We start from the raw sequence: 113826 nt of genomic DNA on the forward strand, positions 1-113826 counted from the left end.
TTGGCCACGGCCGCCGAAGAGAGGAAAAGTTTGGCCGAAATGTCGGCGTTGGACAGCCCCTCCGCCATGAGTTCGAGGACCTCGCGCTCCCGCGGAGAAAGCTCGCGCAGCCACGGGGCGCTGGTGTGCATCAGCGAACTGGCCACCTCCGGGTCGATGACTACCCCGCCGTCGGCGACGGTCTCACAAGTGGCGATGAAGTCGGCAACCTCGGCGACCCGGTCCTTGAGAAGGTAGCCGGTGCCGCCGCCAAAGTTTTGGCCGAAAAGTTCGCGAGCATAGGGCGCGGCCACGTACTGCGACAGGACCAGCACGTTTAAGCCCGGGTGGCGTTGGCGGAGCTGAAGGGCCGCGGTGAGTCCATCGTCGCGCATGTGCGGGGGCATGCGGACATCGGTGATGACAAGGTCGGGGAGGGGCGCGGCGTCGATAAGCGAGATCAGCTCGTCGGCGCTTGAAGCTTCCCCGACGATGTCGTGGCCGCGCCGGGTGAGCAGACCGGCGACGCCTTCGCGCAGCAGGGCAGAGTCGTCTGCAACCACGATCTTCACGCGCCCACCCCGCTTTCGCCGCGGAAGAGCAGCAGCGGGATGCGCGCCGCAACCGTCGTTGGGCCGCCGACCGGCGAGTTCAGCTCGAGAGTGCCGCCGAACGCGGCGACGCGCTCGCGCATCCCGTCGAGGCCGCGGCCGGGGAGAAACTCCGCGCCCCCGTCGCCCTGATCCGTGACGACCACGTTGAGCGTGTCGTCGCAGGTGATGAGGACGTTCACTGGGTGTCCTTCCGCATACTTCGCGGCGTTGGTGAGCGCCTCGGTGGTGAAGAAGTAGGCGGCGGCAAGCACGGACGCGTCGATCGCGGGCAGCGGGTGCGGCGCGCGGACGCGCACGTGGGGGCCGTACTGGGAAGCGGCAGTTTCCACGGCGGCGACGAGTCCCCGGTCGGTCAGCTCGGTGGGGTGGATGCCGTGGACGGTGCGGCGGAGGGTTTCGAGGCCGCGCTTGAGGTCGGTGGCGGCGGCGTCGAGAAGCGCGAGGGTGCTCCCCTCAGCATCGAGCTTTGCCTCGCCGACCTTCATCGCGGCGGCGACGAAGTGCTGCTGCGCGCCGTCGTGCAGGTCGCGCTCGATGCGCAGCCGCTCCACCTCATACGCCTCGGCGATCTTGCGACGAGACGCCGTCAGCTGGTGCACGCGTTTCGCTGCACTCTCCTCGTGGTTGGCTCGTTTTCTCCACCTCATAGATGCATAGACTAGCGAGGTAGTGCTAGCACTACCCGTTTTCGGGCGCGAGCACCATGGTGAAACTTTTCGGCCAAAAGTTGAATGGAAGCATGCTCGAACTGCAAGACATCACGAAATCATTCACCCAACAACGCGTGCTCGAAGGCGTGAGCCTGAACGTGCCCGCCGGCGAATCCGTGGCCATCATGGGACCATCAGGCTCCGGCAAGTCGACGCTGCTGCACTGCATGTCCGGCGTGCTCACCCCAGACTCCGGGCAGGTACTTTTTGAAGGCAAAAACATCGCAGCGCTTGACGACGCCGCGCGTTCCTCACTCCGCCTCAACCACTTCGGCTTCATCTTCCAGGACGGACAGCTTTTGCCCGAGCTCACCGCCACCGAAAACGTCGCGCTGCCCCAGATCATGCGCGGCACCCCGAGGAAAGACGCCCACGAGCAGGCCGAGGAAATGCTTACGAGGCTCGGCTTGGGGAACTTTGTCTCAAGGTTTCCAGGCCAGCTCTCGGGCGGGCAGGTGCAGAGGGTCGCGATTGCACGAGCCTTGGCGGGTCCGCCGAAAGTGGTCTTCGCCGACGAACCGACCGCGGCCCTCGACCAGGCGACCGGGCACGAGGTGATGCAGGAGATCGTCGCAGTGGCGCAAAAGTTCGGCGTCACCCTGGTCTTGGTCACGCACGACCCGAAGATCGCGGCCTGGTGCAACCGGCGCATCGAGATTCGCGACGGCCTGATCCACTCGGAGGTGGCAGCATGAGCGCGACCACACTGATGACGGCAACGAGGGTCCGCTCCAAAGAGGCCTCTTCTCAAAGGGGCTCCGGCGAGCGCTGGGTGCGAAAGCTCTCCGTGGCCGCGCTGGCGGTGGCCACGTGGATGCTGTGCACACTCGCCGGCGGCACCTGGATGTTTGTTCAGCGCGACAGGCAATACCCGAACCTCGGCGGCGACATCGACATCCCGCTGCTCTACATCGGGCTCGCACTCTTCGCGTGCGCGCTGCTCGTCCCCACCCTGCTCACCCTGCTCACACAGGCGGCGCGGGCGGACCTGAGCGGGCGCGAGCAACAGCTCGCGGTGTTAAGGCTCGTCGGCGCGACCGCAGGTGAGGTACGCGGCATGATGATCCTGGAGGCGCTGCGCAGGGCCCTCGTTGGGCTGAGCATCGGTACGGTGGCGTACCTAGCGAGCGTGCCAGCCTGGTCAGCGCTTTCCTTTCAGGGGACGCAGATCGGTACCTGGGAAATGTTCACCTGGTGGGTCGTGCCGATCGCGTGGGCGGCCGTCGCGCTGCTCGCCGCGGGTTCCGTGTGGCGCGCGCTGCAGCAGGTGGCGGTCACACCGCTCGGCGTGACCAAGCGCGTGCCGCACCCCGGGCAGAAGGCAATCACGACCGTGTGCGCCGTCGCCGCAGCAATCGGGCTGTACACCTGGCTTGCTCGGCACCCGGTCGCGCCGGAGGCCGATTTCGTGGACGTCCTGGTGGCGCTCGTCGTCTTCATCGGGTTCTTGGTGGTGAATACGCTGATCGCCGTCGGAGTGATCCAGATTGTGGCGCGCTTCAGCTACCGAATCCCAGGCGCGTACAACTACGTAGCGACGCGCCGAGTGGGCCGCGGCGCAAAGAACACGTGGCGCAGGTGCAGCGCGCTGTTCTTCGTCGCGTTTACCGCCGGGGTGGCCGGGGCGTTCCAGGGCATTGCGGAAAGTGAGGTGGCCCCCGAGGAGGCGCTCATCGTGCAAGATTTGCCCAAGGGCATCGCCATCACGGTGCTCTTCGGCGCGATCCTGCTGGTGCTGTTCACCCTGCTGACGCAGGCGCTCGCGGTGGTGGAGCAGAAGCAGCTGACCAAGTCGCTCCACTTCATCGGTGCGGCACCAACTTTTCACACAAAAGTTGCGGTGCGCGAAATTGGGGTGCCGATGGTGGTCGCAGCGCTGCTGGGATTTGGGCAAGGCGCGCTCGTCGGCCTGGCCATGGTCGGGGCAACGCCCGACGGGATCGCAACCGTACTGTTCTTCGGCGCGCTCATCGCGCTCGCCCTGGTCGGCTGTGTTGGTGCCGTTGTTGTTTCCGGCCGGCTCCGCGAGAAGGTGCTCGCGGAAACCGGCCGGTCAAACGACTAGAAGCTCAGCTTCCGCATGATCGGCGCCGGGATCGCCTTAAGTACCAGCGAGATCGGGCCGAAGAGCTTGTGGACGAACACGTTGGACTTGCCGCCCAGCGCGGCGTCCACCGCGGCCTGCGCGACCTCTTCCTTGTCCACGGTCAGCGGTGCCTCGTCGAGGCCCTCGGTCATCTTGGTGCGAACCTGGCCCGGGCGGACCACGGTGACGTTGATGCCATAATCCCGCAGTGCTTCGCCGAGCTGGAGGTAGAAGCCGTCCATGCCGGCCTTGGAGGCACCGTAGACGAAGTTGGAGCGGCGGACCTTCTGGCCGGCCACCGAGCTCATCGCGATAATGGTGCCGTGACCTTGGGCTTTAAACTTTTGGCCCAAAAGTACGCCAACCGAGATGGGGGCGGTGTAGTTCGTCTGTGCGGAGGCGACGGCGGCGGCCTGGTCCTGCCAGAGCTGTTCCTGGTCGCCCAGGGTGCCGAAGGCCACGATCGCGACGTCGACGTCGCCGTCCTCGAAGGCGGCGTCGATCACGCCCGGGTGGGAGTCAAAGTCGGTGGCGTCAAAGTCGATGAGCCGTACCTTGGAGGCACCGGCGGCGGAGACTTCCTGCACCGCGGCGTCGATACGCGGCGAGCCCTTGCGCGCGGCGAGGGTGACGGTGGGGTTGCCGCCGCGGGAGGCGAGCTCGGTGACGATGGCGAGGCCGATCTCCGAGGTGCCGCCGAGCAGCAAGATGTTCTGGGCTTGGCCAACTGCGTTCAGCATTGGGGTTCCTTTCTAGTGCAGCTCGAGGCGGCGGGACATGTCGGAGGCGAACACTCCGGTCGGGTCGATCTCGTTGCGGGTCTTCAGCCAGCCGGGGAGCTCCGGGTACATCTTGTGGAACTTCTCGGCGCTGGTGCGGGACTCCTTGGCCAGGTAGAGGCGGCCGCCGAACTCCATGACCTGGTCGTCGAGGCGGTCGAGGAAGGTGTTGAGCCCATCGCGGATCGGGAAGTCCACGCACACGTTCCAGCCCTTCATCGGGTAGGACAGCGGCGCGCGGTTGCCCTCGCCGAACAGCTTGAACACGTTCAGCGCCGTGTAGTGGCCCGAGGACTGGATCTGGTAGATGATGTCCTTGAACGGCTCCACCGCGTTCGTGGGCACCACGAACTGGTACTGCAGGAAGCCGGCAGAGCCGTAGCCGCGGTTCCACTCGCCGATCAGGTCGAGCGGCTGGTAGAACTGCGTGAGGTTCAGGATGTCGTTCTTCGAAGGCGAGCCCATCATGTAGTACGCCTCGCCGATGGCGGACAGCGTCAGCTTGTTCATGGTCCAGGACGGGAAGATGTCCGGCACCGTCATCAGCTGCGGGGCCTTGAACTTCAGCGGGTCCTTCGCCAGCTTCGGTGCGTACTCCTTGAGCTGGTCCAGGGTGGCCAGCGAGCCGCGGGAAATGGTGGAACGGCCCGTCTTCGGCGGCGCGGAGATCGCGTCGAACCACGCGGAAGAGTAGGTGTAGCCCTCCTCCTGGCCGTGGGAGTGCTCCTCGATCGTCTCGTCGAGCGTGTTGGTGCGCACCGTGTCGGAGATGAAGTAGGCGGTCTCCGTGAACGTCATCTGAATGCGGGCGCGCAGGATGATGCCGGTCAGGCCCATGCCGCCAACGGTGGCCCAGAACAGCTCAGAGGTTTCGCCCTCTGGCTCGAGGTGGAGCACGCGCCCGTCGGCAACCAAAAGCTCCATGGAGAGCACATGGTCGCCGAAGGAGCCGGCGGAGTGGTGGTTCTTGCCGTGGATATCGGGGCCGATCGCGCCGCCGATGGTGACCTGGCGGGTGCCGGGCAGGACGGGGACCCACAGCCCGTAGGGCAGCGCGGCCTTCATCAGCTGGTCCAGAGTGACACCCGCGTCGACGTCCACGATGCCGGTGTCCGGGTCGATGGAGTGGATCTGGTTGAGCGGCTGCATGTCGACGACCAGTCCGCCGCCGTTCTGCGCCGGGTCGCCGTAGGAGCGGCCCATGCCGCGGGCGATGACGCCGCGGCCGCTCTCGGCCGCGACCTGCACGGCCTTCGCGATGGTGTCCACGTCCGGGGTGGAGACGACGTGCGCCGTCGACGGGGCGGTGCGGCCCCAGCCGTAGAGGGATTTCAGTTCGGTGTGAAGTTCCATATCTCCGCTTCTGATCAAACTAAAGGTGGAAAAGCTTCTTCGTGTTCGAGCCTACCCACAACGCGTGGAACTTCCGGTATTGAAAGGTGTGATCTTAGACAGATTCTTTAGAGATCCATGATCTGCCTGATCTCCTCCGGCAGCTCCTCCTGCGAGGTGATGACGGGTTTACCTGCCTCTTTGTGCTCGCGCAGCAGCTCGTAGATGCGCCCGCGGCCCACCGAATCCACGAACGGCAGCTCCTCGACGAACAGCCGCACCATGAAATCCGACAGGGGCGCGTCGACGCGCTGAGCTGCCTCGTGGATTGCGTCCGGGTCGTCGCCTTTGTAGTGCTTCCTCATGCGACTCACCATAGCGCGCGCGAAAAACCTCTATTGTGGGCGCCATGGGCAGCACGCTATATACGGAGCACCTGGCGCCGGTGATTCAACTTTCACCCGGTGCCACGCTCATGGTGCGTATTGCGCTCACCTCCGACGAGGAGGTCTACCGCTGGGTCGGCCTCGACTCGTCCACCACGATCGAGCAGTGCCGCGAGCTCGTCGCTGCCCTCTTCGGCATCACGGAGACGGTCGGTTCGCCAAGCCAGGGCCTGCTTGTCGACGTCCTCACGTCCCCCGGCGACACCGCCACCTTCACCTGGGGCCTGTGGCAGTTCACCATGCTGCTTGCCGACGTCTACCCCGGCGGCAGCGACGGCCCCGTCTGCGTCGCCGGCGACGGCTCCTTCGCCGGCAACGAGGTGGACCTAGACCTGACAGGAAGCACGGTGCGACCCGAGGTGCGCGACGTCATCAGGCGCGCCGAGTCTTTCGACTTCGTGCCGCTCCTGCAGGTGCTCGCAGACGGGGAGCGCACCTTGCCTGCGGGGGAGCGGGCGCGGCTGGCGGGGCTCGTTCCGGCGTCGAGAAGCAAAACGAGCGATGCTTTCTGGGTACACGTGCTGGCGATGGCGTGCTTCGAGGATTGTCCGACGACGCGACGCCTGGTGCTCAGCCTCATGCGGGCCCTGGGCTGGGAGGACACGGACGCCGACGAGGTGTTCACGCTGAGCCGTGCGGGCGAGGCGTTCGTGGGAGATTTGTCAGCGGTTGACCGGCTGGAAATTCTGCGCGAGCTGCTCCACGGGTAGACTAAGCGCCCGTGTCTTCCTCTTCCGCAGTATTCAAGCAGCTCGTGCCGTTTTTGATCATCGGTATCGGCTGCGCGGTCATTGACTTTGGCATCACGTATTCGCTCACCGAGCTTGTCGGCACCCAGCGCGATATGGCCAAAGCCGTCGGCTGGGTCTTCGGCACGCTGACCGCCTACCTGCTCAACTCCAAATTCGCCTTCCAGGCCGAGGTCAACGCCAAGAAGGCGGGCGCGGTTTTCTTCCTCTACGCGGTGACCTTTGTGGTGCAGCTCCTGCTGTATCGCTGGACGGAGGGCCCGCTGATCGCCATGGGCATCGACACGAACCCGTGGAAGGACGGCGTCTCCTTCGTCATCGCGCAGGGCGTGGCCACCGTGACGAACTTTGTGCTGCAGCGCCGCGTGATTTTTAAGGAAGAAACAAAGATCATCGCCGAGCAGGACCCGCGCTAGGGGCGTCGGAAGTCCTCGCGCGCCCCGCGGCGCAAAAGCTTGAGCCACTGGAAGAATTCCCGCGGGTTTTTGCGCTCGATGAGGAAGAACCAGCCGAAGCGAACTACCTCCTGCAGCTGCATCTTCTTCATCCCCCGCTGGTTGATGATGTAGCCGCGGTTGCGGTAGGTGAAGTAGCGCTTCGTGGGGTTGTCCGGCCACTGTGCGTGCGCGCGCCCGCCCATGATCGGGTGGAACTCGCCGGAGCCGTCCGGGTGCAGGTAGCTGGTGGTCAGCGCCGTACCGTACTTCAAACCCGACTGAGCGAGGCGGCGGTGGTACTCCACCTCGTCACCGCGGATAAACAGGCGGTAGTCCGGCACGCCGATGCGCTCCATTGCGCGGGCGGAGATGAGCGCGCCGTTAAACAGTGAGGCGTACTGGGGGAGGAAGTCGCCCTCCAGCTCATCGACGCGCCGGTGCCACACCGTGCCCTGACGCAGTGGGAAGGCGAGCTTCTCGGGGGCGTCGATATTCGCCACGATCGGGCTGACCTCGTGCAGTTCGTGTGCTTGAGCTACCCGGTAGAGCTCGGCAAGGACGTGCTCGTCGGCGGGGCGGCCGTCGTCATCCGCGCACCAGATCGCGTCCGCGCCGAGCGCGAGCGCGTGGAGGAACCCGTAGGCGAAACCGCCCGCGCCGCCCAGGTTTGTGTGGCTGGGCAGGTAGACGGCGCGCTCCCCCGCGAGCTCTTCCAGCAGTTCCTTGACTTGTGATTCCGCCCCGTTGTCCACCACGATCACCCACTGCACAGGGTGCGTCTGGCGCACCACTTGCTCCAGCGAGTGCCGCAGCAGGTCCACGCGCTTATGGGTCACGATCACGGCAGCGGTGCTCCCGCTGGAATGGAGAGGTTGCGGGGTGGAAGTCATGTGTTTCATTGTGCCTTATCGCAAGAGAAAACCCCTCCACAGCCATTCCGCTGAACGGGTGACTTATGCGTGAGAGGGGAATACGGGTTTGAGTATAAGCTGGTGACCGAAACTAAGCAATACTTTTGGGGGAAAAGTGGGAGTAGCTCATTTTAAGAAAGAATGGATCTCGGACGAGCGACTCAAACCATACTTGGAGAGAATGTTCCACGCGGAGGAAGCAGCTCTGGAGCTGTACCTAGTGGACCGTAAACTCGCGAGTGCGTTTTTCCGCGACATTGCATTTATCGAGGTTGCGCTGCGAAACGCCATCAACCGACTTTTGGCCGAAAAGTTTGGCTCGGACTGGTACGCCAGGGCTGAAGTTGGTTTCGACGCGCGAGTTCGCGGCAACATCAGCGAAGCATGGGACTCACTGCCACGGAGATATACGGCGCAGCAGGTGGTGCGAGGGGCCACACTGGGCAGCCGTATCGTCGCGGCCTCGATGTTCAGAACATGGACCAACATGTTGGACAAAGGTGGCGGGACTGGGCTTGCTGCTCCATTTGAGAGAGCCGACCATGATCAGATTTGGGATAGCGCTGCTTTGTTGGAAGTTTTTCCTGGCGCGAGGCAGCTTGCCAGAGTGCAAGACCCGAATTTCTCGTCTCAGGGACTCACGCGGGAATGGGTGTATCACAAGGTGCTCCCGGTGCGGAAAATTCGGAACCGGGTCGCCCACCATGAGCCGCTAGTGTTGTCGGGAGTTCCGATTACCGGCACCAACCACCGCTTGAGCCCGCGGGAAAGCTTCGACGCGTACATGGATCTTGCGGCAATGCTTGACCGCGACTTGGCGTCCTTCCTGGAAGGGCTGCGAACCAGTGACGAGCTTGAACAAGCAGAACTGCTGCTGGATGCAGTCCCCGATTAGATTGCCTGCAGCTTATCGACGGTCCCCGTGGAAACGCTCCACCAGCTCCGCGACGTACTCGCCGGTTTCCGGCCCCTCGTAGGCACCCACCACGTCCGAGACGAGACCCGCCTGCCGGATCTCGCCCTTGTCCACCCACAGGGCGGTGTTGCACAGCTGGGCGAGGAAGTCGTTGGAGTGCGAGGCGAAGACCAGGATGCCGGAGCGCTCGACCATCTCGGCCAACCGGACGCGTGCTTTGGCCATGAAGGCGGCGTCGACGGCGCCGATGCCCTCGTCGAGAAGCAGAATCTCTGGCTCGATGGAGGTGACCACGCCGAGGGCGAGGCGCACGCGCATGCCGGTGGAGTAGGTGCGCAGCGGCATGCTGAGATAGTCGCCGAGCTCGGAGAACTCCGCGATCTCGTCCATCTTGGCCTTCATTTGTTTGCGGGTCTGGCCGAGGAAGAGGCCGCGGATGATGATGTTCTCGTAGCCGGAGATCTCCGGGTCCATGCCCACGCCCAGGTCGAAGACGGGCGCGACGCGGCCGCGCACATCGGCGACGCCGCGGGTCGGCTCGTAGATGCCGGAGAGCAGGCGCAAAAGCGTGGACTTGCCGGCGCCGTTGTGGCCGACGAGGCCGACGCGGTCGCCCTCGCGCAGGTGGAGGTTGATGTCTTTGAGCGCCTCGACGACGACGGTGTTGGAGGCGTTCTTGCCAATCTTGCCGCCGGCCGAGGACATGACGGCCTTCTTCAGCGAGCGGGACTTAGCGTCGAAGATGGGGAAGTCGACGCAGGCGTTGTAGGTGTCGATAGAAACCATTTGTGGACTCCTTCTTAGACCCAGTACGGCACGCGGAAGCGCATTTGGCGCATCGCCAGCAGGGTAATCCCTAAGCCGATGAGGGTGCAGATGCCGACGATGCCCCAGTGGTAGGCGGCCACCGGCTGGTCGATCATGGGGGCGCGCACGATTTCCAAGTAGTGGTAGAGCGGGTTGATCTCTGCGAGCAGGGCGCGCTGGGCCACCTCACCGCTCTGCTCCTTCAGCGTCTGGGTCGTCCACACGATCGGGGTGACGTAGAACAGCAGCTGCACGAGCGCCTCGAGCAGGGGGGCGACGTCGCGGAAGCGGGTGGCGATGATGCCGAAGAGCATGGTCACCCACACCCCGTTGAGCACGAGCAAGAGCATGGCGGGCACGGCGAGCAGCGTCTGCCAGGTCAGCGGGATGCGGAAGATGATGACCAGCAGCACCCAGATGACAATGTTGTGGGCGAAGAACAGCAACTGGCGCCACACCAGGCGGTAGACGTGCACCGAAAGGGCGGAGGGTAGCTGCTTGATCAGTCCCTCGTTTTCGATGAAGACGTTCGCCCCGTCTTTGACGCAGCCGGAGATGAAACCCCAGACGATGAAGCCGACGGTGACGTGCGGGAGGAACTCGCGAATCTCGATCTGGAAGAGCATGGAGTACAGCAGACCCAGGGCGAGCGCCATCACGCCGGTGGCGATGGTGATCCACAGTGGCCCGAGCGTGGAGCGGCGGTAGCGCTGCTTGATGTCCTGCCAACCCAGCTGCAGCCAGAGCTCGTATTGGCCCCAGCCGCGAACGAGGTCGTTGAAGGCCATGCCCATCGTCTTCGACTTCGACGGTGGGGTGTCGTGGTCTGCGTCGCTGGTCATGCGCGTGACGTCCGCGCGGAGTTGTTGAAAGTCCTGCACCTTTCTCACCCTAGCGTCAACTGTCCGCTTTGCAGCTTTTCGCCCCGGAGCAGGCAGTGTGCGCGCCGGGGGACAACCGGGCATAATTGGGTGCGTTCTCCTACCGTCGATGCAAAGTGAGGGGTGTGGCCGTGGCGTTCGATGTTGCGAGTGTGCGCGGGCTGTACACCTCGCTGGGTGACGGTTGGACCTACCTCAACGCCCATGATGCGCCGCAGATCCCGGAGCGGGTGTCCGCGGCGGTGGCCCGCTCGTTCCGCCTGTCTGCCTCGGTCGCGCCGCCGGAGCCGGGCTCGGGTTCGCACTCCCGTGTCTCGCTGGGGCGTCCCGAGGGCGAGTCTTACGTGCAGCAGGCGCGGTCTGCGGTCGCGGACTTGGTCGGGGCGACCCCGGGGCGCGTCGTCCTCGGCCCGAGCTTGCCTGCGCTGTATATGTCGCTGGCGGTGGCGCTCAAGCCCCTCTTCCGGCACGATTCGGCGCTCGTGCTCAACCGGGTGGACCGCCCGCAGTTGACGGAGGAGCTGCGCCGTATTGGCGCGCCCACGAGGTTTGCGCAGGCCGATCTCGCCACGGGCGATTTGCCCGCCTGGCAGTTCGCCGAGCTTGTCGACGGCGCGACGCGCCTGGTTTCCGTACCCGCCGCGCACCCCGAGCTCGGCACCATCATCGGCGTGGGTGAGATCGTGGAGCGGGTGCGGGAGCGCTCGCGGGCCTGGGTGCTTGTCGACGTCACGTCCTACGCCCCTTACAAACCGATCACCTTCGACGCCTGGGGTGCGGACATCCTCGCCGTTGACCTCTCGGAGCTCGGCGGGCCGCAGCTTGGCGCGCTCGTCTTCCGCGACGAGGCGATGTTTGGACGCCTTGACGCGGCGGCCCTCGACATGGAGGTTTCCGCGGGACTGGCGGGCGGGGTGCCCGCGGTGGTGGAGCACTACGCCTCGCTGGTCGAAGGCGCTCAGGGAAGACCCACCCGCCGCAACCGCCTGACACATTCGATGGGGCAGACCGCCACCTACTTTGACCGGCTGCGCGAGGACCTGGATACGTTCTTGGGTACCCTGCCTGCCGTGCACATTGTCGGCGTGTCCGGCGAGGCGGCGGAAGGCTCGGCGATTGAGCGGATTCCCCGGTTGATGTTTGGGGTGCAGGGCGTGCCGTCGACAATGGTGCACCAGCGGCTCTTGGCCCACGGGATCGTCTCGACCCTGGCGCGGCCGAGCCAGCTGCTCACCGACATGGGCGTCGACGAAATGGGCGGCGCGGTGACGATCGGGCTCGGGCCTTTCAACACCGAGACCGACATCGAGCAGCTCATCCGCACCGTCGCGTCGCTGGCCTAACTTTTCGGCGAAAAGTTACTCACCCACCGTGAGCACGACTTTTCCGGTGTGGGCGCCGGAATCGAGGTAGTCGTGGGCATCAGATGCCTGGGCGAGCGGGAAGGTCTTGGTCACGTTTGGCGCGATCTTTCCGGACTCGATGAGCGGCCAGACGTGCTCCACGGTGTCGGCGACGATGCGCGCCTTCATCGGGCGTGGGCGGGCGCGCAGGGTGGTGGCGTGGACGGACTGGCGGCGCGGCATCATCCGCCCCAGCGAAAGGGTGCCCTTGGGTCCGCCCTGCAGCGCGATGACGACGAGGCGGCCGTCGACAGCCAGCGACTTGATGTTCTGCTCCAGGTACGCGCCGCCGACCACGTCCAGGATGATGTCAGCCCAGCCTTTCAGCTCCTCCGCGAAGTCCTGGGTGCGGTAGTTGATCCCGATGTCGGCACCCAGCTCGCGGCAGTAGTCGAGCTTCTCCTCGCTGCCCGCGGTCACGGCGACTTCTGCGCCGAGCGCCTTGCACAGCTGGATGGCGAAGGAGCCAATGCCGCCGGCCCCGCCGTGGATGAGCACCTTGTCGCCCGCTTGCAGGCCGGCGACCATGCCCAGGTTCGACCACACGGTGCAGGCGACCTCGACTACCGCGGCGGTCTCCTCCAGGCTCAGGTTCTTGGGTTTCGGCGTGAGCTGGCCTTCCGGCACGGCCACGTACTCGGCGTAGCCGCCGCCGGCGAGCAGGCAGCCGACCTCCTCGCCTTGCTTCCGGTCCGTGGTGCCCGGGTCCACGATCACGCCGGCACACTCCAGGCCGATCGTTTCCGGCTCGCCTTTTGGTGGTGGGTACTTGCCCTGCGCCTGGACGAGGTCGGCGCGGTTGACGCCGGCGGCGGTGACGCGGACGAGCACGCTGCCGTCGTCAAGCGAAGGCTCCGGCACGTCAGTCAGTGCGAGCGAGCGGGGATTATCTGGGTCTGTCAGTGCAATTGCTTTCATGCCCACCCAGGATAACGGAGTCGGTGGGCCCATACGGTAGACTTTGCACCCGTTGGAGACGTGGCAGAGCGGCCGAATGCACCGGTCTTGAAAACCGGCGAGGGTCACACCTCCAGGGGTTCAAATCCCCTCGTCTCCGCCAACTACTTACAGCGCGTCCAGCACGTCGATGAAGCGCTGGGCCGCGGCCTGCGGGTCGGCCCATTTATCCAGGCCGAATAGGCCGATGCGGAAGGTGGAAAAGTCCTCCGCCTCCCCAATCTTCAGCGGTACGCCCGAGGCGATCTGCAGGCCATGGGGCTTGAAGGCCGCGCCCGACTGCTGCTCGGGGTTGTTCGCGTACAGCACGACCACGCCGTTCGATTCGAAGCCCTCGGCCGCCACGGAGCGGTAGCCGCGCTCGTAGGCAGCCTCGCGGACGAGTCGGCCGAGTGTCTCCTGGTTTCTCGCCAGGGTGTCCAGGCCGACCTCAGTCGACTCCTTCATGACCTCCAGGTTGTGCAGGATCGTGTCGGTGGGCAGGGTGGAGTGGTAGCCGGCCTGGCCTGCGCGGTAGCCGTCGAAAATCGCGAGCCACTTCTTTAAGTCCAGGGTGAACGAGTCCGAGTCGCTGGAAAGCACCGCCTCGCGGCCGCGCTCTGAGAGCATGACGTAACCGGTGCCGGGGGAGCCGGACCACGATTTTTGCGGCGCGGAGACCAGCACGTCGATGTCCTGCGCCGCCATGTCGGGGAAGGCCGCGCCCGCCGCGATGCAGTCGAGCACGAACAGCGCGCCGTGCGCCTTCGCAATGCTTCCCAGGCCCGCGATGTAGTCGTTCGGCAGGCTCAGGCCCGCGGCGGTTTCCGTGTGCGCGGTGACAATCACGTCGGGTGCATGCTTATCGACGGCACGCTGCACCTCCTCCAACGCCGGAGGCGCAAAAGCAGGCTGCGCATCCTGGCTGGTCGGCTGCGCATTGAGCACGTGGACGGAATCAGTAAGTTTGCCCGCCTCGGTGATCTGGCTCCAGCGGAAGGTAAACAGGCCGGAGCGCAGGATGAGCACCTTCTTGCCGCGGAAAAGCTGGCGGGCCACCGCCTCCATCGCGCCGGTGCCGCCCGCGGGGACGAGCGCGGCCGAATCGGCACCGTAAGTAGAGGTCAGCAGCGAGAGCATCTCCTGGGCGGCGGAGATGAACTTCTGCGACATGTGGTTCAGCGAGCGGTCGGTGAAGACGACCGAGTACTCGAGCAGGCCGTCGGCGTCGATGTCAGGGCGGGGAAGATGTGTCATGCCCCACAGTCTAGCCGGGCTTAGAAGAGCTCTGGGGTGGTATGGAACTGCGGTGACAGCTCGGTGCCGCGTAGTTCGTCCTGCGAGCGTTTCACTGTTGCGCGCTCGACGCCGACGACGAACGCGACGTCAGCGAGGGCCAGCGGCGTGGCAAGGGTGACCGAGGCGTCGCCCGGGTGGCGAGGGTCGACGCCTTCTAGATCCGCGCCGGGGATCTGCCCGAGCGGGACGCCGAGCAGTAACGTGCCTGTGTGCTGGCGCTCGGGTGCGGCGTGTTTGGGGGAGAGGTACAAGGGGGCGTCGAGAAGCATATGGGGCGAAAAGGACTCGATGTCGGCGAGGGCCCACACAATCCAATCGGCGCGGTCAGCAGCGGCGGGGCCCAGGTCACTGCGGGTAGCGACACCGGCGTTGAGGTCAGTGTTGAGCTTCATGCGGCCCACTATACGGGCCCTATTTGGAAGTCGCGGGTGCACTGGGTAGGATGAGCAAAGGCCTGGAGACGTGCCAGAGCGGCCGAATGGGGCTCCCTGCTAAGGAGTTGCCCTCTTTGCGGAGGGCCGCAGGTTCAAATCCTGTCGTCTCCGCCACTGCGCCCGTAGCTCAACGGATAGAGCATCTGACTACGGATCAGAAGGTTGGGGGTTCGAATCCCTCCGGGCGCACCAACAAAACCCCAGATCACAGTGCTTGTGAGCTGGGGTTTGTCGTCTTCTCGGACTACTGCTCCTCGGTGGGGGTAGCCTCTACGGTCGTTTCAGTCGGCACAACCGGGGCAGGTTTTGCCGAGCCGAGAGAGACCGCGGCACTGTCGACGTTCGGGATGCAGTTGGCGCCGCCTGCGATCGCGACGATCGCCGCGAACAGGCCAAGCACACCGCCGCCGATGCCAGCGAGGGCTTCCGGGGTGGTGCCGGCGGCACGTGCGGCGTCGGTAAGCGCGCGGCTCAGCTGGTTACCCACAGCGCCCAGGCCGGGCGTTCCGAGCTGGGTCGACAGCGCGAGCGGGATGATGGCCAGCAGCGGCAGGCCCACGCCGATCAGGGTGGCGACGCAACGCGGGTCGGAAGAGCCGCCCTGCAGGCCAACGTTCGCGTCCACGGTCGGGCCGGCCTGACCGCCCTGGCCGCCCGGCTTGGAGGAGCCGCCGGAGGAGCCCGGGATGCCCTCGACCTGCACGTCCGGATTGCCGTTGTTGTTGGCGTTGTCCTTGACGTCCACCTTGGCGTTATCGGTGATGACGACGGTGGCCTTGGCGTTGTCGGAGATCTTCACATCCGGGTTGCCATTGTCCTTGATGTCGACGTTCGGGTTCGCATTGTCCGAGATCTTGACGTCAGGGTTGCCGTTGTTGTTGGCATTGTCCTTGATATCCGCCTTGGCGTTGTCGGAAATCTTGACGTTGTCCTTGATGTCCGCCTTGGCGTTATCAGAGATCTTGACGTTGTCCTTGATGTCGACGTTCGCGTTGTCGGTGATGACGACGGTGGCCTTGGCGTTGTCGGAGATGTTCACCTCCGGGTTGCCGTTGTTGTTGGCGTTGTCGTGCGGATTGATGTTGTCCTTGATCTCGACGGTTGCCTTCGCGTTGTCGGAGATCTTGACGTTGTCCGAAATCTTGATGTCAGGGCTGCCGTTGTTGTTGGCGTTGTCCTTGATCTCGACCTTCGCGTTGTCGGTGACCACCGGGTTGAAGTTATCGGAGATCTTGATATCCGGGCTGCCGTTGTTGTTCCCGTTGTCATGCGGGTTGAAGTTATTTGTAATCACCGGGTTGCCGTTGTTGGACAGGTTGTCCTTGATCTCGACGGTGGCCTTGGCGTTGTCCGTAATGATCGGGTTGCCGTTGTTGGACAGGTTGTCCTTGATCTCGGCCTTCGCGTTGTCCGTGATGATGATGTTCGGATTGCCGTTGTTGGACAGGATGTTCAGGCCGCCGCCGCCCGCGCCGCCTGCGCCGCCGGTGAGCCCGCCGAGCAGACCGCCACCGACCTTGCCAATGAAATCGGCGACCTTGTCAGCGATCGTCCCACTGGGCGTGGCCGGGTTCTTCGCGCTGATGCGCAGGGTGCGCTCGACTTCCGACTTGCCGTCTTTGAGCACAACCGGAATGGTGAAGACACCGGGGATGAAGTTATTCGGTGCCGTGACCTGGATTCTCCCCGCCTGGGTTGCCACGCCCCACCCCAGTGGGCTGAGCCCCTTCTTTTCCACCGACACGCCTTCTGGCAGATCAAAGTCGTCGATGACCTTGGTGATGTTGCCCTCGAAGTCAACGTCGTAGACTCCGCCAAAGTCTGGCAGGTCCTTCTCCCACTCAGCCTTCGGCATCTCATCAATCACCGAAAGGTTCAAGGTAGAGGTATAGGACGAGCCGTCACCACGGGTGATCTTGATGGGGATCGACACATCGCCCTTCTTAAAAGACAATGCGGACTGCGGGCGCTTCAACTTGAGGGTGCCGTTGTCATTCTCAAGGCCCCAGCTGGCGATGGTGTTGCTGGTAGGGGCAAAGGTGTAGTTCGGGTCGACCTTGAGGCCCTTGACCGCAGCGGAGTTCTCGTTCCAGAAGTTTTCGGTCTCGTAGCGACGTGCAAGGTTGGGATCCGTCTCCCGAGCGTCTGCTGGGCGCTTAGTTACGTTGACCTTCAGGGTGTTCTCGATTTGCCTGCCACCTGGCAAGGTGACAGTGACAGCGACGTCCTTTTCACCTTCGGTGAAGGAAGTGTTTGCGTTCGGGCGGGCGAGTACCACTGTCCCGTCCTCGTTCGCTTCAACTTTCCAGTGCCAAACAGCGGAGCCCTTCGCCTTGATGGACGAGCCAGCTGGCAGGGTGAAGCCGTCTACTACCGCCGGAACATCGCCGGTAAATGTCACAAAATGGCGCGAGTTCCAGTCGATGACAGTCGGCTCAGCGGCCGGGCTGGTGGTAGTTGTGTCTGCATCAGTAGGCGTGCTTGCGGTGGTTTCCGTCGTCGTTGCGACGGTGCTTAGATCCTCAGCAATGCTCTGCGGCACCACGATCGACGGAGCCACAAGGGCGAGAGTGAGGGCGCTTACAGCAACGCCGCGAGAGAAAATGGCCATGTGACCTTCCTTTATGTGTAGATGGGCAGCGAATGATGAGCAATTGCCAACGTCCGATTTCGCTTACCTCAATGTTTCTATCACCTTCGTGCCAATTTCAATAGAGGGATCGCGAAAAACTTTCTTCCCCGCGCGCTTTTGCAGAAGTCCCGGAACATGGTGCTGAAGTTTGGTCCAAAAGTGGTGTTGCAATGGAGTTTTGGTGCTAGCAGCGTTGCAGTGTAAAGTATCTCTTCGTTGTCAACGCAAGGCTTTGACGGCAAGCGCCCGTAGCTCAACGGATAGAGCATCTGACTACGGATCAGAAGGTTGGGGGTTCGAATCCCTCCGGGCGCACAGAACGAAAACCCCGCTTCGGCGGGGTTTTCGCATGCCGGGGGCATTTTGGGTGGTGAAAAGTATATTAGCGCAGCCTAAGAGTGGACTTACGTACAAAAGTTGGCATACGCCTGTCTACGGCATTAGGCTCTATAGGGATTCTAAAGAATTTTCCCAGCTCTCATAAAAAGCCTGAGTACAACCTTACGTATTGGAGAAAACTATGCGCGGAAACCCCAAGCCGTCACGCGGGCTGTTTTCCGGAATGAAGAGGACCGTCATTGCTTCGGCGACGGCACTTTCGCTCGCAGTTGGCGGCATGGCCGTCCCTGCGCTTCCGACGCCGACAGGGGAGAGTGTTCTGCCTGTCGCGGCGGCGCAGGAGCTGGCTGCCAATGAGATGGAATACAAGGCAAATTGGAGACGTCCGCTCAATACCTGGCCCAGTAGGGATATCAATGCCTCCACTACTCCGGACGTGCTTCGGGAAATGCACCGGAGTGGGAAGATGGGCTGGAAAGCGGTGACGGTCACTGCGACAAAGACTTACACCGCCGACGAACTTATCTTCACAGCTACTACGGACGAAAGCAATAGTTTTCCCGAGGATAAGAAATACTTTGTTTGGGTTGAGAGGCATTACAGGGAGAGACACATTGCCCGCCGTGAAGTGAAAGATGGCAAACTTTACGAGATTGCGAAAGGGCACAGCGACGGAAGGTCCTTAAAGCTCACGCTTCCCGAGACCATTACGGTAGAGAGCGGTGACACGCTTGTTGTTTTTGGTGAAGGAGTTAGGGCCCCCGGGTCGAGTGGTTCGAGACCTGATGGCTCTGTGACTTTTGAAGTCACGCCAAAGCTGGGCACCGTAACGGGCAAGCTGAACGCACCCGTGAGCTTTGTAGGCGAGGCGCTAGTTGACCTCCTGGATGCAAACGGCAACGTCGTTGAAACTAAGACCGTGCGTCGCGGTCAGACGTTTACTTTCGCTGACACGCCAATCGGAGACTACAAGCTCAAAGTCCGCGACACCCGCGGCTTTACCGGGCAGACGACTTCGACATTTACGCTGAAGAACGATGCAACTGAGAACCGTGATCTTTCGCTGACTGCCCAAAAGGCATCGGCGTACGGCTGGGTGAAGGACGAGGACGGAAACGCAGTTCCCAACGCCGAGGTAACTCTCTCGGGGGCCAGCCTTAAGACAACAACGAATTCCAATGGCTACTTCAATATCCCCAACATCCCTGACGGTCAGTACACCGTCGAAGTAGCGGCGACTGAACGGACTGTTGGCACCAATGCATCGGTGACCTTGAAGCCGGGTGACAACAAGAACCTGGATCAGATTCTTGTAAATCTCCACCGCCGCAACGCGACGGGCCGAGTGCTGGATGAGCAGAACAATCCAGTTAGCGGCGCGGAGCTGAAGCTCAGCGGTAATGGGCAGGCCGAAAAGACTGTGAAAACTGATGCGGAAGGCAACTACCGTTTCGAGGGCCTGAAGCCGGGTACCTACACCGTTGAGGTGAAGGGCTCTACAGCGTATGGATCGGGTGGCGGTCAGCTGGATATCCAGCCGGAGCGCGATACCGAGAAAGACTTCAAGGTAAGCAAGAACAAGGCAACCCTCTCTGGGTGGGGTTCCGTCGTAGGCTCCGATGAAAAACCTGCGAATGTCGAGCTTAAGCTTTGGGGTAAGGACGCGGACGGCAAGGAGAGGGTCGTCAGTACAGCGACGACCTCCGAGGACGGTACTTTCAGTTTTGCTGGCGTAGAGGCCGGAACGTACGCCATCGAAGTTGTCGAGAGCGACCGCTTCCAGGGCGGCAGGACAGACGCGAACATCGACGTCAAGCCGGGTGAATCCAAGCGTTTCGGCCTGCAGATGGTCTACAAAACGGTGACGGCAACCGGCCTGGTGACGTTGGACAGGGAGCAGCTCAAGAACGTCGACGTCACGGTGACGCAAAAGGCGACCGGGAAGACTATCAGCACGAGGACCGATGACCAGGGACGCTTTACCATCATGGGTCTCGACCACGGTGCGTACACGGCTTCCATCGCAGCCAAGCCGGGTTCGTACAAGGAGAAGCAGTCCGCCGAGGTCAACATTGAGCCGGGCAAGACCGGCGATCTGAGCATCTCCCTGGCCAGCGAGCCTGGCAACGTGGAGGGCACGGTCACCGACAACTTTGGCAAGCCGGTTGCTGGTGCCAAGGTCACGGCGGGCAACAAGAGCGCGACCACTGGCAAGGACGGCAAGTACCGAATTGAGGGTCTGAGCAAGGGCAATGTGACGGTTACCGTCGCCCGCAGCGACCAGGAAAAGTACTCGAGTGCCTCGAAGTCAGTCGAGATCCAGCCTGAAAAAACTCGGACCGTCGACCTCCAGGTTGCTCGTGACCGCGGCACGATTATCGGCACCGTGAAGGACGATGATGGCACGGTGCTTGCTGACGGCAAGGCCCGCGTCACCGGCCCCAACGGGTTCAACAAGGAAGTCACCATTTCCGGTGGCAAGTACGAGCTCGGCGACCTCATCGCAGGCAAGTACACGGTGACGGTCGCGAAGACTGCGCTCACTGATGCGAAGAGCGAAGAGGTCAACGTTGCCCCGGGCCAGACGGCCACAAAGAACATCGAGGTGCGTCGCTTCCAGGGCGCATACCAGATCCGTGTCTTTGACGACCTGGGCAAACCCATCCAGGGTGCCAAGGTCGAAGTCACGGGTAAGGGCTTCAAGCAGCAAAAGCAGACTGATGCCAAGGGCGATGTCAGCATCGAGAACGTCCCGCCAGGCCGCTACGCCTACAAGGTGCTTGCTGCCGACGAGTACGGCCAGGCATCCGGCGATCTCAACCCGATCGTCGAGGACAGCCGGGAAGCGCTGAACGTCGGCGTGCCGCCGACCGATGGCCGCGTTGAGGGCACCGTGCTTGACGACGCCGGCGCTCCGGTCGTCGGCGCGACCGTCAAGCTCGACGGCAACCGCCGCAGCGGTAACAAGGAAGTGTGGTCTGCAACCGCCACCACTGACGACAACGGTAAGTATGCTATTCCTGGCGTCCCGCCGGGAACCTTCACTGCGAAGGTCGATGCGACTGATACTCGCGGTGGGGACTCCACCGAGGTGACGGTGCGTCCGAACGCGGCGTCGACAGGCGATCTGGAGCTCAACCGCAACGACGGTTCCCTCGGCGGCAAGGTCACCGACGACACCGGCGCGGCCGTTTCCGGCGCGCAGGTTGTGCTGAAGGACGCCGCAGGCAAGCAGATCGGCTCCGCAGAGACAAACGATGACGGTGTGTACGAGTTTGCGGACCTCCGCCCCGGCGAGTACCTCGTCGAGGTAGTCGGGACCGACAAGTACGGTGCGGCGTCGGAAAACACGCAGGTCGAACCTGCTGCGAAGGGCAACCGCGACCTCCGTGTCAGCCGCGCTGACGGCAGCGTGGAGGGCAAGGTTGTCGACGAAGAAGGTGTGGCTGTCGAAGGCGCGAGCGTGACCATCTACGGCGACGGCGTTGAGGAGCAGGTCACCACGAACGCTGAGGGCACCTTTACGGTTTCCAACCTGCGCCCGGGCAGCTACCGGGTCGAGGTTGCCCCGACCAAGGAGTACGGTGCCGCGGCCAGCGCGTTTACGGTCGAGCCGGGCGCGACGGCAACCGCGCAGCTCGAAGTGAACCGAAGCAAGAGCACGGTGACTGGCCAGGTGTCGGACGATGCCCACCAGGTCATCGAGGGCGTTGAGGTTGAAATCACCGACGCGCAGGGCACCGTAATTGCGACGGAGACCACGGGCGGGGACGGCACGTTCTCGGTGAAGGATGTTAAGCCTGGCACCTACACCGCCACCGTTGAGGGGACCGACACCCACGAGGGCGACTCCTACGAGTTCACGGTCGTGGCTGGCGAGTTCCCGGAGAGGGTCCCGCTGATCATGGGCCGGAAAGCGGGCACGCTGCGCGGCCAAGTGGTGGATGCCGTTACTGGCAAGGCCATCACCAACGCGACGCTGACGCTTGTGGCTGCCGGCGAGACAGAGGGCACGACCCTTACGGTTAACGGCAAGGGCGAATTCCAGGTACCGGTAGCCGCAGGTACGCACACCCTGCGCGTCCAGTCGCCGGAGTTCTACGAGCCGTACTCGGACCAGATCTTCGAGGTCGGCGCGGCAGAGCGCGTCGACCTGGGCCAGCTCAAGCTGGTTTCCACCGTTGGCTCCATCGAGGGCACCGTGACGGATGGCGAAGGCAACGCGCTCGAGGGCGTCGAGCTGAGCATCCGCAACCTGGAAAACGGCGCGGAAACTTCTGTGACCACCAACGCGAAGGGCAAGTACACTGCGGGCAACCGCACTGTTGGCCGCTATGAGGTCGCGGTGACTGCGCCGCAGGGCTACGACGCACCGGAGACGCAGGAGGTTCCTGTCGAGCGCAGCAAGACAGCAACCGCAGACTTCAAGGTCAACAAGACGCCGGAGGCACCGCAGGTCGGATCCGTGTCCGGCGCGGTGCTGGATACCGCCGGCGAGGTCGTCGACGGCGCTTCGGTAGCGCTGAAGCACCGCGAGTCCGGTGAGGCCTACCCGGCGACCGTGAATGCGAAGGGTCGCTTCTCCGCGAAGGAGCTGCCTGCCGGCGAGTACTCCGTGATCGCCAGCGCAGACGGCTACAAGGCCGAAGGCCAGCCGCGCGTGAAGGTCGAGGCTGGAAAGAACCGCGACATTGGCCGGATCAACCTGGTCAAGGATGAGGCCCCGCAGGGCACGTTCCGCGTGATTGTTCGGTCGAAGGACCAGAAGAAGCCCGTTGCTAAGGCGGTCATTGTGGTGTCGCAGGGCGACGACGAGCGTTCCTACGTCACGGACGCGAACGGTGAGGCTCGAGGCCAGTTGCCGGTGGGCACCTATTCCGTGCGCACCACGCCGCCTGCCAATAGCGGTTTCATCACACCGGAGCAGGACAGCACGCTCATCATTGAGCGCGGCGAGCCGACGGATCTGCCTATTGAACTGGACCGTTCGGCAGAGGCTCCGGCTGACGCCCCGACCGGGCGTGTCACCGGCAGCATCGCCGATGAAAACGGCGAGCCGGTAGAGGGCACGACCGCGAAGCTGCGCGGCGAGGACGGCACCATCATCGACATCAACGTTGATGAGAACGGCAACTTCGTCGTCGAGGACGTGCCGGAGGGCAAGTACACCCTCATCGTCACGCCTGGCGAGGGCCACCGCACCCCGCGTTACAAGACGGTTGAGGTCAACCGTGGTGAAACCACAGACGTCGGGCGCATTACGACCCCGTCGTCGGTGAAGAAGCTCGACGAGAGCGACAAGGGCGAGCCGGGCACGATCAACGGCTGGCTTGTCGACGAGAAGAACGAGCCGATCCCGGGCGCTACCGTGATCGTTCGCGGCAAGGGTACGGACACGGATCCGGACGGTAACCCGATCGATACCCTGCCTGCCGTGACCGTGGACGAGAACGGCCGCTTTACCACCGATGTGCTGCCGGAGGGCGACTACGAGATTGATCTCGAGCTGCCCGAGGGCTGGGACAAGCCGGAGGGCTGGCCGAAGAACGTCAACGTGACGAAGGACAAGCCGGAACACCAGGGCGTGATTAACGTCGTGGCTCCGCGCTCGGAGATCAAGGGTGCCGTCGTTGATGGCAACGGCAATCCGATCGATGGCGTGGTTGTGACGGTCACCGACTCCCACGGTGATACCAAGGAAGTTCCGGTGGACGAGAACGGCAACTACAAGCTCGATGTCATTCCGGGCGACGCTGTCGTCGAGGTCTTCACCCCGGAGGGTGTCCAAGAGGTGGATCCGATGTACATTCCGGTCCGTCCGAAGAACGACGTCGCACTGCCGACGGTGAACCTGACGGAGAAGACCCTGGACCTGAAGAAGCGTGTGCTGGGTTGGGACGCGGATACGCCGGAGGATGCTCCGGGTCTGCCGACGAACGAGGACCTGATCTACGGCTTCGTGGTGACCAACGATTCCGATGAGCCGGTGCACAACGTGAAGATTGAGGACCCCTTTGCAGGCCCTGCGATCAAGGCACCGGAGAACTGGGACGGTACGCTGCAGCCGGGCGAGACCAAGGTCTTTACCGCGGTGATGAAGCCGCCGTACGGCAGCGGAGCGTTTGCAAACATCGCAGTCGCCCGCGGCTTCCTCAAGAACGAGGACGGGTCTGAAGGTGCCATGGTCGCCTCCACCCCGGACGAGGCATACCTCACCTTCATGGACATGTCGCTGATGAAGAAGGTCAACGCGCAGATTGCGAGCGACCCGAAGAAGGCCGTCCGCATGGCGGCTGACCGCGATCTCTATTTCACCTACGAGGTGGTCAACACCGGTTCCACCCGCATGGAGAACGTGAAGGTCACCGACATGATCTACGAGGGCGACAAGGATGACTTCGACCCGGACAACCCGGGCAAGGGCCGTCCAATGAAGATCATTCCGCCGAAGGGCTTCACCGGCACCCTGCTGCCGGGCGAGCGCGCCGTGTTCAAGGGCGTGCTGCCTCCGCTGAAGCCGGGCATCCGTCACCACAACGCGGCGGAGGCCTCCGGTGAGGCACCGCCGGCGCCGAAGCGCTCCCGGATCTTCGAGGAGGAGCCGGACTACGGCGACGATCCTTCCGGCCTGCTGGTGATCTCCCCGAAGGAGAACATCGACGGCAACGCCCACATCGTGGTCGAGGAAGGCGCGGCTCTGCCTGCGGTTTCCGATCTCCTGGGCAAGCTGTACATCGACTCCAACAAGAACGGCAAGCTCGATGACGGCGACGAACCGTACGGAGGCATGGATATCACTCTGCAGTCGCGCGACGGCCAGCCTGCGGTTGGTACCACGAGCCTGAGCGACGGCAGCTTCGAGTTCAAGGGCGTGCGCGAGGGTGCCTACATCCTGCAGATGCGTAACCCGGGTGGCGTGATTCTTGCGGAACCGCTGGATCCGGAGAAGAACGACAACGGCATCGGCGCGCTGCTGGAGACAAAGGAACTCAAGATCAGCGGCGACAACGACACGGAGAACGTTGAGTACCTCCTGCTCGATCGCCCGCTCGAGTTCCCGGAGGAGCCGCCGGCCGACGGCAGCTCGCTGGGCAAGTGCATCAGCGAGACTTCCTCGGTGTCTAACCCGGCGACCTGGCTGATCCCGATCGGCATCCTGATCGCGGCGATGGGCGGCGCGGCCGTGCTGTTCGAGGACGAGTTCAACGCTGCGGCGGCCGAGTTCAACAAGGCGATGCCGAGCCTGAACATCCAGCGTCCGGCGTGGATGAACCAGATCTCACGCCAGCTCGCGGAGATCGACCCGGCCGTCCCGGCCGCGGTGCTGGCTGTCGGCATCATCGGCCTCGGTGCCCTGGCACTTGGCCTGACCTACGCCGCCTGCGAGTCCGGCGCGGACCTTGGTAGCAGCAAGGGTGGCGGCAGCTCGGACAAGGACAAGGACAGCAAGGACAAGGATAAGGACGGCGAGAAGAGCCAGGAGCTGACGACAGCGGCTGAGCCTTCCCCGGCCAACGCCTAGTCTGCGCCTACTCTGCGTCCAGTCAGGGAGCACGTCTGAAAGCCCGTCGCTAAGCGGCGGGCTTTTAGCGTTTGTACAGCTTGAAAATTGGCGGCGTTGTGTATTGAGAACAGCTGCCAACACGGATACATTAGTAATGGTTTGGGCTGGATGCGCCCGATTGAGCCGTGCACAGAAACTCTGAGAGGTACCACATGACATTGAGCAAGCACACCGGAAAGCTGAGCTGCGTCGCGCTCGCGGCGGCGGTCGCTGGCACGTTCGCCATCACCCCCGTCGCTACCGCGCAGCAGCCGTCGTTGCTCTCTCAATTGGCGGACCTCGCACCGAAGTCCGCGCCGCAGGACCCGGCCGGTTCCGGCTCGTACGCCGCGCACTTCGCGTCCGCGGGCTGGGCCTACACTGCGCTCGCGCTCAACCCGGTCAATGACCGCGTCTACGCCCTGTCCAAGGGCGGGGCGGGCAAGCCCGCCGGCCACCTGCTGCGCATCCACCCAATCACGGGTGAGCTGCGTGATTTGGGCAAGGTGCTTGTCGACGGGGCGTTGGACCCCTCCACCACCTCCGCCGCTTTCACCCGCACCGGCACCCTCGTGCTGGACGCTGGGGATACGCTGCACACGCTCGATCTGTCGAAGGACGCATCCGGTACCCCCTTCGACGGCCCGCTGAAGTTTGACTCCCAGGACCTTGCGGTCAACGGCACAACCGACGCGGAGCTGCCGCGCGCGTGGGGCTCGATTAGCAACGGCGACGCGGACACTCTCTACGCGGTCAGCTCCGGCGAGACCAAGGACGAGCCCTACCTGTGGACTCTGGACGTGGAGGCGGGCCGCATGAGCGCCGCCCCGCTGAAGGTGGCGCGTGGCGTGGACGCCTCCAAGCTGGGCGAGCTGCACTACGCGTACACCAACCGCGCGGGCAACCTCGTTTTCGCGAACGATACGGCGGGCACCGTCGAGGTCAAGGACGTAGACACCACCCCGCTGCTCGTGGCTACGGCCAAGGGCAAGAGCATTACGGAGAACTACCTCAACCTCGCTGGCCTGCGCGCGGGTGCCTGGTACCGCCCGTCCTCGCAGCCGCAGACCACGACCGCGGAGGCGAAGACACCCGCCGCTGAGCCCTCCAAGGTCGCTGAACCGAAGTCGTCGCAGCCGCAGACTCAGCTCACCGAGCCCACTGTGGCCACCGAGCCGAGCGTGCAGCAGGCACCCGCTGCACCGGCCGCGCCCGTTGCGCCGGTTGAGACCACCGAGGCCACAGAGACCACCGCACCTGCAGCTCCGCGCGACGTGCTCGTCACCGTTGCCGACGAGGACGGCCGTGCCGTGCGCGACTACGACGTCATCGTGGACGAGGATCCCTCCATCTACGCCAAGACGGACCGCGAAGGGCAGGCGCGCCTGTCATTGCCCGCCGAGCTCGGCGACGTGCAGGTTGACGCCGGCGGCGAGCTGCACCCGGTCAGCGCTGGCGAGACCACGCTGCGCGTGCAGTTCCACGCGGACGAGGAGGGGACGTCGACGGAGACACCGACGGATACGCCTACGGAGAAAGTTTCGGACACTGACACGGCTACCAATAAGTCCGAGACGACCACGCCGGAGTCCACTGAAACGACCACGACTACGACGGCCGAGCTGGCTGAGGCCAAGGTCAAGATCAAGCTGGTGGACGCGGAGCGCGACGGTTTGAAGAACGTTGACTTGGTTGACCAGGACGGAGATGAGGTGGCCTCGACCAATAAGGATGGTGAGGCAGAAATTCTCATTCCCGAGGGCAAAAAGTCTGTGACTTTGAAGGTCGCTGAGAGCGACGTGCCCAAAGGCCACAGGAATGAGTACTTCACTGTGGATCGCGCCATGGACGGCAAGCAGATCCGCCTGCGCAAGGAGACCTCCACCGCCACCGAGTACCCGAAGAAGGACGTGCGCATCACCGTCGTGACCGAGGGCGGCAGCCCGGTCGGAGGTGCCGTGCTGAAGGCGGACAAGAAGATCATCGGCATCACGGATGCGGACGGCGTGGCCACGGCGGAGCTGCCGAAGGGCGACGAGCGTTACGTCTCCATCACCCTGGAGGAGACACCGGATGGCTACAACAACGGCCGCTTGGTGTTCGACCGCTCCAACAACTCCGGCGAGATCGTTTTGAGCCGTTCCGAGTCCAATAAGGAGAAGACGAAGCCGCAGCAGATCCTCGAGGTGATGAAGGAAGTCGAGCCGATGATGAAGACACTCATCGGCCCGCTCGCCGCCCTCGCTGGTGCCGGTGGCGCACTCGGTGGGGCCGCGAAACCGGGCGGCGCGAAGAGCACCGGCACGAGCACAAGCACCACGTCGAGCACGCCTGGCCCGAGCTACAGCCGCGCTAACATGACCGGCGGCGTGTCTACCGGCCGTTCCACCAGCGCTGCGGCGAAGAAGTCTTCCGTGGTCAAGCGGACGGTAAGCAAAAAGTCGGGCAGCTCCGATTCCACGTCCGAGTCCAGCCGCGATGGGGATCTCGCAGAGACCGGTACGCCGATGACCACGGTGATCACCCTGGGCATCCTGCTGCTGCTCGCGGGCGGCGCCTACATGTTCGTCGGCCGCCGCCGCGAGAACGAGTAGTTAGAACACCTCGACGCGCCCGCCGAGCGACTCGATCTGCTTGAGCTGCTGCACCCACCCCGGGGCGCCGGGGTGCAGGCGCATCACCGGGCGCGAGGAGATCTTGATGGGGGAGACCGACTCGCGACGCGCGCCCGAGCGGGCGTTCATGCGCGTGTAGGCGCGGTGTCCGTTTTCGGAAAGCTGCTTCATCGAAGGTGCCGGGCCGGAAAGGTCCTGGCGCGCGGTTTCGAGCAGCTCGACGTACTCGTCAAGCACGCGGACCAGGGACTCCGCATTCGTCTCGCACATGTTGCGCACCAGGGCGGGATCGGTGCCCGCGACGCGGGTCGCGCTTTTGAAAGACCCCGCTGCCAAAGACTGGGCGAGCGTGCCGCCCTTATCGCCCACTAGCGCCAGCGATTCTGCGAGCACGTGCGGCAGGTGGCTCACCCGAGCGACGGCCTCGTCGTGTGGCGTGACGCGCACCGGGACGGCCTCAGCGCCGGTTGCGGCGGCGAGCTTGCACACCTGGGCGAACAACGCGGACCAGCAGTCGGGGACGCGGTCCACCTCAAGGGCGTAGTCGTATGTCACGACCCACGCGGCGTGGGAAAACAGGCCCTCCTTGGAGGCGACCCAGCCGGAGTGCTCCGTGCCCGCCATCGGGTGGCCGCCCACGTAACGCTCGCCCATGCCGCGGGCAAGGACGAGCTCGTAGACGGGCTTCTTCACCGAGACCACGTCGGTGATCCCGCAGTCAGGCGCGTGGAGCTGGATCGCGTCGAGGATCTCGGCGACCGCGTCGAAGGGGACGGCGATGACGATGAGGGCGTCGTCGGCTTGAGCGCGCTGGAGGACGTCGACAAGCGAATTGCTCGCGTCGAAGCCATCGCGCTGCGCGGCGCGGGTGCCGTTGCGCGAGTGGGTGTAGCCGTAGGCGGTGTGCCCTTGGGCGACGAGATCGCGCAGCATGGAGCCGCCGATCAGCCCGAGGCCGATGATGCAGACTGGTTTGAGGCGGGTGCTTTGGTTCACACGTCTCATTCTAATGACATTGTCTCTCTGTGCCGACTACTGTGGGCGAGCATGAGCGAGGATTACGCGGGCGGCTGGGCCGTCACGGTGGCGCAGCGCGAGGGCGCGTGGCAGGTGCGGGAGTATGAGGACAGGTTTGGGGACGTGGGGGCGTCGATAAGCGCGGTGCGTGCCCTGCGCAACGAGGGGCCCGCGTTCGCGATGCTCAACGTGGAGGACGACTACCTGGTGGTGCTGCGGCCCGGGCCTGCGCGGGCACTCGTGCTGCTTTCCGACGCGACGATGGCCGTCGACGACGACTTCGCCGAGGAAGTGCTCGCCGAGGCGGGGCTCGATGTGCCCGACATCGACCCTGACGAGCTGGACATGGTGGATGCGTGGGCCGACGGCGACTTCGACATCTTTGAAGACCTCGGCCTGTCCAACGAGCAGCTTAGCGTGCTGCTCGACGAGGACGCCGACCCGGAGGACCTGGCCTTCATGCTGGCCGACGAGCTGGGCTTCGGCGACGAGCTCGCCGACGCGCTCGGGAATGACAACTAGCGCGCCGCAGCGCCGGGCAGAGGCGCGGATGCGTGAGGCGCTCGCACTGGCGGCCGACACCCCGCCCGGCGATGTGCCGGTGGCCGCGCTCGTCTACGCACCGGACGGCCGGATCGTGGGGCGAGGAGTGAACCGGCGTGATGCGGACGGGGACCCCACCGCGCACGCGGAGGTCGAGGCGATCCGGGCGGCGGCGCGCGAGCTCGGCACGTGGCGGCTTGACGGCTGCGAGCTGGTGGTCACCTTAGAGCCGTGCACGATGTGCGCCGGGGCGATCCTGGGCGCGCGCATAAAATCGCTAGTCTTCGGCGCGTGGGAGCCCAAAACGGGTGCTGTCGGCTCGCTTTTCGACGCCCTGCGCGCCCCCCGTCACCTCCACACCGTCGAAGTCCATGGCGGAGTGCTGGCGGATAGGGCCGCCGCGCTCCTCGGGGATTTCTTCGCGGAGCTGCGGTAATCGCCTATGCCAAATCGTTATACACGGCGGGCGTTTGCGTAGGTAGGGTGGGGCAAAGAGAGTATTTCTAATCTAAGGAGCATTGACATGGGTTTTGATGAGAAGGCAGACCAGCTGAAGGGCAAGGCCAAGGAGGCTGCCGGTGAGGTGACCGATAACGAGAAGCTCTCCAACGAGGGCAAGGCTGACCAGCTCTCCGGTGATGTCCGCGAGAAGCTCGAGGACGCAGGCGACGCGGTCAAGGACAAGTTCAACGAGGTTGCTGGCAAGGTCCAGGACAAGCTGGACGAGGACAAGTAAACCGTCCAAGGATTTGGTGCCGGGCGCGCCTAACCGTTATTCTGTTTGGCGGTAGCGTGTCCGAGCGGCCGAAGGTACTCGCCTCGAAAGCGAGTGAGGGTAAAACCTCCGCGGGTTCAAATCCCGCCGCTACCGCCAAATGCAGTGGCGCACCCCATTAACCGGGGTGCGCCACTTTTTCTTTAGCCTGCGTGGCTCGCCCACTATGATGGGCCGAGTACTTGCACGCGTTTTTACACCTCAACACCCGAAGGGCCGTGTGATCTGTGGCGAAGCTTCTCTTCCGTCTGGGGCGATGGTCGTTCCTGCACAAGTGGCGGGTCATCGTGGCCTGGCTGCTCATCCTCGGCGCTACTGCGGGCGCAGCGTTGTCGCTCATGCGTCCCTTTACCTCAGAGTTCGCCATCTCCGGCACCCCGGCGATCTCCGCGCTGGACACCTTAGAGGAGAACTTCCCCGGCGAGGGCAACGTGGCGACCGCGCCGGGCGTGAACCTCGTGTTTGCGGCCCCCGAGGGCCGCACGCTGGACGAGCCGGAGTACATGGAGGCGATGGACGAAACCGTCGGCTACATCCGCGAACACTTGGAAGGCCTGACCGGCACTGAGCGCTTCGGCAACCCGGTGGAGGTCAACAAAGAGCTGCAGGACATGATCGTCGGTCAGATGACGGAGATGGGCCTGCCGGAAGAAACCGCGCAAGCCGACGCCTACAATCTGCGCCTGGTCTCGGACGACGGCCGGATCGGCTACACCACCTTCGAGTTCGGCGCGGAGTCCTCCATGTCGGTGGACCAGGCGGACCGAGACGTGGTCACCGAGGCGATGGAGCTCGGCCGCGAGGCGGGCCTACAGGTCGAGGCCGGCGGCGCCGGTTTCGGCGACCCGATCGAGATCAACACGACCTCGGAGCTCATCGGCATCGGCGTGGCGTTCTTGGTCCTGCTGGTCACGTTCGGGTCGTTTGCGGCGTCGACAATGCCGATTGTCACCGCGATCGTGGGCGTGGGCATCGGCGCGCTCACAATCGTGCTGACCACCCACTGGGTGGAGCTCAACGACGTGACCCCGGTGCTGGCGGTGATGATCGGGCTGGCAGTGGGCATCGACTACGCACTGTTCATCTTGTCGCGCTACCGGCAGGAGCGACACTCACTCCCAGGTCCGGAGGCCGCCGGCATGGCGGTCGGCACCGCGGGTTCGTCCGTGGTCTTCGCCGGCACGACCGTGTTTGTCGCGCTCGTGGCGCTGGTGCTCGCGGGGATCGAGTTCTTGTCCTGGATGGGCCTGGCCGCAGCCTTTACCGTGCTTGTGTCCGTACTGGTGGCGCTCACCCTGCTGCCCGCGCTTTTGGGCCTGTGGGGCGAGCGTGCCTTCGCCGGGCGAATCCCCGGCATCGCAGGGCATTCGGGCCCGGGCGAGCGCCCTGCCAAGGACCTGGACGCTAAATCCATGGGCCGCAGCTGGGTCAACCTCGTGCGCCGTTTCCCGGCTGCCGTGATGGCGCTCGTGGTGCTTGGACTGGGCGCGCTTTCCGCCCCGGTGCTGGGCCTGGAGATGGCGCTGCCGTCTGACAGCACCTCCAACGTGGATACCACGCAGCGTAAATCTGCCGACCTCATGGCAGAGGGCTTCGGCCCCGGCGTGAATGCCCCGTTCTTGATTGTGGTGGACGCGCATGCGGCCGACCCCTCGTCGCAAAGCTTGCAGCCCTACATGGACGCGATCCCTGACGACACGGGCGGCGCTCAGAAGGCGGCGCTGGCCTCGTTCATGTACGCGGTCGGGCAGGCGAATACGGTCAACGGGATCGAACACGCGCAGCTCATCGGCGCTAACGAAGACATGACCGCCGCGCAGATTGTCGCCCACCCGCAGGGCGGACCGGAGGAGGAGTACACCCTGGACGTGGCCCACGGCCTGCGGCAGACCCTGCACGAGGTCGAGGACGCCACCGGCGTGACGATCGGGCTGACCGGCTTGACGGCGGTGCAGATGGACATCACCGAGGAGCTCAGCGGGGCGATGCCGCTCTACCTGGCGATCGTGGTGGGCCTGGCGATCCTGCTGCTGATGATCGTGTTCCGCTCCATCATGGTGCCGCTGGTCGCAGGCCTGGGCTTCTTGCTCTCGGTCGGCGCGGCCTTCGGCGTGACCGTCCTGTTCTGGCAGGAAGGGCTGTTCGGCCTGGTCAACACGCCAGGTCCCATCCTGTCGTTTTTGCCCATCTTCCTCATCGGTGTGACCTTCGGCCTGGCCATGGACTACCAGGTCTTTTTGGTCACCCGCATGCGCGAGCACTACCTCAAGCTGCGCCGCGAAGGCGACCCGGAAGCCGAAATCCGCGCCGTGCACGAGTCCACCATCGAGGGCTTCGCCCAGGGCGCGCGCGTGGTCACCGCGGCGGCAATCATCATGATCGCGGTGTTCGTCGCTTTTATTAACCAGCCGCTGCCGTTCATTCAGATCTTCGGCTTCGCGCTCGGGGCCGCCGTGCTTTTCGACGCCTTCTTCATACGCATGTCCCTCGTCCCCGCCACCATGTTCCTCTTGGGACGCTCCACGTGGTGGATGCCCCACTGGCTGGACCGGATCCTGCCGCACGTAGACGTGGAGGGCACCGGCCTGGAGCGCGAGTTTGAGGACCAAAGAGACACCCCTGAGACCGAAGAATTGGAGCCCGCCCGATGAGTACAGACCTTTCCTTTGACGTTGGCACCGAGCTGGGCCGCGCCCGTACCGGCACGATCCACACCCCGCACGGCGACATCCAAACGCCCGCGTTCATCCCGGTGGCCACGAAGGCGACGGTGAAGACGCTCACCCCGGAGCAGATCCGCGGCACCGGTGCCCAGGCCATCCTTTCCAACGCCTACCACCTGTACCTGCAGCCGGGGCCGGAGATCGTCGACGAAGCAGGCGGAGTCGCCGCCTTTGAAAACTGGCACGGGCCCACCTACACCGATTCCGGCGGCTTCCAGGTAATGAGTCTGGGCGTTGGCTTCAAGAAGGTGCTGGCGATGGACGTCGCGGATCTGCACGAAAGCGACATCCGCGCAGCGAACAAGGACCGCATGGCCCGCGTTGACGACGACGGGGTCGACTTCAAGTCCTTCATCGACGGCTCCCTGCACCGCTTCACCCCGGAGGTGAGCATGCAGATCCAGCACCAGCTCGGCGCCGACATCATGTTCGCCTTCGACGAGCTGACCACCCTGGTGGACACGCGCGAGTACCAGGAACACTCCGTGGAGCGCACCCGCCGCTGGGCGAAGCGCTGCCTCGACGAGCACGACCGGCTTACCCGCGCCCGCACCGGCAAGCCCCTGCAGTCGCTGTGGGGCGTGGTCCAGGGCGCACAATACGAGGACCTGCGCCGCCAGGCGACCCGCGGTCTGCTCGAGCTGGACCGCGCCGCCCGCGAGGAAGGCAAGCGCGGCTTCGGCGGCTTCGGCATCGGCGGCGCGCTGGAGAAGGAAAACCTGGGCACCATCGTCGGCTGGGTCACCGACGAGCTTCCCGCGGACAAGCCCCGCCACCTGTTGGGGATTTCCGAGCCTGACGACATCTTCACCGCGGTCGAGGCCGGCGCGGACACCTTCGACTGCGTCGCCCCGACCCGGCTCGGTCGCCGCGGCGGCGTCTACACTCTCGACGGGCGAATGAACCTCGCCGGGGCCCGCTTCAAGCGCGACTTCTCCGGCGTGGACGAGGAGTTCGGCGGCTACGTCTCCGAGAACTACTCCCGCGCCTACATCCACCATCTGCTGAAGGCGAAGGAATTCCTGGCCGGCACGCTGTGCACGATCCACAACCTGGAGTTCATGATCCGGCTCGTGGACAACATCCGCGCGGCCATCGACGCCGGCGACTATGAGGCGTACCGCGACGAGTTCATGGGGCGGTACTACGCGAATGCGCGCAAGTGACCAGGGATAACGAACTTTTCGCCGAAAAGTTAGCTTTTTGGCCTCCCATTGCAGCTATGTGTTAAGCCACATAAAGTAGTGCTTACTCAATGCGGCAGAGAGGGAGGCGCGGGTAATGTCCACGACGAAGTACGAAGAGTTCATCAAGCCGTACAAAGAGGGCGCTTCGGCCGAGGCGAAGCTGGTGTACGAGGCGGCGGCGGGCGCTTTCAGGGCAGAGATCGCCGAGCGCGACGCTATCGGGACGACATTGGCTACCGTGCGGAAAAATAGGCGTCTATCCCAGCAAGCGGTGGCCGATGGCGCCGGGATTCAGCAGGCTGAACTTAGCCGAATCGAGAATGGGCTGGGGAACCCGACGGTTGATACTCTGCTGAAGATTCTCGCCGCGCTGGACTTGCGGATGACTATTGAGTCACCGCATGACCAGCGACAATAAACTTTTCGCCGAAAAGTTAGTCGGCAATTGCCTCCAGCGGCCCGGTCGCCGCTGCGCGCCGGGCCGGCCAGAGCGCGGCGAGTACACCCACGACCAATGAGCCCAAAAGCACGATGCCGATCATACGCGCGGGCACGATGATCGAGGACATGCCCTGACTCTCCAGCACGGTGAGGAAGGCCCAGCCGAGGCCCAGCCCGAGGAGCACGCCGAGGACCGCGCCGAAGACGGACATCTGCACCGACTCGAGCGTGATCATGGTGCGCACCTGCCTGCGCTGCGTACCCACCGCGCGCAGCATGCCGATCTCCTGGCGGCGCTCGATGACAGACAGCGTGAGCGTGTTGATGATGCCCAGCACCGCGATGATCACGGCAAGCGAGAGTAGAGCGTAGAGGATGAACAGCATCTGGTCGATCAGCGCTCCGGTCTCGCCGGCGGCGTCTTCGGCGGAGCGGACTTGCACCACGATGTCGTGGCGCACGGCGTCCTCGAGGTTCGCGCGCAGCTTCTCGACGTCCACGCTGCCGTCACCGCCGACGCCCACCATCAGGATCGTCTCCGCCCGCCACGTCGCTATCTTCGCGGCGGCCTGCGCGGAGACGACGAAGGTCTGCAGCACATTCGAGTCTTCAAAGATGCCGCCCACGGTCACCGTCGTCGTCTCGGTGGACACACCGGGCGCGGCAAGCTCGATGGTGTCGCCGACGTGCCAGCCGCGCTCGGCGGCGATGTGGGAGGGCGCGATCAGCGTGTCGCCGTTTAGGTCCGCGGAGCCTTCCACCATGTTGAGCTGGAGCAGGTCCGCGGCGTCGCCGTGGATCAGGTCGGTGGCACCGACCTGCCCGAGCTGGTGGCCGTACTCGCCGTCCACCGTCACGGGTGCTTGGCTGTAGCTGGTGATGGTGCCGACTCCGTGGACGTCGGCAAGCCGCTCCGGCAGATCGCTGGGCACGGGGAAGGAGCCGAGGTCGGGGCCGTAGAGGACGTAGTCGGCGCTGAATTCGCTTTTCGCCATGTCGTCGACCGAGTGCTTCATGCTCGCGCCCAGCATGCCGATCACGGTGACCAGCGCGATGCCCAGCATGAGCGCGAAGGCGGTGGTGGCGGTGCGGCGCGGGTTGCGGCTCGTGTTCGTGGACGCCAGCTTGCCGACGGCCCCGAAAGGCAACCCGATCGCCCGCCCAAACGGCGGCACCACTGGCAGGCTGAGCGCGGGCCCGGCGAGGAACAGGCCGCTAATCGCGCCAAGCGCGGCCACACCGACGAGCGCGGCCCGGCGCCCGGTGGAGCCGTCCTCCCAGCCCATGGCGGCGGCCGCCGCGGCCACGCCAAGAACGATGAGGATAAGCCCGGCGATGGTGCGGGCCTTGAGCGGTTGCGGGGTGGCGGACTCGCTGGCGCGCATCGCCTCGACTGGGCGGACCTTGCCCGCGCGGCGGGCCGGTGCGAGTGCGGAGCAAATGGTGACCACGGTGCCGACGACCAGCGGCACCAGGACTGCTTGCCAGGTCAGGCCGAGCCCGGTGTCGGGAAGCTCCATGCCGTAAGTGCGCATCGCCACCTTGATCGCGGCGACGAGCCCCACGCCGCCAGCCACGCCGAGAGCGGAGCCGAGCACGCCGACGAGCGCGGACTCTAACGCCACCGAGCGCGTGATCTGGCCGCGGGTGGCACCGATCGCGCGCAGCAGCGCGAACTCCTTGGTGCGCTGCGCCACGATCATGGAGAAGGTATTGGCGATGAGGAAGGTGCCCACCAGCAGTCCCACCAGCGCGAAGGCGATGAGGAAGTAGCTGACAAAGCTCAACGCGTCGCGGATCTGCTTGCTGGTTTCCTCCGCGACCGATTCGCCGGTGTTGATATCTAGGTCGGGGTGGCTCGTGCGCAGCTTGTCGACGAGCGCTTCCGGCTCTGTGCCCTGACCCGCGACGGTCAGCGCGGGCACCGTGTCGTCCTGCGTGTAGTACTCCGTGTAGGTCTCCGGACTGACTCGGAACAGCAGGGAGGACTGCTGGGCGAGTTCATGGTCGTAGAAGCCGGTGACGGTGATGTCCTGGCGTCCATCCCTATCGACCACGATGAGGCGCTCGCCGAGTTCGATGCCGTAGTTTTCCGCGCCGTTGCGGTTGACTACGGCCTCGCCAATTTCGTCTGGGGCGTGGCCGTCGACAAGCTCGGTGGGCGCGCCCACGGCCTCGTCGGGGCCGTAATAGAGGCCTAGGTGTGATGTCCAGGGACGTTGTTGAGTCGGTCGAAGGGTACGCCGCCAATCGCAGAGTGGTGTCGGTGGTGGTTGTAGAAGTGGAGCCAGCCGGGCAGCGCCAGGCGTCGTTCGGCCTCTGAACCGTAAAACCTGGCATAGGCCCAGCCGTCCCCGAGCGTGCGGTGGAATCGCTCGATCTTCCCGTTCGTCTGCGGCCGGTAGGGGCGTGTCCGCTTGTGTCGGATGCCGAGCCGAGCGCAGAAGTCCCTCCATGCGTGGGATCTGTATGCCGACCCGTTGTCGGATAGGACTCGCTCGACGGTCACGCCTCGTTCGGCGAACCAGGCCACGGCGCGTTCGAGAACTCCCACCGCTGTGCTCGCCTGCTCATCCGACCAGATTTCTGCGTATGCGACGCGGGAGTGGTCGTCGATGACTGTGTGAACGAACGCCGTCCCGGTGCGCGGCTTGTGATCTTTTCCTCGTGGTAATCCCGGAGTCGCGAGCTTGTTCCGTGCGCCTTGCTGCCGACCTACGTAACGATGTCCACCGCCGTCGGGGATGTTGCCGAACTTCGTGACATCGACATGAATCAACGATCCCGGATGAGGATGCTCATATCGCCGCAATGGCTCGCCAGTGACACGATCGATATGCGAGAGGCGGTTCACGCGGCAACGGACGAGGACCGCGTGAACAGTCGACGTCGAGAGACCAAGTCGCGCAGCGATCTGGGCTGGCCCCAGTCGAAGCCGCCAGCGCAGGTTGATGATCTTCTTCTTGACATGCTCGGGCGTCCTGCCTGGGATCCGGTGCGGCTTGCTGGAGCGATCCTGCATCCCAAACTCACCCTCTTCCCGGTAGCGGCCTGCCCATTTCCGGGCAGTGATCGGGGAGACCATGAACATCTTGGGGTCGTTTGCGGGAGGGGGCGGAATCCTACGCTAAGGCTTTGGCCAGCGATATTCTCCGGTGAGATTGATGTGTTCCCATCCGAGCGGCGAAACATGGGCCAAGAGATCGGGCGATAGCAGCTTTCCATCGCGTTTCTGGTTTGCAACGACCTCGCCGAGCTTCATGGTGTTCCAGAAGATGATGATGGCGGCGAGCAGATTCATGCCGGCGATGCGGTAATGCTGGCCTTCGGCGGAACGGTCGCGGATTTCACCGCGGCGGTGGAAGCTGATTGCCCGCTTCAGCGCATGATGAGCTTCGCCTTTGTTGAGCCCGATCTGGGCACGCCGTTGGAGTTCGGCATCCAGAATCCAGTCGATCATGAACAGGGTGCGCTCGACGCGACCGACTTCCCGCAGGGCTGTCGCGAGCTCGTTCTGCCGCGGATAGGAGGCGAGTTTCCGCAGAATCTGGCTTGGCGCGACGGTCCCGGCAGCAATGGTGGCGGCGATGCGCAGGATGTCGGGCCAATTGCGCTCGATCATGGCTTGGTTGACCTTTCCGCCGATCAACGCTCGCAGGTGCGCCGGGGCGGCCGACGGATTGAACGCGTAGAGCCGTTTGGATGGCAGGTCGCGGATGCGCGGAGCGAACCGGTAGCCGAGAATGGCACATGCGGCAAAGACGTGATCGGTGAAGCCGCCCGTGTCGGTGAACTGCTCGCGGATATGGCGTCCAGCATCGTTCATCAGCAGGCCATCGAGGATGTAAGGCGCTTCGCTTGCCGTTGCAGGAATCACCTGGGTTGCGAACGGCGCATATTGGTCGGAGACGTGGCTATAGGCTTTCAGGCCCGGGGTATTGCCATATTTCGCGTTGACCAGGTTCATGGCCTCACCTTGCTCTGTAGCGACGAAGAACTGTCCGTCGCTCGAAGCCGACGTGCCCATGCCCCAGAACCGGGCCATGGGTAACGCTGCCTGTGCCTCGACCACCATGGCCAGCGCCCGGTCATAGGCTTCGCCCTCGACATGCCACCGTCCAATGCGGATCAATTCCCAGAAGGTGTGGGTGTTTGTCGCATCCGCCATTTTGCGCAAGCCGAGGTTGATCCCTTCCGCCAAGATAACGTTCATTAGCCCGATCCGGTCAGCGCAGGGTGCTCCTGTGCGCAGATGGGTGAACGCTTCGGTGAAGCCGGTCGCCGCATCCACCTCCAGCAGGAGATCGGTGATGCGCGTGGGCGGGATCTGCTTGTAGAGATCGAGCACCAGATCTTCGGCGCCTGTCGGCGCGGCGGCTTCGAGTTTCTCGATATGCAGAACGCCGTTTTCAATCGACCCGCCCGGGATCGTGCCTGCGCGAGCGGCACGGCCAAGCTCGCGCAACCGCATGTCGAGGCGAGCTTGCCGGTCTGCCAGCCATTCCTCCGGCCGCAATGGCACAGCGAGACGACCGCCTTCCGCGATGGCTTGTGCCGGAACGAGTGCGTGTTTCAGATCGCCATAGCGCCGGGACCTAGTAAGCCAGACATCTCCGGAGCGGAACGCATCGCGCAGATGGAACAGCACCGCGATCTCCCATAGGCGAGCGTCGCCAGCCCTCTGGGCCCGAAGGTGGCGATGCCATTTCGAGCTGGGCCGCAAGAAGCTGGTCATCGCGGCATCGTTCAAACCGGTACGAAGGGCCGTCACCGCTTCCAGAAGCGGCAGTGCAACGGGCGCAGCTCGCAGATCGAGCAGGCGCAACATGCGTGGAGCGTATCGGCGGAAGCGGTGATAACCGTCGAGCACATGATTGAGCGGATCGTCGGCCATGGTGGCGGTCAGCCTGGTTGCCATTGCAACAAGGGTTTTTAAGCCGTCCCACCCTGACCCACTCGCGATGACATCGCCCAGCGGCTGGCCATCATCCTGTGCATCGACCAGGGCGCCCCCGATCTCGGCGAAGGATTTCAGGGTGTCACGCACCACCCCCGCTTCGTCTGCGACCTTTGCATGGCAAATACGCTCCGAAGCACGGTAGAGACGGCCGACGATCCGGTCGTGGGTTTCGACCACTGCGTCGGCCAACATCGCCTGCCATTCCGAGACGCAAACAGCCAAGATCGCAAGCCGCCTGTCCTCCGGGAGATCGCGCATGCCGTCGGCATAATACCGTTCACCCTGCCTGCGCAGACGAGTCACCCGATGGGCAGGAACGCCGGCAAGCAGATCCTCGGGGAGATCGACGCGTTGCAGATATTCGAGCCGGTCGAGCAGCCGGTTGGCCGACGAAGAGTTCGAGCCAGGCTCGAACTGGCGCAGCCACACAAAACGGGTCACCCGATCATCAGCCGTCTCCTCGAGCAATGCCAGCAACTGTTCTCGGATCGACATAGGCAGCCGACTGGCGATCCTCGTCTCGATGCGTCGCTCGGCATCGACGAGAGCCGCGGCACAAAGCCGCTCGATCGTGGATGTCGCGGGAAGGACAGTGCGGGTGCGTCGGCACTCGGCTACGAAGCGACGGGCGATATCCTCGTTCGACACCGCCATCTCGGCTTCTCGGAACAACCATTCCTTCAGCTCGCTCGCACCACGTCCGGAGAAGGTGCGGAAGCCGTAGAGCCCCCGTAACTCGGCAAGATGCTCGTGCCGTGTTTCCTCGCGGGCAGCATAGTCTACGAGATCGTCGGCACCCAGGCCAAGCTGCGCTCCGATAAATTCGATGACCTCTGCAGGGATCAGTTCGCCTGGAGCCAGCACCCGGCCGGGATAGCGCAGGACACACAATTGCAGGGCGAAGCCGAACCTGTTGTGAGCGCGCCGACGCAGCCTGATATGCCCAAAGTCTTCATCACTCAGCGTATAGTGCTTGAGCAAATCCGTCTGTGAAGTCGGCAAGCGCAACAGCGCGTCTTTCTGCCGATCGGTTAGAGTGACGCGACGCGGCATACATGTTCCTTTTTCAAAATCTGATAGCGTTCAAGACGCTTTGTTTATGAAGCTGGTTGAGATACATTTCCAGAGGTCAATGCAATCGTGGCCGAAGCGCCGCCTCAAACCAACGTTTGTGATACATGCTGATCGGATATGCCCGCGTCTCCAAAGCCGATGGCTCGCAGTCTCTCGACCTGCAGCACGACGCCTTGCGCGCCGCAGGTGTCGAACGGGACAATATCTATGATGATCTTGCTTCCGGCGGTCGTGATGATCGCCCTGGCTTGACTGCCTGCCTCAAGTCATTGCGTGACGGCGATGTGCTGGTGGTCTGGAAGCTCGATCGCCTCGGACGATCGCTTGCCCATCTGGTCAACACGGTGAAGGAGCTGTCAGACCGCAAGATCGGCCTGCGGGTTCTGACTGGAAAGGGCGCTCAGAGGCACTGTTGCAAAGTTAGCGATGAGGCAGCCTTTTGTCTTATTCAAAGGCCTTACATTTCAAAAACTCTGCTTACCAGGCGCATTTCGCCCAGGGGATCACCATAATAAAATGCTGAGGCCTGGCCTTTGCGTAGTGCACGCATCACCTCAATACCTTTGATGGTGGCGTAAGCCGTCTTCATGGATTTAAATCCCAGCGTGGCGTTGATTATCCGTTTCAGTTTGCCATGATCGCATTCAATCACGTTGTTCCGGTACTTAATCTGTCGGTGTTCAACGTCAGACGGGCACCGGCCTTCGCGTTTGAGCAGAGCAAGCGCGCGACCATAGGCGGGCGCTTTATCCGTGTTGATGAATCGCGGGATCTGCCACTTCTTCACGTTGTTGAGGATTTTACCCAGAAACCGGTATGCAGCTTTGCTGTTACGACGGGAGGAGAGATAAAAATCGACAGTGCGGCCCCGGCTGTCGACGGCCCGGTACAGATACGCCCAGCGGCCATTGACCTTCACGTAGGTTTCATCCATGTGCCACGGGCAAAGATCGGAAGGGTTACGCCAGTACCAGCGCAGCCGTTTTTCCATTTCAGGCGCATAACGCTGAACCCAGCGGTAAATCGTGGAGTGATCGACATTCACTCCGCGTTCAGCCAGCATCTCCTGCAGCTCACGGTAACTGATGCCGTATTTGCAGTACCAGCGTACGGCCCACAGAATGATGTCACGCTGAAAATGCCGGCCTTTGAATGGGTTCATGTGCAGCTCCATCAGCAAAAGGGGATGATAAGTTTATCACCACCGACTATTTGCAACAGTGCCAACCCATGTTATATTGCACAAGATAAAAATATATCATCATGAACAATAAAACTGTCTGCTTACATAAACAGTAATACAAGGGGTGTTATGAGCCATATTCAACGGGAAACGTCTTGCTCGAGGCCGCGATTAAATTCCAACCTGGATGCTGATTTATATGGGTATAGATGGGCTCGCGATAATGTCGGGCAATCAGGTGCGACAATCTATCGATTGTATGGGAAGCCCAATGCGCCAGAGTTGTTTCTGAAACATGGCAAAGGTAGCGTTGCCAATGATGTTACAGATGAGATGGTCAGACTAAACTGGCTGACGGCATTTATGCCTCTTCCGACCATCAAGCATTTTATCCGTACTCCTGATGATGCATGGTTACTCACCACTGCGATCCCCGGGAAAACAGCATTCCAGGTATTAGAAGAATATCCTGATTCAGGTGAAAATATTGTTGATGCGCTGGCAGTGTTCCTGCGCCGGTTGCATTCGATTCCTGTTTGTAATTGTCCTTTTAACAGCGATCGCGTATTTCGTCTCGCTCAGGCGCAATCACGAATGAATAACGGTTTGGTTGATGCTAGTGATTTTGATGACGAGCGTAATGGCTGGCCTGTTGAACAAGTCTGGAAAGAAATGCATAAGCTTTTGCCATTCTCACCGGATTCAGTCGTCACTCATGGTGATTTCTCACTTGATAACCTTATTTTTGACGAGGGGAAATTAATAGGTTGTATTGATGTTGGACGAGTCGGAATCGCAGACCGATACCAGGATCTTGCCATCCTATGGAACTGCCTCGGTGAGTTTTCTCCTTCATTACAGAAACGGCTTTTTCAAAAATATGGTATTGATAATCCTGATATGAATAAATTGCAGTTTCATTTGATGCTCGATGAGTTTTTCTGATAGTTAGTCTTTGTAGAGACACAAACCTGAAATTCCGGACACCGCGCTTCAGGACATCTCCCTGGACGCCGATATCTGGCAGTATCCGGACGGGGCACTGTTGCAAATAGTCGGTGGTGATAAACTTATCATCCCCTTTTGCTGATGGAGCTGCACATGAACCCATTCAAAGGCCGGCATTTTCAGCGTGACATCATTCTGTGGGCCGTACGCTGGTACTGCAAATACGGCATCAGTTACCGTGAGCTGCAGGAGATGCTGGCTGAACGCGGAGTGAATGTCGATCACTCCACGATTTACCGCTGGGTTCAGCGTTATGCGCCTGAAATGGAAAAACGGCTGCGCTGGTACTGGCGTAACCCTTCCGATCTTTGCCCGTGGCACATGGATGAAACCTACGTGAAGGTCAATGGCCGCTGGGCGTATCTGTACCGGGCCGTCGACAGCCGGGGCCGCACTGTCGATTTTTATCTCTCCTCCCGTCGTAACAGCAAAGCTGCATACCGGTTTCTGGGTAAAATCCTCAACAACGTGAAGAAGTGGCAGATCCCGCGATTCATCAACACGGATAAAGCGCCCGCCTATGGTCGCGCGCTTGCTCTGCTCAAACGCGAAGGCCGGTGCCCGTCTGACGTTGAACACCGACAGATTAAGTACCGGAACAACGTGATTGAATGCGATCATGGCAAACTGAAACGGATAATCAACGCCACGCTGGGATTTAAATCCATGAAGACGGCTTACGCCACCATCAAAGGTATTGAGGTGATGCGTGCACTACGCAAAGGCCAGGCCTCAGCATTTTATTATGGTGATCCCCTGGGCGAAATGCGCCTGGTAAGCAGAGTTTTTGAAATGTAAGGCCTTTGAATAAGACAAAAGGCTGCCTCATCGCTAACTTTGCAACAGTGCCCGCTCAGATCGACACCACGACTGCGTCCGGTCGCATGGTGTTCGGAATCTTCGCCACCTTGGCCGAGTTCGAGCGGGATCTGATCCGAGAGCGCACCATGGCGGGTCTCGCCTCCGCGAGAGCGCGCGGTCGCAAGGGCGGACGAAAATTCGCGCTCACCAAAGCTCAGGTGCGTCTCGCGCAAGCCGCCATGGCCCAGCGCGATACTTCAGTTTCCGATCTCTGCAAGGAACTCGGCATCGAGCGCGTCACTCTCTACCGATATGTCGGTCCCAAAGGCGAGCTCAGAGACCATGGAAAGCATGTTCTCGGACTTACGTAGCAACTCGTTTCTTTTCGCAGGTTGAGCCACCTCCGCGCTTCATCAGAAAACTGAAGGAACCTCCATTGAATCGAACTAATATTTTTTTTGGTGAATCGCATTCTGACTGGTTGCCTGTCAGAGGCGGAGAATCTGGTGATTTTGTTTTTCGACGTGGTGACGGGCATGCCTTCGCGAAAATCGCACCTGCTTCCCGCCGCGGTGAGCTCGCTGGAGAGCGTGACCGCCTCATTTGGCTCAAAGGTCGAGGTGTGGCTTGCCCCGAGGTGATCAACTGGCAGGAGGAACAGGAGGGTGCATGCTTGGTGATAACGGCAATTCCGGGAGTACCGGCGGCTGATCTGTCTGGAGCGGATTTGCTCAAAGCGTGGCCGTCAATGGGGCAGCAACTTGGCGCTGTTCACAGCCTATCGGTTGATCAATGTCCGTTTGAGCGCAGGCTGTCGCGAATGTTCGGACGCGCCGTTGATGTGGTGTCCCGCAATGCCGTCAATCCCGACTTCTTACCGGACGAGGACAAGAGTACGCCGCAGCTCGATCTTTTGGCTCGTGTCGAACGAGAGCTACCGGTGCGGCTCGACCAAGAGCGCACCGATATGGTTGTTTGCCATGGTGATCCCTGCATGCCGAACTTCATGGTGGACCCTAAAACTCTTCAATGCACGGGTCTGATCGACCTTGGGCGGCTCGGAACAGCAGATCGCTATGCCGATTTGGCACTCATGATTGCTAACGCCGAAGAGAACTGGGCAGCGCCAGATGAAGCAGAGCGCGCCTTCGCTGTCCTATTCAATGTATTGGGGATCGAAGCCCCCGACCGCGAACGCCTTGCCTTCTATCTGCGATTGGACCCTCTGACTTGGGGTTGATGTTCATGCCGCCTGTTTTTCCTGCTCATTGGCACGTTTCGCAACCTGTTCTCATTGCGGACACCTTTTCCAGCCTCGTTTGGAAAGTTTCATTGCCAGACGGGACTCCTGCAATCGTCAAGGGATTGAAACCTATAGAAGACATTGCTGATGAACTGCGCGGGGCCGACTATCTGGTATGGCGCAATGGGAGGGGAGCAGTCCGGTTGCTCGGTCGTGAGAACAATCTGATGTTGCTCGAATATGCCGGGGAGCGAATGCTCTCTCACATCGTTGCCGAGCACGGCGACTACCAGGCGACCGAAATTGCAGCGGAACTAATGGCGAAGCTGTATGCCGCATCTGAGGAACCCCTGCCTTCTGCCCTTCTCCCGATCCGGGATCGCTTTGCAGCTTTGTTTCAGCGGGCGCGCGATGATCAAAACGCAGGTTGTCAAACTGACTACGTCCACGCGGCGATTATAGCCGATCAAATGATGAGCAATGCCTCGGAACTGCGTGGGCTACATGGCGATCTGCATCATGAAAACATCATGTTCTCCAGTCGCGGCTGGCTGGTGATAGATCCCGTCGGTCTGGTCGGTGAAGTGGGCTTTGGCGCCGCCAATATGTTCTACGATCCGGCTGACAGAGACGACCTTTGTCTCGATCCTAGACGCATTGCACAGATGGCGGACGCATTCTCTCGTGCGCTGGACGTCGATCCGCGTCGCCTGCTCGACCAGGCGTACGCTTATGGGTGCCTTTCCGCAGCTTGGAACGCGGATGGAGAAGAGGAGCAACGCGATCTAGCTATCGCGGCCGCGATCAAGCAGGTGCGACAGACGTCATACTAGATATCAAGCGACTTCTCCTATCCCCTGGGAACACATCAATCTTACCGGAGAATATCGTTGGCCAAAGCCTTAGCGTAGGATTTCGCCCTCTCCCGCAAACGACCCCATCTTTGCGGCGATCGTGGCCGGATAGCCGTCTTCGACAATCAGCCGGGCTAACCGGAGACGGGCACGAGGAGTGAGAAGAGCGTTCGGATGGGTCATCAATTGGCCTCCGCCGCGGTCTTCGTAAGCGCGCGTCTGGTGAGAAGCATGATGACGAGAGCGATCGCTGTCAGCACCGAAGCGACCCAAACCGGCGCGAGCAGCCCCAGCCCGGTCGCGAGCCCGAGCGCACCAAGCACGGGCCCCGCTGCAGCTCCGATATTCAATGCTGCGGTTGCGTACGAACCGCCCATCGTTGGCGCACCCGATGCTGCATACAGCACACGCGTGATCAGAGTACTGCCGACGCCGAACGACAGGAATCCCTGAACGAGGACGAGGACGATAAGCGCAACGGGATGAGATGCGACCACTGCCAACACGATCCAGCCTGTCAGCAATAGCGGTCCGCCGACTGCGAGCACGAGGCCAGGTCGTTGATCTGATAGTCGTCCTGCGATCGTGACGCCAAGGAACGATCCGATGCCGAACATCACCAGCGCGACGGACACCCACGCTTCGGCCAAGCCCGCGGTCTCGGTCACGATGGGTGCCAGGAAGGTGAATGCCGCAAAGGTCCCTCCGTTGATCAGCGCTCCGAGTGCCATGGCCAGGATGAGCCGCGGCGTCGCCAACTGGCTGAGCTCGACACGGAGCCTTGGTGAGGTCGCGCTAGTCTCGCTCCGACCAACATTGTTCGTGACGCCACGAATGACTCCAACGGCCGCGGGAATACAGAGGATGGCGATCGCCCAGAACGTCGTTCGCCAGCCCAGCGCTGTGCCGAGCAGTGCCCCGGCGGGGACGCCCACGACGGTTGCGATCGTCGTGCCGGAGAGCAGGATCGACAGTGCACGCCCCTTCTGGTTCGCTGGCACGAGGGTAGTGGCCGTGCTCAGTGCTACGGCGAGGAATCCTGCGTTTGCGAGAGCGCTGAGCACCCGGGTGATGAGCAGGAGAGAGAACACTGGTGTCATCGCTCCGATGACGTGGCTTCCCGCGAACACGAGAAGGCAAACGATCAATGTGAGCCGCGGTGGCCAACGGCGAGCGAATGCCGCCATCACTGGCGCGCCGACGACCATACCGACTGCGAATGCGGAGGTCAGCAGGCCCGCAGTGCCGACCGAGACGTCAAGTTCGGTCGCGATCGCGGGGAGCAATCCCGCGAGCATGAATTCTGAAGTGCCCATGACGAAGACCGCCAGGGCAAGCATGTAGAGGGCAAAAGGCATCGAGTACTCCGAGGTGTGAGATCAAGAAATGGTTCTTCTTGTCACCACGGCCAGCGCCCCGGGTACGCCAGACATACGCCCACACAGATCGTGGGCGTCGTAACTAGTGGTTCAAGGGGCTGGCGGTGTGACCGACAACCCCTGACCTGTCTGATTCGGGACTCGACATGCCCCAAACTCTAACATGCCTTCAATGGCAAGCGGTCTGGACAGATACTTCTTGAATCGGCACGGTGTCATTACGGGCGGGGGCCAGAACAACGTCCCTGGACATCACACCTAGGCGGGAGGCACCCATCTTCATTTGGATGGCGGTTTCGTCCTCGCGAGCTGCGACGATGGACTTTTCGGCGAAAAGATTGGTTCGGGCCACCGCCGGGTCGTCGTCGATCTCCTTGGCCTCCTCCCGCGACAAGGGGCCCTTGACTACCGCGTCGGTGCCGTCGAGCACCGTGCCCACCGCCGAGTCGAAGGTGGAAGAGAGCATGGCGGTAAACATCAGCGCCCCGGAAAGAAACGCGGTGCCGAGGACGACCGAGAGGACGGTCAGGGCGAGCCGGAGCTTGTGCGCTGCGACATTGCGCAGCGACACTTTCGTCATCGGGCGCATACGCTATCCCTCAATCCCGGCCATGACCTGCAAGATCGCGTCCATGGTGGGGTGCGCGAGCTCGTCGATAATCGCGCCGTCGCGCAGGAAGATGACGCGGTCGGCGAAGGAGGCGGCGCGCGCGTCGTGGGTGACGATGACGACTGTTTGGTCGTCGCTGTCCACCGCGGTGCGCAGAATGCGTAGGACCTCCGTAGAGGAGTTGGAGTCGAGGTTGCCGGTCGGCTCGTCGCCGAAGATGATTTCGGGGCGCGAGACCAGCGCGCGGGCGCAGGCCACGCGCTGCTGCTGGCCGCCGGAAAGCTCGGCGGGGCGGTGGTTAAGCCGCTCGTGAAGGCCAAGCCGGCGCGTGATTTGCGCAAACCACTCCTGGTCGATCGTGCCGCCGGCGATATCCGTAGGCAGCGTGATGTTTTCCGCCGCCGTTAGGGTGGGGACCAGGTTGAAGGACTGGAAGATGAAGCCGAGGCGGTCGCGGCGCAGGGTGGTCAGCGCCCCGTCGTGAAGCGAGGAGAGCTCCGTGTCGCCGAGGAAAACCTCGCCGGAGGTGGCCGAGTCGAGCCCGGCCATCACGTGCATCAGTGTGGACTTGCCGGAGCCAGAGGGGCCCATGATGGCGGTGAACTCGCCGCGGCGGAACTCCACGTTGACCCCGTCGAGTGCGCGAACCTGCGTGTCGCCCTCACCGTAGGTTTTGACCAAGTCGACCGCCCGGGCAGCGGGCACTGATGCACGTTCCATGCTGCCCATTGTGTCATGGCGCAGTTAATTCGAGCGCAACTCCAAGGCGTTGATCATGCCGCGCAGCCCGATGTCCATGATGCGGGAGCTGACCTGGAAGCAGAACTCCGGGGTCCGGTAGCGCAGTGCGCCCACCGTGACGAGCTGGGCGATGCCGTGCACGGCGGCCCACAGCGCCATCATCTGGGTGTAGAGCACCCAGGTGGAGCGCGGACCCTCGGACTCGGAAATCGCGTCGCGCACGATGTTCATCAGGAACGTAAAGGCCTTGCCCATGTCGAAGGGCTGGGCCATCCCGCCCTCGTCGTCGAAGGAGACGGGGACGATGGAACGGCTGGAAATCTCGATCAGTGCGACGAAGCCGACTGGGTCGTTCAGCGCGTACTCGATGTAGCCGAAGCCGGCCGCCTTGATGAAGGTCAGGCTCGGCGAGCCGTCGGGCACGAACGACGCCTGGCGCATGATGGCCTGGGTGTTCGCCTCGTCGAGGTAGATCTCCAGTTCGCGGAGGAGGGACTGGTCGCCGTCGAAAAGCTGGGTGGCGGTATTCAGTGGGATACCTGCCCGCTCCGCCGCGTTGGCCAGGGAGAAGTTGGCGAGCCCGTCCGCCACGACCTCCTCGGCACCGCCGCGCAGGATGGCCTCGCGGATCTCGTCCTTGGTGCCGCGCGGCATGTCCTTGGCCAGCGTGGTCCATTTCTCGGAGACCGGGCCGGGGATGGTGTCCGGGTCGAAGCGGAGAATGTTGCCCTCGCCCATGGTGTTGCACATGCCGGAGAGCATGGAGTTCATGGCGGCCTGGAACGTTTGGCGCTTCGCCGTCGGGGAGAGGTGGCGCATGATGCCGAAGGTGGCCAGGTGCGCCAGGCCGTGCGCCTCGGAAAGCAGGGCGAGCGTGCCGGTGATCAGGAGGTCTTCCTGTATCGGGTGGCCCAGCTCGTTGATTGCCTCGACGAGGAGGTTGAGCACGCGCGCACTGACCTCGGGGAACGTGTCCGGGTTGAGGGGGCGCTTGATCTCGTCCTCGATGTTGGGGAAGTCCTCGGTGACCTGCGAGTGGCTGTAGGCCGCGAAGTAGGTCGGGTTGTCCAGCGCGGCGTTGAAGTAGCCGGTGGCGTTTGCCAGTACGCGCTTGATGATCGGCACGTCCTCCGGGAGCTTCGCCAGCTCGCGGTCGGCATAGTCGCGCAGGCGGTCGTTGAGGAACTCGGTGACCCCGGCGAAGAGGGCGGGATCATCTGCGTAGAGCGCGCGGGCCTCATCCAGCGGGATGTCGGCCTGGTCAGCGGCGCGTTCCAGCGTGAGCGCCTCTTTATCGCCGCGGCCCAGAATCTGTGCGGCCGTCTCCAGGAGCCTGTGCTCGACTGAACCGGCGGCGGGCGCGGAAGTATCTTGTGCAGTCACGTCCATAAGTCTAGCTGCACTGAGGGTAATCTCCCAGCGCAACGGGCATGTCTTGGGTCGTTCTAAACCGGCGCTCAGTGCCGATTTATTGGGGGTTCAGCTCCGGGGTAAAAATCGTAAAAATCCCATAAATGCGCCGAATGGGTCTCACACTGTGGAAGGCGTGAGACCCATTCGGGGGGGAGAAGTTGGACGAGCGCTTACTCGTTCCCCAGCTTCTTATCCGCAGCGTCGCGGACCTGGTCAACCTTGTCGTGCTTGTCCTCGCCCAGCTTGTCCTTTGCGGCGTCAGCGGCCTTGTCCAGGCCCTGGTCCGTAACCTGCTCGGCCTTGTCGGAGTTCAGTGCATCCTTTGCCTTATCAAAAACGCCCATTGTGCTAATCCTTTCGTTGCGTATCTACTAATCTGTTCGTCCCTCTTGGGAACCAACGTGCCCCAACATAACGACGTACCGCACCCGCGTCGACCGATCGCAGTGAGTTGTAAGGGAATCGTTATTTTGCCGGCTGGGCATTTCGCTTCTCGACGCCACGCACCCACGCAATCGTCGGATAGGTAACAGGCAACAGGATGACCTCCATCAGCGTCTTCCACACAAAGCCGACCAGGACATAGTTGATGAAGTCGCCCGGGGTGGCGATCCCGATCACGCTGGCGGCGATGGCGCAGAACAACAGCGTGTCCAAGAATTCGCCGACGACGGTCGAGCCGATCAGCCGCGCCCAGAGGTGCCCCATGCCGAAGCGGTCCTTCATCTTTTGCAGCACCCACGCATTCGACAGTTGCCCCACCACGTAGCCGGCAAGCGAGGCCAGCACGATCTGCGGCACCAGGCCAAGTACGGCGGCGAAGGTGTCCTGCATGTCGTAGAAACCGGCCGGAGGCAGCCAGATCGCAATGTAGAAGGAGACCACCGCAAGCACGGCGATGCCGAAGCCGGTAAAGATCGCGCGGCGGGCCGCCTTGAAGCCGTAGACCTCCGCGATCACGTCGCCGATGACGTAGGAGATGGGGAAGAGGAAGAACGCGCCGTCGGTAATCAAAGGCCCCAACTCCACGCCCTTCTGGGCCGTGATGTTGGAGATGAGAAAGACCGCGCAGAACACCGCGAGCAGCACCGAATACGGCGAGCGGGTGGCGGGCGGTGGGGTGGAAGGAAGTGTCACGAGTGAGTATTCAACCACAGGGGAAGTAGTCTCGGGGCATGCCTGCTGGAAGATACGCGCCCTCGCCGAGCGGCGACCTGCACTTTGGCAACCTGCGCACCGCGGTGCTCGCGTGGCTGTTCGCCCGCCAGACCGATCGGGCGTGCTACCTGCGCGTCGAGGACATCGACTCGGAGCGCTCCAGCATGGAATCCGCCGCGCGCCAGATCTCAGACCTAGAAGCGCTGGGCCTGAACTTCGACCCGCCGGTGACCTATCAGTCCGACAACGACGAGCGCTACCGCGCCGCGCTGGGAAAGCTCGACGTGTACGAGTGCTACTGCACGCGCCGCGACATCCGCGAGGCCGCCAGCGCACCGCACGCTCAGCCCGGCATGTACCCGGGGACCTGCCGCGACCTCACCGAGGCGCAGCGCAAGGCCAAGCGCGCGGAACTCGCCGAGCAGGGGCGCATGCCCGCGCTGCGGCTGCGCGCCGGGTGTGCGGAGTGGAGCGTGCGCGACTTCTACGCAGGTGAAGTGGTTGGGGCGGTTGACGACGTCATCCTGCGTCGCGGCGGCAACCTCAACCAGGCGCAGGCCGGCGACTGGGCGTACAACCTCGCCGTGGTTGTCGACGACGGCGAGCAAGGCATCGACCAAGTCGTCCGCGGCGACGACCTCATGTTCTCCGCACCGGCGCAGGCGTATCTGGCGCACCTGCTGGGGTACGCGCAGCCCGAGTATGTGCATGTGCCGCTCGTGGTGAATTCGGAAGGCCGTAGGCTGGCCAAGCGCGACGGGGCCGTCACGTTGCGGGAGATGCTGCGCGAAAAGGAAATCGCGGAGGTGGTCGGCCAGATTGCCGTCTCTATCGGTTGCCCTGGTGTGGAGTCCGTGGACGGGCTGCTGACAGACTTCGACCCAGGGGCGCTGCCGCGCGAACCCTGGGTCTGGTCTGGCTAGTTGTGTCTGGCTAGTTGCTCGAGTCGCGAGCGCCGAGAGCAGCGTCGATGCGCAGGATGCCGGAGCCGTCCGTGCCGACGAGCTCGAGCTGGTCGATGATCTCGCTGACCGATGACTCCTCGCTGATCTGCTCATCGAGGAACCAGGTCAGCAGGCTGCGGGACTCCAGGTCGCCCACCTCGTCTGCGACGCGGGTGATCTTGCGGATAGCTTCAGAGACCTTCTTCTCGTGCTTCAGCGCCGCCTTGAATGCCTCAACCGGCGAGGAGATCTGCGGTGCCTCGATCTCGATGCTCTTGAGCTCGACGCGCTCGCCGCGGTCCAGGAGGTGCTGGGTGAACTTCATTGCGTGGTCGCACTCCTCCCGTGCCTGCTCAGCGAACCAGGCGCTCATGCCCGGGAATGACAGAGCGTCCATCTCGTTGGCCAGGTGGCGGTAGAGGTACGCGGCCAGGTACTCGTCGGTGACCTGGTTATTCATGACGTCGCGAAGTTTTGCGTCCATGGTGGTTGTGCCTTTCGTCGATGTAGTTGGGCGTTGGGACGTTGGGAACTAAGCCTACCCTAAGTTTAGTCCGAAAGGTTCGGAGTGGGTACGGGGATAGCATGACAAATTCTACGCCGATATCTTCGGTGGCCTGGGGGGCATGGGGCGGGTTCGCTATTTGCGCTTCATGGCGGATTTTTCACGGCCTTCGGGGTTAAGCGACAAAATGTGTGCTTTTGTGCCGGGATTCCCGGTGGTCTGCCGTGCCGTTGGTTCTTCTAAATGGAGCTAGCTCCGTTTGGGTTGGAGGCGGGTGGAAAACGCCTGGTCGTGTGAAACCGGTTGGTCTAAATGGAGCTAGCTCCATTTGGGTTAGGCGCTGGGCCGGGGTGTAGGTGGCGGACAGGGCATGGATTTAGGCTCGCCAAATAAGGTCCGAAAAGCACACACTCCGTCGCTTAACCGCTAAACCCCGCCCCCAAATAGACCCCCGCAAAAACTAAGGGGACCCCACGCACCTGCCAGAGCTCGCTGACCCTTGCTGCGTTCCCGCCCTGGGGGAGTTCACAAGATAAGCACCGCGTGGGATCCTGCCCAACACTGTAGCGAACCGGCCGTGCAAGCTCCAAACCTCTCAGGCGTGCAAGCCTGTGAACTGCGGTTTTGGTGCGATAGGGCGCATGCGCTAAAGTATTGCACCGACGCTGTGAGCGTTACTCATTGGAGGATTCGACTAGCGGCCTATGTCACACGCCTGGAACGCGTGCGGGTAGCAATACCCTCGTGGGTTCAAATCCCACATCCTCCGCCAAATCACCGGCATCTCGCAATTCTGCGGGGTGCCGGTTTTTGTCTTGTCCACGGTAAGATCGCGGGCAAAACGTTATCGCCGACCCATGATTGGATACGTGAATCGCACATGGCACACACGCCGCTGACCGAGCTTACCCAGGAACAACTTGCTGAACTGGCAAAAGACGTCCGCGAGCAGTACGCCGCGCTTAAGGCGAAGGGGCTGAAGCTGGATCTGACGCGCGGCAAGCCGTCTACCGAGCAGCTCGACTTCGCCAACGAGCTCCTCGAGCTGCCGGGGAAGGACAACTACACGGACAGTGCGGGCACCGACGTGCGCAACTACGGCGGGGCAATCGGCATCCCGGACATCCGCAACCTGTGGGCCGAAGTACTGGGCGTGGATCCGTCGCTGGTGATCGCGGGCGATGCCTCCTCGCTGAACATCATGTTTGACCTGGTGTCCTACTCCTACATGTTCGGCAACAACGATTCGCCGCGCCCGTGGAAGGACGAGGAGAAGCTCAAGTGGATCTGCCCGGTTCCGGGCTATGACCGCCACTTCGCCATCACGGAGCTCTTCGGCTTCGAGATGCTTTCTGTGCCCATGGGCGAGCGCGGCCCTGACATGGACGCAGTCGAGGAGCTCGCGAAGGACCCGCAGGTCAAGGGCATGTGGACGGTGCCGACCTTTAGCAACCCCACCGGCACAGTGTTCTCGCGCGAGACCATCGAGCGTCTAGCAAAGATGGAAACTGGCGCGCCGGACTTCCGCATCGTGTGGGATAACGCTTACGCCGTCCACACGCTGACCGACGAGTTCCCGGAGAACCCGAACGTGCTTGAGATCGCCGCGGCCGCGGGCAACCCGAACCGTTTCTGGTACATGAGCTCGACTTCCAAGATCACCCACGCGGGTTCGGGCGTCGCGTTCTTCGCCTCCTCGGCTGAGAATCTGGCTTGGTACAAGAAGATCGCCGGCGTGCGCGGGATCGGCCCGAACAAGGTCAACCAGCTCGCCCACGCCCGCTACTTCCACGACGCGGAGGGGGTGCGCGCGGTGATGCGCAAGCACGCCGGCTCGCTCGCCCCGAAATTCGAGGCGGTCGATCGCGCGCTTGATGAACGCCTGGGCGGCTACGACATCGCGACCTGGACTCAGCCCGAGGGCGGCTACTTCGTCTCCCTCGACGTGCCGGAGGGCACCGCGACCCGCGTGTGGGAGCTGGCCAAGGAAGCAGGCATTAACCTCACGCAGGCAGGCTCGCCCTTCCCGCTGCACGACGATCCGCAGGATCGCACCCTGCGCCTGGCTCCCTCGATGCCGCCGCTGGACGAGGTTGCCGAGGCCATGGACGGCGTCGCGCTGTGCGTCCTGCTCGCCGCGATCGAGCAGCGTGAGGCCTAACCAGGCCGCCGAGTGGCTCGGCTCGTTCTTTCCCGCCGAGCCCTCGCTTATCGACGCCCCACCAGCCCCCTTCCCAGCCCTCACTGCGGAAGGGATCGCCGCCACCTGTGGCTTCTCCGAGGTAGATACCGGGCTTGCCCTCGAGGGGGAGACAGGCACGGATGTGCGGTGTGAGCTGGTGGTGCGTGGTGGCGTCGAGAAGCAACTGCTCGGTGCCACCCTGGGGGCGGCGGCGGCGATGCTGCTCGAGCTCGGCGTGCCCGCGCAGCCCGGGGTTGGGCTGGAGCACCTGCTGGATCGGGTGGAGCTGCCGGAGGGGGTGAGCGTGCGACACGGGTATTTGCGCGAGCCGCGCCTGTTTGACCAGGGCACGCCGCTTGTGCGCGAGCCCGGGCGGCTGACCCTGCTGCTGGAGCTGGCGCTGCTCACCGACGACGAGTACGCCATCGCCACGGAGCAGGGCGAGGCTGTCTTGGAGCGGCGGATGCGGCGCAGGGGAGCGGCAATGGCCGACTGGCACCGTGATGCCTAGACTTAGACGGCGTGGCTCTCTACCGGAAATATCGTCCCGCGACCTTTGGTGAAGTGATCGGCCAAGAACAGGTCACCGTCCCGCTGTCCACAGCCCTGGACAACGGGCGTATCAACCACGCCTACCTGTTTTCCGGGCCGCGCGGCTGCGGCAAGACCTCGTCTGCGCGCATCCTCGCGCGCTCCCTGAACTGCGTGGAGGGGCCGACCTCGACCCCATGCGGGGTGTGCGAGTCCTGCCGCTCGCTCGCGCCGGGCGGCTCCGGCAACTTGGACGTGATGGAGCTGGACGCGGCCTCGCACGGCGGCGTCGACGATATGCGTGATCTGCGCGAGCGCGCCATGTTCGCGCCTGCGGAGTCGCGCTACCGCGTCTTCATCATCGATGAGGCGCACATGATTTCCCAGTCCGGTAACAACGCGCTGCTGAAGATTGTGGAGGAGCCGCCGGAGCACCTCATCTTCATCTTCGCCACCACCGAGCCGGAAAAGATGCTGGGCACGATCCGCTCGCGCACCCACAACTACCCGTTCCGCCTGCTCACCCCGCAGGCGATGCGCGAACTGCTCGAGGGCGTGGTGGCCGAAGAAGGTGCCAAGGTTGAGGAGAGCGTCTACCCGCTGATTATCCGCGCGGGCGGCGGCTCCCCGCGCGATACGCTGTCTGTTTTGGACCAGCTGCTCGCCGGCGCGGGCCCCGACGGGCTGACCTACGACTTGGCGTTGCCGCTTTTGGGCGTCACCGACCTCTCGCTTCTCGACGGCGCAATCGACGCCCTCGCCGCACGCGACGCGTCCGCGATCTTCCACACCATCGATAACGTCATCGAGTCCGGCCACGAGCCGCGCCGCTTCGCCCTCGACCTGCTCGACCGGCTCCGCGACCTGCTCGTGGTGCGCACCGTGCCCGATGCCGTTGGGCAAGGGCTTGTCGACGCCCCCGTGGACCGCGCCGACGTCCTGCGCGCCGAAGCCGAACAATTCAGCCCCGCGCAGCTGTCCGCCCTGGCCACGGAGGTCAACGACCGCATCGCTGACCTGCGCGGCGCGACCTCCCCGCGCCTGCTGCTCGAGGTGATGATGGCGCACCTGCTCACCCTGGGCGAGAGCGTCGCAGCGCAGCCAAGTGCTGGCGCTGCTGGGGTTGGTGCTCCGTCTGGTGGGAACGCTGGCGGAACTTCTGGCGCGGGCGCGGCAGCTGCTGCGGCGGCCGCCGCTGCCGCTGCAGCTTCGGGCCAGGTGCGCAGTAAGTCGACCCCGCCGCCGCAGCCGGCACCGCCGGTACGGAAACCGGAGCCAGCTCAACCTGCACAGCCTGCTCAGCCAGCTCAACCTGCACAGCCTGAGCCCGAGCAGCCGAAGCCAGCTGAACCGCAGCCGGAGACCTCGCAACCTGAACCCGCACAGTCCGAGCCCGCTGCAAGCCCAGCAGGCACAGAGAGCACAGACCTGGACGCGCTCTACGACCGCGTGGTGCGCGACTGGACCACCCTGCGACAGTCGGTGGGCGAGCGCAACAAGGTCGCCGAAATCATGCTTACCGAGGCGAAACCGCTCGGGATGGACGGCGAGACGCTCGTGATCGGCCACAACACCGGCGCGCTTGCCGAGCGCATCAACTCTGAGCGCAACAACGCCGACATCGTGGCGGTGTTTGAAGAAAAGCTTGGGTACCGGGTCGCGGTGCGCTGCGTGGTGGGCACCAGCCCGGAGGCGGCGAACGTGCAGCCGCGGCAGCAACCGCGCGCGGAGCAGGTGTGGAACCCGAACAAGGGCAAGGGATCGAACGAGCCCTCGCCCGAGGAGCCTGCGGGGGCCAAACCTGAGGAACCTACACCACCTGCAACGCCGCGGCCCAACCCCGGTGCGCAGGCCCGTGCCGAGGCCAACGACTGGAAGGCCGCGGCGCAGGCCGCAAGCCGTAAAGCCGCCGAGAAGGCGCAGCGCGAGCGCGACGAGATCCCGCTGCCGCCCGAGCCGATGGACGACGAGCCCGACTACGACCCCTATGCCTCCGGTGCTGCGCCCCTGCCGCAGGACCCGGCGGCCGCGCCGTATACGCGGGAGGAAGAGGAGCGCGATATGGCCGAGCAGGCCCTCTCGGAGGAGGGCACGCTTGACCACCGCGACGCCACCGAGGTTGCCATGGAGCTGCTGAGTAAGGAGCTCGGCGCGAAGCCGCTGTAGCGTGGCGTTCGCTGTCAGCAAGCAGGAGCTGAATGACGCGGGGATGCGGGTACACTAGTGCCTAAACATCGCCCGCGAGGAAAACAAACGTAGAAAGGTTGCTCAACATGACTGAGCCGAACATGCCGACCGATATGCAGGACCTCATCCGCCAGGCAGCGGAGGTCCAGGCACAGCTGCAGCAGGCACAGCAGGAGCTGCTGGCTACTGAGGTCACCGGCACCGCCGGTGGCGAGCTGGTGAAGGTCACCATGACCGGTGGCGCAGAGATCACCAACCTGGAGATCAAGCCGGAGGCAGTGGACCCGGAGGACGTGGAGTCCCTGCAGGACCTCATCCTCGCCGCGTACCGCGATGCGCACAACAAGGCGGGCCAGCTCGCGCAGGAGAAGATCGGCCCGCTGACCGGCGGCTCCGGCCTGGGCCAGCAGGGCGGCCCGACCGGCGGCCAGCCCGCAGGTGAGGGCGAGATTCCCTTCGGCGGCATTTTCTAAACCCGCGTAAAGCTCTCATAAGCGCCTGGCCGTGGGCCGGGCGCTTTGGCGTGTAAAGAGTCAAGGAGGCACCGCCATGTTTGAAGGCCCGCTGCAGGACCTTATCGACGAGTTCTCGCGCCTACCCGGCGTCGGGCCCAAATCAGCCCAGCGCATTGCCTTCCACCTACTCAAGACCGAGCCGGAGGATATCGACCGGCTGCGCGCAGCGCTGGCTGCGGTGCGAGATGGGGTGACGTTCTGCCGGATCTGTAACAACGTCTCCCGCGAGGAAGTCTGCCGCATCTGCGCCGATTCCGGCCGCGATGCCACGACCGTGTGCGTGGTGGAGGACGCGAAGGATATCCAGGTCATCGAGCGCACCGGCGAGTACTCCGGGCGCTATCACGTGCTCGGCGGGGCGCTCGACCCGCTGGCGAACGTCGGCCCGAAGGACCTGGCGATCGCGCCACTGCTCAAGCGCATTGGCGGTGTTCTGCCGGACTTGGAGGGGGAGGAGTCCCCGCAGGTCAAGGAGGTGATCCTCGCGACCGACCCGGATACCGAGGGCGAGGCGACCGCCTCCTACCTGGTGCGCCTGCTCAAGGACTTCCCGGAGCTGACGATCTCTCGTCTCGCGTCCGGTATGCCGTTGGGCGGGGACTTGGAGTTTGTTGACGAGCTCACGCTCTCGCGCGCACTCAGCGGCCGGTTGAAGCTCTAAGCTACTTCAGCCGCTCTGCGCGCAGCTCGTCCACCACGTCCAGCTCAAGCGGTGTGAGCTCGGCGGGATCCACGCCGAGAGCGCGGGCGAGCAGCAGATCCGCCAGCTCCGGGTTGCGGGCCAGCACGGGACCGTGCATGTAGGTAGCGATCACGCTGCCCTGGACCACGCCCTCCGCCGTGCCATCTAGGTTGCCCACGCCGCGGGTGACCCGGCCGAGCGGCTGGGCGTCGGGGCCGAGCACGGTGCCGCCCATGTGGTTTTCAAACCCGGTCAACGGCGCGGTAAGTGGCGCTTGCGGGGTGGTGATCACTTCGCCGATGGCGCGGGAGGAAAGGGGGGTGGTGGTGGCGTCGAGAAGCGAGATGCCCTTGACCTCGCGGCCGCCAGCGTTGAAGGAGTGGCCGAGCACCTGCAGGCCCGCGCAGATCGCCAGGATCGGGGTGCCCCTGTCGGCGGCGCGCTGCAGGCCGGGGGAGGACGTCAGGCGCTCCGCGGCGAGGATCTGGGCGGTGTCTTCGCCGCCGCCGAGGGTGTAGACGTCGCAGTCGTCGGTGATGTCGTCGGTGAGCAGGAAGGGGCGGATTTCTGCATCGAGGCCGCGCATGCGGGCGCGCTGGCGCAGCACGAGCGCGTTGCCGTCGTCGCCGTAGGTGCCCAAAACGTCCGGCAGAATCAGGCCGATTGTCAGTTGCTTAGCCACGGTAGTCCTCCTGCTTCGCCATATCCCGTTTCAGATCGCGGAACGCGGTGTAGTTCGCCAGCACCTCCACGCGGCCCGGCGGGCAGGCGCGAATCGCCTTCACCACGTCGTGGACCAGCTCGTGTTCGATGCCCGCGTACAGCAGGCGCACGGCTAGGTCCGTGCCGCGCTCGCCGGCGGCATTGACCGCGATGCCGTCGAAGTCCTCAAACTTCACGTCCCACAGCCAGGACACGTCAGCGCCGTCGCCCTGCTGCGCGTTGACGGCGATGACCACGCCGTCGGCGTCGCGGTCGAGCATGGTCAACGCCTCCTGCCAGCCGGCCGGATTCTTGGCCAAAAGCAGGCGCACCTCGTGCTCGCCGAGGTGGACTGTGGCGTAGCGGCCCGCGACGTTGTCCACGCCCTCGACGGCGCGCACCGCCTTGTCCAGGGGCACGTCATAGGCCTCGACCGCGGCCGCCACGGCCTGGGCGGCGTTGCCTCGGTTGGCACGCCCGGGCAGAGTCAGGTTCATGGGCACCTCGCCGTGCGGGGTAGTGAGGCTGTGCTTATCGACGGTGTACGTCGGCTCGGGGCGGCGAAATTCGGTGCCATCCGCGAGTTTTTCGGTGGCGTACCAGTCGCCGTCCGGGGTGCGTACCACCGAGCCCGCGCCGCGCGGGTTAGTCACCGAATCGTTGACCCAGCCTGCACCGGCAGCAACCCACACCACGTTCGGGTGGCCCCAGGCCACCGAGGTCATGAGCACGTCGTCGCAGTTGGCAATCACCGTCATCTCCGGGTGGGCCTCGACGCAGGCGCGCAGGGCGCGCTCGATCTTGTTGATCTCGCCCACGCGGTCGAGCTGGTCGCGCGAGAGATTCAACAGTACGAGCGCGTTCGGGTTGAGGCTGTCGGCCACGTGCGGCACGTGCAGTTCGTCGACTTCCAAGGCGATGAGGTTGGCGTCTTGGCCCGCCATGAGCGCGGAGATGATGCCGGCGTCCATATTGTCGCCGCCTTCGTTCGTCGCCACGGTGTGGGTCGTGCGCAGCGCCTGCACGAGCATGCGGGTCGTGGTGGACTTGCCGTTTGTGCCGGTGACCAGCACCGTGGGGCGGCCGCGGCCCAACCCGTCCATGATGTTGGGGTCGATGGCACCTGCGACCAGGCCGCCGATCATGCCGCCGGCACCACGGCCGGTGGCGCGCGAGGCGGAAGTCGCAAGCTGTGCTGCTGCGAGCGCGGTTTTCGTGCGGATGCGGCTGAAGCGTCCTCTCGGATTCATGCGCTCTACGTTAGTCCACGCTTATTGCAGAACCCATCTCCTCCACGGCCTGCAAAAACTCCTCGCCGGTGAGGATCGGGATGTCCTTGCGGTGTCCGTGCATCGCCTTGCCCCGCAGCTCGGCTCCCTTCGCCAGGGCATCGGAGACCACCACCGAGCTTTCGCGGCCGAGCTTTTCGGTGTAGGTCAGGCCGGCGCGTACGGCGGCGTCGATAAGCGTGTCCGGTTCGAGCGCCACATCGTCGGTGACCACGACAACCATGCCTTTTTTCAGGCCGGATTCCTTGGTGTATTTGCCGGGGTTGTCCGCGGCCGCGCCAGCGTTTTCCGCATCCACGCGCACGGTGGAGCGCTGCAGGCCGAAACGGTCCGGTGCCAGCTCGTCCGGAGTCCGGCCGGTGACGTCGCCGCGCTCGCGCAGCTGCAAGAACATCGCCACCAGCTTCAGCGTCTGCTCGCGGGAGAGCTCCGCCTCCGGGCGGCCCGCGCGCTCCACGGAGGCGATCGGGGACTCGGAGGCCACGCCGATCACATCCGCGACCGCATTGATGCGCAGGTCAGTGGGGATCTCGCCTTGGCGACGCGCCACGGCAAGCAGGTCCACGATCTCCGTGGGGCGCGGCACGTGCCCCACCCGCTGGCGGCGGCGCCCGTTGCGCTTCTTCCGGGAGCGGTTCGCGCGTGCGGCGGCGCTCATTGCGCGGCGCGCCTCGCTCACGATGAAGCCCCAGGTGGTGGGGGCGTCGAAGGTGATGAGCGTGCGGTCGTCGAGAAGCTTATCCAGCGTTTTTAAAAACCTGCTGAAGCGCGGCGACTGCGCCACCTCGTGCGCGCTTAAACCGTGCGTGTGGCGGGGGCCCGGATCGCAGCCGGGGTTGATCACGGTGTGGAATTCCTCGCCCACGCGCCCGCCATCATCAAAGGTCACGGCATCGATGGTGAGGATCCGCCCGGTTGACGGGTGGATGCCCGTCGTCTGCGCGTAGAGCGCGACATAGGGGTAGGGATCATTCGATGTCATTGTTCAGAGTCTAGCCGGGCCTGGCAGCGGCGAAGCTACTCGGCCGGGGCAGACTCCGAAGGGGCCTCTTCCTGAGCCTCCGCGACTGGGGGCTCATACGCCGGCATCGCATTATTATCGCCGACCCACTGCGAGGAAATCGCGATCACGCCCGCGACGATCAGCAGGATCAGGATGGCACCCGCAGTCAGGCAGATCGGGTGCAGGGCGTGCTTCAACTGCGCGATCCGTTCCGCTTCGTCCTGCTCGGCCTGGGACGGGGCCTCAGGTGTCGACTCGGCGGCGAGCGCGGCCTGCGCTGCGTCCTGATCCGCCTTGAACTGCGCGTCCGGAGCAGTCACCGGCGGTGCCGGGGGAGCCTCCGGGGCCTGTGCCTCGTGGTGCTCGGCACCGCCGACGCTGGCAGCGGTGCTCGCGCCGACGGACACGAGCTCCGGCAGGCGCTCGGCCTCCGCGAGCGGCAGGTAGGGCACAGGGGAGAGTGCCTGCGGGGCACCGAGCTCCTGGACGCCGTCGAGGTCGACCGTCAGCTTCGCGCCACCCGCGGCGGGGGCGTGATAGCCGCGCACCGCCATGGCCAGGCCGCGGCGCTCGAGGTTACGCAGCGTCGGGGTGATCTCCGAGGCGGTGCGGCTATCCAGACGCCCGACCACGCCGTTGCCCAGGGAGGCGACGACGTCCCCGGCTTTGTCGAACTCGATGCGTACGAGCAGACTCATGCAGTCATCGACGTCGCGCTCGGCGGCGTCCGGGTAGTAGAGCACCGTCCGCGGGCCGTTGCCTTCCAGCAGGGCCCAGGGCTCCAGCGGCGGCTCGTTCGCGGGGATGCACAGGCCCGGGCGGGGGAGGCGGAGGCTCAAGGCGACGCCGCCCTCGTCGAAACGCTCGGCGCGTGCGGTGACCTCCGGCGTGAGATTCGCCGCCGTGATGTGTGCGAGCTCCGGGTACTCCAGGGCTTCTTCCTCGGGGAAGGTGCTGAGGATGCTGCCGTTGTGCTCGACGTAGAAGCCGAGATCCTCGCCGCGCTGCAGGAGCGTGACCTGTACGTCGGTGGTGTCTGCGCCAGCGTTATCCAACAATCGGGCCACCAGCGCAGTATCCACGTCAATAGTGGGAATGCTGTGCACTGCGCCGATTCCGTGGTCGGGGACCACGTAGTTGGGGGTCCGCATGGTTGGATGCCACCTTACTTCTCGCGGTTGGAACACTCGTGGGTGAAAATCTGCAGCTAAAAGTTGCCTTTTCCTGCAACTTCTGTGCTGTGCTTATGTTCAAGTATAGGTGTCGACGTTCTTCCTGCGAAGGGCACGACGCAAGGAGATGTTGAACAATCGATCAATGTTCACGTTGTACCTGCGTTAATTGGCAAAACCATAAAAGTTCTCTGAGTGACGTGAGTCACCTATGCGGTTTCGCCTGCGTCGACAAGCTAAGAGCTGCGCTTAGAGCCTGAGGAGAGCGAAACCGCCCCAACTGCCCCCGAAAAGGGGTAGCTGGTGGCGGTTGCGTGCGGTGCGGCTGGCTTACACGCCGCCGGTCTTGCCCTCGGTCAGGCCGCGGTTGACCGCCGAGGTGATCGCCTTCAGCGAGGCGCGCGTGGTCGAACCCGCGATACCCACGCCCCAGGCGGAGGTGCCGTCCACGTCGGCGTAGATGTAGCAGGCGGCATCCGCATCGTCGCCAGCAGTGCGGGCGCGCTGCGAGTAGTCCTGCACCTCGAAGTCGATGCCCAGGGACTCCAGCGCGTTGGCGTACGCCGCGATCGGCCCGTTGCCGGTGCCGTGGATCTCGTGGCGCTCGCCGCGGTACTCCACAGTGACCTGCACTGCAGAGTCATCGTCCTCGGCCACCGCGCCGGTGACCTCGTAGTCCACCAGCTCCAGTGGGGTATCCAGGTCCAGGTAGGTGCCCGCGAAGATGTCCCACATGTTCTTCGAGTTGACCTCGCCGCCCTCCGAGTCCGTGATGGACTGCACGATGGCGGAGAACTCCGGCTGCATGGCCTTCGGCATGTTGATGCCGTGGTCGGTCTTCATGATGTAGGCCACGCCGCCCTTGCCGGACTGCGAGTTCACGCGAATGACCGCCTCGTAGGTACGGCCCACGTCCTTCGGATCGATCGGCAGGTAGGGCACCTCCCACGTCGTCTCGCGGAGCTCCTCCCAGGACACGTCGTTGGAAGAAGCGTTGGGGCGCACACGCTGCGCCAGCGCGTCCAGTCCCTTGTTGATCGCGTCCTGGTGCGAGCCGGAGAACGCGGTAAAGACCAGGTCGCCGCCGTAGGGGTGGCGCTCCGGTACGCGCAGCTGGTTGCAGTACTCCACGGTCTGACGGATCTTGTTGATATCCGAGAAGTCGATCTGCGGGTCTACGCCCTGTGTCAGCATGTTCAGGCCGAGGGTGACCAGGTCGACGTTGCCGGTGCGCTCGCCGTTGCCGAACAAGCAGCCCTCGATGCGGTCAGCGCCAGCCATGTAGCCCAGCTCGGCTGCGGCGACGCCCTCGCCACGGTCGTTGTGCGGGTGCAGGGACAGGATGATGGACTCGCGGTGCGCCAGGTTGCGGTGCATCCACTCGATGGAGTCCGCGTAGACGTTCGGGCTGATCATCTCCACCGTGGAGGGCAGGTTGATGATGATCGGGTCGGCCGGGGTCGGCTCCATGATGTCCACGACTGCGTCGCAGACCTCCTTGGCAAACTCCAGCTCGGTGCCCGTGTAGGACTCCGGCGAGTACTGCCAGCGCCAGTTGGTGTCCGGGTAGTCCTCCGCGATGGTCTTGATCAGCTCGGCCGCGTCGGTGGCCAGTTTCTTAATCGCCGGGCGATCCTTGCGGAAGACCACCTCGCGCTGCAACTTGGAAGTGGAGTTGTAGAAGTGCACGATCACGTTCTTCGCGCCCGCGCAGGCCTCGAAGGTGCGGCGGATCAGGTGCTCGCGCGCCTGCACCAGCACCTGGATGGTCACGTCATCGGGGATCATGTCCTGCTCGATGATCTCGCGCACAAAGTCAAAGTCCGTTTGGCTGGCGGAGGGGAAGCCGACCTCGATCTCCTTGTAGCCCATCTCCACCAGCAGGTTAAACATGCGGCGCTTGCGCTCCGGGCTCATCGGGTCAACCAGCGCCTGGTTGCCGTCGCGCAGGTCCACGGCGCACCACTGCGGGGCGACCGTAATCTTCTTGTCCGGCCAGGTGCGGTCCGGCAGGGTGATGTCCTCGACCTCTTCGGCGAAGCTTAAGTAGCGGTCTACCGGCATCTGGGAGCCGCGCTGCTTATTCCATGCCGGCTGCCCTTCGTTCTTTGGGCCGTCCGGGGTGCGGATTTCGCGGGGGACAAAAAATTCGTCTGCGTTGGTCATTGGGCTTCCTTCCACGTAGCGGGTGTATTCGGTGTGTGATCCACGGCCGGCAAGCACAAACTCCGCGACGGGGTGCCGGCCGTGTTAGTAAGTGGCCTGATTCCCGCCGCGGCGTAGAAGGAGTAGCTGCCGATGTGACATGCCAGACATCTTACACACCAGTGCGCGCGTGTCACGCGCATCACACATTTATATGCACTTCTGATCTATCTGCCGACTACTTGATGCTGACTCGGGTGACCATCGCGGCGCTGAAAAGCATGCCCGCGATAGTCACGACCATGGCCGTCCAGCCGAGGAAACCGGTGAGTGCGAACTTTTCGCCCAAAAGTGCAAGACCCAAGCTCAGGGCCACGAGCGGCTCGACAACTTTCATGGCGGGCAGGGTGGTGGCCAGCTTCCCAGCCCCGAACGCGTACTGCTGGACGACGGTGCCCAGCACCGCGGAGGCGAGCATCGCCCAGAACTGCCAGGCGCTCAGGATGCCGGCGATGCCGCCGTGAACGTAGGCGTCGACAGCCACTTTGGAAAAGACGGCGAGGTAGCCGAAGATTGCCCCGCAGAGGATGCCAAAGGAGAGGCTTTGGAAGGCGGCGGAGCGGGAGCGGGAAAACGCGAACGTCGCAAAGAGCCCGGCGAGCCCGAGTCCCACGGCGAGCAGCCACCCCCAGGTAGGAGGCGTGCGATCGCCGGGGACGGGGCGGCCAACGACCACCACGATGCCCACGAAGGCCGTGAGCAGGACCGACCAGAAGGAGGTGGCGGTGGAGAGGCGGCGGCGCTCCACTCGCGCGGACAGTAGCAGTGTGAGCATGAGCGAGAGCACGAGCACTGGCTGCACCACGAGCAGGGAGCCGAAGGCGAGCGCGACGGCTTGGAAGCCGTAGGCGGCAAGTGCGAGCGCAAGCGAAAGCCACCAGGCGGGGCGTTTGAGTGCGCGCAGTGGGGACTCGTTGACCTCCCCTTGTTTGCGGCCGGCCCGCAGGATCTGGTGCCGCCACACGGTGCCCACCGCGATCAGCAACGCTGAGGTAAACGCAAAGCCGATCGCGAGGAGGTTGTTGTGCACACAGAATGATATTAGTGCGATACCTCGTGCCGTGGTTTTCTGCCCGCTATTGTTGGTACACGGACCTGGATCCACTTTTCTTAGAGCAAGAAGCACTATGGGCCGGCACGGGTTCGGCCGAAATGGAAGGCGTAGACAGCAATGGCATTGATCGTGCAGAAGTACGGAGGCTCCTCCCTCGAAAGCGCGGAACGAATTCGCGCCGTCGCTGAGCGCATCGTTGCCACGAAGAAGGCCGGCAACGACGTGGTAGTGGTCTGCTCCGCGATGGGCGATACCACCGACGAGCTGCTGGACCTGGCCGCCCAGGTCAACCCCACCCCGCCCGCGCGCGAGATGGACATGCTGCTGACCGCTGGCGAGCGCATCTCAAACTCGCTGGTGGCCATGGCGGTGGCTTCCTACGGCGTGGACGTGCAGTCTTTTACCGGCTCGCAGGCAGGCGTGATCACCACCGAGCGCCACGGCAACGCGCGCATTATTGACGTCACGCCGGGCCGCGTCCAGGAGGCCGTGGATGCGGGCAAGATCGCCATTGTCGCGGGCTTCCAGGGTGTGAACCGCGATACGCGCGACATCACCACGCTGGGTCGCGGTGGCTCGGACACCACGGCGGTGGCGCTCGCGGCGGCGATGAATGCCGACGAGTGCGAGATCTACTCGGACGTGGACGGCGTCTACACCGCGGATCCGCGCATTGTGTCCGATGCGCGCAAGCTGGACAAGCTCTGCTTCGAGGAGATGCTGGAGCTGGCCGCATCGGGGTCGAAGATCCTGGTGTTGCGCAGTGTGGAATACGCTCGCGCGTTCAACGTACCTATGCGAGTTCGCTCGTCTTACAGTAACGACACCGGCACGCTGGTTGCCGGAGCATTGGAGGATATCCCCATGGAAGAAGCAGTCCTGTCCGGAGTAGCTACCGACGATACGGAGGCGAAGATCACCGTCCTGGGTATCCCGGACACCCCGGGTGAGGCGGCGAAGCTCTTCCGTGCGCTGGCGGACGCGGAGATCAACATCGACATGGTGCTGCAGAACATCTCCACCCTGGAGGAGAAGAAGACGGACATCACCTTCACGCTGCCCATTCCGGACCGCCCGCGCTGCATGGACCTGCTGAGCAAGCTGAAGGAGAGCGAGGGCTGGGGAGACGTGATCTACAACGATGACGTGGGCAAGGTTTCCCTGGTTGGCGCGGGTATGAAGTCGCACCCGGGAGTGACCGCGGACTTTACCGAGGCCCTGCGCGACGCGGGCGTGAACATCGAGATGATCACCACCTCGGAGATCCGCATCACCGCCGTCGTGCGTGACGCAGATCTGGCGGAGGCTACCCGCGCTATCCACGACCGCTTTGACTTGGGCGGCGACGAGCCCGCCGTTGTCTACGCGGGCACCGGGCGCTAACGCCTTTTCGCTAGACACCAACTTTTTGCAGTAAAGGAGCTTTTGCAACATGACCACCATCGCTATCGTCGGAGCCACTGGTCAGGTCGGGCGCGTGATGCGCTCCATCCTGGCGGAGCGGGACTTCCCGGCGGACACCGTCCGCTTCTTCGCTTCCCCGCGCTCGGCGGGCACCAAGCTGGACTTCCGCGGTACTGAGGTAGAGGTGGAGGATCTGACCAAGGTCACCGAGGACAGCGTGAAGGACGTGGACATCGCCCTGTTCTCTGCCGGCGGTTCTACCTCGAAGGAGTGGGCTCCCGTTTTCGCGGCAGCTGGTGCGACTGTGGTGGACAACTCGTCTGCGTGGCGCAAGGACCCCGAGGTGCCGCTGATTGTTTCCGAGGTCAACCCGGAAGCGGCAAAACAGCTGCCGAAGGGCATCATTGCAAACCCGAACTGCACCACCATGGCGATCATGCCGGTGATCAAGGCGCTGCACGACGCGGCCGGTCTCTCCACGATGCGCGTGGCCTCCTACCAGGCGGTTTCCGGCTCCGGTCTGGCGGGCGTCGATGCGCTCGCGGGCCAGGTCGCGGAGCTTGGCGAGCGCAACACGGAGCTGACCACCGACGGCTCCGTGCTTGCCCCGGAGGACTTCGGCCCGTATGTTGCGCCGATTGCCTACAACGCGCTGCCGCTGGCGGGCAACCTGGTCGACGATGGCACGGAGGAAACCGACGAGGAGCAGAAGCTGCGCAACGAATCCCGCAAGATCCTCAGCATCCCGGAGCTGAAGGTCTCGGGCACCTGCGTGCGCGTCCCCGTTTTCACCGGTCACACCATGGTGGTCCACGCGGAGTTTGCCAAGTCGATCACGCCTGATGAGGCTCGGGCAGTGCTTGCCGACGCGCCGGGCGTCGCCGTCGTCGACGTGCCCACCCCACTCGCCGCGACCGGCAAGGACGATTCGCTCGTGGGACGTATCCGCCAGGATCAGGCGGTCGAGGAGAACCGCGGGCTGGTGTTCGTTGTTTCCGGCGATAACCTGCGCAAGGGCGCGGCGCTCAACACGATTCAGATCGCCGAGCTGCTGGTGTAGGTTTTCGTTGAGGTCACAGGCAGGGTGCCGAAAAGTCACGGTTTGGTAAAAGGACTTGCCCTTGCCTGAGATTTGGCTAAATATGGGAGACATGAGTTTTTCACGTCGACATTCGCCTGCCCAATTGGTGGCACGCAGCACCGTCGGCGCTCTACTCGCGGGGGTATGCGTGGCAGCGCCGGGGGCGATGGCTGCCACAGATGCTGGGGATTGGGCAGATGTCTCAATCTCACCCGGCCAGACGCTGGTTTTGGTGACAGCGGAAGGCAGTGGAGCGTCGCTAAGCATGAGCCCCTCCGATGCATCAACCCTGCCTGCGGGCTGGAGCGTGATCTCCCGCCCAGACGGGTTGCGCATGACCGCCCCGACGCGGGCGGAGGAGGGGGAGTTTGCCACCGTGCAGATCACCGAGCGTGGCGAGGTAGTAGATGAGATCCGGGTCTCGCTCGTGGAGCGCAGCGAGTCGCCCAGGAAGAAATCGACGGCGACCTCCACGGTTGCCCGCGTGGTGGAGTCCGTCGCTGAGCCCACCGTGCGCACCGCCGAGGAGCGGCAGGACGTGCACACCCCGGCCCCGCAGCCCAGCAGCGCGCCGACACCGACACCGACACCGGAGCCCGCGCAGCCGAGTGCGGAGCAGGCCTCCGCGGACACAGGTTCCGGCTGGTTCAGCGGCCTGGTTGATAAGGTCAGCACCTTCTTCGGCCGCGGGTAGCGCTCAAGCTCGAACGCATAGAAAATGCCCCGCCTTATTTGAACAAGGCGGGGCATGTTTCGTCTCTGGGGGTTACAGACGGGGGCTTTCGCCCTCTTCGGCCTCTGGCTCTTCGCCCGAAGCGGCCTCCTCGGCTTCCTCCGCAGCGATCATGTCGTCAACGGTGGTGTCGTTCCACGGCTCATCCGGGTTCTTCTCGTACTCTTCCTTGGACTGCGGCTCCGTGTAGGAGACGTAGACGAGCTCGCCTTCGGGGTCCTCGGGGTCGTACTCGATCTCATCGTCGTCCATGAGCTCCTCGTTGACCTCGTCCTCGAGCGCTTCGACGAACTCGTCCTCATCGATGACGGACTTGGAGATCAGGTAGTCCAGCTCTTTCTCGTCGTTCTTGGTAAAGCGCTCGCGCGGGTCCAGCTTCAGGTGCATGAGCTCGAGCGCGCGACGGCGGCGCTTGCCCTCCTTGCGCAGCTTCTGCGCGCCGCGCAGCCATGCTGCAGAGACCACGACGATGAGCAGGATGCCCAGGTAGCCCAGGATCGGGTAGACGTAGGCGACCAGGTTCTTGAAGCCAACGAAGGAGAGGACGAAGCCGACCAGGCAGGTCGAGGTGAAGATGATGCGGTACTTGTCCTCGCGGCCGCGCGACAGGCGCTTACCCAGGGCGTAGAACATGCCGAGCGCGGTGGCGAAGATCATGCCGAAGACCACGACGGCCATGACGAGGCCGAGCGTTGGGTTGATCTCATTGATCAACGTGAGCATCGGCATATCCTCGCCGGCGACCACGTCGATCTTGACCATCAGTGCGGTGGCCAGCAGCATCAGCATCACGAGGTAGCCAATGCCGCCCATGAGCCCGCCGAGGCCGGCGGCGCGGGTGTCCAGGTAGTTGCCGCCGATGACCAGCGCCATGGAGACCACGCACATCACGTTCAGGCCCGTGTAGTTCAGCGCCGCGATCCACCAGTTTGGCAGGGTGGAGTCCACCTGCTCGGTGGCCAGGTTGATGGCCTGCCAGTCGAGGTCTGCGGTGACCAGTGTGTAGGTGCAGCCGAAGATGACAAACGCCAGCAGGAACGGGGTCAGCGAGCCGATCGCGGCGGTCACTTTATCCACGTCCAGCATGCCGAAGCCCACGACCAGCGCAAGCATGAGCACCGCGCCGATCCAGATGGGAATGCCGAATTGCTGGTTCAGGTTCGAGCCCGCACCGGCGAACATGACGAAGCCGATGGAGAACAGGGTCGTGATCGTGGCGATGTCGAGCACCCACGACACGATCTTGCCGGAAATGTTGCCCAGAACCTCCATGTGCTCCTCGGCCTGGAAGTATGAGCCGAGCTGAAGGATGGACACGCCGGCGATGATCATCAGCACAGAGCCCAGAATCGCCCCGTAAATGCCTTCAGTGCCGAAAGAGGCAAAATATTGCAGTGCCTCCTGGCCGGACGCGAAGCCCGCGCCCACCACAACGCCGATGAAGGCGAAGGAGATACCTATTGCGTTTTTAAGCATGAAATCTTTCCGTAAGAAATCAAAATGTTCAGAGAAACCTTTGCAATAATATCGTCATTTCCTCTTAATGCCAGTTTGGCCGCTTGCTCTTGCATGGAGCAAACGGCCGTGTGCTGGGAAAACGTGCGTTCTTAGGATTTGGTCACGATCGTGCTGCCACCGCTGCTTTCCGCGTCAGGATCCTCATCCTCAGCGTCCTCAGTTTCCCTCTCACCGAAGGAGGTAGAGACCTCGCGGTCATCCTCCTCGTCGGCCCACTGCTCCGCGAAGTCCTCCTCGGTGGGGTTGTCTTTCCACGGCTCGTCCGGGCTCTTGGCGTAGTCCTCCTTGGACTGCGGGTCGGTGTAGGAGACGTAGACCACGTCGCCGTCGCGGTCTTCGGGGTCGTATTCGACCTCGTCGTCGTCGACAAGCTCTTGCCCGATCTCTTCCTCGAGGGAGGTCTCGAGCTCGTCGCTGTCCACGACGGAGGCGTCGATGATGTAGTCCAGCTCGCGCTGGTCGTTCTTGCTGAAGCGCTCGCGCGGGTCCAGCTTCAGGCGCATCAGGTCGCGGGCGCGGCGGCGGCGATTGCCTTCCCGGCGCAGCTTCTGCGAGCCGCGCAGCCAGGCCACGGCGAGCACGAAGATGAGCAGGATGCCCATGTAGCCCAGGATCGGGTACACCACGGAAACGAGCTGCTTAAAGCCGACGAAGGAGAGCACGAATCCGACGAGGCAGGCCGTAATGAAGATCGGGCGGAAGCGGGACTCGTGGCCGCGGGCGAGGCGCTTGCCCAGGGCGAAGAACATGCCGAGCGCGGTGGCGAAGATCATGCCGAAGATGATCAGCGACATGATCAGGCCCAGCGTCGGGTTGATGTTGGTGATCAGGGTGAGCATGGGCATGTCGTCGCCAGCGATGTCGCCGACGGCGGCGAGCAGGCCGCAGGACAGCAGCGCCAGCATGACCAGGTAGCCCATCCCGCCGAGGAAGCCGCCGAGTCCGGCTGCGCGGGTATCGAGCTGATTACCGCCGATCACCAGGGCCATGGAGGCCACACAGATGGCGTTCAGGCCGGTGTAGTTCAGCGAGGAGATCCACCAGTTCGGCAGGTTGGTGGAGACCTCCTGGGCTTGGATGTTGAACTGGGCCCAGTCGAGGTCAGTGTTCACCAGGGTGTAGATGCAGCCGAAGATGACAAAGAAAAGTAGCAGCGGGGTGATCGCACCCACGGCAGCGGTGACCTTGTCCACGTCCATCATGCCGACAACCAGCACGAGGACCAGCATGAGCGTTGCGCCGATCCACACGGGCAGGCCGAATTGCTGGTTCAGGTTTGAGCCCGCACCGGCGAACATGACGAAGCCGATGGAGAACAGCGTGGTAATCGTGGCGATGTCCAGGATCCAGGACATGATCTTGCTGGAGACGTTGCCCAGCACCTCCATGTGCTCCTTCGCCTGGTAGTACGAGCCGAGCTGGAGGATCGACACCCCGGCGATGAGCATGAGCGCGGAGCTTAAGGCTGCGCCCCAGATGCCCTGGGTGCCGAAGGCGGTGAAGTATTGCATGGTTTCTTGGCCCGAGGCGAAACCGGCGCCGACGAGGACGCCAATAAACGCAAGGGAGATACCGATGGCATGTCTGAGCATGATGTGCCCGCTGCTTTCCGTCGTTTCTGGGGTGTTCTTACACTTTCCGAGGGGTAAGTTTAGTCGGTCACATATCAATTAGTGTGATTGGCCATCACTGCCGGGGGAGGCGTGAATGAGATCACGCCGGGCGCGGGCGACGCGTGAGCGGATGGTGCCCACGCGCACCCCGGCGATCGCGGCGGCTTCCTCGTAGGTGTAGCCCAGTACTTGGGTAAGGACGAGGGCTTCGCGGCGCTCGGGGCGTAAGGCGTCGAGAAGCATGCGGGCGTCGATGACGTCTGACCAGGCGTTCGGGTCGTCGGGGCTCGGCTCTTGCGCGGCGACGTCGTCGTACTCGGCGGCGGATTTCCGCGGGCGCGCCATGTCATGGCGCACCGAATCGATCCAGGCGCGGCGTGCGAGCGAGAGCAGCCACGTGCGCGCCGAGGAGCGGGCCTTGAAACGCGGTAGCGCGCCGAGCACCCGCAGATAGGTTTCTTGGGTCAGGTCGTCGGCGTGCTCAGCGCCGGCGAGGTGGGCGAGCAGGCGCCACACATCGTCTTGCGTGGCGGCAATAAATTGGGTCAACGCAGCCTTGTCGCCGCGCCCGGCTTTGAGCGCGAGTTCGGTGACGTAGTCGTCGTCAGGGCTGCTCACGAATGTTTAGGCTACCAGCGCGCGCAAAAACCCCTAGGCTGGGCGGCGTACATGTCACCAACAGCAATGCAAGGAGTCAGCAATGGCTGAGAAGAGTAAGGCAGAAGAGATTGTCGCTCGCGGCGAGCGCCCCGCAGGCAAAGACCGCACCACTCTGCTGAGCGGGCAGCCGGTCGCCTCGGAGAATATTTCGGTCACCCAGGGCCGCCAGGGGGCCAATGTGCTTGACGACGTCCACCTGATTGAGAAGCTGGCCCACTTCAACAGGGAAAACGTCCCGGAGCGTATCCCGCACGCGAAGGGCCACGGCGCCTTCGGCGAGCTGCACATTACCGAGGACGTCTCCAAGTACACCAAGGCGAAGCTGTTCCAGCCTGGGACAGTCACCCCGATGGCGGCGCGTTTCTCCACCGTCGCGGGCGAGGCCGGTTCCCCGGACACCTGGCGCGATGTACACGGCTTCGCGCTGCGTTTTTACACCGAGGACGGCAATTACGACATCGTGGGTAACAACACCCCGACGTTCTTCCTGCGCGACGGCATTAAGTTCGCCGACTTTATCCACTCCCAGAAGCGCCAGCCCAACTCGGGCCTGCGCGACGACGAGATGCAGTGGGACTTCTGGACTCGCACGCCGGAGTCCGCGCACCAGGTGACCTACCTGCTGGGCGACCGCGGCACCCCGAAGACCTCGCGCCACCAGGACGGCTTCGGCTCCCACACCTTCCAGTGGATCAACGAGGAGGGCACCCCGGTGTGGGTGAAGTACCACTTCAAGACCCGCCAGGGCTGGGAGTGCTTTACCGACGAGGAGGCTACCGAGAAGGCAGGCACCGATCCGGACTTCCAGCGCGCGGATCTCTTCAACGCGATCGCCGAGGGCGACTACCCGGTCTGGGACGTCAAGGTGCAGATCATGCCGTTCGAGGAGGCGAAGGACTACCGCTTTAACCCCTTCGACCTGACCAAGACCTGGTCGCAGAAGGACTACCCGCTGATCGACGTCGGCTACTTCGTGCTCAATCGCAACCCGAAGAACTTCCACGCCCAGATCGAGCAGCTCGCGCTCGACCCGGCCAACCTGGTCCCGGGTGTGGGTCTGTCGCCGGACCGCATGCTGCAGGCCCGCGTGTTCGCCTACTCGGATCAGCAGCGCTACCGCATCGGCACGAACTACAAGGACCTGCCGGTCAATCGCCCGATCAACGAGGTGAACACCTACGCCGAGCGTGGCAGCATGGCCTACTTCTTCAACGAGGAGAACGAGCCGAACTACACGCCGAACCGCACCGACAAGGGCGCGGGCTACCTGGACAATGGCGAGGATTCCTCCTCCAACTTCACCGATTACGGCCAGGCGGCAAACCTCTACGTCAACCCGGACCCGCACGGTACCGATCTGGTGCGCGAGGCCTACGTCAAGCACGCCGAGGACGACGACTTCGGCCAGGCCGGCACGCTCTACCGCGACGTCTTCGACGACGCGGAAAAGGAGCGCTTCGTCCACAACATCACCAACAAGATGCTGGCAATTAAGAACAAGGACGTCGAAGAGCGCGTCTACGCCTACTGGGGCAAGGTCGACGCGGACCTGGAGACCAAGGTTCGCGAGTCCCTGGCGAAGAAACGTGCTGAGCAGGAGAAGTAGTTTCTCCTTCGCTGCGTAAGCCAGTGTGAGCCACTGCCCGTGACAGTCTGCGGCCGCGGACTGTCACGGGCATGACTTTTGTCATGCGCAATTGGTGACAAACGCTTCTACCAGCTGTGATGCCTTCTCGGCAGGCTAGAAGCCATGGAAAACGCCATCGAAGTACGAAATCTACAACGCCGTTACGGCGAGTTCACCGCAGTCGACGGCATCAGCCTCCACGTCGCGCGCGGCGAGACATACGGGCTGCTCGGCACCAACGGCGCGGGCAAAACGTCCACCCTGGAAATCCTGGAGGGGCTTGCACTCCCCACCTCAGGCGAGGCGCGCGTGTTGGGGATGGACCCCGTGGCAGACCGCGCACGGTTGCGACCGCACACGGGTATCATGCTGCAATCCGGTGGACTGCCGCGTGCGCTGTCCGTAGATGAAACGCTGAAGATGTGGGCGAGCACGTGCACGTCGCCGCAGCCTATCGACGACGTGCTGGCGGACGTGCAGTTAACGCATAAGCGCGACGTGAAGGTGGGAGCCCTGTCCGGCGGCGAGCAACGCCGCCTCGACCTTGCGTGCGCGCTGCTGGGAAGTCCGGATGTGGTGTTTCTGGACGAGCCAACCACCGGGCTGGACCCGGAGTCACGACGCCGCGTGTGGGCGCTCCTGCGCGAGCTGAAAAGCCGCGGGGTCACCATCGTGTTGACCACGCATTACCTGGAAGAAGCCGAGTTCCTTTGCGACCGCATCGCGATCATGCACGGCGGCCGCATCGAAGTTGAGGGCACGACCGCGGAGCTGACGAACACCGTGGCTTCCACGATCGATTTCCTACTGCCAAGAGGCCAGGTGTCTGAGTTGCCGACCCTGCCCGGATCGTTGGTGCACAAAGAGGACACCTCCGAGGGCGTCCAGGTATCGGTCCACACCTCCCAGCTGCAGGATGACGCTTTTGCGATCCTGCAGTGGGCGCGTGAGCAGGGCGTCGAGCTTTCCCAATTTGCGGCACAACCCGCAAGTTTGGAGCGCGTCTTCCACGGCATCGCAGAAGCGAAGAATACCCACACCACCGGAAAGGACGAAGCAGCATGAGCACCACCACGATGCATCCCACCAACCACGCCACGCGCAGGCTGCGGTCGCTCGGTCGTGCCGAATGGCTGCAGTTCACCCGCAACCGGTTGCTTGTGTTCACCGGCCTCGTCTTCCCGCTGCTCTTGCCCCTCTTCCTGTGGCTGGTCGGGGACCAGTCGGTCGGCTCGACTGCGGCGGCGTCTGAAGTGTTCGTGCTGTTCGCGCTCAGCTTTGGCGTGTTCTACCCCGCGCTTTCCATGGCGGTGACCAGGCGCGATGAGGGCGTGCTGAAGCGCTTGCGCACAGGCGAATCCCGCGATTGGGAGCTCTTGACCGCCATCTGCCTCCCGCTCGCCGCCCTCACGCTTGCGCTGATGGTCATTGTGGTCGTGGCGTTTTCGACCATGTCTATGGTGCTCCCGGTTGCTCCGCCAGTGCCGCATGTGTGGCCGAAGAACCCCTTGATCATGGTGCTTGCGATACTGCTCGGCATCGCTGTCTCCCACGGGTTGGCGATGCTGACCAGTCGTTTTACCGAAAACGCGGAGGGCGCGCAGATCACGTCCATGCCGGTGCTGATGCTCGTGATCTTCTCGCAGACCGGGATCCGTGAGTACCTGCCGGAAGGCATCGCAGGCATCATCGATCGAACTCCCTTTGCGCTGGCAAGCGACGTTTTCCGTGATGGGTGGGTCGGCGAGGAATCCTTCGGCTCGCTGTTGGCAGATGCGGCGACGCCGCTGCTTCTGCTCGCGGTGTGGGCCGCGGTACTGCTCGCGGTGGGGTACCGCCGCATGCGCTGGGAAACGCACCGCTAGCGGTGCAAGCGCTGCTACCCTCGGAGCACACTATGACGCACACGCAGCCCCTTCCCGCGGCGAGAAGTTCGGAGTCGGACTACTCGTCGCGGTTCCTCAAACTCAACCGGTGGTCGCTCATCGGGATGCTGTGGCTGTTTGTCGTGGCTTTTTCCTCCGTTGTCTTGGACCGCTCGGGTGAGGTCGGCGCGGAGACGTTCGTGGGTGTGGCCGTCGCGGTCGCGGCGTGCCTTGTCGGGGCGATGGTGCTGGAGACCAGGCCGGAGCTTCGTCTTGAGGCGAGCGCCCACGGCGGCCACTGGCTGCAGTGGGGGTTATCCGCGCACCTGCTCGTTTTGGCAGTGTGCGTAGCCGCGTTCCTCTTCGGCCCGGCGCAGTGGAAGGCGGCGTCGGCAATCGCGCTGGGGGCCGTCTTCTTCAGCGTGCTGATAGCCTTTCTGCCGTTCTTGGCCAAGAAATGGGCGTGGACTGGGCTTGCGCTCGTGGCTGCGTTTGTGCTCGTGGCCGCATTCGGCTCGGTGGAGACTGCTGCGATCGTGCTGGCTTACAGCATTGCGTGCGCGGTGACGGTGCCCTTTACCAAGTGGTTTTCCCGCGCGATGATTGAAACGGAGCGCGCCCGCCGCCTCGAGTCGCAGCTAACCGCCGCCGAAGAGCGTTTGCGCATGTCGCAGGATCTCCACGACACGATGGGACAGCACCTCGCGGCGCTGACGATCAAGTCACAGCTCGCGCTCGCGCTCGCCGAGCGCGATGACCCGCGCGTGCCCCAGGAGCTGCGTCAGCTGCATGAGCTCACACAGCGCGCCGCCTCCGATATGCGCAGCGTGGTCAATAACTACCGCACTCCCGACCTGGCCACCGAGCTCGCGAGCGCGAAGCAGGTGCTCGCCGGCGCCGGTGCTGAGGTCACGGTAACGGGAACCAGCGAGGACGTGCACCCGGAGCTGCGCGAGACCGCCGCCTGGTTCGTACGCGAGACCACGACGAATATCCTCCGTCATTCCCAGGCGACGGCCGTGTCATTCGAGATGCAACCGCGCGAGGTCACGGTGACCAACAACAATCCCCAGCCCGGGGAAGGCGGGGGCACTGGCTTGGAGGGGCTGCGGCGTCGGGCGGCTGAGCACGGGGCGTCGATTAGCGTGGAGCGCAGCGCTGAACGCTTTTGCGTCCAGCTTAAGGAGGACGCATGATTCGGGTCGTATTGGTTGATGATGAAACGCTGGTCGCCGATTCCCTCGCCACGCTCATCGGCCTAGAGGAGGACATCGACGTGGTGCACGTCGCCTACTCGGGCGCAGACTTGCTCGCGTGGTGGGAGGCGCTGCCAGCCGCTGCGCGCCCGGATGTCGTGGTGACCGACCTGCAGCTCGGGGCGGGGGAGGCGGATGGCATTGCTCTTGCCTCGCTTATCGACGCCCACGTGGTCGTCGTCACCAGCCACGCAAGGCCTAACGTTGTGCGGCGGGCCCTGGATTCCAAAGTGCTCGGCATTCTGCCAAAGACGGCTGCGGCCGGTGAGCTCGCGGCTGCGGTACGGGCGGCGGAGGCGGGCAAGCGCTACGTCGACCCTGAGCTCGCGGCCGCCACGATTGCCGCCGGCGAATCGCCGCTGACCGAGCGGGAGGCCGAGGTACTCGAGCTGGTGGGCAAGGGCGGCTCGATCGAGGCCATCGCCGCGGCGGCGCACCTGGCGGCCGGCACGACGCGGAACTACATCTCCTCCGCGATTGCGAAAACCGGGGCGGAAAACCGCTTCGAGGCCTACACCATCGCCCGCGAGCGAGGTTGGGTGTAACCCCGCCCTAGCGCGGCACGTTGCGCAGCGTCTTGTCCTTGGCATCCACCACGGTGACGCCGTGGATGGAGCGGCCGATGACGAAGGAGCCGACGGAGCCGATGATCCACACGCCCGCGATCGCGAGGATGGCGCGGATGAAGTCGTTGATGACGAAGCCGTCGGTCGACCAGCTCATCAGCAGGTTCGCCACGATCAGCAGAGGAAACGCCAGGCAGACGAGCGGGCCGAGCAGGTTCGCTCGGGTCAGCGCGTCGGGGGCGCGCAGTTGGAGGGAGGCGGTGGCCACCACGAAGACGGTGGCGATGACCACTAGGACAGCGACGATGATTTCGATGATGCTCATTAGCGGCGTCCTCTCGAGATGATGCGGGCCATGGAAATCGTCGGGATCGCGCCGCAGACGAGTGCGGCCAAAATGGCGATCTCGTAGGTGATCATGCTGGGGGTAAACAGCGTCCACACCAGGTAGATGGCGGCCATGGAGTAGAAGATGAGGTCTGCGAGCACCGAGCGGGACAGCTCATCCTTGGTTAGGACGAGCTTGGCCAAACCCGCGAGCAGGCTCAGCGCCATGACGATGATGCAGACGGTCATGATGGTCTGGAACATGGGCTAGTCCATCCTTTCGGCGGCAGGCAGGTTCTCTGCGTGCTTGTGGTCCAGGTCGGGGCCTAAGTGCTTATAGGGCTTCCACAGGACCTTGGAGGCGTCGATAGGCGTGTCCTTGAGCTCGGGCCTTAAGCGCTCCTCCATGTCGGCGAGGTCCTCGATCACCTCGAGCGGGTCGTCGCCAAAGGCTGCCTGCACGATGAGCAGGTCGCTGCCGTCTTCCGACGCCGCGTGGCGGAAACCCAGCGAGAGGGTGCCCGGGGTGGCGGTAATCGAGGTGGAAAACCAGAAGCGGTCCCAGTCCGTGCGCACCCGCAGCGGGTAGAAGATCACGCAAGGCCGCATGCCGGTGTCCGGTTTGAACGCGGCGATGGTGGCGTCGATGCCTGCGGCGTAAATTTCCTTGATCAGCCAGGCGCTGTAGCCGATGGCGTGACCGATGCTTTTGAGTGCAGATTGCTTTGCCATGTTAGTTGCGGCCTCCCTGCAGCGAGTCGAGGTCGGGGATGCCGATTGGGTCGGTGCCCAAAACGGCGGTGGTGTAGGCGTCGACATCCAGCAGGCTATCGACGGCCGAGGTGGAAACGTCCCACATCTGGCCCGCGAAGATGAACATCAGCAGCGAGCACACCATCAGTGCGAGTGAGGGCAGCAGGAACTTCCAGCGCACGTTCAGCGCCTCCGGGTACTGCTGCATCGGGCGGCCCCAGAAGACTTCCCGCCACACACGCATCATGGACAGCAACGCACCGAAGGACGCGACGATGATGGTGGCGATGACCACCCAAGCGCGCCAGTCGTCGGCGCTCGCGGCCGCCATGACGATGGTGACCTTGCCGAAGAGGCCGGAAAATGGGGGGAAGCCCACGATGGAGAACGCGCCGGCGGCAAAGACTGTTGCCGTGAAGGGGTCGCGCCGGGCCAGCCCGGACAGCCGTGCGATGGTGCCCGTGCCGTAGGTTTCCTCGATTGCGCCGGAGTTGAGCACGAGCGCGCCGACGGTAATCATGTGGTGCAGCGTGTAGATCAGGCCTGCGGCCAGGGCGTAGCGGGCATCCGCGCCAGCGTTGGTAAACGCGAGCATGATGAGGATGAACGGCATGCCGTTGACCATCTGGTAGGCCAGCACGCGGCGGATGGTGTACTCGCCCAGGCCCGCAAAGCCGCCGATGAGCATGGAGATCACCATGATCACGATGATGAGCGTGTTCCAGCGCGGGTCCATGTCGAAGATGACTACCCAGATGCGGAAGAGCATGTAGACGGCCACCTTGGTGTGCAGGCCGGAGAACAGGCCCATCACGGCGGCACTGGAGGCCGGGTAGGTTCGCGGCAGCCAGGTGTGTACGGGGAAGACGCCGGCCTTGGCGGCAATCGCGATGATCACCAGGCCCATGGCCACGGTGACCGGGCCGTTGCCGGCGGCGGCGCCACGCAGGGCGGCAATGTTCACCGCGCCCGCGATGCCGTAGAGGTAGCCCACGCCCATCACCAGGAGCGTGGATGCCGCGAGGTTCACCAGAACGAAAGAGCGCGCGGAGCGCAGGCGGTTGCGGGTACCCGTCATGGCGATGAGCCCGTAGGAGGGCAGCAGCATGACCTCGATCATGACGAAGAAGTTGAACAGGTCGGCGGTCAAAAGCGCGCCCGAGACACCGGTGATGAGCACCAGCGTCAGCGGCGTGTAGAACCGGGCCTGCGTTTCACCCGCGGCGATGGCGAACCAGTTGGCGGTGAGCGCCACGATCATGGTGGTCACGATCATTACCGCTGAGAACTGGTCGGCAGCAAAGGAGATGCCCACCCCGCCCTGGTACAGGCCGATGACGTGGGCGATCGTGCCATGGGAGGCGGTGTAAGTGTAGAGCCACACGCCGAGGCCCAAGTTGATGGCTGGGATGAGCAGCGCCAGGGCGTCGTTAAGCTTCTTGGCCGGGTTCAGCGCGGTGACTGCCGCGACGATGAGTGGGAGGGCGACAAAAACGGGAAGGATCGCATCAACTGTCATCGGTTCTTCGCCTCCAACTTCTTCGGGTTCAGGCGGGCCTTACGGCCTGCGGTGGACAGGGCGGAGGGCGAGAGGTAGTTCGGGTCGAAGGTCTCGCCCTTGTGGTCCTTGCCCACCTTGCTCGGCACGTCAAAGGTGTCGTCGTTCTTGCCCAACGAGGCCAGCATGAGCAGGATCGTGGTGGTCGCCATCGCGATCACGATGGCGGTCAGCACGAAGGCTTGTGGCAGCGGGTCCGATAAGTCCTCGAAAGGGGTGCGCGAGGGGAAGGCCTCGCCGCGCCACGCGCCGACACCGGCGGCCAGCAGCGTGAGGTTAGAGGCGTGACCGAACAGCGACATCCCGAAGACCACGCGGACCATGCCGCGCTGCATCACCAGGTAGACCGCGCCGGCCATCAGTACTGCGATAGTAAGTGCCATGACCATGGGTTACAGCTCCTTTTCCAGCATGTGCTGGGGGTTGTCTGCCGGGTTGAGCGGTGCCGGGTGCGCGTCCACCGCGTCCTCTGGTTCCTCCGGGGCGGGCACGTTTGGCAGCGGGTTTTCTGGCTCGCTGCGCGTGTAGTCCAGGTTGTCCAACTCCGTGCCTGGGCGGAGGTAGCCGCCGAGCGCGTTGATGGCCTGGGTGACCATGCCGAGCACGGCGAGGTAGATGCCGAAGTCGAAGATCAGCGAGGTGGTCATGTGCTGCCCGGCGATCTCGCCGTGGATGGCGTACATGAAGCCGCCCTCCAAGAAACCGAGGAAGCCCGAGCTGATCGCGATGATGATGCCCCAGCCGGTCAGGGCGATCGGGGTGAATGGCTTGACCACCTCGGTATCCGCGCCGCGGGAGAGGTAGTTCAGGCCGAAGGCCGTGGCCATCACCAGGGCTGCGACGAAGCCGCCGCCCGGTGCGGTGTGCCCGCGGAAGAAGATGAGCACGGAAAGTACAACCAAAATTGGCACGACCAGGGCTGCGCCCTTGCGCAGCGGCAGCGAGTTGAACTGCGACTGGCCGAACGGGCGGGGGCGGGTGCCGGCCTCGAACATGTGGCGCGGCATGGACTGGGTCACCGCGGCGATAACCACGGCAGCCATGCCCAGTACGGAGAGCTCGCCGAGGGTATCAAAGCCACGGAACTCGACGATGATCACCGCGACGATGTTGTCAGCGCTGGTCACCTCGCCGCCCTCGGTGAGGTACCACAAAGCCAGGTCGGAACGGTCGTGGCGGCCCAGCAGGCCGTACACACCGAAGAAGGTGACGATTCCGGCCAGGACCGCGAAGATGGCGGCAAGCACCTTGCGGCGCGTCGAGGTCTTGGGGAACATGCGCGGCTGGTAGCGCAGCACGACCATGATCACGATCACGGTGAGCGCCTCCACCAGGAACTGCGTCAGTGCGACGTCCGGCGCACCGAGCATGAGCATCTGCAGCGTCATGCCCACACCCACGGTGCCCAGCAAGATTGCAGAGGCCAGGCGGGAGCGGGTGAGCACCAGGCCCACCACGGAGACGGCGATGATGGCGAACGGGATGAGGTCCCACCAGACGTCGATACCCTCGGCGCGCGGCGCGAGCGGTATACCGTCGACGCCCTCGGTGCCCAGCAGCGTGGTCAGGCCAAGCAGCACCACCAGGACCAGCACCGGCAGGAGGTGGCGCGAAGGGTTGAAGGAGTTGGCCATCTGGCCCATGCCCTTGCCCGCAGCACCCAGGCCGGTGACCATGCCCGCGAGCAGGTCGTTGCCGTTGGTAGGCAGCAGCTGCTTGTTCTCCACAGACCCGAAGAGGTTGCGGCGCGCGAGTGCGACGATAAGGACGCCGAGTACGAGCACGCTGAGCGAGACGATGAGCGGGGCGTTGACGCCGTGCCACAGCGCGAGGTGCGAGTGGTAGGAATCTTCGCCGGTGATCGTGTGCACCGCGGCGTCGAGCGGGCCGTCGACCCAGCCGAGCAGGAAGGGCACGACCAGCGACATGAGCCCTGGAAGCGCGGCGGGCAGCCAGAGGCTGACGGGGGCTTCGTGGACGTCGCTCATATCCTTCGGGCCGTCGACAAACGCGCCGAAGACGATCTTGGCGGAGTACAGGAAGGTCAACAGTGCCGCGAAACCGGCGACGAGCAGCAGCACGGTGCTGTACTGCGTCTCCGCGAAGGCGCCGAGGATGGATTCCTTGGAGACGAAGCCAAACAGCGGTGGGATCGCCGCCATGGAGGCCGCCGCGATGACGGTGGAGGCAAAGGTGTAGGGCATCTTGTCCCACAGCTTGCCCAGGCGGCGGATGTCGCGCGAGCCAGCCTCGTGATCGACCACGCCGATCAGCATGAACAACGAGGACTTAAACAGCGCGTGCGCAAGCGTGTGCGTCAGCGCCGCGGCCAGCGCGAGCGGGGTACCAATGCCGATGGCGGCCACGATCCAGCCCAGGTGGGAGACCGTGGAGTAGGCGGTCAGGTGCTTCAGGTCCGTCTTGGTGATGGCGAACAGCGCGCTCATGATCGCGGTGCCCAGGCCCACGACGACGAGCAGCCAGTTCCACGCCGCGACGTCGGCAAAGATCGTGGAGAAGCGCAGCAAGAGGTACACGCCGGCCTTCACCACGGCGGCGGCGTGCAGGAAGGCGGAGACCGGGGTCGCCGCGGCCATCGCCTCGGGCAGCCAGAAGTGGAAGGGGAACTGCGCGGCCTTGGTAAAGCCGGAGACCGCCACCAGGATGGCAACGGTGGTGGTCAGGCTGGGGTTTTCCTGCCAGATGTCGGCGGCCAGCACGTCGGTCAGACGCGTGGAGCCTGTGCTTATCGACGCCACCGCCAACGCCGCCAACAGCGTCAACCCACCAAAGAACGTGAGGATCAGCGTGCGGTAGGACCCCGCCTCGCCGCCCGAGCCGGAACGCGCGATAAGGAGGAAGGAAGCGATAGAGACAAGCTCCCAGCCGATGAACAACAGGACCGTATCGTTTGCCAGCACGAGCAGCAGCACCGACAGCGTAAACGCCGTCATGATGGTGTAAAAACTCGTATTGCCCTGCTTCTTCGGCAGGTAGGCCGCCGAGTACGTCATCACCACTGCGCCGATGACCAGGGCGAGCAGCGCGAAGAAGATGCTCAGCCCGTCGGCGCGCAGCGCAAATGCGACGGCGCTGCCTTCTCCAAGGATGTCACGCGCCCAGGTCACCTCCCATTCGAGAGGTGTGCCGTCGGCAATGCCTGGGAACTCTTTCCCGAGGATGACGGCGGCAACGGCGAGGATGAGCGCGATCGGCAGACCTGCTTTGCGGTCCATGACTCGCACGAGAATGGGCGACAAGATCACTGTCGCCGCAACGAGTGCGAGCACGACAGGGAGTGTCATGGTAAACCCTCTCCAAAAATGTAGGTAGCCAAGTATTTAAGTAACGCACCTGCCGTGAAAGGCCGCCGTAATTCGGCGTGCCGCTGCTCACACTTTCTGCGCGCATGCGGTATGGCCCCACAAGACAGCAACAGGTGAAACGGTACCAGGACATTTTGAACAACCTGCAACGTGTCTTAAAGCTCCTGGTCTTTGCGGTGCGCCTACAGCAGTCACACCAGTTACTTCAGTTACATTGTGTTACATGAATTGGCGATTGACCCGACTGTGCTGTGCCGCCCTCGTACTCATTTGTGGCATGTTCTTGCCCCTTGCCCCCGCGAGTACCTGGACCCGCGCCGGGGACGAGGCGACAGGCGCGCCCGCCGTCGCGCCGGGCCCCGACGGCCTGGTCCAAGCGCGTAAAGCCGCCGGCGAGGCGGGTGCGCAGGCAGGTTTCCTCACCCAAGGCACCGGGCAGCTTGTCGACGGCGTCTCCGACCTCGACTCCGCCTCACAGGAACTCATCAACGCCATCGCCGCCGCCCAGGCCGGCTCGCAGGAACTGTCCAACGGGATGGTCGAGCTGCAGGCGGGCACCGGTCAGTTAGCCAACGGCGCGACCCAAGTCGCCGACGCGATCGGTGGGGTAGCCGACCAAGTCACGGGCTTCGACGCGGTACGCGGCCAGGTGGTTGCCACCATCGACCGCACCCTGGAATCCACCAAGGACTCGAAAGACCCGGATGTGAAAGAGGCCCGCGAGGCGCTGCAAGGTTTGCGCGGCCAGGCGGAGACCGCGCAGTTGCCGCCGGAAATGCTGGGCCAGCTCGAAGAGCTGCGCAAAGGCTCGCGCGACGTGGCCAACCAGCTCGCGGTGCCCGGCTACGCCTACCACGACGGCATCTACTCGGCTACCAACGGCGCTGCCGAGCTGGCCAACGGTCTGACCACCCTAAACGAGCAAGCCTCCGGCGCGACCGACGGGGTCACGCAGCTCCAGGAGGGCGCGGCCAAGATCGACGACATGGCGAACAAGACTTCCGACCAGATCGCCGCCGTCCGCAAAGCGCTCCCGGCCGCTACCAATACCGGGAGTGTGCAGCAGGCAGGGCAAGAAGCCGTACAGGAACGTTCCACGCTCGCCCCGGTCGCGGCCATGCTGATCGCGGCGCTACTGATGCTCGGCGGCACCGCGACGGGCGCGGCCGCTCGCCTGAACCCCACGCGCCGCTGGTGGATCCTGGGCCTCGGCGGACTCTTCGTCGTCGCCGCTGGTGGCGCGCTCATCGCGGTGCTCGGCACCGGGCTGACAGCGTCCACCTACGGGCTGCTGGGCCTCGCACTGGTGGCTGGCGTGGCTGCCAGCGCCGGGCTTGCCGACGTCCTCGGCAGCGCCCTCGGCCCGAAGATCGGCCTGCCGATCGCAGGCGTACTCGCGGTAGCGCAGGTCGGCCTGGTGGGGTGGCTGTGGCGCACCGCCTCCACCGCGCCGGTGGGCAAGGCGTGGGAGTACGCCGCGGGCGCTACGCCGATGCACTGGGCCACCGCGAGCTTGTCCGCAGCCGGTAACGGCGGGGCCACCGCCGCGCTCTGGGCCGGTATCGGTGCAGGTATCGCGCTCGCGCTGGTTTGTCTTGCGGGAGCGAAGGGGCGCAGCTAAACACTTTTGTATTTTGTGTGTTAGGCTTTCACTCGCTCATTCCAAGTAATAGGGGCTTGGAAATGAGTGGTCTCCTTTCGCCCCACTGGGGTGAAATGGGTTAGGGATGGGATGGGCCCCGCCAGTGCCGCTTCACGCGGACGGCGGGGTCCTCTTTTTTGGTTCTGGCCGGCCCAATTGTCGAACCCGGGTTGTCGAACAACCTCGAATTTTTGGACTTGTTCGACAAGGGGGGTTCGACATATAGCCCGGACCCGCCCTGGGCGGGGTCCTCATTTCTTTGGTCCTGGCCAAACAGCGCAAGTTGCACAGCGTTTATCCCATTTTTTCCGGGAATATCGACGTCCAACTTGCGCTATCTGCGTGGAACGACCGCAAATGACGAACCCGGGTTGTCGAACAACCTCGAATTTTTGGACTTGTTCGACAACCCGGTTTCGTCAAATAGCCCGGGCGCGCCCCCGGCAGGCAAGGCAAAACCCCGCCCTGTTGGGCGGGGTTGCAAGTGAAGTGGTCGGGATAACAGGATTTGAACCTGCGACCTCCTCGTCCCGAACGAGGCGCGCTACCAAGCTGCGCCATATCCCGGTTGTATCTGCTCTGCTGAGCGGTACCTGGGATACTTTAGCCTAGCGCCTCGGTTTGGCCAAAACGCCTGGTCACGCCTAGCGGGAACGTTCAGTCACCCGCAGCAGCGCAGCCGAGGGTGGGCAGAACAGACGCACTGGCGCGTACTTGGAGGTGCCCAGCCCGTTGGATACTTCCATCCACATCTTCCCGTAGCGGTGCAGGCCGGACGCGCGCTTTCTGTCAATGTCCGCGTTGGTCACGATGGCGCGCTCGCCGGGCAGGCAGATCTGCCCGCCGTGGGTGTGGCCGGCTAACGCCAGGTCGTATCCGTCTGCTTCGAAGCGGTCGAGGACGCGTCGATAAGGCGCGTGCAGCAGGCCGATGGATAGATCCGCGTCCGGGTTGGGGACTCCCGCGATGTCTTCGTAGCGGTCGAGGTCGTGGTGGGGGTCGTCCACTCCGGCCAGGGCGAGGCGCACGTCGCCTACCTTGAACTCGAGGCGCTGGTGAGTGGCGTCGCGCCAGCCGCGCTCCACAAATGCCGCGCGCATGCCCAGCCATGGCAGGTCCACGTAGGAGGGCTCGCGCTTCTGGTCCAGTAGGTACTTGAATGGGTTGACCGGCTTCGGCGCCCAGTAGTCGTTAGTGCCGAAAACGAACGCGCCTGGACGGTTGAGCAGCGGGCCGAGTGCGTCGAGAACCCAGGGCACGCCGCGTTCGTCGGAGAGGTTGTCGCCGGTGTTGATCACCAGGTCCGGCTCGAGCGCGTCGAGGGAGGAAACGAACTCCACTTTGCGCGTCGCGCCCGGGATCATGTGCAGGTCCGCGATGTGCAGGATGTCAAAGGAATCCTTCCCGCGCAGCGTGCCGGGCGCGAGCAGGGGCAGCTCGTATTCCTTGAGCTGGAAGTTGGTGGTCTGGGTCGCGCCGTAGGCCAGGGTGCCCAGGCCCGCGGTGCCGAGGCCACCGATGGTCGAGGCGAGTTTCTTCAACGTATTCACCTGCCTCACCTTAGTGCGCGACCGCAGGGAGATGGGTGTTTCGCGTATCGTTTGAAGACATGAGTGCATTGAAAGAACAGATTCGCGCAGACCTGAAAGAAGCCATGAAGGCGAAGGAGAAGGAGCGCACCGGCACGATCCGGATGCTGCTCGCCGCGATCCAGACCGCGGAGACCGAGGGTGCCAAGCACGAGGTCACCGACGAGGACATCCAGAAGATCATCGCCCGCGAGGTGAAGAAGCGCCGCGAGTCGGCCGAGATCTACTCGCAGAACGGCCGCGAGGATCTCGCGGAAAGTGAGCTCGCGGAGGCGGAGATCCTCGCCAGTTACCAGCCGAAGCAGCTTGACGACGCGGAGCTGGACGCCCTCGTCGAGGCCGCGGTAGAGGCCACCGGGGCGACCTCCATGGCGCAGATGGGCCAGGTGATGAAGGAGGCCACGGCGAAGGCCGCGGGCCGCGTCGACGGCAAGCGCCTCTCCGGCGCGGTCAAGGCTCGTTTGAGCCAGTAGCTAGTTGCCGCCGAGCATGTTGGTGAGGCTGTCGGCGGCATCACTCAGCTGGCGCTCGATGTCGCTGAGGTCAACCGGGGCCTGGTTGGCCTGCGGCGCGGGTGCTGAGGAAGGCGCGCTGGGGGAGGGGGCGGCCGACGCGGTGGATGCAGGCGCGCTGGGGGTGCCGGAACCGTCGGAGACGTTGAGCGTGATTAGGCTGCCCGGGGGCAGGTTCGGATCCGCGGGGACGGCGGAGACCACGCTGTTGAAGGGGGCACCCCCGCCCGAGACCATCGAGACCGTCACCGTGTAGCCCTGTCCCTGGAGGCGGGAGCGGGCGGCGGTGGCGTCCATGCCCACGACGTCGTCGATCGCGCCACGCTTGGTGCCGCGGTCAAAGTTGCGCGAGGGGCTCGGGATGCCTGCGGCGGCCGCACCGGGGACGCCGTGGGCGGTCTGGAACCAGGTGTTCGCGGCCTCGTTGCCGCCGAAGAGGTTGCCGTAGCTGCACTGGCGCACGGGCGCGCTGCACAGCGGCGTGGTCTGCGTGCCGTCGTTGAAGATGTAGCTGGCCGCAGCCATCCCGTTGGTAAAACCGAGGAAGGCCGAGGACTGGTGCGACTCGGTCGTGCCCGTCTTGGCGGCGACCGGCGCGGTCCAGCCGTTGGCGGCCGCGGCGTCCTTGGCCGTGCCGCTCTTCGTGTCGTGCGACATGCCCTGGGCGAGCGCCCCGGCGACCTCGGGGTCGATGGCCTGCTCGCAGGCAGGGCGCTCGATGTAGACCTCCTGCCCGTGCTTGTCGCGCACGGACTTGACCGGGTTCGGCTCGCACCAGCGCCCGTTGGACGCCAGCGAGGCACCCACGTTGGACAGCTCGAGGGCGTTGACGGCAGTCGGTCCGAGGACGAAGGCGCCCATGTTGTCGTCTTTGGCGGCCTGCGCTACCGAGCGGCCGTCGCCGAAGGAGTTCTCGTCGAGGTAGGAGCGCAAGCCCAGGCGCACCGCGATGTCGACGGTGCGGGGCACACCCACCTGTTGCACCAGCTCGATGAAGGTGGTGTTGGGGGATTGCGCCAAAGCGTCGCGAAGCGAGAGGCGCGGCTTGTACACACCGGCGTTTTCCACGCAGTAGGCATCCGGCGGGCAGTTCGCGGCGCCGCCCTTGCCCATGCCGTACACCACGGAGCGGGTCGGGGTCTCGAGCATCGTGTCGAGCCCGTAGCCCTGCTCAAGCGCGGCCGCGGCGGTGAAGATCTTGAACACGGAGCCGGCACCGTTGCCCACCATGGAGGTCGGCTGCGGCATGATCGTCTGGCTCTGCTCCAGCTCCAGGCCGTAGTAGCGCGAGGACGCCATGGCGAGGATGTCGCGCGAGTCGGTGCCGGGTTTGATCACGTTGATCACCTCGGCAACCCCGTGGGTGTACGGGCTGACGTTGTTGCGCGCGGCGCGCACCGTCGCGGCCTGGACCTCCGGGTCGAGGGTGGTGGTGATGGTGTAGGAGCCGCGCTCGAGCTCTTCCTGGGGCAGGCCCTTGTCTGCCAGGTAGCGCAGGACGTAGTCGCACATGAAGCCGCTGTCCTCGGCGGTGAGGCAGCCGTCGGGAAGCATGCGCGGCTTGTCCACGATGCCCAGGGGCTTGCCGGCGAGCCGGTCGGCCTCGGCCTGCTCGAGGTAGCCCTGGGCTGCCATGTTGTTCAGCACGGTGTTGCGGCGCGCGGTGGCCCCCTCCGGATTGGTGTAGGGGTTCAGATACTCCACCGATTGCAGCAGCCCGATGAGCAGCGCCGCCTGGTCGGGCGTGAGCTTGGCTGCCGAGGTGTCGAAGTAGGTGCGGGCCGCCGCCTCGATGCCGTAGGCGTGGTTACCAAAGGAGACCAGGTTGAGGTAGCGGGTGAGGATCTCGTCCTTCTCCAGCGTCTTGTCCAAATCCGAGGCCATGCGCATCTCGCGCAGCTTGCGGGGAATGGACTGCTCGGTGGCGGCGCGCGCGGCGTCCTCGTCCTGGGCCTCGACGAGCCACAGATAGTTCTTCACGTACTGCTGGTCGATGGTGGAAGCGCCCTGCTCCACGCCGCCGGCGAGCACATTGGTCACCATGGCGCGGGCAAAGCCCTGCATGTCCACGCCCTCGTGCTGGTAGAAGCGGCGATCCTCGGTAGAGACCAGGGCGTCCTTTGCATACTGCGAGATCTTCTCGCTGGGAACCTCGTAGCGGCGCTGGTTGTAGATCCAGGCGATGGGGGTGCCGTGCGTGTCCGCAATAGTGGTGACGCCGGGGACGTCGCCGCCGGACATGTCGGACAGGTTTGACTGCATTGTCTCGTCGGTGCGGGCGATGGCCATACCGCCGAGACCGGCGAGCGGGGCCAGGCACAGCGCGATTGCCACTCCGGCCGCGACGAGCGCGGCAAGCAGTTTTCCGAAGGAACTCAATGCAGACACGCCCTTACCTTAAATGATCGCTTTGCTTCAGGGGAATGGGTCACTCCCCCCATATATGTGATGCATTCGACAGGCCCGGGGGTGTGTGAATACACTTACAGATGCAAAATGCATACAGGGTTTACAAAGCTTGCTCGGCCATATGTGCGTTTCTTATTTGGAAAGCGCTGCATATAAAGGGTGGTGCGATGTGACCCTGCGCGGCGTGCACGGTATTATAAATTGCGCGTCGATGAGAATTATGCACGAACGCTCTCCCGAAAGGAGCCCGATAATGACGACGACACTTGGACGCACCGGCCTGCAGGGCGGATACAAGGGTATCCGCGCGGCCTCTACGACCTCGCGAAAGAGTGACGCCGCGGGCAACCTTGAGTTTGACCGCGGGGAGTGGGTTACCCAGGCGCATTGCCGCAACGGGGACCCGGATGCGTTGTTCGTGCGTGGTGCGGAGCAGCGTAAGGCTGCGGTGATCTGCCGCCGCTGCCCGGTGCAGATGGAGTGCTGTGCGGACGCGCTGGACAACAAGGTTGAGTTCGGCGTGTGGGGCGGGCTCACCGAGCGTCAGCGCCGCGCGGTGCTGCGCAAAAACCCGCACGTGACGGACTGGGCGGAGTACCTGTCCTCTGGAAAGGAAATTGAAGGGCTCTAACGCCCGCACGCCTTGCGGCCCGGCACGGTAGGGTGGTCGCCATGAAGAAATGGGAATACGCCACTGTGCCGCTACTTACTCACGCCACGAAGCAGATCCTGGATACCTGGGGCGAGGACGGGTGGGAGCTCGTCTCCGTCACCCCGGGTCCGAATCCGGACAATGTTGTCGCATACCTGAAGCGAGAGGTGGAGTAACACAATGACTGCTACGTGGACCGCAAAACTTTCCGAGCTCGGCATCGAGCTGCCAAACGTCGCCGCCCCGGTGGCTGCCTACGTGCCCGCCACCAAGGTGGGCAACCAGGTCTGGACGTCGGGCCAGCTCCCGCTTATCGACGGGGCGTTGCCCGCCACCGGCAAAGTCGGTGCCGAGGTCAGCGAGGAGGATGCCTACGGCTACGCGCGCCAGGCGGCGCTGAACGCGATTGCCGCAGTGGATGCGCTGGTGGGTGTGGACAACATCGCGCGTGTGCTGAAGATCGTCGGCTTTGTTGCCTCCGATCCGTCGTTTACCGGCCAACCCGCAGTGATCAACGGTGCTTCTGACCTGATGAAGGAGGTCTTCGGGGACGCGGGCGAGCACGCTCGCTCCGCCGTGGGCGTTGCCGTGCTGCCGATGGACACCCCGGTTGAGGTGGAACTCGTTGTGGAGCTGAAGGAAGACGCCTAAACGGGGTAGGGTTGGAACCATGAAGCACCCTGCTTACAGTCAGTTGCGCCCTGTCACGACTTCCGCCGCTGTCGTTTTGGCGCCGAATCCCAGCTACGCGGCGCTTGAAGGTACGAACTCCTGGGTCATCCGCGACCCGGAGGATGAGTACAGCATTGTGGTGGATCCGGGCCCGGCGGATGAGGGGCACCTGAACGTGCTGCAGGCGAAGGCCGACAAGGTTGCGCTCATCCTGCTGACCCACCGCCACCACGACCACGCGGATGGTGCGGAGCGTTTCCGTCAGCTCACTGGCGCGCCGATCCGCGCATTCGATCCGCAGTACTGCAACGGGGCGGAGCCGCTGGAGGATGGCGAGGTCATCTCGGTCGAGGGCGTGACCCCGAAGGTGCAGGTCGCGCACACCCCGGGCCATACGAAGGACTCCGTGTGTTTCTTCGTCTACACCCACGAGGTGGAGGACGGGGAACTCGAGGGCATCATTACCGGCGACACGATCGCGGGCCGCCACACCACCATGATCTCTGAGACTGACGGTGACGTAGGCGAGTACCTAGACACGCTGGAGATGCTGGAGTCGCGTGGCAAGGACGTCATGCTGCTGCCGGGCCACGGTCCGGAAAACGAGGACCTGTCGCAGTTCGCGCGCAAGTACATTGACCGCCGCAACCAGCGCCTCGAGCAGATTGAGCAGGCGCTGAAGGAGCACGGTGCGGACGCGGACATCAACACTCTGGTCGACGCGATCTACGACGATGTTGACCCAGTGCTGCGCGGCGCGGCCGAGCAGTCCACCCGCGTGGGGCTGCGTTACCTGCAGAACCAGAAGTAGCTACGTTCATCGCACAAGAAGCGTTGCCCCGGTTCCGATTGGAACCGGGGCAGTTTTTGTGCGTCTCGATAGCCGCTAGCGTGCGCGACGGGCGAGGTGCTCGGTGTTGACGATGAGCACCGACTTGCCCTCCAGCTTGATCCAGTCGCGGTGGGCAAAGGTGGCGAGCGCCTTGTTCACCGTCTCGCGGGAAGCGCCGACCAGCTGCGCGATCTCTTCCTGGGTGAGGTCGTGGTTCACGCGCAGGGCACCGCCTTCCTGTACGCCGAAACGGTTCGCCAGCTGCAGCAAGGTCTTGGCCACGCGGCCCGGCACGTCCGTGAAGATGAGGTCTGCCAGCGAGGCGTTGGTGCGGCGGAGGCGGCGGGCGAGCACGCGGAGCAGCTGCTGGGAGATCTCCGGGTGCTGGGCGATCCAGTCCTTGAGCATCTCGGAGTCCATCGTGGCCGCGGTGACATCGGTGACGCAGACCGCAGAGGAGGTGCGCGGGCCCGGGTCGAAGATGGACAGCTCACCGAACATGTCGGAAGGACCCATCACAGACAGGAGGTTTTCGCGGCCATCCGGCGCGTGGCGGGCGAGCTTCACCTTGCCGTCGACGATGATGTAGAGCCTGTCGCCCGGCTCACCCTCGTCAAAAATGGTGGTGCCACGCGCGAACGTGACAGTCTCCATCTCGTTGATCAGAGTGTCGACTGCCTCGGCGTCGACACCCTGAAAGATGCCGGCCTTGGCTAGCGTGTCCTGAATGCCTTCCATAGATCCTCCTCGAATACGGCGGTGAGGCCCTCGCCCTCGTGGTTTGAGTCACCAAAGTCTGTTTTTTAGGGCGTGGTCACAACTTCACAAGGCAGACTCTACCAGTCGCGGCCACACGCGGGGGCAAAAGGGAAGACTTTTTGGACCGCGGGCGACGGGGACGCCGATTTTCTGCTACTCGCTGGGGGCTTCCGGGTTTACCGCGACGGCTTCGAGGCGTTCCATGCCCATGGTGAACATGCCAAGGGCGAGCGGCAGGGCTGCGACGAGGATTACGGTCATAAGGCCATCGTACGTGTGCGATAGCATGGCGTGCATGTCACACACCCCTGCACCTGAGCCTCGCACGCCCCTGCCCACCCCGCAGCGGCGGCGTCGGCCGGGCACACACCCGGCGGCGAAGGGGACAGAAACGCCGCTGGGGCGGAAGCGCCGCGCGCGCCGGATCAACCGCACCCTCGCGCTGACGTTCCCGGACGCCCGCGCGGAGCTGGATTTTTCCAACCCGCTGGAGCTGCTCGTGGCGACGGTGCTCTCCGCGCAGACCACCGACGTGCGCGTCAACCAGGTCACCCCGGCGCTGTTTGCGGCCTACCCGACCGCCGCGGACTACGCCACGGCCGACGTGGTCGAGGTGGAGGAACTCATCCGCCCGACCGGCTTCTACCGTGCAAAAGCGGCCAACCTGGTCAACCTGGGAAAGAAGCTGGTCACCGACTTCGGCGGTGAGGTGCCAGAGGCGCTCGAGGATTTGGTCAGCCTGCCCGGAGTGGGGCGCAAGACCGCGCACGTGGTGCGCGGCAACGCCTTTGGCAAGCCGGGGCTGACCGTGGATACGCACTTCCAGCGGTTGGTTGGTCGGCTGAAGCTCAGCGAGCAGCAGAACCCGGTCAAGATCGAACGGGAGATCGCCGAGCTGATCGAAGCCAAGGAATGGACCATGTTTTCGCACCGGCTGATCTTCCACGGCCGGCGCATCTGCCACGCGCGCACGCCCGCGTGCGGGGCGTGCCCCATTGCCTTCGACTGCCCCTCCTTCGGCGCGGGTCCGACCGACCCGGGGGAGGCCGAGGCGCGCGTGACCGGCCTGGAGCGTGAGCACATCCTTGCGCTTGTGCACGGGGAGGAGGCGTAATCCTTGAAGAAGACGGTGTGGGCCAGCGTGATCGGCGCGATTGTGGTGGCGTGCGCGCTTGTCGCCGGTGCCCTGTTCCTGCTGCGCCCGGCGGAGACGGGGGAGGTGGACGGCGGGGAGGACGTGGCGTCGAGAAGCGAAGAAGCGCCCGTTGCCGAGCGACCCGATTGCGTGGCGGGCGGCGTGGGCGGGGTGGAGCTGCCTTGCCTCGGCGGCGCGGAGGTGCCCGGCGAGCACAAGCCCGTGACTGTGGTCAACGTGTGGGCCTGGTGGTGCGAGCCGTGCCGGGCGGAACTACCCGTGCTGGAGCGCTACGCGGACAACCACCCCGACTACGACGTGGTGGGCGTGCACGCGGATGCGAACGCGGCCAATGGCGCGGCCTTCCTCAACGATATCGGCGTGGAGCTGTCCAGCTACCAGGACGATTCGAACGCGTTCGCCGGCACGCTTGGCCTGCCCGGGGTCGTGCCGATCACGGTGGTTTTCCGCGACGGGCAGAAAATCGGGGCGCTGGCGAAGGCCTTCGAGACGGAAGAGGAGCTAGCGCGCGCCGTCGAGGAGGTGCTCGCGGGCAATGCTTAACGACGTCGCGCTCCAGCCCGAGCACGCACCACAGTGGCTCACACCGCTGGTGGAAAAACTCCAGCACGACACACACCGCTCGCGGGCCCGCCGCCTGCTGGGCGAGCGCGTGCCGCAGGGGGCGCCGGAGGGGGACGACGAAGCCGCAGTGCTCATCCTTTTTACCGGTGATGCGGACGCAGCCACCGTGCCGGATGACGCGCACGTGCTGATCACGCACCGCACACCAAGGATGCGCAGCCACTCCGGTCAGATGGCCTTCCCCGGCGGGCACATCGACGCCGGAGATCGCGGGCCGGTAGACGCCGCGCTGCGCGAGGCCTGGGAGGAAACCGGCCTGGACCGCAGCCGTGTGGTGCCCCTGGCCACGCTGTCCACGGTGACCACCGGCGGAAGCGGGCGGCGCGTCCGCCCCGTCGTTGCGTACGCCGCGCGCCCCGGCGAGACGTACGTGGCGAGCCCCTTTGAAACCGACGACGTGTTCTTCATGGCGGTGCACGACCTTGTCGACCCAGTCAACCGCCTGCAGGTGGGCCGCGGCCGCTACGCCGGGCCCGCGTTCCGCACCGGCTGCTACGTGGTGTGGGGCTTTACCGCGGCGCTGCTCTCCGTGCTGCTGGAGCAGGCGGGCTGGGCGCGTGCCTGGGATCGCACGGTCCACGACCTGGATGCGGTGCTTGCGCGTTCCTGTAATGGTGAGCCGCGGTATGCGCGCTAGACTGCAACGAGCTATGCGGCCCCTTTCGTGGGCGTAGTCGGGATGGAGAAGGAGCACGCAGCAGGTGACAGGACACGCGATCGTCGACGTGGTGGCTGTGGTACTCATCCTCGCCGCGGTGATCAGCGGCTGGCGGCAGGGCCTGATCGCGGCGATCTTTACGGCGCTCGGCAGCGTGGCTGGGCTCGTCGCGGGCTACTTCGCCGCGCTGCTGGCGGTCAACTACGTCGACGGCCAGGGCATGCGGACCATCGTGTTTTTGTCAGTGGTCGTGGTGTTTGTGGGCCTGGGCAACCTCGCGGGCTCCTACGCCGGTGACACGCTGCGCCCGTCAGCGCGCTGGCTGCCCGCGCGGGTGCTGGATTCGGTCGCGGGCGCCGCGCTGCAGGCGATCGCGACGGCGCTCGCCCTGTGGATCGTTACGGTCCCCCTGATCAGCGGCCTGCCCGAGCAGCCGAGTGAAGCACTGCGCCAGTCGCGCGTGCTTTCGCTTATCGACGCCACCATCCCCGAATCTTTCGTCCAACTCCCCGCAAAAATGTCCTCCCTGCTGCACGAGACGGGCATGCCACCGCTGGTCTCCCCGTTCCGGACAGACGCGGCGAACGAGGTCGACGCCCCGAACCCGGACGCGGTCACCCCGGAGCTGGTCGAAGCCAGTCGCCCGAGCGTGGTGCACGTGGTGGGCGACTCGCAGACCTGCCACCATCGGCTCATGGGCAGCGGCTTCGTTATCGCCGAAGACTACGTACTGACCAACGCGCACGTGGTGGCGGGCACACAGTCGGTGTCGCTGGACACCGTCGTTGGGGTCAAACCCGCAGACGTGGTGTTCTACGACCCTGAGGTTGACATCGCCGTCCTCCACGCCACTTCGCTGGGGCTTCCCGAACTGCAGTGGGCCGAGCGCGAGCTGCGCCACGGCAGCGACGCAGTGGTGATGGGCTTCCCGGACTCCGGCCCCTTCGCCGCCACCGCCGCTCGTGTACGCAACAAGCTGGAGATCAGCGGGCCCGACATCTACACCACCGGCCGCATCGAGCGGAGCGCTTACACCATCCGCGGCGACGTCCGCCAAGGCAACTCCGGTGGGCCGCTTCTGGACACGGAAGGCCAGGTCGCCGGCATGATCTTCGGCACCGCGACCGACGTCGATGAGACCGGCTACGCCCTGACCGGCGCGCAGGTCCGCGAGCGGGTCGGTGAGGTGGAGAAACTGGCGACGCCCGTGGACACCCGCTCCTGCGTGGTGGGGTAACGCTGGTTTTTTGGGGGGTCTGGTTGGGGCGTCTAAACGGAGCTAGCTCCATTTGGGTGCGGCGCGTGTGGAAAACGCCTGGTCGTGAGAATCTGGAACTGCTAAATGGAGCTAGCTCCATTTGGATGTGGTCCGACCAGCGCGAGCGCCTAGGCGTCCAGGCGCTGGCCGACGGCGGCCACGAACGCCTGCGGGGCAACTACGTGCTCCAGCGGTCCGAGATCGAGGGACTCGGCGTGGGCGTCCCCGCCGCGCCCGCGGAGGCGGTGCGTGGCCATGATGTGGGGTAGCGCGTTGTCGATGCGGCGTGCACGCAGCCGCAGCGCGAGCGCCTCTTCTGCGTCTGCGGTGGTTTGATCTGTCGCGGCTAGAGCGCGTGCGAAACTGCTTCGCCACGCACGGTCGAGCACGTCGTGGCCTCGCGGTAGCCGCTGCAGTACACGGGCGGGCGCGTGGCGCAGCAGCAACGGTAGCGGGGGCTCGGCGGGCAACGTGAGGATGCCGCGGACGAGCTGCGGGGCGGCTTCCGCGAGTGCGGAGGCGATGACCACGCCGGTGTCTGCGGCAATGATCGTGGCCTCGGTGTGGCCGAGTGTGGCGATCGCGCCTTTGAGGTCGCCGCGGAGCAGGTGGAGCGTGTCGCCGCTGCGCGGGGCGGGCTTGTCGGACAGGCCAAAGCCCCGCTGGTCCAGTGCGGCTACGTGGTAGCCCAGGCTGGCGAGCGGGGCGATAGCGTGGCGGAAGTCGAACCAGCCGCCGTAGGCTCCGTGGAGGAGCAGGATCAGCGGGTTGGTAGGTTCGCCCGCGACCGCGGCGTGCAGGCGCACGCCGCGGGTGTGCAGCATCCGGTGCCGAAAATCCCCCGGTAGGTCAACGACCGAGGGCGGCGTGGGGCGGGGGCGCTGCAGGGAAGGCTACTTTTCTACGGAGGTGTACAGGCCGCTGGAGTCCTTGGTCAGGTTCTTCTGGGCCTGGCCCGGGCGGAGGTGCTTCAGCTCGTTGACGGACTCGATGGTCTTCTCCGGAGCCTTGATCTTCTTGACCTTCTTGAAGCCGATGAAGGCGAGCAGGCCAGCCAGGGCGATCATGATGAGGAAGACGATCAGGAAGGCCCAGCCGCGGTGCATCCAGGAGGCCAGCATCTCGGCCAGCGCGAAGAAGGCGAAGAAGGAGGAGTACAGGGCGATCACGCCTGCGACGGCGAACAGACCACCGCCAACGGCACCCTTCTTTACCTCGCCGACGATTTCGGTCTTCGCCAGCTCGATCTCGCTGCGCACGAGCGTGGAAACCTGCTCGGTGGCGTTGGAGACCAGGGTGCCAATGGAATCGCGGCCCGGCTGGGTCGTATCGGTATCGCGCAGCGGAATGGAATCAACCTTGCCGGAAACCGCTGTGGATCCGCTGGTGTACAGACCGTCGTTGCTCACTGTTGTGTCACCTTCCTGCATGTCGCGCCAGGAGCGGGGCAGTGCGTGTGCCCGTGCTCGGCGCGCGTGAAGCATTCTGTTTCAAGTATTGTCCACAACGACTTTAGCTATAGTCACTCGTTTGTGCCCGTATTGGGGCCGGACGAATGTGTAGCCGATTGCGGTGAGCCGGGTGCCACGAGGCCGGTTTTGGTAGGGTGGCGCGCAATGAAAGCGCTGAAAGTCCTTGGCAAAATCTTCCTCGCGCTGGTAGCAGCGCTGCTTATCCTTGCGCTTGTCGTGGTGGGGCTGCGCGCGTATAACCACCACACCTACCCGGTGATGTCGCAGGGTGCCGGTGGGGAAGGAAAGGCGCGCGAGGAGGCGTCGATAAGCACTGCCCCAATCGAGGGCGAGCAGGTCAGCGGTGTGCACCTGACGCCTGCGGAGAATACGCGTCCTGGCGTGGTGGTCGTGTACGGCGGCTCCGAGGGCGGGCGCGATGCACCGCGCGCGCAGTGGCTGGCCAGCGAGGGTTTTGAGGTGCTGAGCATGCACTTTTTCGGCCAAGAAGGGCAGGAGCCGCTGCTGGCGAACGTGCCGCTGGAGCAGTTCGACGAGGTAAGCGACTACATCGCCGAGCATGTCGACGGTGGGCCGGTGACGGTGATTGGTACATCGAAGGGCGCGGAGTTTGCGGAGCTTCTAGCCGCAAAGGGGTTTGCGGTGGATAACCTGGTGGCGTTCGTGCCGGCGCACTACAGCTACTCGGGGCTCGGTGAGCAGGGCAGGTACGAGGAGCCAAGCTTTACTCACCAGGGTGAGGCGGTGCCCTTTGGCTCCTTTCGCACCGGGTCGATCGCGGTGGGCCTGAAGCTGGCGTGGGACATGGCCACGGGCTACCCGCCGTCGTACCGCGCGACCTATGAAAACGCTGCCGAGCACGCCGAGGACGCGGCCAGGATTGATCTGTCTGAGTTCGCGGGCAACGTGCTGCTTTTCGCTGGCGAGGCTGATCAGATGTGGCAGTCCGACGTGGCCGCCCGCGAGCTTGAACAGCAGGGCGAGCACATTGAGGCGCACGTGTACCCGGACGCCGGGCACATCTTTTTCGCGGACTCGGAGCAGGAGCCACACGGCTGGCAGATCATGTTCGGCGGCACCCCGGCGGGCAACAAGGCGGCGTACGAGGACTCGCGCGAGGTGCTGCTCGAGCGCCTTACGCAGTGGCACGCGGCGGAGTAGGCGGCTTTACGCGGAACGGTTTTCGCGGATGACGGCGCGGGTGACTAGCGTGCCGACGACGGCGAGGGCGGTCAGCCCCGCGATCACGCCCGCGCCGATGCCCACTTCGCGGGCGTTCGGCATCTGGATCAGCGGCTCCGGGTTCTTGAAGGTGCGCAGCTGCCAGCCCTGCGACATCGCGTGCTTGCGCAGCGCGCGGTCCGGGTTGACGGCCACCGGGTTGCCCACCGCGGCAAGCATCGGGATGTCGGTGGCGGAGTCGGAGTACGCGTAGCTGCGCGCCAGGTCGTAGTCGTGCTCGCGGGCGAACTGCTCGATGGCCTCGGCCTTCGCGTCGCCTTTGAGGTATCGGAGGATGGTGCCGGTGAGCTTGCCGTCGACAACCTCGAGCGCGGTGGCCACGACGGTGTCCACGCCCAGCTCAGCGGCGATCGGTTCGACCAGGATGTCAGCGGAGGCGGAGATGATGATCACCTCGTGGCCTGCCGCGCGGTGTTCCTCAATGAGTTCGCGGGCCTCGCTGTAGATCGCGGGCGCGACGACATGGTGCATCGTGTCGGTGGTGATGCGGGTGACCTCGTCGACGTCCCAGCCCTTGATCAGCTGGCTGAGGTGGTCGCGCGAGGCGTCCATCTGGTCGCTGGAGTGCCCGACGAGCATGTAGCTTGCCTTGGAAAGGTAGAGGTCGAGCGCGTCCTGGCGGGTGATCAAGCCGTTGTTGAAGAACTCTTTGCCGAAGGCATAGGCAGACGACGTCGCGATGATCGTCTTGTCTAGGTCGAAGAATGCCGCCACCGGCTTAAGGGTTGCCATGAGGGTAAGTCTAACCCCGAATCCTCTGTAGGGCCTCCGCATGCCGCGTGCAAATGCTGAGACGCATGTGCATGGTGTGTTGAAGTTATCCACAGTAATCGCATTTTGGATGGACGAAATGGGCAAGTTATCCACAGATTTGCGGAGGCCCTTGCGGGTGCGGGTTGCGCATGTCATGCTTTGGTCATGAATCAAGCAAAAGAAACGAATCGCAATTGGGGGCGAACGATCGTCGTGGCGGTCGACGACCCGCTCCTCCATCCCGAAGCTACTCACCTCGCCGCCGCTGCTGGCCACGCCATCGTGGACGTGACCGACCCCGGCATGCTCGCCGCCTATGCGGAGAAGGCGTTCGCCCTGCTTATCGACGCCACGTGGGCGCCCCACCTCGCGCAGCGGCGCCACCGCAACGTCTTCGTCGTCGCCGGCAGCCTGGACGCGGCCGAAGCTTACCCAGGCGCTTTCGTCCTGCCCGCTCAGGCTGGCGACCTGCTCGTCGCGCTCGGCGAGCTCTACCGTACCCCGGAACGCACAACCGAAACCGGCACCATTGTTGCCGTACTTGGCGCAGGCGGTGGGGTGGGCGCATCCGTGCTCGCCTGCGCGCTCGCCCGCAGTCGTGCAGATGCGGCCACGCTTATCGACGGCCACCGCCTCTCCGGCGGACTCGACCTCCTTTTAGGCATCGAGGAACACCCCGGCGCGCGCTGGGGCGAGATTGCCCTCGGCGAGGGCGCGGTGGAGCGTGCGGATCTGCGCCGCGCCCTGCCCGCCACCAAGGACGGGTGCGCGGTGCTGACGTTTGCCCGCAGCACGGTTGTCGACCCGTTTCGCCTTACGCTCGGCGAGCTCGACCGAGTCTGCGCTGCCGTGGGGACGTCCGGGCTGACCGTGCTAGACATCCCCGTCGACCTTCTGCCTGCGCGCTGCGACCTCGCCGTCATCGTGGTGGCTCCGACGGTGCGCTCCGTGTGCGCGGCCTCCCAGCTGGTACTCGAGTGCAACGCGGCGGGTGTGCCGCACACACTGCTGCTGCGGGAGGGCACCTGGCAGGGCATCGACGAGCATGGTGTGGCGCGCGCGACCGGTTCGCGCATCTGCCAGCGCGTCCCTACCTTGCGTCGCTTGCCGCGCGCTGTGGATACCGCGGGCCTGCCCGCGCGACTGCCCGCGCCGCTGCGGCGTGCCGCCGATGCGGTGCTTGCGGAGGTGGCCTGATGGAAACGAGTGAGATCCTCTCCCGCGTCCAGCGCCGGCTTGCCGACGAGCACACGCACCCCAGTCCCGACCGCCTCGCTGCACTGATCCGCGAAGAGGCCGTGGTGATCAGCGATCTCGACGTGCTCGCCCTGATGCGCAAACTGCGCGACGACACCACCGGTGCCGGCCCGCTCGAGCCGCTGCTGGCCGCGGGCGACGTGACCGACATCTGCGTCAACGGCCCCGATCAGGTCTTCGCCGACCGCGGGCACGGCCTGGAGCGCTGCGAGATCACCTTCGAGACCGAGGAGGCGGTGCGCGCGCTGGCCACTCGCCTCGCGCTGAGCTGTGGGCGCAGGCTTGACGACGCCCAACCGTTCTGCGACGGCCACCTCACTCGCGACGACGGCACGCTGCTGCGCTTCCACGCCATCTTAAGCCCCACCGCGAAGGTGGGCACCTGCCTCTCCCTGCGCGTACTGCGCACCGCCACCGCCTCCCTCGACGAGTTGGAAGCGCGCGGCTCCATCGATGGGGAGGTGGCCGGAGTGCTGCGCCAGATGGTGGCACGCCGCCGCGCCTTCCTGATTGTCGGCGGCACCGGCTCGGGCAAAACCACGCTGCTGTCCGCCCTGCTTGCCGAGGCGGATCCGGTCGAGCGCATTATCGCCATCGAGGACACCCTCGAACTGACCCCGCACCACCCGCACGTGTTAAACCTCACCACGCGCGCGGCCAACGCAGAAGGTGCCGGTGCGATCTCCATTGCGGACCTGGTGCGCCAGGCGCTGCGCATGCGGCCGGACCGGATCGTCGTCGGCGAGATCCGCGGTGCCGAGGTCGTGGACCTGCTCGCCGCGCTCAACACCGGCCACGACGGGGGAGCGGGCACCCTGCACGCCAACTCCATCCACGAGGTCCCGGCCCGACTGGAGGCGCTCGCCGCCTTAGGTGGGCTCGACCGCGCCGGGCTGCACTCCCAGCTCGCCGCCGCTGTCGACGCCGTCGTGGTGGTCAAGCGCGGCCCAGACGGCAGACGCTTCGTCCACCAGCTCGGCGTGCTCGAGGGCCAACCTGTCGCGACGCGCGTGGTATGGGACAGCGAGACCGGCGCCACTGAAGGATTCGAGGAGCTGATCCGATGAACCCGCTTGTCTTCCTCGCAGCCGCCGCGGCGCTGCATGCCCCCGCGCCAGCGGGCCGCCTCGGCGCTGATGCTGGCCAGCCACGCCAGCGCGGGTGGCGCTCGGCGCGAGTGCAGGCCTGGGCCTGGAGTGGGGTCAGCGTGGCCGCGTTCGGGCTCATCGTCGCCGAGCGCATCACGGTGGTGATCGCGGTGGCGCTCGCCGGGGCCACCGCCATAGACGCGGTGCTGCGCCGCCGCCAGCAGCGCATGAAGGTGCGCGGAGCCCGCGTGACCGCGGACTTTTTGGGCCACGTGGTATCCAACCTGGACGCCGGCGCACCCCTAGAGCGCGCCTGCGTCACCGCCGCAGACAGGCTTCCCGACGACGCGCCGCCGCAGCTTCAACGCGACATCCACCGACTCAACCGACGCTTGCGCGCGGGCCAGTCCGTCGGCACCGCGGTGGAGAGCGAACAACCGGAACTTCAGCGCCTGGTCACCCTGTGGCAGCTGGCGCAGCGCCGCGGCGTGCCGGTGGCCAACCTGCTGCGCACCGCGCGCGACGAGCTCGACCGGGCCCAGCGCCACCGCGCCGCCACCACCGCCGCACTTGCCGGACCGCGCACGACCGCGACTGTGCTCGCCGCGCTGCCGCTGGCAGGCATCGGTATGGGGGCGGCGATGGGGGCCAACCCGATCGGGTTGCTTACCTCCGGCGGGCTCGGCGGGATCCTGCTCGTCGTCGGCACCGCGCTGGTGTGCGCCGGGATATGGCTTTCCCGACTCATCATCGAAAGGGCAGCGCAATGATCTCCCTGACCACCACACTTTTCCTCGCGGCCGCGCTTGCCCTACCGCCGGTGTCTCCCGACGTGCGCGTGAAATACCTACGCGGCGAAGGCCCGAAGACCCCGCGAGACGGTCCTCGCGGGGCCGCACCGCCCGTAAGCGCGCACCGCGCGGCGGCAGACATCACCCTGTTTGCCGCCTGCTGCGAAGCGGGGCTCCCGCTGGCCACCGCCGCCGCAGCTGTCGCCGACACCTACGAAGAGTCGGACGGCGAACCCGGCAGCGCCTGGCATACGGTCGCCGCGCTGACGGCGCTCGGGGTAGACCCCGGGCGCGCCTGGAACGAGCTCCACCCACTCCCGGGCGGGGCGGAGCTCGCCGGGCTTGTGGCCCTATCCAACTCCTCCGGTTCCGCCATCGTCGCGGGCTGTTCGCGCATCGTCGAACGCCTGCAGGCAGAGGCAGCGGACGAGGCGAAGGAGAAGGCGGAACGCGCCGGGGTGCTCATTGCCATCCCGCTGACCGCCTGCTTTCTCCCGGCGTTCTTCGTCCTTGGGCTCGCGCCCGCCGTGATCAGCCTGGGTAGCGCCATGTTGCACTAGACCACCAATCTCGACACCAATCTCTACACAGTAAAGGAACATATATACCATGAACGCAATTACGATTGAAGCCCTGAAAGTATCCCACCTTCTTCGCAGCTATGCTGCACAAAAAGCGGAAAAGTTACGAGAAGATAGCGGAATGTCAACCATCGAATATGCATTTGGCTCGCTAGCTGCCGCGGCGCTGGCTGGCGTGCTATATCTGGTGGTCAACGGCGATGGCGTCACTTCCGCCATCGAGGGCGTGATTACCGACGCACTGACGAACACCCCGACGTAGATGACCAGCATTGAGACCGCGCTCTCGCTCTCCGCCCTGGTGACCGTCGCCGCGGCAATCGTCGCCGGGATCGCGACCGTGGCCACCTACATCGCCGCCGTCGACACCGCCGGGGCCGCCGCTCGTGCCCACGCCATCGGGGTGAACTACGAGCCGGTACGCGGGCATGTCGACGTCACCGAATCCGGCGGGGTCGTCACCGTCACCGCGAATGTGCCCGCAGCGCTCGGGCATATGCGGGCGACGGCTCGCTACCCGGTCGAATACACAACCGGGGGTGCGAAGTGAAGATCCCGCGCAGCATCGCGGATGAGTCCGGTTCCGCGACGGTGGTTGCCGTCGGCATCATCACCGCAGTGGTGGTGCTGGCGCTTGCCGTCATCGCCATCGGCGCCCGAGCCGCCGACCAGCACCGGGTGCGGACCGCCGCGGATCTCGCTGCGGTGGCCGGGGCGACGGCGCTGTACACCGGCGGGTCCGCCTGCGTGGTTGCGGAAGAGACCGCACGGCTTAACGACGCCGCCGCGCAGGCCTGCGACATCGACTCTGGCGACGTCACCGTGGAAGTCAGCATCGCCGGTGCGCGCGCGACCGCCAAGGCCGGACCGATAGAAGAGGGGAGGTGAGAGAAGGGCGTTACGCGTTTGGCGTCGTGAAGCTGGCGTCGGCAGTCATCGACGCCAGCGCGCCCAGCAACTTCAGCGCGGCGTGCTTGTTCAGCGGCTGGTTGCCGTTGCCGCACTTCGGAGACTGCACGCACGACGGGCAGCCATCCTCGCATTGGCAGGAGCGCACCGCCTCAAACGTGGCAGTGATCCATTCGCCAAAGCGCGCGTAGCCCTCATCGGCAAACCCCGCCCCGCCGGGGTGGCCGTCGTAGACGAAGACCGTCGGCAGCATCGTGTCCGGGTGCAGCGCCGTCGACACGCCGCCGATATCCCAGCGGTCGCACGTGGCGAGCAGCGGCAGCAAGCCAATGGCCGCGTGCTCTGCGGCGTGCAGGGCGCCTGGGATGTCCCCGGCCGCGATGCCCATCGCCTCCAAGGCGAGCGGGTCGATGGTGTAGGCCACGGCCCGGGTGAGCAGCGTCTGCTCGGGAAGATCGAGCGGGATGTGCTCGGAGACGGTGCCGTCGGCAAGCCGCACGACGTAGCCGGTGACCCGGTCGGTGACCTCTACGTCCACGCTGGCCACCCACAGCCCCGGCGAGGGGTTGCAGCGGGCGGTGGCTTCGCCCAGGATCGCGATGTCGGTCGTCGAGCGTGCCTGCGTGGAGTAGTCGGGCGTATCCGGCACCACCAGTGCCACGTAATTGTCCAGGTCCAGCTGCTGGACCACGAAGGACTCGCCCTGGTGCAGGTAGACCGCGCCGTCGTGGACCTGGGTCGCGGCGCGCGCGGCATCTACCGTGCCCAGCAGCCGCCCGTCGGTGGTATCCACGATCATCACTTCTTCGCCTGCGCCTCCGCGCAAAGACACAGCGGCGTGGGCGGTTTCCGGGGTGAGTTCGCCCTCGATGAGCGGGGTGGCGAACCAGCCGCGGGGGCGGCGTCGCAAAAAGCCCTCCTCGGTGAGTTTTTCCACCACCTCGTGGGCACCGAAGGCCTCAACGTCGGCCTCCGTGAGCGGGCGCTCCACCGCGGCACAATAGACGTGCCCGCGCAGAATGTAGGGGTTGTGCGGGTTAAACACCGAGGTCTCCACCGGTGTGCCCAAAAGCGCTTCCGGGTGGTGGACAAGGTAGGTGTCCATCGGCTCGTCGCGCGCCACCATCACCACTACCGACGCCTGCCCGCGCCTGCCCGCGCGCCCCGCTTGCTGCCGGAAGGACGCGACCGTGCCCGGGAACCCGGCCATCACCACCGCATCGAGCCCGCCGACGTCGATGCCCAACTCCAGGGCGTTCGTCGTGGCCAGGCCCAACAAGTCGCCCTCGTCGAGCGCGCGCTCCAGCTTCCGACGATCCTCCGCCAAATAGCCCGCGCGGTAGGACGCCACCCGGTTTGCCATATCGGCACGCCCTGCCACCACCAGGTCCTCCTGCGCGCGCAGCGCCACCGTCTCCGCGGCGCGCCGGGAGCGCACGAATGTCAGGGTGCGGGCACCCTCTTTGACCAGCGTGGCCATGATCGCCGCGGCCTCTGTCGAAGCGGCGTAGCGGACCGGAGCGCCGTGCTCGCCCTCGGCACCCTCGATGAATCCGGGCTCCCACAAGGCGATGGTGCGGGTGCCGGTCGGGGCGGTGTCGCGGGTGATCGCCGTGACCTCGTGGCCGCACAGCCGCGTCGCGTGCGCAGCCGGGTCGGCCGCCGTCGCGGAAGCAAAGACCACCACCGGGTGCGCGCCGTACGCGGCCGCGATACGCAGCAGGCGGCGCAACACGAGGGAGACGTTGGCACCGAAGACACCGCGGTAGGTGTGGCACTCGTCAACCACGATAAAGCGCAGGTGGCGCAGGAAACGCGCCCACCGCGGGTGCGCAGCAAGGATGCCGGCGTGCAGCATGTCCGGGTTGGAAAAGACGAAACGGGAGGCCTCGCGGATACCGGCGCGGGCCTCGGTCGGCGTGTCCCCGTCGTACGGGGCCGGGTGCACTCCGGAAAGCTCGTCGATCTGCGCGGTCATCCGCGCCGTGGCCTGCAGCTGGTCCGAGCCGAGGGCTTTGGTGGGCGTGAGGTAGAGCGCGCACGCCGTCGGATCCTTAGCCAGCGCGGTGAGGATGGGCAGCTGGTAGCCCAGCGACTTGCCCGAGGAGGTGCCGGTTGCGAGCACCGTGTCGTGGCCCTCCCACACCGACTGCGCGCAGTGGGCTTGGTGGGCGTAGGGGGAGGTGATGGTGGCGTCGATAAGCAACTGCTTGAGCGACGGAAGTACCCACTCGGGCCATTCGGCGTACTGCGCGGGGGTAGCCCCGCACTCCTCGACGTGCGTGATGGTCGATGTGCCAAAACGCCCGCGGAGCTGGGCAATGAGCTCCTGACCGAGCGAACTGGGTGGGGGAGTGGGGCGGTGATCAGTCATGGCACCGAAAAGTATGCCATCTTGCTATGCCAAACCTTCGAAGTCATGGCAGACTGGTGCGTGGTCAGAAGATTTTGTGTGCGCCCTTGAAAAGGTGCTCGCGAGGTTAGTTGACGCGGGCACCAGGCACTTCGAGATGGTCCTGGTGGACGACCAAACACATCTCACCCAAGTTTTTAAGTGAAAGGTTTCACCATGGCTACCGGAACTGTGAAGTGGTTCAACGCAGAAAAGGGCTTCGGCTTCATCGCGCCGGACGACGGATCCTCCGACGTCTTCGTGCACTACTCCGAGATTCAGGGTTCGGGCTTCCGCACCCTGGAAGAGAACCAGCAGGTCGAGTTCGAGGTGGGCGAGGGCGCTAAGGGCCCGCAGGCCCAGCAGGTGCGCGCGCTCTAAGCTCCGCGCTTTTTGATAAGGCCCCGCTGCCGGTTTTGATGAACCGGTGGCGGGGCCTTTTGCGTTTTTTGGGGGTGCTGGGCGGGGCAGCCGGGGGCGATTTTTGGTCGATCCAAATGGAGCTAGCTCCGTTTAGAGCAACGGGTTGCCAGCGACCTGGGGGTGTCATGTCTAAGGGCTTTTTGGACAAGGAGTCCAACGACTTTTTGGACGGGATGTCTAAGGGCATTTTGGACATTCCCAGTAGCGGAAAGGCTGAATGGTTTTCGCTATAGAAAAACGCCGCGAGCTGGTTGCCCTCGAGTCCCCTAATGTCGACAAAGCCATCACTCCGATGGCGTCGTTCAGAAGCGCGGATGAAAGTCCAAGGCCAACTACGCGGGAGCAGCGGTGCGTGTATAGCCGCCGACGGCAGACCACCCTAAGACTCAAGGAGCACGTGCTTTAAGCCCTGGTCGCCGCCGACAGCCCCGAGATGATCTACACAGCCCCTGGCGGCGAGAGCTCTTCAGTGCGCAGCCTCCGGCAGCGGTACGCCACGGGCCGCACGGCCGGTGAGCCAACCTCACCTTGCCGAGGCAACGAAGCACGATCAAGCACGGCGAAGCACCCCGTAACTGTCCTGCTTGTGACCGCAGCACAGACCACGAGAATGATCCGCTAGAAAGTGTCCAAGAACTCCATGGATTCCGTGTCCAATAAGTCATTAGACTCCGTGTCCAAAAACTCTATAGACATAACACCAGCGACCTGGGGGTTTCCGGACCGGGCGGGGCCAAATGGAGCTAGCTCCGTTTAGGACACGTTCAGAACAGCCGTTCAGGACAGCCGCGCGGCGTACCCACAAATCCCTTACAACGTCGACTGCCCGCGGCGCTCGTCGCGCCAGTCGAAGAACTTGCCCTGCAGTTTCTGAATGCCGAAGCCGACGAGCGAGCCGAGTAGGACGCCGACCACCATGCCGAGCAGTGGGATGTCGGAAAACAGCGCGCCGCCGGCGTAGCCGATGCCGACAGACAGGATCGCCCAGATGATCACGCCGATTGTGTCGTAGAAAAGGAAGGCGAACCAGTTGTAGCGCACCGAACCGAGCACGATCGTGGCCACCCAGCGCGCCCAGGGCAAAAAGCGGCCGACGATGATGGTGGGTCCGGCACCCCGGTGCATGTTGCGCCGCACCCACAAGATGGCTTGGCCCGCTTTGGATTCGGGGTCGAGGCGTTCGACAAAACCGATGAGGCGGGCGCCGAGGGCGAAGCAGAGGTTGTCGCCGATAATCGCGCCGATGATTGCAGCGGCGATGACGGCCTTTACGCTCGGCACGCCCTGGGAGGCGGCGAATGCACCCGCGAGGTTGAGCACGGTCTCAGAAGGCACGATGGGGGCAAGCGCGTCTGCGACGATGAGCAGGGTGACCAGGGGGTAGAACAATGGGGTGCCCATGAGCATGTGGAGGAAGTCGATGAATGGGTCGATCATCTCCATGGGGAACCTCCTCTCAAATGCCTGCTCATGGCGCTTTGCCGTGCGGTGCGTCGTGTCTACGATACGCCCTTGGTGGGGGAGGGCGCAGCGTCGTGTCTGCTACAAATATTGGTGTTTGCAATCCGGCTTTCATTCGCGCCAGCCGGAGGTGTGCATATACTGCGTGGAAGCGCATGTACCGCAGCGGTACATATATATAGGTGCGAATCGAGTTTTAAAGCGAGGTGTCACGCAGGGTGACGGGAAACGGCAAGACGCTGGTCATCGTGGAGTCGGCGACGAAGGCGAAGAAGATCCAGAAATACCTGGGCGAGGATTACATCGTCGAGGCTTCTGTCGGCCACATTCGCGACCTGCCGGGCCGCGCTGCGGACATTCCCGCCAAGTACAAGAAGGAGCCGTGGGCAAAGCTGGGCGTGAACCCGGACGCCGGTTTCTCCCCGATCTACGTGGTCAGCCCCGACAAGAAGAAAAAGGTGTCTGACCTGCGCGCCAAGCTCAAGGAGTGCGACAAGCTCCTGCTCGCGACAGACCCCGACCGCGAGGGTGAGGCGATCGCCTGGCACCTGCTCGAGACGCTGAAGCCGAAGGTGCCGGTGGAGCGCATGGTGTTCAACGAGATCACCGAGTCCGCGATCCGCGAAGCCGCCGAAAATACCCGCGAGCTGGACATGGATCTGGTCGAGGCGCAGGAGACCCGCCGCATCCTGGACCGCCTCTACGGCTACGAGGTTTCGCCAGTGCTGTGGAAGAAGGTCATGCCGCGCCTGTCCGCGGGCCGCGTGCAGTCCGTGGCCACCCGCGTGATCGTGGAGCGCGAACGCGAGCGCATGGCGTTCATCGCCGCCGAGTACTGGGACATCACCGCCTCGCTTATCCCGCAGCAGGGCGAGAAGACCGAGTTTGACGCGAAGCTTGCCACGCTCGATGGGCAGCGCGTGGCGCAGGGGCGCGACTTTGATGACCGGGGAAGGCTGAAGGGGGAGGCGGTGGTCGTCGATAAGCAAAGGGCTCATTCGCTTGCCGACGGCCTGCAGGGCCGCCCCATGCACGTCACCGCCGTCGAGGAGAAGCCGTACACCCGGCGCCCGCACGCACCGTTCATGACCTCGACCCTGCAGCAGGAGGCGGGGCGCAAGCTGCACTTCACCTCTGCGCGCACGATGCGTATTGCGCAGCGGCTGTACGAGAACGGCCACATCACGTACATGCGTACGGACTCGACCTCCTTGTCCAAACAGGGCTTGCAGGCAGCGCGCTCGGCGGCGACGGAGCTGTACGGCGCGAGCTTCGTATCGAAGTCCCCGCGCACCTACGACCGGAAGGTGAAGAACTCGCAGGAGGCGCACGAGGCGATCCGTCCCGCGGGTGAGCGTTTCGCTACACCGGGCCAGCTGGGCAGCGCGCTGGATGCGGAGGAGTTCAAGCTCTACGAGCTGATCTGGCAGCGCACCGTGGCCTCGCAGATGGCGGACGCGCGCGGTAACTCCACCAAGGTAACCGTGGCGGGCGAGGCGGAAAGCGGCGAGCGCGCCGAATTCACCGCCACCGGCCGCACCATCACCTTCCCCGGCTGGCTGCGCGCGTACTCCGATACGAACGACAAGGAGACGCACCTGCCGCAGCTTCACGAGGGCGACGCGCTCGATGCGACGAAGCTCAGCGCGGATGAGCACACCACCAACCCGCCGTCGCGCTACAACGAGGCCAGCCTGGTCAAGAAGATGGAAGACCTGGGTATTGGCCGCCCGTCGACGTACGCCAGCATCATCAAGACGATCCAGGACCGCGGCTACGTGGTCACCCGCGGCAACGCGTTGGTGCCCAGCTGGGTTGCGTTCTCCGTCATTGGACTTTTGGAGAATAACTTCGACGCGCTGGTGGACTACGACTTTACCTCGTCCATGGAAGACGAGCTGGACGAAATCGCGCACGGCAACGAGGACCGCACCGAGTGGCTCACCGGCTTCTACTTCGGCGACGCCGACGCGGACGAGAACATGGCCGAGGCCGTGGCGCGCCGCGGCGGGCTCAAGCACATCATCGAGGCCAACCTGGAAAGCATCGACGCACGCCAGGTCAACTCGCTCAAACTGTTCGAGGACGCCGAGGGCCGCGACATCAACGTGCGCGTCGGCCGCTACGGGCCGTATATCGAGCGCCAGGTGGGCGTGACCGAAGAGGGCGAGCCGGAGTACCAGCGCGCCAACCTGCCGGAGTCCTCCACCCCGGACGGCATCACGCTGGAGCTGGCGGAGAAGCTCTTCGCCACCCCGCAGTCTGGCCGTGAGCTGGGCGAGAACCCGGCGAACGGGCGCATGGTGGTGGCCAAGGAGGGCCGCTACGGCCCGTACGTGACCGAGCTGGTGCGCGACGACGAGCGCGAAACCGCCGAGGCGCACGCCGAGGAAGTCATCGCCGCCGAGCGCGCCGAGGAGGACAAACAGCGCGCCGAGGAAGGCAAGCGCAAGAAGAACTGGGAGACGAAGACCGCGGCGAAGCAGAAGGAGAAGCGCCTCGGCGAGCTGGTCAACGAGCAGCTCAAGCCTGCGACCGCCTCGCTGTTCAAGTCGATGGAGCCGTCCTCGGTCACCCTCGAGGAGGCACTGAAGCTTCTGAGCCTGCCGCGCGAGGTGGGCACCGACCCGGCCGACGGCGAGGTCATCACCGCGCAGAATGGCCGCTACGGCCCGTACCTGAAGAAGGGCACGGACTCGCGCTCCCTGGCCAGCGAGGACCAGATCTTTGCCATCACGCTGGAGGAGGCCCGCCGCATCTATGCGGAGCCGAAGCGCCGTGGCCGCGCCGCCGCGAAGCCGCCGCTGAAGATGCTGGGCGACAACGACGTCTCGGGCAAGCCGATGAGCATCAAGGATGGCCGCTTCGGCCCGTACGTCACCGACGGCGAGACCAACGCCTCGCTGCAGCGCGGCGATACCCCGGAGACGGTCACCGACGAGCGCGCGAACGAGCTGCTCTCCGCCCGCCGCGCCCGCGAGGCCGAAGAGGGCCCGAAGAAGGCGACCAAGAAGAAAGCCACGAAGAAGAAGGCGACCAAGAAGAAAGCGACCAAGCGCGCCAAGAAGACGGTGAAGAAACCCACGCAGACCACCAAGCGCGTGATCAAGGCCGGCTCGAGGAGGAAGTAAATGCTCACCCGCACTCGCCGCGGTGTCGCTGCGCTTATCGACGCCCTGTTGCCCCACTCCTCCCTCACCCCAGAACGCGCAGCGTGGGCGGTGAGCGCCGACGCGGCCGGCATTGCGCAGTGCGCCGGGTGGAAGAAGACTGCGCTGGTAGCCGAGCCGCTTACGCGGGTTGCCCTCGCCGCCGTGCCGCTGCGGGTAAGCCGTAGCGAAGCGGAGCGCGCCGGGGATTCCACCGTCGCCCCGGATTCCGCGCCGGACGCGGACCCGGTGCTCACCTGCGCGGTGCTCGCCTCTGCCGTGGCCGCCTTCGAACAGGAGCGCGTGCCGCATTCGCCATCCGCGCTGGGCGTGGCGTCCTTGGTGGGCGCGCAGGCCGGCTACCTCACACGCCTTCTGCAGCGCGACGCCGCGGTAGGCCGGGTCCGCCTCGCCGTCGCTGTCGGCGCTGTTGCTGCCGGTGGCGCGGTTGCCGCGTGGGCGGATCGCCGCCTGCTGCCCGCCACCCTCATTGGTGGCGCGGCCGTGGCTGCGACGGCGGCAGCGGCGAACGACCCGCTCTTCCGCGCTGACACGAATGATCCGGCGCGCGAGGGCTTAAGCCACGGCGCGAACCTGCTTCTCGGCGCCGAGGGGCTGCGACTGCTCACCAACGCGGGCCTGGTCGGAAAAGCGTGCGACGCGGCCGGCGTACCTACCTGGATCGGGGAGCGCGGTGCGCGTGCGGCGGTGTCTTGGGCCGGCTCGATCGGCCAGCTCCTGCTCGTCCACGGGCTCAGCGCCCCTGCGGCCGGTCGCGACTAAGACACGGAACTAGTAACGGTCCGCCAGGGTGGAGCGCACCGGGCGGGCCAGCTGCGTCATCTTGTTGCGGCCGCGCAGCTCCACGGACTTCATCAGCGTCCAGCGCTGCTGCTCGACCTCGTTCGCGGCACGCAGGGTCGCGGCGTTGGTGAGCACGCGGCCGGGCACGCCCTTGGCCAGCTCGGTCAGGCGCGCTGCGGCGTTGACGGCGTCGCCGATGACGGTGTATTCGAAGCGGTCGTGTCCGCCGATGTGGCCGGCGACCACGTGCCCGGAGGCCACGCCCACTCCGGCCTCGAGCTCCAGACCGTTGAGTTCTTGGCGGAGTTCGCGGGCGGCTTGGAGGGCGTGCGAGGCCGCGTCGTGAAGCGAGACGGGAGCCCCAAAGACGGCGAGCGCGGCATCGCCTTGGAACTTATTAATCACACCCTTGTTGCGGTGCACGACCTCGACGACCACCTCGAAGAAGTCATTGAGGGCGGCCACGACCTCCTCGGGCGTGTGGTTGACGGCAAAGGTGGTGGAGCCGACGACGTCGACGAACAC

The 113826-nt window shown here is 64.5% G+C and carries 102 protein-coding genes, 7 tRNA genes, 1 other RNA gene and 3 pseudogenes (2 of these 113 running past the window's edge); 61 read left to right on the forward strand and 52 right to left on the reverse strand.

The window, feature by feature from the left end; genetic code table 11:
- On the reverse strand, positions 1-551 hold the 5' portion of the coding sequence (locus CIMIT_RS00495; protein WP_038587668.1) for a response regulator transcription factor. The gene continues 103 nt to the left of window position 1, outside the view; 551 of the gene's 654 nt are visible here — the first part of the coding sequence; the start codon lies at positions 549-551; its stop codon lies off the left edge, out of view.
- Positions 548-1192 carry a sensor histidine kinase gene (locus CIMIT_RS00500; RefSeq protein WP_328286432.1) on the reverse strand — a complete coding sequence of 215 codons (645 nt, stop codon included), beginning with the start codon at positions 1190-1192 and terminating at the stop codon, positions 548-550. Before CIMIT_RS00500 ends, CIMIT_RS00495 begins: the two co-directional genes overlap by 4 nt.
- A 140-nt stretch (positions 1193-1332) precedes the next feature.
- Between CIMIT_RS00500 and CIMIT_RS00505 the strand changes: the two genes are divergently transcribed.
- Positions 1333-1998, forward strand: coding sequence for an ABC transporter ATP-binding protein (locus CIMIT_RS00505; protein WP_231910312.1), 666 nt, complete (start codon positions 1333-1335; stop codon positions 1996-1998).
- Positions 1995-3368 (forward strand): FtsX-like permease family protein, encoded by a 1374-nt coding sequence (locus CIMIT_RS00510; RefSeq protein WP_038587678.1) that lies wholly within the window; start codon positions 1995-1997, stop codon positions 3366-3368. The genes CIMIT_RS00505 and CIMIT_RS00510 overlap by 4 nt, the downstream gene beginning before the upstream one ends.
- Here the strand turns inward: CIMIT_RS00510 and CIMIT_RS00515 are convergent.
- The 3 genes from CIMIT_RS00515 to CIMIT_RS00525 form a co-directional block, all read right to left on the reverse strand.
- Positions 3365-4129, reverse strand: a complete 765-nt coding sequence (locus tag CIMIT_RS00515; RefSeq protein WP_038587681.1) for a decaprenylphospho-beta-D-erythro-pentofuranosid-2-ulose 2-reductase — start codon at positions 4127-4129, stop codon at positions 3365-3367. The two genes, CIMIT_RS00510 and CIMIT_RS00515, sit on opposite strands and share 4 nt — an antisense overlap.
- A gap of 12 nt (positions 4130-4141) precedes the next feature.
- The gene (locus CIMIT_RS00520; protein WP_038587682.1) at positions 4142-5521 is read right to left on the reverse strand and encodes an FAD-binding oxidoreductase; all 1380 of its coding nucleotides are present in this window, start codon (positions 5519-5521) and stop codon (positions 4142-4144) included.
- A gap of 107 nt (positions 5522-5628) precedes the next feature.
- Positions 5629-5865, reverse strand: a complete 237-nt coding sequence (locus tag CIMIT_RS00525; RefSeq protein ID WP_038587685.1) for a hypothetical protein — start codon at positions 5863-5865, stop codon at positions 5629-5631.
- 44 nt (positions 5866-5909) lie between these two features.
- Between CIMIT_RS00525 and CIMIT_RS11955 the strand changes: the two genes are divergently transcribed.
- The gene (locus CIMIT_RS11955) at positions 5910-6656 is read left to right on the forward strand and encodes a hypothetical protein (protein WP_051904676.1); all 747 of its coding nucleotides are present in this window, start codon (positions 5910-5912) and stop codon (positions 6654-6656) included.
- Positions 6657-6667: 11 nt separating this feature from the next.
- The gene (locus CIMIT_RS00535; protein WP_038587687.1) at positions 6668-7111 is read left to right on the forward strand and encodes a GtrA family protein; all 444 of its coding nucleotides are present in this window, start codon (positions 6668-6670) and stop codon (positions 7109-7111) included.
- On the opposite strand, the gene glfT1 is transcribed toward CIMIT_RS00535, so the two are convergent.
- Positions 7108-8022 carry a galactofuranosyltransferase GlfT1 gene (gene glfT1 / locus CIMIT_RS00540; RefSeq protein ID WP_231910313.1) on the reverse strand — a complete coding sequence of 305 codons (915 nt, stop codon included), beginning with the start codon at positions 8020-8022 and terminating at the stop codon, positions 7108-7110. The two genes, CIMIT_RS00535 and glfT1, sit on opposite strands and share 4 nt — an antisense overlap.
- Before the next feature lie 202 nt (positions 8023-8224).
- Between glfT1 and CIMIT_RS00545 the strand changes: the two genes are divergently transcribed.
- On the forward strand, positions 8225-8938 hold the full coding sequence (locus tag CIMIT_RS00545; RefSeq protein WP_038587695.1) for an Abi family protein: 714 nt from the start codon (positions 8225-8227) through the stop codon (positions 8936-8938).
- 12 nt (positions 8939-8950) lie between these two features.
- Here CIMIT_RS00545 and wzt read toward each other — a convergent pair whose 3' ends face one another.
- A complete protein-coding gene (gene wzt, locus CIMIT_RS00550) occupies positions 8951-9745 on the reverse strand; it encodes a galactan export ABC transporter ATP-binding subunit Wzt/RfbE (RefSeq protein WP_038587698.1) in 795 nt (264 codons plus the stop codon).
- A gap of 14 nt (positions 9746-9759) precedes the next feature.
- Positions 9760-10608 (reverse strand): galactan export ABC transporter permease subunit Wzm/RfbD, encoded by an 849-nt coding sequence (wzm, locus tag CIMIT_RS00555; protein ID WP_231910387.1) that lies wholly within the window; start codon positions 10606-10608, stop codon positions 9760-9762.
- Positions 10609-10778: 170 nt separating this feature from the next.
- Here wzm and CIMIT_RS00560 point away from each other — a divergent pair, with 170 nt between their 5' ends.
- On the forward strand, positions 10779-11990 hold the full coding sequence (locus tag CIMIT_RS00560; RefSeq protein ID WP_038593548.1) for an aminotransferase class V-fold PLP-dependent enzyme: 1212 nt from the start codon (positions 10779-10781) through the stop codon (positions 11988-11990).
- Between the two features lie 15 nt (positions 11991-12005).
- On the opposite strand, the gene CIMIT_RS00565 is transcribed toward CIMIT_RS00560, so the two are convergent.
- On the reverse strand, positions 12006-12968 hold the full coding sequence (locus tag CIMIT_RS00565) for an NAD(P)H-quinone oxidoreductase (RefSeq protein WP_038593551.1): 963 nt from the start codon (positions 12966-12968) through the stop codon (positions 12006-12008).
- A gap of 54 nt (positions 12969-13022) precedes the next feature.
- On the opposite strand from CIMIT_RS00565, the gene CIMIT_RS00570 reads away from it, so the two are divergent.
- Positions 13023-13110, forward strand: a tRNA-Ser gene (locus CIMIT_RS00570).
- Positions 13111-13115: 5 nt separating this feature from the next.
- Here CIMIT_RS00570 and CIMIT_RS00575 read toward each other — a convergent pair.
- Positions 13116-14243 carry an aminotransferase class V-fold PLP-dependent enzyme gene (locus CIMIT_RS00575; protein WP_038587704.1) on the reverse strand — a complete coding sequence of 376 codons (1128 nt, stop codon included), beginning with the start codon at positions 14241-14243 and terminating at the stop codon, positions 13116-13118.
- Positions 14244-14263: 20 nt separating this feature from the next.
- Positions 14264-14677 (reverse strand): hypothetical protein, encoded by a 414-nt coding sequence (locus tag CIMIT_RS00580; RefSeq protein ID WP_038587707.1) that lies wholly within the window; start codon positions 14675-14677, stop codon positions 14264-14266.
- A gap of 64 nt (positions 14678-14741) precedes the next feature.
- Here CIMIT_RS00580 and CIMIT_RS00585 point away from each other — a divergent pair.
- Positions 14742-14833 (forward strand) — tRNA-Ser (locus CIMIT_RS00585).
- Positions 14834-14835: 2 nt separating this feature from the next.
- Positions 14836-14911, forward strand: a tRNA-Arg gene (locus CIMIT_RS00590).
- A gap of 52 nt (positions 14912-14963) precedes the next feature.
- Here the strand turns inward: CIMIT_RS00590 and CIMIT_RS00595 are convergent.
- Positions 14964-17330 (reverse strand): hypothetical protein, encoded by a 2367-nt coding sequence (locus CIMIT_RS00595; protein ID WP_038587710.1) that lies wholly within the window; start codon positions 17328-17330, stop codon positions 14964-14966.
- Positions 17331-17593: 263 nt separating this feature from the next.
- Between CIMIT_RS00595 and CIMIT_RS00600 the strand changes: the two genes are divergently transcribed.
- From CIMIT_RS00600 to CIMIT_RS00610, 3 genes are all read left to right on the forward strand, one after another.
- Positions 17594-17666: transfer RNA gene (locus CIMIT_RS00600), tRNA-Arg, on the forward strand.
- An 817-nt stretch (positions 17667-18483) separates the two neighbouring features.
- A complete protein-coding gene (locus CIMIT_RS00605) occupies positions 18484-25212 on the forward strand; it encodes a carboxypeptidase regulatory-like domain-containing protein (protein ID WP_038587713.1) in 6729 nt (2242 codons plus the stop codon).
- A 194-nt stretch (positions 25213-25406) separates the two neighbouring features.
- Positions 25407-27827 (forward strand): LPXTG cell wall anchor domain-containing protein, encoded by a 2421-nt coding sequence (locus tag CIMIT_RS00610; protein ID WP_038587716.1) that lies wholly within the window; start codon positions 25407-25409, stop codon positions 27825-27827.
- Here the strand turns inward: CIMIT_RS00610 and CIMIT_RS00615 are convergent, their stop codons facing one another.
- Positions 27828-28853, reverse strand: a complete 1026-nt coding sequence (locus tag CIMIT_RS00615) for a prephenate dehydrogenase (RefSeq protein ID WP_038587719.1) — start codon at positions 28851-28853, stop codon at positions 27828-27830.
- A 42-nt stretch (positions 28854-28895) separates the two neighbouring features.
- Between CIMIT_RS00615 and CIMIT_RS00620 the strand changes: the two genes are divergently transcribed.
- The 7 genes from CIMIT_RS00620 (at position 28896) to CIMIT_RS00650 (ending at position 34511) form a co-directional block, all read left to right on the forward strand.
- The gene (locus tag CIMIT_RS00620; RefSeq protein ID WP_038587722.1) at positions 28896-29387 is read left to right on the forward strand and encodes a tRNA adenosine deaminase-associated protein; all 492 of its coding nucleotides are present in this window, start codon (positions 28896-28898) and stop codon (positions 29385-29387) included.
- Positions 29377-29844, forward strand: a complete 468-nt coding sequence (locus CIMIT_RS00625; protein ID WP_231910314.1) for a nucleoside deaminase — start codon at positions 29377-29379, stop codon at positions 29842-29844. Before CIMIT_RS00620 ends, CIMIT_RS00625 begins: the two co-directional genes overlap by 11 nt.
- An 87-nt stretch (positions 29845-29931) precedes the next feature.
- Complete coding sequence (locus tag CIMIT_RS00630) at positions 29932-30144, forward strand: CsbD family protein (RefSeq protein WP_038587728.1); 213 nt, start codon at positions 29932-29934, stop codon at positions 30142-30144.
- Between the two features lie 50 nt (positions 30145-30194).
- Positions 30195-30282, forward strand: a tRNA-Ser gene (locus tag CIMIT_RS00635).
- Positions 30283-30410: 128 nt separating this feature from the next.
- Positions 30411-32834 (forward strand): MMPL family transporter, encoded by a 2424-nt coding sequence (locus CIMIT_RS00640; RefSeq protein ID WP_038587731.1) that lies wholly within the window; start codon positions 30411-30413, stop codon positions 32832-32834.
- The gene (tgt, locus tag CIMIT_RS00645; protein ID WP_038587733.1) at positions 32831-34072 is read left to right on the forward strand and encodes a tRNA guanosine(34) transglycosylase Tgt; all 1242 of its coding nucleotides are present in this window, start codon (positions 32831-32833) and stop codon (positions 34070-34072) included. Before CIMIT_RS00640 ends, tgt begins: the two co-directional genes overlap by 4 nt.
- A 115-nt stretch (positions 34073-34187) precedes the next feature.
- Positions 34188-34511 (forward strand): helix-turn-helix domain-containing protein, encoded by a 324-nt coding sequence (locus CIMIT_RS00650; protein ID WP_051904677.1) that lies wholly within the window; start codon positions 34188-34190, stop codon positions 34509-34511.
- A 16-nt stretch (positions 34512-34527) separates the two neighbouring features.
- Here CIMIT_RS00650 and CIMIT_RS00655 read toward each other — a convergent pair whose 3' ends face one another.
- The 3 genes and pseudogenes from CIMIT_RS00655 to CIMIT_RS00665 form a co-directional block, all read right to left on the reverse strand.
- Positions 34528-36705 (reverse strand): ABC transporter permease, encoded by a 2178-nt coding sequence (locus CIMIT_RS00655; RefSeq protein WP_051904678.1) that lies wholly within the window; start codon positions 36703-36705, stop codon positions 34528-34530.
- Positions 36706-36731: 26 nt separating this feature from the next.
- Positions 36732-37622: pseudogene (locus CIMIT_RS00660) on the reverse strand (IS481-like element IS5564 family transposase); the annotation flags it as partial.
- Between the two features lie 39 nt (positions 37623-37661).
- Entirely contained in the window at positions 37662-40547 is a 2886-nt protein-coding gene (locus tag CIMIT_RS00665; protein ID WP_011116984.1) for a Tn3 family transposase, read from the reverse strand.
- A 125-nt stretch (positions 40548-40672) separates the two neighbouring features.
- On the opposite strand from CIMIT_RS00665, the gene CIMIT_RS12245 reads away from it, so the two are divergent.
- Complete coding sequence (locus tag CIMIT_RS12245) at positions 40673-41080, forward strand: recombinase family protein (protein ID WP_012360777.1); 408 nt, start codon at positions 40673-40675, stop codon at positions 41078-41080.
- Here the strand turns inward: CIMIT_RS12245 and CIMIT_RS00670 are convergent.
- Positions 41026-41730, reverse strand: a complete 705-nt coding sequence (locus CIMIT_RS00670) for an IS6-like element IS26 family transposase (RefSeq protein WP_001067858.1) — start codon at positions 41728-41730, stop codon at positions 41026-41028. The two genes, CIMIT_RS12245 and CIMIT_RS00670, sit on opposite strands and share 55 nt — an antisense overlap.
- 150 nt (positions 41731-41880) lie before the next feature.
- Between CIMIT_RS00670 and aph(3')-Ia the strand changes: the two genes are divergently transcribed.
- The 5 genes and pseudogenes from aph(3')-Ia (at position 41881) to CIMIT_RS00695 (ending at position 45636) form a co-directional block, all read left to right on the forward strand.
- Positions 41881-42696: an aminoglycoside O-phosphotransferase APH(3')-Ia gene (aph(3')-Ia, locus tag CIMIT_RS12250; RefSeq protein WP_000018326.1), complete on the forward strand. Its 816-nt coding sequence runs from the start codon at positions 41881-41883 to the stop codon at positions 42694-42696.
- A 156-nt stretch (positions 42697-42852) separates the two neighbouring features.
- Positions 42853-43557, forward strand: a complete 705-nt coding sequence (locus CIMIT_RS00675; protein ID WP_001067858.1) for an IS6-like element IS26 family transposase — start codon at positions 42853-42855, stop codon at positions 43555-43557.
- A gap of 53 nt (positions 43558-43610) precedes the next feature.
- Positions 43611-43931 (forward strand): annotated as a pseudogene (locus CIMIT_RS00680) (recombinase family protein); the annotation flags it as partial.
- Between the two features lie 65 nt (positions 43932-43996).
- Entirely contained in the window at positions 43997-44800 is an 804-nt protein-coding gene (aph(3'')-Ib, locus tag CIMIT_RS00690; protein ID WP_001082319.1) for an aminoglycoside O-phosphotransferase APH(3'')-Ib, read from the forward strand.
- Positions 44800-45636, forward strand: a complete 837-nt coding sequence (locus CIMIT_RS00695; RefSeq protein WP_000480968.1) for an aminoglycoside O-phosphotransferase APH(6)-Id — start codon at positions 44800-44802, stop codon at positions 45634-45636. The genes aph(3'')-Ib and CIMIT_RS00695 overlap by 1 nt, the downstream gene beginning before the upstream one ends.
- A 105-nt stretch (positions 45637-45741) precedes the next feature.
- Here the strand turns inward: CIMIT_RS00695 and CIMIT_RS12505 are convergent.
- From CIMIT_RS12505 to CIMIT_RS00720, 8 genes and pseudogenes are all read right to left on the reverse strand, one after another.
- Positions 45742-45840: pseudogene (locus CIMIT_RS12505) on the reverse strand (IS481 family transposase); the annotation flags it as partial.
- Positions 45840-47015: a chloramphenicol efflux MFS transporter Cmx gene (gene cmx / locus CIMIT_RS00700; RefSeq protein WP_005297378.1), complete on the reverse strand. Its 1176-nt coding sequence runs from the start codon at positions 47013-47015 to the stop codon at positions 45840-45842. The gene cmx and the pseudogene CIMIT_RS12505, both read right to left, overlap by 1 nt.
- A gap of 21 nt (positions 47016-47036) precedes the next feature.
- Positions 47037-47090, reverse strand: a complete 54-nt coding sequence (locus CIMIT_RS13095) for a chloramphenicol resistance leader peptide (protein ID WP_011113070.1) — start codon at positions 47088-47090, stop codon at positions 47037-47039.
- A gap of 115 nt (positions 47091-47205) precedes the next feature.
- Positions 47206-47616, reverse strand: coding sequence for a hypothetical protein (locus tag CIMIT_RS12850; RefSeq protein WP_144311785.1), 411 nt, complete (start codon positions 47614-47616; stop codon positions 47206-47208).
- Between the two features lie 12 nt (positions 47617-47628).
- On the reverse strand, positions 47629-48366 hold the full coding sequence (locus CIMIT_RS00710; RefSeq protein WP_038593562.1) for an ABC transporter ATP-binding protein: 738 nt from the start codon (positions 48364-48366) through the stop codon (positions 47629-47631).
- A 24-nt stretch (positions 48367-48390) separates the two neighbouring features.
- The gene (locus CIMIT_RS00715) at positions 48391-49776 is read right to left on the reverse strand and encodes a WHG domain-containing protein (RefSeq protein WP_051904679.1); all 1386 of its coding nucleotides are present in this window, start codon (positions 49774-49776) and stop codon (positions 48391-48393) included.
- Positions 49777-49970: 194 nt separating this feature from the next.
- The gene (locus CIMIT_RS12270; RefSeq protein WP_084674227.1) at positions 49971-50144 is read right to left on the reverse strand and encodes an Rv0909 family putative TA system antitoxin; all 174 of its coding nucleotides are present in this window, start codon (positions 50142-50144) and stop codon (positions 49971-49973) included.
- Between the two features lie 121 nt (positions 50145-50265).
- Complete coding sequence (locus tag CIMIT_RS00720; RefSeq protein WP_038587760.1) at positions 50266-50937, reverse strand: queuosine precursor transporter; 672 nt, start codon at positions 50935-50937, stop codon at positions 50266-50268.
- Between the two features lie 38 nt (positions 50938-50975).
- On the opposite strand from CIMIT_RS00720, the gene gluQRS reads away from it, so the two are divergent.
- Positions 50976-51881 carry a tRNA glutamyl-Q(34) synthetase GluQRS gene (gene gluQRS, locus CIMIT_RS00725; protein ID WP_038587763.1) on the forward strand — a complete coding sequence of 302 codons (906 nt, stop codon included), beginning with the start codon at positions 50976-50978 and terminating at the stop codon, positions 51879-51881.
- Positions 51882-51891: 10 nt separating this feature from the next.
- Here gluQRS and CIMIT_RS00730 read toward each other — a convergent pair whose 3' ends face one another.
- Positions 51892-52386 (reverse strand): ferritin, encoded by a 495-nt coding sequence (locus CIMIT_RS00730; protein WP_038587766.1) that lies wholly within the window; start codon positions 52384-52386, stop codon positions 51892-51894.
- 478 nt (positions 52387-52864) lie between these two features.
- Positions 52865-52963: signal recognition particle sRNA small type (gene ffs / locus CIMIT_RS12275), an RNA gene on the reverse strand.
- Between the two features lie 127 nt (positions 52964-53090).
- On the opposite strand from ffs, the gene CIMIT_RS00735 reads away from it, so the two are divergent.
- The 6 genes from CIMIT_RS00735 (at position 53091) to recR (ending at position 58483) form a co-directional block, all read left to right on the forward strand.
- Positions 53091-53179 (forward strand) — tRNA-Ser (locus tag CIMIT_RS00735).
- 108 nt (positions 53180-53287) lie between these two features.
- A complete protein-coding gene (locus CIMIT_RS00740) occupies positions 53288-54568 on the forward strand; it encodes an aminotransferase class I/II-fold pyridoxal phosphate-dependent enzyme (RefSeq protein WP_038587779.1) in 1281 nt (426 codons plus the stop codon).
- Positions 54558-55100, forward strand: a complete 543-nt coding sequence (locus tag CIMIT_RS00745; protein WP_038587782.1) for a suppressor of fused domain protein — start codon at positions 54558-54560, stop codon at positions 55098-55100. The genes CIMIT_RS00740 and CIMIT_RS00745 overlap by 11 nt, the downstream gene beginning before the upstream one ends.
- Positions 55101-55111: 11 nt before the next feature.
- On the forward strand, positions 55112-57286 hold the full coding sequence (locus CIMIT_RS00750) for a DNA polymerase III subunit gamma and tau (RefSeq protein ID WP_038587785.1): 2175 nt from the start codon (positions 55112-55114) through the stop codon (positions 57284-57286).
- Positions 57287-57393: 107 nt separating this feature from the next.
- Complete coding sequence (locus CIMIT_RS00755) at positions 57394-57780, forward strand: YbaB/EbfC family nucleoid-associated protein (RefSeq protein ID WP_051904680.1); 387 nt, start codon at positions 57394-57396, stop codon at positions 57778-57780.
- A 76-nt stretch (positions 57781-57856) separates the two neighbouring features.
- The gene (gene recR, locus CIMIT_RS00760; protein ID WP_038587789.1) at positions 57857-58483 is read left to right on the forward strand and encodes a recombination mediator RecR; all 627 of its coding nucleotides are present in this window, start codon (positions 57857-57859) and stop codon (positions 58481-58483) included.
- 1 nt (position 58484) lies between these two features.
- Here recR and CIMIT_RS00765 read toward each other — a convergent pair whose 3' ends face one another.
- The 6 genes from CIMIT_RS00765 to CIMIT_RS00790 form a co-directional block, all read right to left on the reverse strand.
- The gene (locus tag CIMIT_RS00765; protein ID WP_038587792.1) at positions 58485-59186 is read right to left on the reverse strand and encodes a type 1 glutamine amidotransferase; all 702 of its coding nucleotides are present in this window, start codon (positions 59184-59186) and stop codon (positions 58485-58487) included.
- Positions 59179-60456 carry a Mur ligase family protein gene (locus CIMIT_RS00770; RefSeq protein ID WP_038587794.1) on the reverse strand — a complete coding sequence of 426 codons (1278 nt, stop codon included), beginning with the start codon at positions 60454-60456 and terminating at the stop codon, positions 59179-59181. Before CIMIT_RS00770 ends, CIMIT_RS00765 begins: the two co-directional genes overlap by 8 nt.
- 10 nt (positions 60457-60466) lie before the next feature.
- Positions 60467-61477 carry a DNA polymerase III subunit epsilon gene (locus tag CIMIT_RS00775; RefSeq protein ID WP_038587797.1) on the reverse strand — a complete coding sequence of 337 codons (1011 nt, stop codon included), beginning with the start codon at positions 61475-61477 and terminating at the stop codon, positions 60467-60469.
- A 35-nt stretch (positions 61478-61512) separates the two neighbouring features.
- Entirely contained in the window at positions 61513-62649 is a 1137-nt protein-coding gene (locus tag CIMIT_RS00780; RefSeq protein WP_038587800.1) for a hypothetical protein, read from the reverse strand.
- A 351-nt stretch (positions 62650-63000) separates the two neighbouring features.
- Positions 63001-64836 carry a 2-isopropylmalate synthase gene (gene leuA, locus CIMIT_RS00785; RefSeq protein WP_038587803.1) on the reverse strand — a complete coding sequence of 612 codons (1836 nt, stop codon included), beginning with the start codon at positions 64834-64836 and terminating at the stop codon, positions 63001-63003.
- 217 nt (positions 64837-65053) lie between these two features.
- On the reverse strand, positions 65054-65905 hold the full coding sequence (locus tag CIMIT_RS00790) for a DMT family transporter (RefSeq protein ID WP_038587805.1): 852 nt from the start codon (positions 65903-65905) through the stop codon (positions 65054-65056).
- A 141-nt stretch (positions 65906-66046) separates the two neighbouring features.
- Between CIMIT_RS00790 and CIMIT_RS00795 the strand changes: the two genes are divergently transcribed.
- The 3 genes from CIMIT_RS00795 (at position 66047) to CIMIT_RS00805 (ending at position 69108) form a co-directional block, all read left to right on the forward strand.
- Entirely contained in the window at positions 66047-67312 is a 1266-nt protein-coding gene (locus tag CIMIT_RS00795; RefSeq protein WP_038587808.1) for an aspartate kinase, read from the forward strand.
- Between the two features lie 49 nt (positions 67313-67361).
- The gene (locus tag CIMIT_RS00800) at positions 67362-68393 is read left to right on the forward strand and encodes an aspartate-semialdehyde dehydrogenase (RefSeq protein ID WP_038587811.1); all 1032 of its coding nucleotides are present in this window, start codon (positions 67362-67364) and stop codon (positions 68391-68393) included.
- Positions 68394-68679: 286 nt separating this feature from the next.
- Complete coding sequence (locus CIMIT_RS00805; RefSeq protein ID WP_144311786.1) at positions 68680-69108, forward strand: hypothetical protein; 429 nt, start codon at positions 68680-68682, stop codon at positions 69106-69108.
- A gap of 72 nt (positions 69109-69180) precedes the next feature.
- Here CIMIT_RS00805 and CIMIT_RS00810 read toward each other — a convergent pair whose 3' ends face one another.
- The 3 genes from CIMIT_RS00810 to CIMIT_RS00820 form a co-directional block, all read right to left on the reverse strand.
- Positions 69181-70623 (reverse strand): hypothetical protein, encoded by a 1443-nt coding sequence (locus CIMIT_RS00810; RefSeq protein ID WP_231910315.1) that lies wholly within the window; start codon positions 70621-70623, stop codon positions 69181-69183.
- Positions 70624-70754: 131 nt separating this feature from the next.
- Positions 70755-72257, reverse strand: coding sequence for a hypothetical protein (locus CIMIT_RS00815; RefSeq protein ID WP_197697010.1), 1503 nt, complete (start codon positions 72255-72257; stop codon positions 70755-70757).
- A 78-nt stretch (positions 72258-72335) separates the two neighbouring features.
- Positions 72336-72896 carry an RNA polymerase sigma factor gene (locus tag CIMIT_RS00820; protein ID WP_038587818.1) on the reverse strand — a complete coding sequence of 187 codons (561 nt, stop codon included), beginning with the start codon at positions 72894-72896 and terminating at the stop codon, positions 72336-72338.
- Between the two features lie 82 nt (positions 72897-72978).
- On the opposite strand from CIMIT_RS00820, the gene CIMIT_RS00825 reads away from it, so the two are divergent.
- The 5 genes from CIMIT_RS00825 (at position 72979) to CIMIT_RS00845 (ending at position 78231) form a co-directional block, all read left to right on the forward strand.
- Positions 72979-74544, forward strand: a complete 1566-nt coding sequence (locus CIMIT_RS00825; RefSeq protein ID WP_038587821.1) for a catalase — start codon at positions 72979-72981, stop codon at positions 74542-74544.
- A 144-nt stretch (positions 74545-74688) separates the two neighbouring features.
- The gene (locus CIMIT_RS00830; protein ID WP_038587823.1) at positions 74689-75630 is read left to right on the forward strand and encodes an ABC transporter ATP-binding protein; all 942 of its coding nucleotides are present in this window, start codon (positions 74689-74691) and stop codon (positions 75628-75630) included.
- Entirely contained in the window at positions 75627-76430 is an 804-nt protein-coding gene (locus CIMIT_RS00835; RefSeq protein WP_038587826.1) for an ABC transporter permease, read from the forward strand. Before CIMIT_RS00830 ends, CIMIT_RS00835 begins: the two co-directional genes overlap by 4 nt.
- Before the next feature lie 32 nt (positions 76431-76462).
- Positions 76463-77626, forward strand: a complete 1164-nt coding sequence (locus CIMIT_RS00840; protein ID WP_144311787.1) for a sensor histidine kinase — start codon at positions 76463-76465, stop codon at positions 77624-77626.
- Complete coding sequence (locus CIMIT_RS00845; protein ID WP_038587828.1) at positions 77623-78231, forward strand: response regulator transcription factor; 609 nt, start codon at positions 77623-77625, stop codon at positions 78229-78231. The genes CIMIT_RS00840 and CIMIT_RS00845 overlap by 4 nt, the downstream gene beginning before the upstream one ends.
- A gap of 7 nt (positions 78232-78238) precedes the next feature.
- Here the strand turns inward: CIMIT_RS00845 and CIMIT_RS00850 are convergent, their stop codons facing one another.
- Genes CIMIT_RS00850 through CIMIT_RS00875 form a run of 6 tightly spaced genes read right to left on the reverse strand, consistent with a single transcriptional unit; the run spans position 78239 to position 84195 of the window.
- Complete coding sequence (locus tag CIMIT_RS00850; protein WP_038587831.1) at positions 78239-78577, reverse strand: Na+/H+ antiporter subunit G; 339 nt, start codon at positions 78575-78577, stop codon at positions 78239-78241.
- Entirely contained in the window at positions 78577-78843 is a 267-nt protein-coding gene (locus CIMIT_RS00855) for a cation:proton antiporter (protein ID WP_038587833.1), read from the reverse strand. Before CIMIT_RS00855 ends, CIMIT_RS00850 begins: the two co-directional genes overlap by 1 nt.
- A 3-nt stretch (positions 78844-78846) precedes the next feature.
- Complete coding sequence (locus CIMIT_RS00860) at positions 78847-79311, reverse strand: monovalent cation/H+ antiporter subunit E (protein WP_051904682.1); 465 nt, start codon at positions 79309-79311, stop codon at positions 78847-78849.
- 1 nt (position 79312) lies between these two features.
- Positions 79313-80851, reverse strand: coding sequence for a monovalent cation/H+ antiporter subunit D family protein (locus tag CIMIT_RS00865; RefSeq protein ID WP_038587836.1), 1539 nt, complete (start codon positions 80849-80851; stop codon positions 79313-79315).
- Positions 80848-81279 (reverse strand): cation:proton antiporter subunit C, encoded by a 432-nt coding sequence (locus tag CIMIT_RS00870; RefSeq protein ID WP_038587838.1) that lies wholly within the window; start codon positions 81277-81279, stop codon positions 80848-80850. The genes CIMIT_RS00865 and CIMIT_RS00870 overlap by 4 nt, the downstream gene beginning before the upstream one ends.
- A 3-nt stretch (positions 81280-81282) precedes the next feature.
- The gene (locus tag CIMIT_RS00875) at positions 81283-84195 is read right to left on the reverse strand and encodes a DUF4040 family protein (protein ID WP_038587841.1); all 2913 of its coding nucleotides are present in this window, start codon (positions 84193-84195) and stop codon (positions 81283-81285) included.
- A gap of 298 nt (positions 84196-84493) precedes the next feature.
- On the opposite strand from CIMIT_RS00875, the gene CIMIT_RS00880 reads away from it, so the two are divergent.
- Positions 84494-85837 (forward strand): YhgE/Pip domain-containing protein, encoded by a 1344-nt coding sequence (locus tag CIMIT_RS00880; protein ID WP_231910316.1) that lies wholly within the window; start codon positions 84494-84496, stop codon positions 85835-85837.
- Between the two features lie 511 nt (positions 85838-86348).
- Here CIMIT_RS00880 and CIMIT_RS00885 read toward each other — a convergent pair.
- Positions 86349-86425, reverse strand: a tRNA-Pro gene (locus CIMIT_RS00885).
- 77 nt (positions 86426-86502) lie between these two features.
- On the reverse strand, positions 86503-87408 hold the full coding sequence (locus CIMIT_RS00890; RefSeq protein WP_407919536.1) for a metallophosphoesterase: 906 nt from the start codon (positions 87406-87408) through the stop codon (positions 86503-86505).
- 59 nt (positions 87409-87467) lie between these two features.
- Between CIMIT_RS00890 and CIMIT_RS00895 the strand changes: the two genes are divergently transcribed.
- The gene (locus CIMIT_RS00895; protein ID WP_038587847.1) at positions 87468-87920 is read left to right on the forward strand and encodes a GatB/YqeY domain-containing protein; all 453 of its coding nucleotides are present in this window, start codon (positions 87468-87470) and stop codon (positions 87918-87920) included.
- On the opposite strand, the gene CIMIT_RS00900 is transcribed toward CIMIT_RS00895, so the two are convergent.
- Positions 87921-90347 (reverse strand): transglycosylase domain-containing protein, encoded by a 2427-nt coding sequence (locus CIMIT_RS00900; RefSeq protein ID WP_038587850.1) that lies wholly within the window; start codon positions 90345-90347, stop codon positions 87921-87923. It abuts the gene before it with no gap.
- A 274-nt stretch (positions 90348-90621) separates the two neighbouring features.
- On the opposite strand from CIMIT_RS00900, the gene CIMIT_RS00905 reads away from it, so the two are divergent.
- Genes CIMIT_RS00905 through CIMIT_RS00915 form a run of 4 tightly spaced genes read left to right on the forward strand, consistent with a single transcriptional unit; the run spans position 90622 to position 92503 of the window.
- On the forward strand, positions 90622-90999 hold the full coding sequence (locus CIMIT_RS00905; RefSeq protein WP_038587852.1) for a WhiB family transcriptional regulator: 378 nt from the start codon (positions 90622-90624) through the stop codon (positions 90997-90999).
- Between the two features lie 41 nt (positions 91000-91040).
- Positions 91041-91196, forward strand: coding sequence for a DUF4177 domain-containing protein (locus CIMIT_RS12515; RefSeq protein WP_095066741.1), 156 nt, complete (start codon positions 91041-91043; stop codon positions 91194-91196).
- A 4-nt stretch (positions 91197-91200) separates the two neighbouring features.
- The gene (locus CIMIT_RS00910; RefSeq protein ID WP_038587855.1) at positions 91201-91671 is read left to right on the forward strand and encodes a RidA family protein; all 471 of its coding nucleotides are present in this window, start codon (positions 91201-91203) and stop codon (positions 91669-91671) included.
- Between the two features lie 19 nt (positions 91672-91690).
- The gene (locus tag CIMIT_RS00915; protein WP_038587858.1) at positions 91691-92503 is read left to right on the forward strand and encodes an MBL fold metallo-hydrolase; all 813 of its coding nucleotides are present in this window, start codon (positions 91691-91693) and stop codon (positions 92501-92503) included.
- 75 nt (positions 92504-92578) lie between these two features.
- Here the strand turns inward: CIMIT_RS00915 and glxR are convergent, their stop codons facing one another.
- The gene (gene glxR / locus CIMIT_RS00920; protein ID WP_038587860.1) at positions 92579-93262 is read right to left on the reverse strand and encodes a CRP-like cAMP-activated global transcriptional regulator GlxR; all 684 of its coding nucleotides are present in this window, start codon (positions 93260-93262) and stop codon (positions 92579-92581) included.
- A gap of 316 nt (positions 93263-93578) precedes the next feature.
- On the opposite strand from glxR, the gene nth reads away from it, so the two are divergent.
- The 4 genes from nth (at position 93579) to CIMIT_RS00940 (ending at position 96958) form a co-directional block, all read left to right on the forward strand.
- Positions 93579-94397 carry an endonuclease III gene (nth, locus tag CIMIT_RS00925; protein WP_051904683.1) on the forward strand — a complete coding sequence of 273 codons (819 nt, stop codon included), beginning with the start codon at positions 93579-93581 and terminating at the stop codon, positions 94395-94397.
- 3 nt (positions 94398-94400) lie between these two features.
- Positions 94401-94982 (forward strand): TlpA family protein disulfide reductase, encoded by a 582-nt coding sequence (locus CIMIT_RS00930; RefSeq protein ID WP_038587863.1) that lies wholly within the window; start codon positions 94401-94403, stop codon positions 94980-94982.
- Complete coding sequence (locus CIMIT_RS00935; RefSeq protein ID WP_038587866.1) at positions 94975-95700, forward strand: NUDIX hydrolase; 726 nt, start codon at positions 94975-94977, stop codon at positions 95698-95700. Before CIMIT_RS00930 ends, CIMIT_RS00935 begins: the two co-directional genes overlap by 8 nt.
- Before the next feature lie 64 nt (positions 95701-95764).
- Positions 95765-96958, forward strand: coding sequence for a MarP family serine protease (locus tag CIMIT_RS00940; protein ID WP_038587869.1), 1194 nt, complete (start codon positions 95765-95767; stop codon positions 96956-96958).
- Between the two features lie 149 nt (positions 96959-97107).
- On the opposite strand, the gene CIMIT_RS00945 is transcribed toward CIMIT_RS00940, so the two are convergent.
- Both CIMIT_RS00945 and CIMIT_RS00950 read right to left on the reverse strand, forming a co-directional pair.
- Positions 97108-97803 (reverse strand): alpha/beta fold hydrolase, encoded by a 696-nt coding sequence (locus tag CIMIT_RS00945; protein WP_051904684.1) that lies wholly within the window; start codon positions 97801-97803, stop codon positions 97108-97110.
- A gap of 69 nt (positions 97804-97872) precedes the next feature.
- Positions 97873-98388: a phage holin family protein gene (locus CIMIT_RS00950; protein ID WP_038587872.1), complete on the reverse strand. Its 516-nt coding sequence runs from the start codon at positions 98386-98388 to the stop codon at positions 97873-97875.
- 207 nt (positions 98389-98595) lie between these two features.
- Between CIMIT_RS00950 and CIMIT_RS00955 the strand changes: the two genes are divergently transcribed.
- A complete protein-coding gene (locus tag CIMIT_RS00955) occupies positions 98596-99612 on the forward strand; it encodes an alpha/beta hydrolase family protein (protein ID WP_038587875.1) in 1017 nt (338 codons plus the stop codon).
- Positions 99613-99618: 6 nt separating this feature from the next.
- Here CIMIT_RS00955 and CIMIT_RS00960 read toward each other — a convergent pair whose 3' ends face one another.
- On the reverse strand, positions 99619-100467 hold the full coding sequence (locus tag CIMIT_RS00960) for an HAD family hydrolase (RefSeq protein WP_084674228.1): 849 nt from the start codon (positions 100465-100467) through the stop codon (positions 99619-99621).
- Between the two features lie 144 nt (positions 100468-100611).
- Between CIMIT_RS00960 and ssd the strand changes: the two genes are divergently transcribed.
- Genes ssd through CIMIT_RS00995 form a run of 7 tightly spaced genes read left to right on the forward strand, consistent with a single transcriptional unit; the run spans position 100612 to position 105051 of the window.
- The gene (gene ssd, locus CIMIT_RS00965) at positions 100612-101643 is read left to right on the forward strand and encodes a septum site-determining protein Ssd (protein WP_051904685.1); all 1032 of its coding nucleotides are present in this window, start codon (positions 100612-100614) and stop codon (positions 101641-101643) included.
- Positions 101640-102770, forward strand: a complete 1131-nt coding sequence (locus tag CIMIT_RS00970; RefSeq protein WP_407919542.1) for a TadA family conjugal transfer-associated ATPase — start codon at positions 101640-101642, stop codon at positions 102768-102770. Before ssd ends, CIMIT_RS00970 begins: the two co-directional genes overlap by 4 nt.
- The gene (locus CIMIT_RS00975; protein ID WP_038587885.1) at positions 102767-103561 is read left to right on the forward strand and encodes a type II secretion system F family protein; all 795 of its coding nucleotides are present in this window, start codon (positions 102767-102769) and stop codon (positions 103559-103561) included. Before CIMIT_RS00970 ends, CIMIT_RS00975 begins: the two co-directional genes overlap by 4 nt.
- Positions 103558-104142 carry a type II secretion system F family protein gene (locus CIMIT_RS00980; RefSeq protein WP_038587888.1) on the forward strand — a complete coding sequence of 195 codons (585 nt, stop codon included), beginning with the start codon at positions 103558-103560 and terminating at the stop codon, positions 104140-104142. Before CIMIT_RS00975 ends, CIMIT_RS00980 begins: the two co-directional genes overlap by 4 nt.
- Positions 104143-104191: 49 nt before the next feature.
- Positions 104192-104425, forward strand: coding sequence for a DUF4244 domain-containing protein (locus CIMIT_RS00985; RefSeq protein WP_038587891.1), 234 nt, complete (start codon positions 104192-104194; stop codon positions 104423-104425).
- On the forward strand, positions 104426-104713 hold the full coding sequence (locus CIMIT_RS00990; protein ID WP_038587895.1) for a hypothetical protein: 288 nt from the start codon (positions 104426-104428) through the stop codon (positions 104711-104713).
- On the forward strand, positions 104710-105051 hold the full coding sequence (locus CIMIT_RS00995; RefSeq protein WP_038587898.1) for an Rv3654c family TadE-like protein: 342 nt from the start codon (positions 104710-104712) through the stop codon (positions 105049-105051). The genes CIMIT_RS00990 and CIMIT_RS00995 overlap by 4 nt, the downstream gene beginning before the upstream one ends.
- 10 nt (positions 105052-105061) lie before the next feature.
- On the opposite strand, the gene CIMIT_RS01000 is transcribed toward CIMIT_RS00995, so the two are convergent.
- Positions 105062-107446 carry a DEAD/DEAH box helicase gene (locus CIMIT_RS01000; RefSeq protein ID WP_038587903.1) on the reverse strand — a complete coding sequence of 795 codons (2385 nt, stop codon included), beginning with the start codon at positions 107444-107446 and terminating at the stop codon, positions 105062-105064.
- 195 nt (positions 107447-107641) lie between these two features.
- Here CIMIT_RS01000 and CIMIT_RS01005 point away from each other — a divergent pair, with 195 nt between their 5' ends.
- Positions 107642-107845 carry a cold-shock protein gene (locus CIMIT_RS01005; protein WP_034996968.1) on the forward strand — a complete coding sequence of 68 codons (204 nt, stop codon included), beginning with the start codon at positions 107642-107644 and terminating at the stop codon, positions 107843-107845.
- 852 nt (positions 107846-108697) lie between these two features.
- On the opposite strand, the gene CIMIT_RS01010 is transcribed toward CIMIT_RS01005, so the two are convergent.
- On the reverse strand, positions 108698-109330 hold the full coding sequence (locus tag CIMIT_RS01010) for a DedA family protein (protein ID WP_328286434.1): 633 nt from the start codon (positions 109328-109330) through the stop codon (positions 108698-108700).
- Positions 109331-109566: 236 nt separating this feature from the next.
- On the opposite strand from CIMIT_RS01010, the gene topA reads away from it, so the two are divergent.
- The gene (topA, locus tag CIMIT_RS01015; protein WP_162472531.1) at positions 109567-112479 is read left to right on the forward strand and encodes a type I DNA topoisomerase; all 2913 of its coding nucleotides are present in this window, start codon (positions 109567-109569) and stop codon (positions 112477-112479) included.
- Positions 112480-113280 (forward strand): hypothetical protein, encoded by an 801-nt coding sequence (locus CIMIT_RS11960; RefSeq protein WP_051904686.1) that lies wholly within the window; start codon positions 112480-112482, stop codon positions 113278-113280.
- Positions 113281-113289: 9 nt separating this feature from the next.
- Here the strand turns inward: CIMIT_RS11960 and CIMIT_RS01020 are convergent, their stop codons facing one another.
- Positions 113290-113826: the 3' end of an adenylate/guanylate cyclase domain-containing protein gene (locus CIMIT_RS01020; protein WP_038587911.1), read on the reverse strand. Its footprint extends 990 nt past the window's final position; the window shows 537 of its 1527 coding nt (coding positions 991-1527); the start codon falls outside the window, past its right edge; it ends in the stop codon at positions 113290-113292.

The organism is Corynebacterium imitans, assembly GCF_000739455.1.
GTDB lineage: Bacteria > Actinomycetota > Actinomycetes > Mycobacteriales > Mycobacteriaceae > Corynebacterium > Corynebacterium imitans.

Coding starts and splice junctions, on each gene's coding strand:
- CIMIT_RS00505 (WP_231910312.1), top strand. CDS start 1,333: ATGCTCGAACTGCAAGACATCACGAAATCATTCACCCAACAACGCGTG.
- CIMIT_RS00510 (WP_038587678.1), top strand. CDS start 1,995: ATGAGCGCGACCACACTGATGACGGCAACGAGGGTCCGCTCCAAAGAG.
- CIMIT_RS00515 (WP_038587681.1), bottom strand. CDS start 4,129: ATGCTGAACGCAGTTGGCCAAGCCCAGAACATCTTGCTGCTCGGCGGC.
- CIMIT_RS00520 (WP_038587682.1), bottom strand. CDS start 5,521: ATGGAACTTCACACCGAACTGAAATCCCTCTACGGCTGGGGCCGCACC.
- CIMIT_RS00525 (WP_038587685.1), bottom strand. CDS start 5,865: ATGAGGAAGCACTACAAAGGCGACGACCCGGACGCAATCCACGAGGCA.
- CIMIT_RS11955 (WP_051904676.1), top strand. CDS start 5,910: ATGGGCAGCACGCTATATACGGAGCACCTGGCGCCGGTGATTCAACTT.
- glfT1 (WP_231910313.1), bottom strand. CDS start 8,022: ATGACTTCCACCCCGCAACCTCTCCATTCCAGCGGGAGCACCGCTGCC.
- CIMIT_RS00545 (WP_038587695.1), top strand. CDS start 8,225: ATGTTCCACGCGGAGGAAGCAGCTCTGGAGCTGTACCTAGTGGACCGT.
- wzt (WP_038587698.1), bottom strand. CDS start 9,745: ATGGTTTCTATCGACACCTACAACGCCTGCGTCGACTTCCCCATCTTC.
- wzm (WP_231910387.1), bottom strand. CDS start 10,608: ATGACCAGCGACGCAGACCACGACACCCCACCGTCGAAGTCGAAGACG.
- CIMIT_RS00565 (WP_038593551.1), bottom strand. CDS start 12,968: ATGAAAGCAATTGCACTGACAGACCCAGATAATCCCCGCTCGCTCGCA.
- CIMIT_RS00575 (WP_038587704.1), bottom strand. CDS start 14,243: ATGACACATCTTCCCCGCCCTGACATCGACGCCGACGGCCTGCTCGAG.
- CIMIT_RS00580 (WP_038587707.1), bottom strand. CDS start 14,677: ATGAAGCTCAACACTGACCTCAACGCCGGTGTCGCTACCCGCAGTGAC.
- CIMIT_RS00595 (WP_038587710.1), bottom strand. CDS start 17,330: ATGGCCATTTTCTCTCGCGGCGTTGCTGTAAGCGCCCTCACTCTCGCC.
- CIMIT_RS00610 (WP_038587716.1), top strand. CDS start 25,407: ATGACATTGAGCAAGCACACCGGAAAGCTGAGCTGCGTCGCGCTCGCG.
- CIMIT_RS00615 (WP_038587719.1), bottom strand. CDS start 28,853: ATGAGACGTGTGAACCAAAGCACCCGCCTCAAACCAGTCTGCATCATC.
- CIMIT_RS00620 (WP_038587722.1), top strand. CDS start 28,896: ATGAGCGAGGATTACGCGGGCGGCTGGGCCGTCACGGTGGCGCAGCGC.
- CIMIT_RS00625 (WP_231910314.1), top strand. CDS start 29,377: ATGACAACTAGCGCGCCGCAGCGCCGGGCAGAGGCGCGGATGCGTGAG.
- CIMIT_RS00630 (WP_038587728.1), top strand. CDS start 29,932: ATGGGTTTTGATGAGAAGGCAGACCAGCTGAAGGGCAAGGCCAAGGAG.
- tgt (WP_038587733.1), top strand. CDS start 32,831: ATGAGTACAGACCTTTCCTTTGACGTTGGCACCGAGCTGGGCCGCGCC.
- CIMIT_RS00650 (WP_051904677.1), top strand. CDS start 34,188: ATGTCCACGACGAAGTACGAAGAGTTCATCAAGCCGTACAAAGAGGGC.
- CIMIT_RS00665 (WP_011116984.1), bottom strand. CDS start 40,547: ATGCCGCGTCGCGTCACTCTAACCGATCGGCAGAAAGACGCGCTGTTG.
- CIMIT_RS12245 (WP_012360777.1), top strand. CDS start 40,673: ATGCTGATCGGATATGCCCGCGTCTCCAAAGCCGATGGCTCGCAGTCT.
- CIMIT_RS00670 (WP_001067858.1), bottom strand. CDS start 41,730: ATGAACCCATTCAAAGGCCGGCATTTTCAGCGTGACATCATTCTGTGG.
- CIMIT_RS00675 (WP_001067858.1), top strand. CDS start 42,853: ATGAACCCATTCAAAGGCCGGCATTTTCAGCGTGACATCATTCTGTGG.
- CIMIT_RS00695 (WP_000480968.1), top strand. CDS start 44,800: ATGTTCATGCCGCCTGTTTTTCCTGCTCATTGGCACGTTTCGCAACCT.
- cmx (WP_005297378.1), bottom strand. CDS start 47,015: ATGCCTTTTGCCCTCTACATGCTTGCCCTGGCGGTCTTCGTCATGGGC.
- CIMIT_RS12850 (WP_144311785.1), bottom strand. CDS start 47,616: ATGACGAAAGTGTCGCTGCGCAATGTCGCAGCGCACAAGCTCCGGCTC.
- CIMIT_RS00710 (WP_038593562.1), bottom strand. CDS start 48,366: ATGGAACGTGCATCAGTGCCCGCTGCCCGGGCGGTCGACTTGGTCAAA.
- CIMIT_RS00715 (WP_051904679.1), bottom strand. CDS start 49,776: ATGGACGTGACTGCACAAGATACTTCCGCGCCCGCCGCCGGTTCAGTC.
- CIMIT_RS12270 (WP_084674227.1), bottom strand. CDS start 50,144: ATGGGCGTTTTTGATAAGGCAAAGGATGCACTGAACTCCGACAAGGCC.
- gluQRS (WP_038587763.1), top strand. CDS start 50,976: ATGCCTGCTGGAAGATACGCGCCCTCGCCGAGCGGCGACCTGCACTTT.
- CIMIT_RS00730 (WP_038587766.1), bottom strand. CDS start 52,386: ATGGACGCAAAACTTCGCGACGTCATGAATAACCAGGTCACCGACGAG.
- CIMIT_RS00740 (WP_038587779.1), top strand. CDS start 53,288: ATGGCACACACGCCGCTGACCGAGCTTACCCAGGAACAACTTGCTGAA.
- CIMIT_RS00755 (WP_051904680.1), top strand. CDS start 57,394: ATGACTGAGCCGAACATGCCGACCGATATGCAGGACCTCATCCGCCAG.
- recR (WP_038587789.1), top strand. CDS start 57,857: ATGTTTGAAGGCCCGCTGCAGGACCTTATCGACGAGTTCTCGCGCCTA.
- CIMIT_RS00770 (WP_038587794.1), bottom strand. CDS start 60,456: ATGAATCCGAGAGGACGCTTCAGCCGCATCCGCACGAAAACCGCGCTC.
- CIMIT_RS00775 (WP_038587797.1), bottom strand. CDS start 61,477: ATGACATCGAATGATCCCTACCCCTATGTCGCGCTCTACGCGCAGACG.
- CIMIT_RS00780 (WP_038587800.1), bottom strand. CDS start 62,649: ATGCGGACCCCCAACTACGTGGTCCCCGACCACGGAATCGGCGCAGTG.
- leuA (WP_038587803.1), bottom strand. CDS start 64,836: ATGACCAACGCAGACGAATTTTTTGTCCCCCGCGAAATCCGCACCCCG.
- CIMIT_RS00795 (WP_038587808.1), top strand. CDS start 66,047: ATGGCATTGATCGTGCAGAAGTACGGAGGCTCCTCCCTCGAAAGCGCG.
- CIMIT_RS00800 (WP_038587811.1), top strand. CDS start 67,362: ATGACCACCATCGCTATCGTCGGAGCCACTGGTCAGGTCGGGCGCGTG.
- CIMIT_RS00805 (WP_144311786.1), top strand. CDS start 68,680: ATGAGCCCCTCCGATGCATCAACCCTGCCTGCGGGCTGGAGCGTGATC.
- CIMIT_RS00810 (WP_231910315.1), bottom strand. CDS start 70,623: ATGCTTAAAAACGCAATAGGTATCTCCTTCGCCTTCATCGGCGTTGTG.
- CIMIT_RS00815 (WP_197697010.1), bottom strand. CDS start 72,257: ATGCTCAGACATGCCATCGGTATCTCCCTTGCGTTTATTGGCGTCCTC.
- CIMIT_RS00825 (WP_038587821.1), top strand. CDS start 72,979: ATGGCTGAGAAGAGTAAGGCAGAAGAGATTGTCGCTCGCGGCGAGCGC.
- CIMIT_RS00830 (WP_038587823.1), top strand. CDS start 74,689: ATGGAAAACGCCATCGAAGTACGAAATCTACAACGCCGTTACGGCGAG.
- CIMIT_RS00835 (WP_038587826.1), top strand. CDS start 75,627: ATGAGCACCACCACGATGCATCCCACCAACCACGCCACGCGCAGGCTG.
- CIMIT_RS00840 (WP_144311787.1), top strand. CDS start 76,463: ATGACGCACACGCAGCCCCTTCCCGCGGCGAGAAGTTCGGAGTCGGAC.
- CIMIT_RS00845 (WP_038587828.1), top strand. CDS start 77,623: ATGATTCGGGTCGTATTGGTTGATGATGAAACGCTGGTCGCCGATTCC.
- CIMIT_RS00850 (WP_038587831.1), bottom strand. CDS start 78,577: ATGAGCATCATCGAAATCATCGTCGCTGTCCTAGTGGTCATCGCCACC.
- CIMIT_RS00855 (WP_038587833.1), bottom strand. CDS start 78,843: ATGTTCCAGACCATCATGACCGTCTGCATCATCGTCATGGCGCTGAGC.
- CIMIT_RS00860 (WP_051904682.1), bottom strand. CDS start 79,311: ATGGCAAAGCAATCTGCACTCAAAAGCATCGGTCACGCCATCGGCTAC.
- CIMIT_RS00865 (WP_038587836.1), bottom strand. CDS start 80,851: ATGACAGTTGATGCGATCCTTCCCGTTTTTGTCGCCCTCCCACTCATC.
- CIMIT_RS00870 (WP_038587838.1), bottom strand. CDS start 81,279: ATGGTCATGGCACTTACTATCGCAGTACTGATGGCCGGCGCGGTCTAC.
- CIMIT_RS00875 (WP_038587841.1), bottom strand. CDS start 84,195: ATGACACTCCCTGTCGTGCTCGCACTCGTTGCGGCGACAGTGATCTTG.
- CIMIT_RS00880 (WP_231910316.1), top strand. CDS start 84,494: ATGTTCTTGCCCCTTGCCCCCGCGAGTACCTGGACCCGCGCCGGGGAC.
- CIMIT_RS00895 (WP_038587847.1), top strand. CDS start 87,468: ATGAGTGCATTGAAAGAACAGATTCGCGCAGACCTGAAAGAAGCCATG.
- CIMIT_RS00905 (WP_038587852.1), top strand. CDS start 90,622: ATGACGACGACACTTGGACGCACCGGCCTGCAGGGCGGATACAAGGGT.
- CIMIT_RS12515 (WP_095066741.1), top strand. CDS start 91,041: ATGAAGAAATGGGAATACGCCACTGTGCCGCTACTTACTCACGCCACG.
- CIMIT_RS00910 (WP_038587855.1), top strand. CDS start 91,201: ATGACTGCTACGTGGACCGCAAAACTTTCCGAGCTCGGCATCGAGCTG.
- CIMIT_RS00915 (WP_038587858.1), top strand. CDS start 91,691: ATGAAGCACCCTGCTTACAGTCAGTTGCGCCCTGTCACGACTTCCGCC.
- glxR (WP_038587860.1), bottom strand. CDS start 93,262: ATGGAAGGCATTCAGGACACGCTAGCCAAGGCCGGCATCTTTCAGGGT.
- nth (WP_051904683.1), top strand. CDS start 93,579: ATGTCACACACCCCTGCACCTGAGCCTCGCACGCCCCTGCCCACCCCG.
- CIMIT_RS00935 (WP_038587866.1), top strand. CDS start 94,975: ATGCTTAACGACGTCGCGCTCCAGCCCGAGCACGCACCACAGTGGCTC.
- CIMIT_RS00945 (WP_051904684.1), bottom strand. CDS start 97,803: ATGCTGCACACCCGCGGCGTGCGCCTGCACGCCGCGGTCGCGGGCGAA.
- CIMIT_RS00955 (WP_038587875.1), top strand. CDS start 98,596: ATGAAAGCGCTGAAAGTCCTTGGCAAAATCTTCCTCGCGCTGGTAGCA.
- CIMIT_RS00960 (WP_084674228.1), bottom strand. CDS start 100,467: ATGCGGAGGCCCTACAGAGGATTCGGGGTTAGACTTACCCTCATGGCA.
- ssd (WP_051904685.1), top strand. CDS start 100,612: ATGAATCAAGCAAAAGAAACGAATCGCAATTGGGGGCGAACGATCGTC.
- CIMIT_RS00975 (WP_038587885.1), top strand. CDS start 102,767: ATGAACCCGCTTGTCTTCCTCGCAGCCGCCGCGGCGCTGCATGCCCCC.
- CIMIT_RS00980 (WP_038587888.1), top strand. CDS start 103,558: ATGATCTCCCTGACCACCACACTTTTCCTCGCGGCCGCGCTTGCCCTA.
- CIMIT_RS00985 (WP_038587891.1), top strand. CDS start 104,192: ATGAACGCAATTACGATTGAAGCCCTGAAAGTATCCCACCTTCTTCGC.
- CIMIT_RS00990 (WP_038587895.1), top strand. CDS start 104,426: ATGACCAGCATTGAGACCGCGCTCTCGCTCTCCGCCCTGGTGACCGTC.
- CIMIT_RS01000 (WP_038587903.1), bottom strand. CDS start 107,446: ATGACTGATCACCGCCCCACTCCCCCACCCAGTTCGCTCGGTCAGGAG.
- CIMIT_RS01005 (WP_034996968.1), top strand. CDS start 107,642: ATGGCTACCGGAACTGTGAAGTGGTTCAACGCAGAAAAGGGCTTCGGC.
- CIMIT_RS01010 (WP_328286434.1), bottom strand. CDS start 109,330: ATGGAGATGATCGACCCATTCATCGACTTCCTCCACATGCTCATGGGC.
- CIMIT_RS11960 (WP_051904686.1), top strand. CDS start 112,480: ATGCTCACCCGCACTCGCCGCGGTGTCGCTGCGCTTATCGACGCCCTG.